At 53.3% G+C, this 86,446-nt stretch carries 61 protein-coding genes; 19 read left to right on the top strand and 42 right to left on the bottom strand.

Going from position 1 to position 86,446, the window contains the following annotated elements; translation table 11 throughout:
* Positions 1-276: 276 nt before the first annotated feature.
* The 3 genes from H6507_12700 to H6507_12690 form a co-directional block, all read right to left on the bottom strand.
* On the bottom strand, positions 277-2,619 hold the full coding sequence (locus H6507_12700; protein ID MCB9369963.1) for a T9SS type A sorting domain-containing protein: 2,343 nt from the start codon (positions 2,617-2,619) through the stop codon (positions 277-279).
* A gap of 180 nt (positions 2,620-2,799) precedes the next feature.
* Complete coding sequence (locus H6507_12695) at positions 2,800-3,156, bottom strand: cupin domain-containing protein (GenBank protein MCB9369962.1); 357 nt, start codon at positions 3,154-3,156, stop codon at positions 2,800-2,802.
* Positions 3,157-3,213: 57 nt separating this feature from the next.
* Entirely contained in the window at positions 3,214-3,567 is a 354-nt protein-coding gene (locus H6507_12690; protein ID MCB9369961.1) for a VOC family protein, read from the bottom strand.
* Between the two features lie 175 nt (positions 3,568-3,742).
* On the opposite strand from H6507_12690, the gene H6507_12685 reads away from it, so the two are divergent.
* From H6507_12685 to H6507_12665, 5 genes are all read left to right on the top strand, one after another.
* Entirely contained in the window at positions 3,743-4,366 is a 624-nt protein-coding gene (locus H6507_12685; GenBank protein MCB9369960.1) for a thioredoxin family protein, read from the top strand.
* A gap of 69 nt (positions 4,367-4,435) precedes the next feature.
* Positions 4,436-5,470 carry a T9SS type A sorting domain-containing protein gene (locus tag H6507_12680; GenBank protein ID MCB9369959.1) on the top strand — a complete coding sequence of 345 codons (1,035 nt, stop codon included), beginning with the start codon at positions 4,436-4,438 and terminating at the stop codon, positions 5,468-5,470.
* A gap of 55 nt (positions 5,471-5,525) precedes the next feature.
* Positions 5,526-6,692, top strand: a complete 1,167-nt coding sequence (locus H6507_12675; GenBank protein ID MCB9369958.1) for a T9SS type A sorting domain-containing protein — start codon at positions 5,526-5,528, stop codon at positions 6,690-6,692.
* Positions 6,693-6,846: 154 nt separating this feature from the next.
* Positions 6,847-7,908, top strand: coding sequence for a T9SS type A sorting domain-containing protein (locus H6507_12670; GenBank protein MCB9369957.1), 1,062 nt, complete (start codon positions 6,847-6,849; stop codon positions 7,906-7,908).
* A gap of 40 nt (positions 7,909-7,948) precedes the next feature.
* Positions 7,949-9,181, top strand: a complete 1,233-nt coding sequence (locus tag H6507_12665; protein MCB9369956.1) for a T9SS type A sorting domain-containing protein — start codon at positions 7,949-7,951, stop codon at positions 9,179-9,181.
* A gap of 301 nt (positions 9,182-9,482) precedes the next feature.
* On the opposite strand, the gene H6507_12660 is transcribed toward H6507_12665, so the two are convergent.
* A complete protein-coding gene (locus tag H6507_12660; GenBank protein MCB9369955.1) occupies positions 9,483-10,898 on the bottom strand; it encodes an aldehyde dehydrogenase family protein in 1,416 nt (471 codons plus the stop codon).
* Positions 10,899-11,247: 349 nt separating this feature from the next.
* Here H6507_12660 and H6507_12655 point away from each other — a divergent pair, with 349 nt between their 5' ends.
* Both H6507_12655 and H6507_12650 read left to right on the top strand, forming a co-directional pair.
* The gene (locus H6507_12655) at positions 11,248-12,417 is read left to right on the top strand and encodes a DUF819 family protein (GenBank protein MCB9369954.1); all 1,170 of its coding nucleotides are present in this window, start codon (positions 11,248-11,250) and stop codon (positions 12,415-12,417) included.
* Positions 12,414-14,381 carry a cation:proton antiporter gene (locus tag H6507_12650; GenBank protein MCB9369953.1) on the top strand — a complete coding sequence of 656 codons (1,968 nt, stop codon included), beginning with the start codon at positions 12,414-12,416 and terminating at the stop codon, positions 14,379-14,381. The genes H6507_12655 and H6507_12650 overlap by 4 nt, the downstream gene beginning before the upstream one ends.
* On the opposite strand, the gene H6507_12645 is transcribed toward H6507_12650, so the two are convergent.
* On the bottom strand, positions 14,378-14,635 hold the full coding sequence (locus tag H6507_12645; GenBank protein ID MCB9369952.1) for a PGPGW domain-containing protein: 258 nt from the start codon (positions 14,633-14,635) through the stop codon (positions 14,378-14,380). The genes H6507_12650 and H6507_12645 overlap by 4 nt on opposite strands.
* A gap of 22 nt (positions 14,636-14,657) precedes the next feature.
* On the opposite strand from H6507_12645, the gene rsgA reads away from it, so the two are divergent.
* Positions 14,658-15,572: a ribosome small subunit-dependent GTPase A gene (gene rsgA, locus H6507_12640; protein ID MCB9369951.1), complete on the top strand. Its 915-nt coding sequence runs from the start codon at positions 14,658-14,660 to the stop codon at positions 15,570-15,572.
* 123 nt (positions 15,573-15,695) lie between these two features.
* On the opposite strand, the gene H6507_12635 is transcribed toward rsgA, so the two are convergent.
* The 5 genes from H6507_12635 to dapF form a co-directional block, all read right to left on the bottom strand.
* Positions 15,696-17,099 (bottom strand): pyridoxal-phosphate dependent enzyme, encoded by a 1,404-nt coding sequence (locus H6507_12635; GenBank protein MCB9369950.1) that lies wholly within the window; start codon positions 17,097-17,099, stop codon positions 15,696-15,698.
* A gap of 27 nt (positions 17,100-17,126) precedes the next feature.
* A complete protein-coding gene (locus tag H6507_12630; GenBank protein MCB9369949.1) occupies positions 17,127-17,966 on the bottom strand; it encodes a hypothetical protein in 840 nt (279 codons plus the stop codon).
* On the bottom strand, positions 17,963-18,667 hold the full coding sequence (locus H6507_12625; GenBank protein MCB9369948.1) for a glycerophosphodiester phosphodiesterase: 705 nt from the start codon (positions 18,665-18,667) through the stop codon (positions 17,963-17,965). Before H6507_12625 ends, H6507_12630 begins: the two co-directional genes overlap by 4 nt.
* A gap of 199 nt (positions 18,668-18,866) precedes the next feature.
* Entirely contained in the window at positions 18,867-20,084 is a 1,218-nt protein-coding gene (locus H6507_12620) for an aminotransferase class I/II-fold pyridoxal phosphate-dependent enzyme (GenBank protein MCB9369947.1), read from the bottom strand.
* A gap of 1,156 nt (positions 20,085-21,240) precedes the next feature.
* Positions 21,241-22,050 carry a diaminopimelate epimerase gene (dapF, locus tag H6507_12615; GenBank protein MCB9369946.1) on the bottom strand — a complete coding sequence of 270 codons (810 nt, stop codon included), beginning with the start codon at positions 22,048-22,050 and terminating at the stop codon, positions 21,241-21,243.
* A 375-nt stretch (positions 22,051-22,425) separates the two neighbouring features.
* On the opposite strand from dapF, the gene H6507_12610 reads away from it, so the two are divergent.
* Positions 22,426-23,595, top strand: coding sequence for a hypothetical protein (locus H6507_12610; GenBank protein MCB9369945.1), 1,170 nt, complete (start codon positions 22,426-22,428; stop codon positions 23,593-23,595).
* Between the two features lie 166 nt (positions 23,596-23,761).
* Positions 23,762-24,352: a hypothetical protein gene (locus H6507_12605; GenBank protein ID MCB9369944.1), complete on the top strand. Its 591-nt coding sequence runs from the start codon at positions 23,762-23,764 to the stop codon at positions 24,350-24,352.
* A gap of 68 nt (positions 24,353-24,420) precedes the next feature.
* Here the strand turns inward: H6507_12605 and H6507_12600 are convergent, their stop codons facing one another.
* From H6507_12600 to H6507_12590, 3 genes are all read right to left on the bottom strand, one after another.
* A complete protein-coding gene (locus H6507_12600) occupies positions 24,421-26,046 on the bottom strand; it encodes a right-handed parallel beta-helix repeat-containing protein (GenBank protein MCB9369943.1) in 1,626 nt (541 codons plus the stop codon).
* Positions 26,037-26,441, bottom strand: coding sequence for a hypothetical protein (locus tag H6507_12595; GenBank protein MCB9369942.1), 405 nt, complete (start codon positions 26,439-26,441; stop codon positions 26,037-26,039). The genes H6507_12600 and H6507_12595 overlap by 10 nt, the downstream gene beginning before the upstream one ends.
* A 217-nt stretch (positions 26,442-26,658) precedes the next feature.
* A complete protein-coding gene (locus tag H6507_12590) occupies positions 26,659-27,495 on the bottom strand; it encodes a deoxyribonuclease IV (protein MCB9369941.1) in 837 nt (278 codons plus the stop codon).
* A 101-nt stretch (positions 27,496-27,596) separates the two neighbouring features.
* Here H6507_12590 and H6507_12585 point away from each other — a divergent pair, with 101 nt between their 5' ends.
* Positions 27,597-27,770 (top strand): hypothetical protein, encoded by a 174-nt coding sequence (locus H6507_12585; GenBank protein ID MCB9369940.1) that lies wholly within the window; start codon positions 27,597-27,599, stop codon positions 27,768-27,770.
* A gap of 118 nt (positions 27,771-27,888) precedes the next feature.
* Here the strand turns inward: H6507_12585 and H6507_12580 are convergent, their stop codons facing one another.
* Positions 27,889-30,906 carry a T9SS type A sorting domain-containing protein gene (locus tag H6507_12580; GenBank protein MCB9369939.1) on the bottom strand — a complete coding sequence of 1,006 codons (3,018 nt, stop codon included), beginning with the start codon at positions 30,904-30,906 and terminating at the stop codon, positions 27,889-27,891.
* Between the two features lie 551 nt (positions 30,907-31,457).
* Here H6507_12580 and H6507_12575 point away from each other — a divergent pair.
* Positions 31,458-31,925, top strand: a complete 468-nt coding sequence (locus tag H6507_12575; GenBank protein ID MCB9369938.1) for a T9SS type A sorting domain-containing protein — start codon at positions 31,458-31,460, stop codon at positions 31,923-31,925.
* 30 nt (positions 31,926-31,955) lie between these two features.
* Positions 31,956-32,762: a hypothetical protein gene (locus H6507_12570; GenBank protein MCB9369937.1), complete on the top strand. Its 807-nt coding sequence runs from the start codon at positions 31,956-31,958 to the stop codon at positions 32,760-32,762.
* Between the two features lie 572 nt (positions 32,763-33,334).
* Here H6507_12570 and H6507_12565 read toward each other — a convergent pair.
* Positions 33,335-35,122 (bottom strand): T9SS type A sorting domain-containing protein, encoded by a 1,788-nt coding sequence (locus H6507_12565; GenBank protein MCB9369936.1) that lies wholly within the window; start codon positions 35,120-35,122, stop codon positions 33,335-33,337.
* A gap of 289 nt (positions 35,123-35,411) precedes the next feature.
* Between H6507_12565 and H6507_12560 the strand changes: the two genes are divergently transcribed.
* Positions 35,412-36,845 (top strand): sigma-54-dependent Fis family transcriptional regulator, encoded by a 1,434-nt coding sequence (locus H6507_12560; GenBank protein ID MCB9369935.1) that lies wholly within the window; start codon positions 35,412-35,414, stop codon positions 36,843-36,845.
* 47 nt (positions 36,846-36,892) lie between these two features.
* On the opposite strand, the gene H6507_12555 is transcribed toward H6507_12560, so the two are convergent.
* Positions 36,893-38,683, bottom strand: a complete 1,791-nt coding sequence (locus H6507_12555) for a DUF2326 domain-containing protein (GenBank protein MCB9369934.1) — start codon at positions 38,681-38,683, stop codon at positions 36,893-36,895.
* Between the two features lie 219 nt (positions 38,684-38,902).
* Positions 38,903-39,865, bottom strand: coding sequence for a hypothetical protein (locus tag H6507_12550; GenBank protein MCB9369933.1), 963 nt, complete (start codon positions 39,863-39,865; stop codon positions 38,903-38,905).
* A 730-nt stretch (positions 39,866-40,595) separates the two neighbouring features.
* Between H6507_12550 and H6507_12545 the strand changes: the two genes are divergently transcribed.
* The 5 genes from H6507_12545 to H6507_12525 all read left to right on the top strand — a co-directional run bounded on the left by H6507_12545 (position 40,596) and on the right by H6507_12525 (position 45,394).
* Entirely contained in the window at positions 40,596-41,669 is a 1,074-nt protein-coding gene (locus H6507_12545) for an alpha-hydroxy-acid oxidizing protein (GenBank protein ID MCB9369932.1), read from the top strand.
* A gap of 189 nt (positions 41,670-41,858) precedes the next feature.
* Positions 41,859-42,317, top strand: a complete 459-nt coding sequence (locus H6507_12540) for a MarR family transcriptional regulator (protein ID MCB9369931.1) — start codon at positions 41,859-41,861, stop codon at positions 42,315-42,317.
* A gap of 237 nt (positions 42,318-42,554) precedes the next feature.
* Positions 42,555-43,145, top strand: a complete 591-nt coding sequence (locus H6507_12535) for a polyisoprenoid-binding protein (GenBank protein ID MCB9369930.1) — start codon at positions 42,555-42,557, stop codon at positions 43,143-43,145.
* 674 nt (positions 43,146-43,819) lie between these two features.
* Entirely contained in the window at positions 43,820-44,065 is a 246-nt protein-coding gene (locus tag H6507_12530) for a hypothetical protein (GenBank protein MCB9369929.1), read from the top strand.
* A 117-nt stretch (positions 44,066-44,182) separates the two neighbouring features.
* A complete protein-coding gene (locus H6507_12525; protein ID MCB9369928.1) occupies positions 44,183-45,394 on the top strand; it encodes a T9SS type A sorting domain-containing protein in 1,212 nt (403 codons plus the stop codon).
* Between the two features lie 747 nt (positions 45,395-46,141).
* On the opposite strand, the gene H6507_12520 is transcribed toward H6507_12525, so the two are convergent.
* From H6507_12520 to H6507_12400, 25 genes are all read right to left on the bottom strand, one after another.
* Positions 46,142-47,500, bottom strand: a complete 1,359-nt coding sequence (locus tag H6507_12520) for an alpha-amylase (protein MCB9369927.1) — start codon at positions 47,498-47,500, stop codon at positions 46,142-46,144.
* A 449-nt stretch (positions 47,501-47,949) separates the two neighbouring features.
* A complete protein-coding gene (locus H6507_12515; GenBank protein ID MCB9369926.1) occupies positions 47,950-50,979 on the bottom strand; it encodes a hypothetical protein in 3,030 nt (1,009 codons plus the stop codon).
* Positions 50,980-51,279: 300 nt separating this feature from the next.
* Positions 51,280-52,881 (bottom strand): sodium/solute symporter, encoded by a 1,602-nt coding sequence (locus tag H6507_12510; GenBank protein MCB9369925.1) that lies wholly within the window; start codon positions 52,879-52,881, stop codon positions 51,280-51,282.
* Between the two features lie 252 nt (positions 52,882-53,133).
* Positions 53,134-55,554 carry a glycoside hydrolase family 31 protein gene (locus H6507_12505; protein MCB9369924.1) on the bottom strand — a complete coding sequence of 807 codons (2,421 nt, stop codon included), beginning with the start codon at positions 55,552-55,554 and terminating at the stop codon, positions 53,134-53,136.
* 454 nt (positions 55,555-56,008) lie between these two features.
* Positions 56,009-58,732 (bottom strand): M6 family metalloprotease domain-containing protein, encoded by a 2,724-nt coding sequence (locus tag H6507_12500; protein ID MCB9369923.1) that lies wholly within the window; start codon positions 58,730-58,732, stop codon positions 56,009-56,011.
* A gap of 69 nt (positions 58,733-58,801) precedes the next feature.
* Positions 58,802-59,422, bottom strand: coding sequence for a hypothetical protein (locus tag H6507_12495; GenBank protein ID MCB9369922.1), 621 nt, complete (start codon positions 59,420-59,422; stop codon positions 58,802-58,804).
* Between the two features lie 146 nt (positions 59,423-59,568).
* Complete coding sequence (locus H6507_12490) at positions 59,569-60,582, bottom strand: energy transducer TonB (GenBank protein MCB9369921.1); 1,014 nt, start codon at positions 60,580-60,582, stop codon at positions 59,569-59,571.
* Positions 60,575-60,883 (bottom strand): hypothetical protein, encoded by a 309-nt coding sequence (locus H6507_12485; protein ID MCB9369920.1) that lies wholly within the window; start codon positions 60,881-60,883, stop codon positions 60,575-60,577. Before H6507_12485 ends, H6507_12490 begins: the two co-directional genes overlap by 8 nt.
* On the bottom strand, positions 60,867-61,403 hold the full coding sequence (locus H6507_12480; protein ID MCB9369919.1) for an RNA polymerase sigma factor: 537 nt from the start codon (positions 61,401-61,403) through the stop codon (positions 60,867-60,869). Before H6507_12480 ends, H6507_12485 begins: the two co-directional genes overlap by 17 nt.
* Positions 61,404-61,479: 76 nt before the next feature.
* Positions 61,480-61,866, bottom strand: coding sequence for an energy transducer TonB (locus H6507_12475; protein ID MCB9369918.1), 387 nt, complete (start codon positions 61,864-61,866; stop codon positions 61,480-61,482).
* 316 nt (positions 61,867-62,182) lie between these two features.
* Positions 62,183-62,728 (bottom strand): hypothetical protein, encoded by a 546-nt coding sequence (locus H6507_12470; protein MCB9369917.1) that lies wholly within the window; start codon positions 62,726-62,728, stop codon positions 62,183-62,185.
* Between the two features lie 94 nt (positions 62,729-62,822).
* Positions 62,823-64,781: a carboxypeptidase regulatory-like domain-containing protein gene (locus H6507_12465; GenBank protein MCB9369916.1), complete on the bottom strand. Its 1,959-nt coding sequence runs from the start codon at positions 64,779-64,781 to the stop codon at positions 62,823-62,825.
* A 158-nt stretch (positions 64,782-64,939) separates the two neighbouring features.
* The gene (locus tag H6507_12460) at positions 64,940-67,738 is read right to left on the bottom strand and encodes an outer membrane beta-barrel protein (GenBank protein MCB9369915.1); all 2,799 of its coding nucleotides are present in this window, start codon (positions 67,736-67,738) and stop codon (positions 64,940-64,942) included.
* 40 nt (positions 67,739-67,778) lie between these two features.
* A complete protein-coding gene (locus tag H6507_12455) occupies positions 67,779-69,398 on the bottom strand; it encodes a hypothetical protein (protein MCB9369914.1) in 1,620 nt (539 codons plus the stop codon).
* A 435-nt stretch (positions 69,399-69,833) separates the two neighbouring features.
* Entirely contained in the window at positions 69,834-70,517 is a 684-nt protein-coding gene (locus H6507_12450) for a hypothetical protein (GenBank protein MCB9369913.1), read from the bottom strand.
* Positions 70,518-70,520: 3 nt separating this feature from the next.
* Positions 70,521-72,782 carry an amino acid permease gene (locus tag H6507_12445; GenBank protein MCB9369912.1) on the bottom strand — a complete coding sequence of 754 codons (2,262 nt, stop codon included), beginning with the start codon at positions 72,780-72,782 and terminating at the stop codon, positions 70,521-70,523.
* Between the two features lie 24 nt (positions 72,783-72,806).
* Entirely contained in the window at positions 72,807-73,865 is a 1,059-nt protein-coding gene (locus H6507_12440; protein ID MCB9369911.1) for a dipeptide epimerase, read from the bottom strand.
* Positions 73,862-76,183 carry a creatininase family protein gene (locus tag H6507_12435; GenBank protein MCB9369910.1) on the bottom strand — a complete coding sequence of 774 codons (2,322 nt, stop codon included), beginning with the start codon at positions 76,181-76,183 and terminating at the stop codon, positions 73,862-73,864. Before H6507_12435 ends, H6507_12440 begins: the two co-directional genes overlap by 4 nt.
* Position 76,184: 1 nt before the next feature.
* Positions 76,185-77,270, bottom strand: coding sequence for a DUF1611 domain-containing protein (locus H6507_12430; GenBank protein ID MCB9369909.1), 1,086 nt, complete (start codon positions 77,268-77,270; stop codon positions 76,185-76,187).
* Positions 77,267-78,421, bottom strand: coding sequence for a pyridoxal-phosphate dependent enzyme (locus H6507_12425; GenBank protein ID MCB9369908.1), 1,155 nt, complete (start codon positions 78,419-78,421; stop codon positions 77,267-77,269). The genes H6507_12430 and H6507_12425 overlap by 4 nt, the downstream gene beginning before the upstream one ends.
* 300 nt (positions 78,422-78,721) lie before the next feature.
* A complete protein-coding gene (locus tag H6507_12420) occupies positions 78,722-79,264 on the bottom strand; it encodes an ankyrin repeat domain-containing protein (protein MCB9369907.1) in 543 nt (180 codons plus the stop codon).
* Positions 79,265-79,333: 69 nt separating this feature from the next.
* Complete coding sequence (locus H6507_12415) at positions 79,334-80,395, bottom strand: DMT family transporter (GenBank protein MCB9369906.1); 1,062 nt, start codon at positions 80,393-80,395, stop codon at positions 79,334-79,336.
* Positions 80,396-80,485: 90 nt separating this feature from the next.
* Complete coding sequence (locus H6507_12410; GenBank protein MCB9369905.1) at positions 80,486-83,581, bottom strand: efflux RND transporter permease subunit; 3,096 nt, start codon at positions 83,579-83,581, stop codon at positions 80,486-80,488.
* 9 nt (positions 83,582-83,590) lie between these two features.
* Positions 83,591-85,186 (bottom strand): efflux RND transporter periplasmic adaptor subunit, encoded by a 1,596-nt coding sequence (locus tag H6507_12405; GenBank protein ID MCB9369904.1) that lies wholly within the window; start codon positions 85,184-85,186, stop codon positions 83,591-83,593.
* Position 85,187: 1 nt separating this feature from the next.
* Positions 85,188-86,432, bottom strand: coding sequence for a TolC family protein (locus tag H6507_12400; protein MCB9369903.1), 1,245 nt, complete (start codon positions 86,430-86,432; stop codon positions 85,188-85,190).
* Positions 86,433-86,446 lie beyond the last annotated feature (14 nt).

Here is an 86,446-nt window from a genome sequence, read left to right as displayed (position 1 = left end):
GTTTCCGTCATCCGCGCCTGTCCTTGGAAGGATAAGGACCTATTCAAGGAAGCCACGACCCTCAAGCGCAACCGAGTAGCGCTGTGTCGGCGAAGCATAGTTGTAAGTCAGAGATTATTCTTAAGTTCTCAGTCGCTCAGAAACGGGGCACCCGCAGCGGGTGCCGCCGCGGGAAGGGGCGGCTCTGAAACTGCAAAGACATACTTTAAAGAAAGGGAAATCGATATCAGAAGGAACAAAAAAACACGTAACATCGTTGCCTCCGGAAGAATTGGTTTAGCGGATGTATAGTAGTTTCGTAAAGGTTTGATGATCCCTAGACCCAACGAAGTACAATCCGCTGGACAGAGATGCTTGATTGAATCCTGTCAAGTCCCAATGTATCACGCCCGACACCAGATTTTCAGGAACGGTAATGTCGGCAACCTGTTGTCCGAGAATGTTGATAACCTGTATGGTACGACTTTTAATCCCCAATGGCAGCGTCCACTTAATAGTGGTGCTGCCGTTCGTGGGATTCGGGAATAGCGTAATTGAAACATCTGTACTCTGAACGATGGGCAGAATCTCTGAGGAAGAGTTCAGCGGTTGCGACTTAGTGTAGGACATTATGCCGGCTCCTGAAACAAGAAAAGTCTTGGGCCAACCAGGCAGAACAGCTTGAGCATTGCCGAAGCTGACAAGCTCTGCTGCTATGTAGCGTTCCCACACACCATCACCCAAACCTTTGTAGATTCCATCAAGGCCAACCCACCTATAGACAATTTCACTTGTATCAGGATCGAGAAAATATGCACCACCGCCGCTAGGAAGATTGCCTTGAATCGAATACCAATCCGTAAGCGACGTGAAATCATTTCGAGCAAGTCCGCCTAATGTGTATGAATAGCGAATCATGCGGTTGTTCTCATAGTCAACAATAGGAATCCCCCCTTGCTCGTTCTCCATCCCCGGGACAAGGTGCCATGTTGCACCAGAGTCCGCCGAATACCAAAAACCACCTACGTCACCGATACCTGCTACTCCACCAATCACTAGTGTTTCAGGCTCTGTGGAGTAGAAGACGATCTTGGACATGATGAATGACTTCGGCCAGATGTTGGCGTAGTTTGATTGCCACGTTTGACCCAAGTCCCATGTCCTTAAGATTTGAAGAGAGTCAAGGTCGTGATGGTAACCAAATGCAATTGCAGCAGCACTATCGGTAGGATGCATCGTCAAAAGAGGACTCGTAAACCTGTGATCTGCGGGTGGGGGCAAGATCGTTGCGTGCCAAGTCATGCCGCCATCAATACTGCTTCTCGAGTCCCACGGAATCACGAGCTTCAGCATGACGTTGCGATTTGCGGGAGAAGAAATTCCGACCTGTGCAACGTCCGTCGTCCAGCGGCCATTCACAATGCCCCAAGGTTGCCAGTTGAAGCCGCCGTCAAAACTGCGCCACATGTCGGAACCAATATTAACGAGCAATCCGGATTCATCGGAGTAATAAATGTCGTAGGTAGACTGGTTGCCGCGATCCGTTGGCCCAATTTCAATTTGACGGAAGGTATCGGTTGCCGACGGACGATAATAGTACGACGGCGACAGTGATAAAATTTCGCCTTCCCGATTGGGCAGAGGGATGGCCTGCTTGATTCTTCTATCCGTGCGTTCCCACGAGTAACCGCCGTCAGTAGAGACATACAAGTCGAAATTGTTTCCGACAATCATGTTCCAACGTTGGGGATTGACATAGTCCTGGAAGACTCGATCAATGTAGCAATTCGTGTCCGTAGTTTCGAACAACATCTCAAACGTTTCCCCTTGATTCAAAGTGTGCCATAGTCTATACGGCTCACCTAAATAACAATTCTCTTTTTCGATGTAGAGAAGTCTGTCCGGATTGCTCCTGTCCACAATTAACTGCGGAATATCGTTTACGTCCACCGTTCTAAGAGTGTCCAACTCAAGGGTAGCAATGTCAAGCGAGAGAATTCTGAAGTAGTACGGAGGCTCCTGCTCTTTGATAGTAAAGTAAATCTTCTCGCACAGCGGATTGTCCGCCCAAACTCGAATTCTTTTTTCGTCAATGGGCAAGTCTACACGGAACCACTGCTGCCCGCGAATGAACGTTTCCCATATGCTCCGCCCTTGACAAAGTGCAATGCCGTGGTCCGGATTTGCCTGGTCCCAAAACAGTTGTACGTCAGAGAAACTGGAATCAAAGAATGCCCATGCCCATCCCGCACCGCGTGTGGAACTCCACCAAAGAGTATCCGGACCGTTCGATGCCGCTCCGTCATCGGCGCGGAAATAGCGATTGGTGTCAATTGGATGCTGGAATATCCCGAAAAGGTTTGCTCCTTCCCAGTCGTTGGTATACATATGGTATTCAAAGATACCCGGATCCGACAACTTAATTCTGACCGGCCGAATGTCAGACCCCGAGTATCTCGCCATTTGCCAGAGACATGGCCCATCCCAGTACCCTTGCCAGCTATCAGACATCACAACGCGATTGCCTTCTTGTGTCCACTCATCAAGGCCTCCGAACGCTTGACTTGTTGCGAGGCCCAACAACAAAACCGCGAACCCCACCCGCTTCAGAAAACTGAATGCAGAGAGAATTCGCGTCATGATTAAGGCCTCCAAGCTAAGTTGTCCAGCCAGTTTCCCAAGACCTGAGTTCAAGATAGTGTTCCGATTCATATGTGTCAATAGCCTATTCTTTTCTGACTTCTGACTTCATACTTCTGACTTAACAAAAAGGCCCGCTCCCCAGAGCAGGCCTTTTTCCATCCCTCATCCCCCATCCCCTCAGAGAATCTCCTCATCCTCCACCTTCCAAGCCGGATCGACGATACAAAGGAACTCCAACTCCTCCGGCCCGAGGCTCTTGATCCGCTGAGTCACATAAGGAGCGATATACACCGTGTCCCCGGGCCCGACCTCTGTCCATTTTCCGTCCAACTCCATGTTCCCCCTGCCCTTTAAGATGTAGTAGACTTCACTCGTCCTAAGCCTATGCAATATTGAAGTTGCCTCTGGAGCGAGCTTTGCAATAGCCAGTGAATACCCGAGGGCGAGATCAGCCTTGTCCGGGTGCAGAATTTCCCGCAAAATGGTCCCGTCACCTGCTGTAAATTCTTCACTTTCAATTAGTTTCTTGATCATTTTCTGTCCGTTTTCTCCGCGATTCGAGCAATTCAAAAGCGTGGCATCAAGTCCACACTACTCATTCGAGAACAGCCCCACTTTGAATCCGTCCGGCATCTCGAACATCGCGATAAATCCCATATTTTCAGGCAACGGCCGCTTCTCATCTATCGTCTTGCAGCCCAATGTCGCCGCTTTTGCGAGTGTGGCATGAATGTCCCGCACTTCCACATAGTTTTGGCCACCGTTGTCCACGATCTTTTCCATCTTCAGCAGACCACCCGAGATGCCGTTCGCATCGGGTCCCAAGTCGATCATCCAGTAATTCTCCATCATCGGGGCGATCTTCCAGCCGAACAGCTTCTCATAGATCTCCGCGCTCTTGGCCAAATCCGTGGTTATCAGTTCAACATGACAAAATGTATGCACGTGCTTCCTCCCTGTTGAAACTCTTGCTTAGGTGTGGTTTATTAAGAAGCTGCGAAACCTGACACCAGATTAGTCTACAATATCGCTTTTGACGGACAATCGCAATGAAACCGTCATGATTTTGTCAGGTTTAATAGGGTGACCAACATCAAAATAACCCTCCAAAGGAGTCTCGATGAAGAAAGCGCTTGTCCTCATGTTGTCCGTGGTTGCCCTTGTTGTGGTGGCAGGAAGTTTCCTCGCCCCAAAAAACATCTCTGCGGCGGCTCTCGAACCCGGTACAATGGGCCCGTCCTTTGAATTGAAAAACGTCGACGGCAGCATGGTCTCGCTGGCCAGCGGCGCCGGTGAACTTGGAACCCTGATTGTCTTCACCTGCAACCACTGTCCGTTTGCAATGGCCTACGAAGACCGCTTGATCGCTTTGGCCAATGAGTTCCAACCCAAAGGTATCAACTTCATCGCCATCAGCCCCAATGATCCCAAGATCAAACCGGAAGACGGCTACGAAGCGATGCAAAAGCGCGCGCAAGAGAAGAAACTCCCTTACCCGTACTTAATCAATGAAGACGGCGCCGTCGCCGCCGCTTATGGCGCGAACCGCACTCCCGAAACATTCCTGCTCGACAAGAGCGGCAAAATTATATACGCAGGTCGCATCGACGACAATACTGAAGTCAAGGACGTCAAGGAACACGATCTCCACAACGCCCTGACCAAATTAGTCGAAGGTCATCCCGATCAAATCGATCCCAAGATAACCAAAGCCTTCGGCTGCACCATTAAATTTCGCAAGTAGCCCCGCGCGGCCGCCATATCTTCCCGCCGTTGCGTCCTCGCAATGGATATATAATTCCGATTTAAATTCATGAAAGTACTGCTCTTTTTTCTGCTGCCGGCATGCGTCTTTGCCGAACCATGGGTCGTGGGGTGCTCTGGAGCTCCCGGTACACAGTCGTGCGCGTCATCTTGTCACGGTGAAGGCGGAGGCACCGTCGAAGTTCACAACTTTCCCGAAAGCTACGTCCCTGATTCGACCTATATCATTCAGTTGACCAGCACCGGTTTGCCGATCAAGAACTTCAATGCGTCGTGCAGAATAGGTACAAGTTCTTTGACTGGCGGCGTCATCCTGCCGCACACCAATACCGCGACGTACTCCGTTGACAACGAACCCAACGGCGTGCATGCGATTGCGTTTGATCAAGACACACTCGAGTTTCGCTGGCGCGCGCCGAATCCCGGTACGGGCAACGTCACGCTTTATGTCGCGGCGCACCAAGGGCATGATACCGGACCGAACACTGATTTGCAAATCAGTGCCGAAGAATTGTTTATCCCGCAGCCGCCGGACACTCCGAGTCATCCGTCGCCTGCCGATCAAGCCGAAATGGTCAGTGTCTTGAGTTCTTTGCACTGGGATGAAGTCGACCGCGCCGAGTCGTTCAATGTCTATTTCGGACAATCGTCTCCGCCGCCGCTGGTCTCGACTCAAACTCAGATTTCCTATGCGCCCGATACGTTGTTCTATGAGACTACATACTTCTGGCGTATCGAAGCCGTCAACGATGTCGGCACTACGGCCGGCCCCGAGTGGAGCTTTTCGACCGAGGCCGCAAGCGCAGCCGCTGTTCCGGTGGCACGCGAGTTCTCATTGACTCCGCCGTTCCCAAATCCCTTCAACGGATCGACACGGCTGTCGTTCGACATTAACGGCGAACTTCCGCTCACCTTGCAAGTCTTCGATCTGCAAGGAAGATTGGTCGAAACTCTCTTTGACGGAGTATCGCACAGCGGACTAAACACATTTGTCTGGCAAGCATCCGGAGCAAGCGGAGTTTATTTTCTTCGCACCAGAATTGCCGGAACACCACTTACACAAAAAGTTCTTTTTCTAAAATAGAGTTGGCCGAGGGTTGTTTGACCCGAAGCCGAGTCACCAACCCGAGGTAACACACATGAAACGTTTGCTTGTACTGCTAACTTTGTTGACGATGGCCGGAATCAGTTCGGCAACATTACACACGGTGATTCTGTCCGGAATCTCGTTTACCCCCGCGAATCTCACGATTCAGCAGGGCGATACCGTACGCTGGATGAACCAAGGCGGATTTCACAACGTCGCGGAAGTTTCCACTCCGCCCGTCTTCCGCAGCGGTGATCCCACCAGTTCCAATTTTACCTACGATTTCGTTTTCGCCGCTCCGCTGTCCGGTACGTATAGCTATATCTGCGAAATTCATGCTCCGTCAATGGCAGGAACTATCACCGTCGAAGCTGGCGGAAGTCCACCTACAGTGCCCAGCAATCCCACTCCGCAAAACGGTGCAACAGATTTCCCGCTGCTCGGCTTCCTGATTTGGGAATCTGATGGTGCAGACCATTTCGTCGTGCAGTTCGGAACGCAGGACCCGCCGCCCGTTGTGGATGACAATTTTGCCAACATGATGTATGCCTACAGCGAGTTGAATCCCGGTACCGAATACTTCTGGAAAATCACCGCTGTGAATGATTTCGGTCAGGCGGAAAGCCCCGTCTGGCATTTCACCACCGCAGACGTTCCCGGAATGGCCACCAATCCTGATCCGGCTGACAACGCAACCGATGTCGCAGTCACAACGAGCCTCGGTTGGGATGCCGCCGACAGAGCGACAAGCTATGAAGTCTATATGGGAACGGCTGAACCGCTGGGCTTGTTGGGCACGACCACGGAGACGATGCTCACTCCCTCCGCGGATCTTTTGAACAGCACGACCTACATGTGGCGCGTGGATGCAATCAATGACATCGGAACGACGTCGAGCAACACTTGGTCGTTCACGACCGAAGCTGTCAATGCCGTGGGCGACGTCGAGCTTCCCGCTTCCTTTGATGTCGGCGAAGCCTATCCCAATCCGTTCAACAGCAACGTTCGCATCAATCTCGCAATTGCATCCGAGAATCTCGTCACCGTGCGCGTCTTCGACGTGCTTGGCCGTCAGGTCACGACCTTGGTTAATTCGCGTTTGAGTGCGGGTCAGCATATCCTCGAATGGAATGCGACCGGTCATTCCGCCGGCCTGTATTTCATGCGCGCTGAAAGCGCCGGGCTTGTGCAAACTCAAAAACTCATCTACTTGCCGTAACTTTCACGGTCGGGGAGTGGGTTGCCTGCCCACTCCCCGACTAAGCTCTTTTCCGGACGCCGCCGTCCAACCACTGAGGGAGAGCCAGTGTTAACGATTCGCGTTTCGTCTCGAAACGCGTGTCACTTCTTTTCACCTATTTGCTTTTGCAACTATGAGTCGCAACATCGGCCCCTTATCCCTTCTCGTACTTTTTACCTCTGCTTTTGCGCATCCCAACTATGTTGGGTATTCCGGTGCGCCGGGATCACTCGGTCGCTGCGCATCCACCTGTCACGGTGCCGGCGGGGGCACCGTGCAGGTCACGGGTTTTCCCACTGAATATGTCCCTGATTCCACCTACTTGCTGACCATCGCCGCACTGTCTGGTTCGTCGATCAAAAATTTCAACGGCTCGGTTCGCGTCGGCACAAGCTCCACAACCGCCGGACAAATCGTTGCCGGACTAAACACCACTACCTATTCCGTCGCTCAAGAAAGCAACGGAGTTCATCTGTCTTCCAATGACCGGCAAAACGGGACGTTCTACTGGCGGGCTCCTGTGGCAGGCACCGGAGCAGTACGGCTCTATGTTGGCGCGCATCAGGGAAACCACAGCGGTCCCAATACAACGATCACTTTAGTTGCCGACGAAACGGTCACACAGCTTCCGCCCGGAGCTCCTTCCGATCCGATTCCGGCTGATGCTGCAACGGACCAGCCTCTCGAAGTAAATCTCTGGTGGTTGGCCGATCAATCCACGGACTACTGCGAAGTCTATTTCGGCACCGAAGATCCCCCGGTTCTGTTCGCCAACAACGTCGGCGGCGAAAGCTACTTGGTCTCAGACCTTGAACCAAGCACAACGTACTATTGGATGGTCTCCGCCGTCAATGAAGGCGGAACCACTCCCAGCCGCGTCTGGTCCTTCACAACCGAAACGGCTTCCGCTGCGGAAAATACCCTAATCGCAAGCGAGTTCCAGGTTTCCCCGGCCTACCCCAACCCCTTTAACGGACTCGTTCGCGTGACCTTGACTGTCCCCTTTAATTCCACCGTATCCGCCGTCATTTTTGATAGAACCGGACGACAAGTTGCAACTCTACTCCAAAATTCCCTAATTGATAGGTCTGTGGATCTTGAATGGAATGCCGCTGGATATGCAGCGGGACTCTATTTCTTAAGGTGCGACTGCGCCGGGCTCTCGCAGACTCAGAAGCTCGTTTATCTTCCGTAATTTGTAAATTTATCATACACTTTATGCAAAGGGGCCAATCATGTCCCGTCTCCTCCTCCTCGCAGTGCTATCGCTGCTCTTCGCTTCTGCTCTCTTAGCTCGTCCCACCTATACCGGCTATTCCGGTGCACCCGGCGCAACCGGAACCTGCGCTTCCTCTTGCCACGGCTCGGGAGGCGGAACCGTGCAAGTCACCGGTTTCCCCACCGAGTACGTTCCTGACTCGACCTACAATGTCTCCGCCGAACACAACGGCGTGCACTTGTCGTCGAGTAACCGCACCAGCGGCACATTCAGTTGGACGGCTCCCACAGCGGGAACAGGTTCTGTCAGGTTGTATGTTGGTGCGCACCAAGGCACCAGCATGAGCGGCGCAAACACGAACATCGTCATGACTGCTGCTGAAGCCGTCATTGAAGCCCCGCCGGAAATCACTTCGACTCCCAATCCTGCCGACAACGCTGCGGATGTCCCGGTGACAACAACTCTGAGCTGGTCCGGCGGTGACGGAGCAACGTCCTTTGATGTTTATCTCGGTCCCTCGGAGCCGCTCGATTTCATGGGCACCACCTCCGGCTTCACGTTCGACATTCCCATTGAGTTGCTGACGGAAACCACCTACATGTGGCAGGTCAATGCGTCCAATGACTTCGGAACAACGGCCGGTCAGGTGTGGTCGTTCACCACCGAAGCCGAGCAGCTTCCGCTTCCCGGTCAAGCGACGAATCCCATTCCGGCCAACGGCGCCACCGAAGTTCCCGTTACTCTCTCAACCTTGCAATGGGATGCGGCGGATTTCGCTGAGGAGTATTGGGTCAGCATCTACGCTTCTGACACGTTCGACGTCGGCGGACCGTTCACCACGACTTTTGTCGATCTTCCTTTCGAGCTTGAATATAGCACAACGTATCATTGGTTTGTGACGGCCGTGAATGCTTCCGGCACGATGCCAAGCGAACTTTGGTCGTTCACAACCGAAGCCTTCAATGCCGCACACGACGAACTCATTGCAAGCGAGTTTTCAGTAAGCCCCGCGTATCCCAATCCGTTCAACAGCACGGTACGGATCACGCTGGCCGTTCCGACTGAGTCCCCCGTCACCGCACGCGTCTACAACAGAACCGGACAACTCGTCACCACTCTGTTGGACAATTCGAGAATCGGCAACTCAACAATAGAATGGAACGCGCAAGGCGTCGCCGCAGGAACTTATTTCCTAAAATGCGATTGCGCCGGATACTCCACAACTCAAAAGCTAATCTACCTCCCGTAATTCTCCTCTCCCCCCAAAATCCACGAAGTGGTTTTGGGGGGACTAAGGGGGGCTTCTGAAAAAAAACGGCTCGCGCAAGCGAGCCGTTTCCATTTTCACCGTAGGGGCGGATGGCAATCCGCCCGTGCCGGGGTGTAAAATGATATTGTCATCCTGAACAAAGTGAAGGATCTACTAGCACAACTCAACCTCCCAAAGCACTAGTCCCAATCCAAAGCGCCGCGCAGCATTCCGCGGCGGCACCCGCCGCAGGTCCCCTTTTCATATTTCATACTTCATATTTCATATTTTCTCCCCCGCCTCACAGCTCCCCAGACTTCACAACCAGCATCTTCTCCACCTGCATATCCCGGATCGAATACGGAATCCCTCCCACTCCATAGCCCGATTGCCGAAGCCCCGCAAACGGCATCCAATCCACGCGAAACGCCGTATGTTCATTCACCATCACCGCCGAGGCGTTCAATCTCGAATAACATCTTGCAGCGGTATCAAGATTCTTCGTATACACCGCCGCTTGAAATGCGAACGGCGAGTTGTTTGCCCGCGCAATTGCATCGTCGAGGTCTTTGTAAAGATAAACACAAGCCACCGGACCGAAGATTTCCTGCGTCGTGACTTTCGACTCTTCCGAAACATTCCACAACACCGTCGTTTTGTAGCAAGTGTCCGACAACTGCTCTGCTCCGCACAGCGGCACGGCTCCCTCTGCCACGGCTTCCTTCACCCACATATTCACCCGCGTCACTTCCTGCGGACGAATCAGCGGCCCGATTTCCGTCTCAGTCAGAGTCGGATCACCGATTTTCATCTTGTTTCCAGCTTCGGCAAACTTGTGCGCAAACTCAAACGCAAACGACTCGTGCACATAGATTCTCTGCGCCGACACACACACCTGTCCCGCGTGATAAAAAGCAGCCTTCGCCAGCGGCGCAATCGCACTTTGCCAATCAGCATCTTCGGCCACAATCACCGGAGCGGTTCCACCGTGCTCAAGTGCGCAGCGAGTTCCCGGCGCGATCTTCGAGCGCAGCATCCAACCCACTTTGAAACTGCCGATAAAAGTCAAAAATGCCACGCGCGGATCCGTCGCAAGTTTTTCCGCGACACTCAAATCACTCGTGATACAGGCTTGACACCATTCTTCGGGAAGTCCCGCCGCATGCAGCATCTCCACAAAACGAAAACACGAGAGCGGCGTGTCATCTGCGGGTTTCACAATCACCGGACATCCCGCGGCGATGGCAGGGCCGACCTGATGCGCGATCAAGTTTAGTGGATGATTAAACGCGCTGATCGCCACCACCGGCCCAATCGGTTCACGTCTGGTCACAGCCAGTTTCCCCGTCGAGGCCGCATTTAGGTTCATCGGAATCTCTCGCCCCGCATCCGTGCGCATCGTTTCGATACACACTCGAATACTATCCGCCGCGCGCGCCACTTCCACCTTCGAGTCCATCAACGGCTTACCACCCTCGCGTGCAGCTTCCAAAGCCAGCGACTCCGCATTCTCCAAAATCAGCTTTTGCAAATTCTCCAAAATCTGCAACCTCTTCGGCAACGGAATCCAAGCGTCGCGGTTAGCAAAAAGTTTCTGAGCGGTGTTCAGCGCGACCTCAATCGCATCCGCACCCGCAGTATCCACGGTTGCAATCGGTGAGAGGTCATACGGCGCCACGACTTCAGCCTTAGAAGCCGCCCGCGCACCCGGTATCATCAACGGATAGTGTGCCATAAACTCAATTTCCCATAAGTTCTATCCAAGAAAATAGGCATTTCCCGCCGAAACCACAACCAAATCTCCCCCCAAAACTCGCGAAGCGATTTTGGGGGGACAAAGGGGGGCTTCTGAGTTCTCGGTTCTTACCTCATACCTCTTAGGCTCGCGGCGGCAGGTGTCTTCACCTGCCCCGCACATCGAGATGCTCTGTTCTCGGTTCTTACCTCTTACCTCTTACCTCATACCTATTCTGACTTCCGACTTCATATTTCATCCTTCATCCTTCATCCCCTTCCCACCCCTCCCCCCGCTTGCATCCCTCCCCTAAAACCCTAAATTAAGAGGTATGACTCCCCTTCTCTCCTCCCCCGCATCCGTCCTCGCCGCGCTGGCCGTCATCGCGGGCTTCTTCTTTTGGCTTGAACACAAAACCAAATGGAAGCTCTTCGAGTTCGCGCCGCCGCTGCTCTTCATCTATTTGCTTCCCGTTGTGCTCTCGAACTCCGGCGTAATACCCACGAAATCTCCAGTCTACTCCGGACTCTCCGATCTCGCGTTGCCGATGTTCTTGGTTTTGCTCTTGATGAATGTCGACGTCGCCGCAACTGTGCGCGTGATGGGCAAAGGCGTGTTCGTGATGCTCGCGGGAACCCTCGGTGTCGTGATCGGCGCGCCCATCGGCTATGCTTTGGTCGCAAGCCATCTCGGTCCCGAAACGTGGAAAGGCTTCGGTGCATTGGCCGGAAGTTGGATCGGCGGCACGGGCAACATGGCTGCGGTCTCAGAAGGTCTCGGCACCTCCGGCACCGATTTCGGCCTCGCGGTCATCGCCGACAACGGTATCTATCTCGTTTGGCTTCCGATTTTGCTTGCGTCGAAAAATATCGCCGACCGTTTTCACAAGTTCACAGGCGTCTCCGCAGACCGCGTGCACGAGATGAAGAAGGCCGCAGAAGATCTGAAAACCGAAAAAGAGCCAATCCTCATGCGGCATCTGCTCTATCTTTTCGCGCTCGGTTTTTCTGTCACGGCCTTGGCCGGATTCATCGCGCCGCTTCTGCCTGAACTGAAACCTGTCTTGACTGAGAGCACCTATCGTATTCTCTTGATCACAACGATGGGTTTGCTTCTGTCGCAAACCAACGCCCGCAAAATTCCCGGCTCGCACGAGCTGGCAATGGCGCTGATCTATCTCTTCGTCGCCAACATGGGAGCCAAAGCAAGTCTCGAAGGTCTCGCCGGACAAGCGCCGTGGTTCCTGCTTGGTGCAGCAGTTTGGATCGTGATTCATGGAGCTTTCTTGTTGCTCGCCGCGCGCTTCTTCAAAGTCGACGTGCACACCGCCGCCATCGCGTCCGCCGCAAATATCGGCGGCGCGGCTTCCGCTCCCGTCGTCGCGGCATGTCACGATGAACGACTCGTTCCCGTTTCCGTCCTCATGGCCATGATCGGCTACGCCGTCGGAAATTACGGCGCGTTCGCGGCAGCCTACCTTTGCAGTTTGGTGGCCCCATGAGTCACGAAATCCCGATGTTCTATGATCTCGCGATCATCCTTGCTTGCTCATTGCCGGTACTCTTTTTCTCGCGCCGCATCGGCTTGCCGCCTATCGCGGGCTTCGTCCTCACCGGAATCATCATCGGCCCATCCGGCTTAGGATTCATCGAGAATCTCGACCACGTCGAAAGTTCCGCGGAAGTCGGCGTGATTCTCCTGCTCTTTATCGTCGGACTCGAACTCTCGCTCTCGAGTTTGAAATCCACGCCGTGGAAAGTCTATCTCGCCGCCATCCTGCAAGTCACCGGCACGAGCGTTATCGTCGCGGGACTCGCGCTTTCGCTCGGACTCTCGCTCTCCACGTCCGTCATTGCGGGATTCGTCGTCGCCGTTTCCTCGTCCGCGCTCGTCTTGAAAGGTCTGACCGACAAAGGCGAACTCAACTCGCCGCTCGGTCAAATGGTCGTCACAATCTGCGTCGTCCAAGACCTCGCCATCGTCCCGATGATGATGACCGTCGGCGTGATGGCTTCTGGAGTTGTCACGGCCTCCGAAATCGGAATGCGCGCCGCACTGATGCTCGGTTGGCTCCTGTCCTTGTATCTTTTGGGCCGTTGGATTCTGCCGATGATGATGCGCTGGCTCGTGCGCATCCAAATGCCTGAAGCAATTTTGCTCTTTGCCATTCTCGTGATGCTCGTCATCGGCGCACTAAGTTCTGCCGCCGGACTTTCCATCGCGCTCGGTGCTTTCGCCGCGGGAGTCATCCTTTCCGAAAACGAATTCAGTGCGCACATCTACTCGCAATTCCAAGTCTTCAGCTCGCTCTTCTCGTCGCTGTTCTTCGTCTCCATCGGCATGTTGCTCGACTTGCGTTTCGTCGTCATGCATATCGACACCGTCCTCGCCGTCGCAATTGCCGTGCTGCTCGTCAAAGCCCTGATCGTCATCGGTGCCAGCCGGTTGCTCGGACTTTCTTTTCGCGGACGTGTGCAAGGCGGATTTTATCTCGCGCAAATCGGAGAGTTCTCTTTCTTGCTTCTCAGCGCCGCCGTCGCCGGACACTTGCTGACCGAAATCGAATTCCAGTATTTGATCGCCGCCTCGAGCTTAACCCTCGCCGTCACTCCGCTCGTCATGCAGCTTGCTCCCACCGTCGCCTACCACGCGGGCAAACGTATCGGAGATCTCGGAGAAGAAATCGTCGTCGAGAAACCCGAGGCGCGTCCCTCTCCGGCCGTGCTGATTGTCGGTTTTGGCTTGAACGGACACAACGTCGCCAAAGTCTTGCGCGAATCCGGCATCTACCACGAAGTCCTTGAGTTCAATCCTAAAACCGTGCGTGAAGCCCGCAAAGAAGGAGAGATCATCCATTACGGCGACGTCACACATGCCGATTTCTTGAGACACTTGGGTCTTTGCGATTTTGACAGCGCCGTCATTGCCATCTCAGATCCTGCCGCCACGCGCCGCGCCGTCGTTACGATTCAGCGGCTGAATCCAGACATGCACTTAATCGTTCGCACACGCTACGTCGCCGAAGTCGAGCAGCTTGAACGGCTTGGCGCGAAACTCGTCGTGCCCGAAGAGTTCGAAACCTCGCTCCGAATCTTCGTCGAACTCCTGACTCACTATCACATTCCGCCGCACATTATCGCCGCGCAAGTTGACGTCGTCCGCAGCCAAAGCTACGGTACACTGCGCGGTCACAAAGGCAACGCAGACCGCCTTGCGCAACTCCTGATGCAAAGGCTCGTCGAGGCCGTTCCCATTCTTGAAAACAGCAAAGCGCGCGCAAATTCTCTGCGCGCGCTCGGATTTTCCAATGACAGCGGCTGTCAGGTCGTCGCTCTCCTGCGCAATGGATGCATTGTTTCAAATGCTTTTCTCGATACCGAACTCGAACCCAATGATCTCGTCGTTCTCTATGGTGACCATGCCTCCCTCGACCGCGGAGTCTTTATTTTGAGCGAACTGACCTAATTCGTTTTGCTCCGTTTGAAAAGTATCGCGCTGATCTTTTCGCCGCCTTCCTTGAATTTATTCAGATACTTTCTCGCCCACGTGTACTCGCTCGCGAGAATCGCCAAACCGATCGGTATGACAACAACCGCCGGACCAGGAAGCACGATCAAGAGCACGCCGACCGCAAGCACGCTGAACCCTATCACGGTTCGCACGAGTCTCCGCGCTTTTAAGAATGCCCTGTTACGGTCGTTTTTGTACCCTGTTATCATCGCCTCGTCATTTCAATTCTAAATGCTGACTCCACCGTCCACCGCCAACGCCCGAGTCGCCACCATCGCCCGCAGAACTTGTTTGCTCAGACTTAATTCCGGCGAACAAGTCGAGGCCGTGCTGCGCGGAAAACTCTTCGACTCCGAGGACGGCGGTGTCGCGGTCGGAGATTGGGTTGATGCGCAACTCGAAAACGGCCAATGGGCGGTCGAAGAAGTCCTTCAGCGTGCCAATGCCTACTTGCGCAAAGGACTCCGCAAAGAAAAACAAGTCATGTTCGCGAACGCCGACCGAGTGTTGATTGTCGCGTCGCTCCTCCAGCCGGTGACCAAAATCGCCGCGATTGACCGCTTCTTAGTTGCGGCTCTCTTCGGAAAAGTCTCGCCCGTGCTCATTTTGACCAAAAGCGATTTGGATGAAACGGGAGACCGTTTGCGGCAAATTCGCGAAGTCTTCGAGAGCTTTGACTTCCCGATCTTCACGGTGAGCAACGTCTCCGGTCAAGGCGTCGACGCATTGCGCGAACTTCTTTCCGAAGGCGTCAGTGCAATCATCGGCAACTCTGGTGTCGGCAAAAGTTCGCTCTTGAACTCTCTAATTCCCGAACTCGAACTCCGCGTCCGCGAAGTCAGCACATGGTCAGGCAAAGGCACGCACACCACAACTGCGGCATTACTCGTTCCCTACGGCGAGCGCGCGATGCTGGTCGACACACCCGGTATGAAAAGTTTTGTCCCCTACGGACTGACGAAAGAAAACCTGACTTCGCTCTTCCCCGAAATTCAAGAGCTCGCGAAGAATTGCCGCTTCCGCAACTGCAAGCACATCGCCGAACCCAACTGCGCCGTCTTAGAAGCCTTAGACGAAAACACACTCCCCGAATCCCGCTACAAAAGTTTTCACAGACTAATGAGCGAAGTCGTAGAAGAATACTAATTCCGCTCTCCCCCCAGCGAGCTCCAGTCGAGTGCATCTTCATCCTTCATCCTTCATCCTTCATCCTTCATCCTTCATCCTTTATCCTTCAAAAAAGACGGCTCATTCGCCGTCTTTTTAGTGTCAGCTCTTACCCGAACTCTTCTGCAAAAGATAATCGATCAAATCGATTTTCGTGATAATATCCCGCGGAGCGTCGTCGCGAATCACCATCACGGCTTCATACGGCGCACCCGTAAACATCTGACTGACGTGGTCGAGACTTTCGTCGTCGGTCACGCACGGAAAATCTCCTTGCACAATCGGCTCGATACTCGAATGGGCCGTGCCGATCCCCGCCAGCAAAAACTTCAGCAAGTCCGCTTCGTGGATAAGTCCCAAAACTTTGTCGCCGCTCACCACCGGCAGCTGCGAAATTCCGTAAGACTTCATGTGCGAAATGACGTCACCGACTTTTTCGTCGCCCCGCGCGTGAATCAGCGATTGCGGCGGCCGCGCGTCCAACAAGTCACGCACAGTCCCCAGCTTCGCAGGCTCGCGCAAGAGGTCGTTGTCGCGCATCCACTCGTCGTTGTACATCTTCGAAAGATAGCGTGAGCCGCTGTCCGGCAAAATCGTCACGATCACGCTTCCCTCCGGCGCCGTCTTCGCAACTTCCAACGCCGCGTACACCGCGCCGCCCGACGAACCGCCCGCCATGATGCCTTCTTCGCGGCACATTCTGCGCGCGTTCGAAAAGCACATGTGATCGTCCACCTGAATCATATCGTCGACAAGTGACAAGTCCATGTTGCCCGTCACCATATCTTCGCCCATGCCTTCGACCTTATAGACAAACGGTTCGTCCATTTTACCCGTCTTCCACAAACTGTAAAACACCGATCCCATCGGATCAACCGCGATACATTTGACGTTCGGGTTCTTTTCCTTAAGATATTTCGCGATCCCCGCGAATGTCCCGAATGTACCCACGCCCGCGACGACGTGAGTGACCTGACCTTCCGTCTGTTCCCAAATTTCCTTGCCGGTCAAATGGTAATGCGCTTCCGTGTTTATCGGATTGTGATATTGGTTGACATAATAACTTCCCGGTGTTTCGCTGTGAATCCGCTTCGCAGTCTCGTAATAACTCTGCGGCGATTCCGCCGGAACGTTCGTCGGCGTCACCACCACCTTCGCGCCGTATGCCTTCATTCCGTCGGCTTTTTCCTGCGACATCTTATCCGGCATCGTGAAGATACAGCGAAATCCTTTTACCGCAGCCACCATCGCCACACCCTGCCCGGTATTCCCGCTCGTGTTCTCCACGATCAGTCCGCCCGGCTTGAGTTCGCCATCCCGCGCCGCCTTTTCGATCATGTAAATCGCGATCCGGTCCTTAATTGAGCCCGAAGGATTCAGATGTTCGCACTTTACCCAAATCTCCGAGCCCATCCCTTTTCCGATCTTGTTCAACCGAACGAGCGGCGTATTGCCAATCGCCTCGGTAATGTCATTCAAACGATTGTGTTGTTTTGATGCTTGCATGGTATGTATGGTTTTTATGAAAGTAAACTACAGAAGGGACGCAAGTTTCGCGCCAGCGTTTTTTCCAAATTCGAGAAACAAATACGGCTCAATCAACTCAAGTTCCATGAGCAAGAATTCCCCGCCGCGAATCACGCCGTCCACCCGCGCATAGAGCAAGCGGTCGTCATACGGCACTGCGTCGAGAATCTTTCTTCCTTGCGCGATAATCTCCGCTTCCACTTGCGCCGCACCCTGCTCACCCCCGTAGCGCGGCTGCACCCGAAAATCTCCCGCCTGCGGAGTTTTCAACACCGCGTGCGAAAATTCTTTGTCGAAATAGATCAGCGAGTATTCTCCGGGTGACTGCACCTCCTCGACAAACGGCTGCAGCATAAACCCTTTACTCTGATTCAGCTCAAGTAAACTTGCCGCAACCTCTTCGGCATTCTCCGGCGACACACGCAGCGTATCATACGCACCCGCAGAAATCACCGGCTTGATCACGCTCGGCCCGCGCACAAGCTCCCGCATACTCTCAACAGTCATCTTCGCGCGCGGAATCCACGTCGTCTCCACAACCTTGACGCCCCGCATTTCCAAATCTCTCAGATAACGCTTGTCGCTGTTCCACCTGAGCACGTTCGGAGAATTGTAAAGTGTGATCCCCGCCGCTTCAACGCGGTCAATCCACGTCCAAAACTCGAGCACGCGATAACTATAGTCCCACGTGCAGCGCACAATAATCGACTCACATTCGCGCCACGCTTCCGCAGGATCATCCCACACGACAATTTTGCATTCACCGCGCTTGGAGAGTGCGTCGTGCAAAAGTTTTTCGCCGCCCGAAAGTTCCGGAAAGTCGCTGCTCGTCGCAAGTCCGATCACAGCGCGCCGAGTATCCGTTGCGGTTCGTCGGTGATGATTCCCGCGACGCCGATCTCGATCAACCGTTTCGCTTCCGCAGGATCATTTACAGTCCACGTGAACAGCGGCACGTTGTGAATCTTGAAAAATCCCGCAAGTTCCGGTGTGATCAGCGAATGCAAATATGCGATCCCCCGTGCGCCCGATTCCTCCACCACTTGAAGCGCCGTCTCCAAGGTCATGTGTTCCGCCACAATCCAAATGGACGGAACGTCCGGCGCGAGCGTGCGGTACGTCGCCACGACGTCCGGAAGAAAACTCGAGAACAAAAATGTGTCCTTCGTCATCGTTCTCCGCGCAATCTCAAGCACCTGCGATTCATGTCCCGGCACTTTGATTTCGATATTCACGAAACCTTTCCCCGAGAGTTCGCGCAAAACTTCTTCGAGCGTATGCACATGCGCCATCAACCCGTGTGCCACTTCCCGCATGTCCGCATAGGAAAGTTCGCCGATCTTCTCGCCCGTCGAAAATTCTTCGTCGTGAAAAACCACCGGCACGCCGTCCGACGTAAACTGTACGTCAAGCTCCACGCCGTCCGCGCCTTCTTCGAGCGCCAACAAAAACGATGCAATCGTGTTCTCCGCCGCTCCGCGCGGCGATCCGCGATGACCTAATATGACGGGACGTCCGCTAACTATTTGTCGAAATCTATCTGCCACGATGCAAAATATGAAGGATGAAGGATGAAGGATGATTCATGTTGCTATACATTTGTTTGTCAAAGCGCATTGTCATCCTGAACGAAGCGCGGCGTAGTGAAGGATCTTGTAGCGATACCAACAATCCAAAGCCCGCACGTGAGAGTCCAAGATAGCGAGTCTGCGTTCATATTTCTGACTTCATATTTCATATTTTCTTCTACCCCAGCCTTTGCATCGCGAGCTTAATCCGCTCGAGCGATTGCGTCAGCGCTAATCGAATATACCCGGTCCCTTCTTTGCCGAATCCGCGCCCCGGTGTCACAACAACATCGACGTCGAGCGCCTTCTGCACAAACGGCAGTTCGTCTTCGCCGACTTTCGCCCAAACATAAAACGTCGCCGGACTTTCGATCACGTCAAGCCCGATCTCGCGCAGAGCCTTCTCCGCATACGCCCGCCGCTCGCCGTAAATCTTGCGAATCTCCATAACTTCTTTCGGCGGTTCCGTGCCGCGATAGCCCGCAAGTCCGTCGGCCATCGCTCTCTGAATCATCAACGGCGCGCCCGAATCGATTTGCGACTTAGCCTTGACAAGCGCCGAAATCAAATCCGCGCGCCCCACGCAAAACCCGATCCGGAATCCCGTCGCGTTAAACACCTTCGACAGAGAGTGCATCTCCACCGCGTTTTCCGTGTATTGCAAGAATGAAGGCGCGACGTAGTCTCCAAACGTCATTTCACTGTACGCATGATCGTGACACACGACGGTCTCAGGATGCGTATCGGCGAAATCCTGCAAGCTCTGCCAAAAAAACTCCGTCGCAATCGCGCCCGTGGGATTATTCGGATAGTTGCAGAAGAGCATCTTCGAGTCTTCCGCCAAATTCAAATCCGGCAAAAATCCGTTTTCCTGCAAAAGCGGCATCGTCTTCACATTGCCGTCGCAGAGCATCGCCACACCCTGCGCGTACACCGGATAGGCAGGCGACGGACACGCCACACTATCCCCCGGATTCACAAACGCGCGCCCAAGAGAAGAAAGTCCTTCCTTCCCTCCCAACACGACACAAATCTGCGTATCCGGATCAAGCTCGACTCCAAAGCGCCCTTTGAAATACTTTGCGATCACCTTGCGCACACCCGCATCGCCGCGCGACGATGAATAAAAATGCGCGTCAGGATCAGCGGCGTGCGCCTGCAAACTTTTCGTAAATGAATCCGGCGGCATCAAATCAGGATCACCGATCCCCAAATTGATCACATCCCGTCCGGCAGCCTGCTTCGCCGCAATCTTCTTCTCAAGATCGGCAAACAGGTATTCTGGTAATCGTGTTAATCGCGTAGCTGGTGCTGACAATGTTCTTTTTCTATTTTCTATTTCAAACAATACTACCGCTTGCCCCGTCTTACTACCGTCGGCCTCCGGCCGTCGCATCCCCAAGCACGCAAAACGCTCTGTCATCCCGTAGGGACCTTTTCAAGCGAACCACAATTCTCAAGTGTATTCGACAATTCTCGACGCTTTGTCATCCTGAACGCAGTGAAGGATCTTATAGCGAACCCGAAAATGTAGAACGCTAATCGACCACTTAAGGCGCTTTGTCATCCTGAACGCAGTGAAGGATCTTGTAGCGAACCCGAAAATGTAAAACGCTAATCGACCACTTAAGGCGCTTTGTCATCCTGAACGCAGTGAAGGATCTTGTAGCGAACCCGAAAATGTAGAACGCTAGTCGACCGCTTAAGGCGCTTTGTCATCCTGAACGTAGTGAAGGATCTTGTAGCAAACCCGAGAATCTAAAACGCTAATCACCAATTTCGCCGAGCGGGGATTAAGCGCGTCAGCGCGGTTCCCCGCCGGAATCTGTATCACTCTTCTGACGCAGATGAGAGCATAAACTCGATTCGTTTGTTCTGAAAGTCTGCAAGTCCATTCTTGTCCTTAGTTACGGCCTCTCGCACAAAACGAATACTGAGGCAAAGCGAAGCAATCGAAAGAACAAGAATAACTAACAGAAACAGCCCTTCTATTGTCGTGAATTTTATGAATGAAATGTGATACTGTAAGTAGAAACAATGAGTGTAATGACGTAGTGCTCGTGATCCAAATTGGTTTCATTGCCTTCTTTAAAAACCTTGTCCGTTCCTCATCGAGTTGACGTTGCCAGTTTAGTCTGTATTCATTTTGCTTCCTATAGACTGCACTCTTAGCCTCGCATTGAAGAGGTTTTAAGTCCAGAGTGGGGACCTTTTCTTTGATCATTGACTCAACAATCTTAAAGGCGCTTTTCATCGCGCTTAAGTAGAATGAATCTACGTCATCCCGAATCGACTCAAATCGTTGAAATCGCAAAACAATGAACACACCAAGCAGCGCCAGCAACGCCATATTCCCCTGAAACACAGCGCTATAAAAATATAACCCCGTGCTATCGCTGAAAAAGTTGCAACAAGTTGAATCCATATTCGTATCCCCTTAAGATGCAAACCCACGCAACAATATCCTTCAGCCGCAGCGGCTTCAGGATGACAATGCGCTTAAGTTTGTTGGAGTAGTCTGCGGTTTGTTTCCATCCCCCATCCCCCATCCCTCATCCCAAAGCAACTCCCTCAAACACCCTCTCAGCAATACTCCTCTGCCGAATCTCCCGAAACTCTCGCGCCACCGTAATATGCAGCGCCCCGCCGGGCTGATGCACCGCGATCGCTTTATCAAACTCAAAATGTCCGAGCGCGCAACCCGCGCACGCCGTCGCCACACTTCCCGATCCGCAGGCAAGCGTAATCCCCGCGCCGCGCTCCCACACCACCAGATTGCACGAGTCCTTACTCATCACATTCACAAACTCGATATTCGCACCCTGCGGAAACGCCGGATTTTTTTCCAAACTCGGTCCGTATTTCTCTGCAAACGGTATGTCGCGCTGCTCTCCAAAGATCACCCCGTGCGGATTTCCCACATTCACAGAGAGCACGTCAAATGTCTGATCAAGCGACGTGAGCTTGAGCATCTCCGGCGCGCCGGACCTCGCAAAATTCGGAACGGGCATCGTCGTTTCGATGACATGGTCACCAACACTCCTCGCTTTCAAAACTCCGCCGCCCGTTTCCACTTCAAATTCCTTTGCGACCTCGTACCCACGGTCTTCCAAGAACAACACAAAACACCTGAGCCCGTTACCTGAAATTTCCGCGCTCGATCCGTCCGCATTCCAAAGCCACATCTTGTGCGTGGCTTTGTCACTCTTTGTTCTCAAAAGTATCCCATCAGCTCCCACACCCGTCTGACGGTGGCACAAACTCCGCACCCTTTCAGACGTAAATTCAGCCGGAGTCACTCCGTCCTTTTCGTCAAACAATAAAAAATCGTTTCCCAACCCGTGATATTTTGCGAATCTCATAGCTTTTCATTTCTTCGTGGAGTAGCCCGCATAGTGGAAGTGTAGGTGCAGTCACACAAGTTGGTTTGCCCCCACATGCATTGTGGCAGCCTGTGTGTATTCTGCGGGCCAATTCGAGTAGAAACTGTAATATAGCGGCTTTTCAGCAACGAGGCAAACAATATTGCGCTCCCCAGTCAGGTTATGTATATTGCCTATGTATCGATTAAGTTCAGTGAATTCCTGCCTTGAAAGGTCAGCCTAATGCGCAAGTCCGTACTTTTTGTCTTACTCCTCTGCGCCACAGTAGTTTCCACAGCCTTTGCCCGCCCGCAATATAGCGCGCTCTTCGGACAAAGCTGTTTCCTTTGTCATGCCAGCCCCACCGGTAACGGCATGCGCGAACTTTACGGGAGCCAGTTTTTCGGCCCGCAATATCTCCCCGTCAAGCCTATCAGCTTCGAGACGCTCGAAAAGATCAAGCCAAAGCTCTCCGAATCAGTGACCATCGGCGCCGATCTGCGCACGATCTGGCTCTCAACCAATACCATCAACGACACGACCGAAGCCGGTCTCTCGGCGCCCCTGTCCACTAACACAGGGTCATCGGCCCAGATGGAAGGAAATCTCTACATCCAGTTCCGACCCACCGAGCAGTTCATGCTCTACTTGTCGCGCGGTGTCGCAGATGCGTCAGGCCGCATGGAAGCCTACGGAATGGCGAACCTAAAGGGCTTCAAAGCCTGGGTCAAGGGCGGACAATTCCAAGAAAATTACGGCTTTAGATTCGCTGACCACACTTCCTATGTCCGCACAGGATTATTCAGCGGCTACGACGGCGGCCCCGTAAGCTCACCCACTCCGCCCGGCTATGGAGTAGGTATGGAAGTCGGCTCCAGAATTCTGGCCTTCGATTTATCGGGTTCTTTTACCAGTGCCCAATCCAACACCCCCATCGACCGCGACCAGCAAAAACGCTGGATCATGCGTGCCTACGGACAACACCGTTTGCCCTTCGCACAAAAGTGGATTGCATCCTTGGGCGGAAGCTGGTACCACTCCCCCGGAAAGGCCGCCGACCCCGAAATTGGGTTCCCCGGCAAAGCCAATCGCTCTGTGTCGTGGGGTGGATTCGGCGGGATTGCCTTTGAAGGTATCCACGATATGATGGGTTCGGGCAACGGCGCCTCAAATTTCGGCTGGCTGGCCACTTCACTGCTCTTCGAATATGACCGAAAAGACTGGATCACACCGATTATTTGGACTTTCCCGTCGGGAGCAAGCCCCTTCGCCATCACCAGTGCCTACGCGACGGGCCAGCTTGAAATCATGGCCTACCAGGGAATCTGGATTCGTGCGGCCTACGATTGGATGGACAACGCCGAAACATCATCCATCGGCGGAGAAGCCGAACGCACGTCCTTGGGCGTCGCATCCTATGTGCTCCCGTGGGTCGAAGTTTCTGTGCTGCATCGTCTCTATTCTGCCTCGCCTGTCCCCGGCTCAACTGTACAACAGGCCCGCAACAAGAGCCAAGTCGAAGCCCAACTCCATGTTTTCTTCTAAGTGAGTTGCAAAAGTGTGGAAAGCCCGCCACATGGCGGGCTTTTTCATTTAGCCTGACGAAAAACTTGACATTCAAAGTCAAGTTACGCAACTTATGAAAGTGTCATTTTGACACTGGGAGAGCCTTCTTGTTTGGACACCATGAATATACGTCTGAGGAGGCGAAATGAAAACTGTTCTTTGTCTGTGCGCGTTGGGTTTGCTGGTGATGAAAAGTTACGCGACAATCCACGTCGTGAATGTTGTGGGATTTACGTTTAGCCCGTCAAGTATCACAATCCAACAAGGTGATACCGTCCGTTGGATTAAAACCACGGGACTCCACAACGTCGCGGAAACGTCCGCCGTTCCCGTTTTTCGCAGCGGTAATCCCGTGTCGACCGCGTTTACGTACGACTTCGCATTTGCCGCGCCCTTGGAGGGCACCTACAGCTATCAATGTGACGTGCATTTTTCGCTCGGCATGGTCGGCACCGTCACCGTCGAAGCTCCTGCACCCTGTCTGCCACCGGAAGATTTCGCGATGATCCCCGGTGACAACAACAACGAAATCGATTTCTTCTGGAATGCGCCGCAAGCCGGAAGATATGATATCTACTCTACTCCCGATGCGGAGCTAAACACCACTCCGCCGGGAGCAGGTTGGACACAAGAAGTTGCAGCCATCGTCCCCTCCGCGGGCTTGGCTATTTCGCACGTCACGAATCAAACAGAAGATCAACTCTTCTACGTCGTGATCCACAACTGCGCTCCATAAGAAATAAGAGTCTCAAAACCAAGCGGGCCGCACATCCAGTGCGGCCCGTTGGCGTTTAAAACACTTTCTCATTTCATCAGTAACAGTTTCGCTGATTGCGCGGCACGGGAGTCCGCCGAAGATAACCTCGCGAAATACAATCCCGAAGCAAACCCATTCGCGTCCCACCGCACAGAGTGAACCCCAACCCCTTGGCGTTCGCCTAAAAGCTCACTCACCCGTCGACCCAACACGTCATAGATATCAATCCTGACATCTTGTTCCCGCGCCAAAGCGTACTCAATCTTAACTTCTGAATTGAATGGATTGGGATAGGGGTAGCCGAGTGCAATTGATACTGGTAAAGGCGATTCAATCGCGGTAGACAAAAACGATGTATCTTCAGACCATGGAACAAAGTCCAAATCGCCAACGACAGTATCACCAAGTCCCGCGGGATTCATCTCAATGTGATAGGGTCCGCTCGGATCTCCCCAGTAGTTGTTTTGAACTTGAGCTATCGGCTCCGTCGAAACAAAGGCTGCACACGCCGCGGTCAAATTGTCATGAAATACGTTGTGCCGAAACGTATTCTCTGAGACCCCGTATGCATACACAACACAAGGAGTCGCAATTCCCTCGGAAGAAGAGTTGCCGATGAAGTAGTTTCTCGAAATCAGTTCATTTCCGTAGAATACTACAAACATGCAAGATTCGTCAAGCCAGTCGTTGTAAGCAAACAAGTTGTCTGTGAACCGGAAAAAGCCGTAGTGCCCGTGACATACGAACATGGCCGCCACTCCAATGAAGTCGGCAGAGTGGTTTTCGCGGAATACACAGCCGGAGATCAAGTAGTCTCCGATTTCTAACACGTCATCCGAAACTATCGACTTTCGAATCGTATTCCCCTCAAAATTGCACCGCTCCATTTTGAAGATCGAGCACAAACCACTACTCTGATACACCCCATAGCCGAAAACACTATTGCTGATTACACACGACGTAAACAACACTGTGTCCATTACTCCGGTTAGATCAAAGAGTGCACGCTGTTCCGGCAAGACACAGTTTCGCACCGCGACATTGTCGAAATATGCGGAGCGATCGCCAAACCGGAAAAGTGCTCCATTGGGCCCTGAAGCACCACAGTCTTCCACACGCGAACCTGAGATCACGCAACGAACGCTGTCGAGGTAGACAACCCCGCCGGTAGTCGCTGCATGACAACGCGTGAATACGCAATTCGCAACTTGAAGCTCAGAGTCTGCAGCATACAACGCGCCGCCTGCGAAAGCGGAACATGCATCAAATACACATTTCTCCACCACGATTCCGCCCCGTTCCAGATCAAGCCCGCCGCCGGCAGAGTTCCCGGAAAAGGTTAGTCCCGCAATGACCAAGGAGTTCCCAGCCCCACAAACTGTCGCCTGAATGTTGCGATGTCCCGCTGGTGCAACCCATCTGCAGAAGTCAATATCTGTCGAATCGCCCGAGAATATGTATTCGCCGGCAATGGTCATTGGCCGACAAGGGACTGAGACTGTCTCCTCATAGACGCCAACTTGAATCAAAACCGTGTCGTCAGAGGCGGTAGCGTTGACGGCCTCTTGAATTGTCGCATACTCCGTCGGCACGATTCTTAACGCCGAGAATACGTCCTGCGACGCAAGAAATGATAGGCCAATTCCTACGATTTGCAAAACTCCTAGTCGCATGAGAGTTTACAAGCGGGTGACGCAACATTCCTGTACACCGTCACTTTTGCATCTCCATTCTGACATTGTGAAAGACCGCATCCTACGCACTCAACTTTTAGCGCCACCTCATGTCCCGGTCCAATCGGATCAGATTCGAGCGCAACAGATCCACATCCACAAACCGTCCAAGTCTCTGCGACTGAACCATCGATTTGAAGTACGATATTCAGTTCATTGTCTTCGCTCGTTGCTTGATAGGATAGTATCAAGTCATTTTCTTGAATTGTCGTTGTAGTAGAATTCGAAGACCAGTATCCATCACAGCAATTGTCAGACGTTGCAAGGCAAAAGGCCTGTGAATATGCCGCCGTTGCAAACAACGCTGAAAAGATAATCAAAGCAAGTGTCTTCATAGCAACCTCCTGAAGTGGATAAATCATGCCGCACCTTTTGCGGCTTGGGTTGCTGATATTAAATCAAAAAAAAAATTAACCTTGTCAATATGCCAGACTTTTCTGTGAAATAGTTCACGTGCCTATCACTATATATTTGCAGAGGATGCTGGCCCCTTACAAAATATTCAAGACGCCTCACCATGCGGGCCGCACATCCAGTGCGGCCCGTTGGCGTTTATTCATCACGCATACTCTTTAACGCTGAGATACTCGACGGTGTATCTTCATCCGGCAGCTCCGTCGTCCCCGGCATCCCTTCGAATCTTTTGTCCGTCGCCAACAACTTAAATCCCGATAGCCCGATAAATCCTTTGCCAATCGCCGCGTGACGGTCGCGGTGCTGTCCGCATTCGAATTTCGAATCGTTCAAATGAAACGCGCGCAGATATTTCAGCCCAATCTCTTCATCGAACTCTTTCCACGTCTTCGCGTAGGCTTCCGGCGTGCGAATATCGTACCCCGCCGCAAAGATATGACACGTGTCCACGCACACCCCCATGCGCTCGTCGTGGTTGCACTCTTTGATCAGATAGCCCAAGTGCGAGAACTTCGCTCCCAAATCTCCCCCTTGACCCGCCGTCGTCTCAAGCAAAATCCCCACTCCCAATCCTTCAGTCCTGAGCAGCACTTCCCGCAGTGACGCCGCGCAATTCTTCAGCCCAATTTCTTCACCCGCTCCCTTATGCGAGCCCGGATGTGTGTTCACCCACGGGATTCCCAGCAGCGACGCCCGCTCCAATTCGTCGACAAATCCTTCAATTGACTTTCGCCTGAGTTCCGGGTCAGGCGATGACAAATTGATCAAATAGCTGTCGTGCACGAACACCGGCGGCCCCCCCGCTTCTTCCCACGCGTCGAACCACATCATCACTGCATCCGGTTCAATCGGCTTGCCCTGCCACTGCAATTGGCTCTTCGTGAAAATCTGGATGGATTCGCACCCAAATTCCGTTCCCCACTTGAATGCATTGTGCAATCCACCGGCGGTCGACGTATGCGCCCCGAACAGCATGTTTTTCTCCTAAGTTGTATCTAAAAAGGTACCGAGGAATTCCCGTACTTGCAAGCCAATCGACCCCTTTTTTAGGAACGAGGTTTGCACTGTCTCAACTTATGCGAAGTTTCATCGTTTCGACCATCGTCTTCTTTCCGGCCAGCATTTTCCTCCATCGCTACCTCGATGACTGGGGCCTCGACAAGGGCCGCACTCGTACGCTGCTGGTGATGCTCTTGGCCTCCGTCGTCGCCTACGGCACCGCCTACTTGGTTGATCTGTTCTTCGCATAATCCCCTTTTCGTGAACAACAAAAAGCGGGGCGACCACTGAGGTCGCCCCGCTCTCTTTCAATCCAACCCAACCACTGAAGCTATTGCGTCAGCACACTGGGTCCAGCGTCTACGCTGGCTACTTCATCAGGACCATCTTCGACTGCGCCGTGAAGCCGTTCGCTTCCATCTTGTAAAGATAGAGACCGCTCGACAGCGACGTCGCGTCAAACGTCACCGAGTGACGGCCGGCTTCTGCCACGCCATTCACCAATTCGGCAACCTTCTGACCCATGATGTTGTACACACTGATCGTCACGTGACCCGCTTCCAACATGTCGAACACGATGTTCGTCGTCGGGTTGAACGGGTTCGGGTAGTTCTGATGCAACGCGTATTCGCTCACAACCGCGCCGGCGTTCGGGGTCGCGGACACCGTCGCCAAGTTCTGACGGTTGCCGTTGACGTCCACCGAAACCAAGCTGTAGCTGTACTCAACGCCGTTCGTCACGTCGTTGTCAACAAAGCTGTAGTTGGCTTCCGATGCTTCGTTGTGCGCAGCAATCGTCGTCACCACAGAACCGTCACGCGACAGCTCGAAGTGATCCACGTTGTGCTCGGACATCGTGTTCCAGTTCAACGTGATCTTGCCATTGCCGGCAACAGCGTCAAAGCTGCCAAAGGCCACAGGCAGAATCTCGTCGTACTCAAACTTCAAGCAGACGCCGATGATGTAACCAACGTCGCCGCCCGCATCGTCCGTGATGCACAGCAGCCAGTCGCCAACTGCGTTCTCGCCGTCGAAGTCAGACAGCATGCCTTCCGGCTGGAACGAACCCGTGAACGGAGCAACGCCGCCAGTGATCGGATCGACCGCTTCGTCGTCGAACTCGGTGCAGGTGAAGTTCTCGCCCGAACCGCCGTTGTCCGTCGACAATTCGACAATCGTGCCCAACGGGGACGTCAGGAACATGTCGAGGTCGGCGTCAAACGTGTGGACGAGGTCGATGTTCACGTTCAAGTCGGTGATGTGGTATTCGATCGGAACGTTGATCGTCACACAAGTCGTCGGAATCGCGGAGTCGATCGGATAGGTCGTCTCGTCAGCCGCGAGCGTTCCATGCGCGTTTGCATACGTCGTGCATTCGCAAACACACGGGTTCGCGTTGCAGGGAGTCTCGGCGCAGGAAAGGCCGGCGTACCACGTGCCGCCAAGAACCAAACATGCCGATTCAAGTACGTCTTCATCGCAATGGGCGATGTTGTCGCAGAAGCCTTGACCGGCTTCAATGTAGCAGCAGCTGCCGCCGCACGGACCGTCCGCACAAGTCGCTTCGGCGTCAAACTCGCCGCCCAGCGCCGCACAGTCTTCAGCCAGCAAGTCGGCACATGCCGTCGCACCAGAAGCTCCGTCGATGTAACAGCAACGGCCTTCCGGATTACAGTTGATCGCGCCTGTGCAGGCAACGCCGTCATCCGACAATGCCAAAGTATAGTCACCTACGCTCGCCGAAAAACCGGAAACCAAAATGTGGTAGGTTGTTCCGGCATTCGAGCACCAAGACAACTGCGATTGCAGACTGCAGAAGTCGTCATTGCCGCCAATACAAGTAAACGCTCCACAATCGCCGCAATAGACATGCAGCTTCGTGTCATAGCTCGATCCGCACAGGCTCGCGGTCAGCGTGTTGCCAGTACCAACAACGGTGTACCAAACACCGGGGGCCGTGTAGCTCGTGCCGCAGAACGGAAGGCCAACTTCAACCGTCGCACCTACTGTCGTACCGGCAACCGTAATCGGAGCCGTAAGCAGCGGACCCGGGCAGTCATCCGATCCCTGCAGGGCCACCGGGCACGGATTCGCAGTACACGTCAAGCCAGACGCCCAAGTGCCGGCCAAGAAATCACATTCGGCTTCAATCACGTCGGCGCAGCCAGCATGGCCAGCGTCGTCGTAGCAGCAACGGCCAACCGTGCAGGGACTGTCGGTGCAGTTCAAGCCCGAAGCCCACGTACCGCCGAGGAAATTACACTCAAGCTGAATAACATCAGCACAGGCACCAGCAACGCCGTCATAGTAGCAGCAACGGCCAACCGGGCAGGGATTGTCCGCACACGTCGTGCCCGGGCCACCCCACGCGCCGCCAATGGCGTCGCAGTCTTCACCAGTCATATCGTCGCGGCAAGCGCCATGTCCGCCATCCAAATAGCAGCAACGGCCCGTCGGAGCAGAAGCCGGCGGGTAGAACCAAATCGCACGGCCCGTCAGGTTGCCGTCAGGAGTGGCAGCCGTCGAGCAGAAATACGGCAGAGCATTGCCCGCGCCGGTGCCCTGAATAGCAACCGTCGGGGAAGGATTCGTCGTCGAGGTCGGCCAAACGTCCAAAGCAAGAATCTGAACCTTCGCCTTGCCGTCAGGATAAAGAATCAACTCGTAAGTATAAGTGTGCTGGAACGACGGGCTGTAACGACCCACCGAGTCCCACTGAATCACGACGTAGCTGCCGAAATCCTGGAAGAACACCGCGCCCGAGTCACTCACCGTGCCCGACGTGCCCGTGCCGCCGCGACCCGTGTGCTGGTCATCCCAGAACGGGAAAATCGCCGGACCAACCGACGACGGAAGCGTGCACGTATTGCTGTAGGACGAGCTGTTCGTCGTGAACTGGAACGTTCCGTTCGAACCGGCATAACCCAGAGAATAGCTCGCGCCATAGAACGGGAAGCTCCAGCCCCACGTTGCCGGACCGGCTGCGTCGTCGGCATTGCTCGCGCCAGCGATCAACGTACCGGTATTCGAAATTTCGATCCAGTCAAACGTCGACGTGTCACCGTCCATGTTATCGACATACATATAGCCGTAAAGGTCCGGACCGCCTACGGCGTCCAAATTGCCTTCACGACTCGGATTCTGAGCTTCATAGTCCAGAATCATCTCTTTCTCCGCCGGCGTCAAATCGACATTGTTCGCCAACTTCGTGTAGATAGACTCGATCGCAAGCTGGTCAATCAATGCTTGCTTTTCAGCGCTCGGTTGCTCAACCGAGGTAGCATTCGACTTCAAACCGTCAATCTTGTCCTTCTTGTAACTGGTGCCAGCAAAAGCCGCCGATGCGACCAAAGCCAGCATAGTACACAGTGTCAAAAGCTTCTTCATTCTTTCATCCTCTGCTTGTTAGGTTTTGCCCTGCAATTTATGTTTCGTGTTTCTTTTGCAAGTATAACTAATATATTGCAGGAGGATGCCTTATGCAATCCCAATCCGCACTTTTGGAAAATGCAATACCAATACTAATATACCACTTCTTCGTCTTCAAATTCATTCTTATCATGCTTTTAACAGTATAGCCCCACACATGATGTTGCGGCCCGTCAACGAATCAGAGGAATCACCTCTCAATCTCACCCAATCACACCATTTCGCTCCAATCTAACGGCCCCAGATTTGCCCTAAGTTCACGAATCGCCTTGACTTTCAAAGCCTAAATAGTTAGTTTTGAGTGCTGAATCACATAGGTTTCTGTCCAATTCTTCCGGTCTAAACCTATCCCAAGATTTGGCTTACACTCCTGCGGCCCCAATTCCGGCCTAAGGAATTTCGCATATCATCTGTCACAGAGCGCGCTCGTGAATCGAAAATCCCTATCTTTCCTCATCGTCCTTTGCCTTGTGCCGTTTTCACTCTGGGCGCAAAACGCAAAACTGCCTATGACGCTCAGCACCAATAGCGGCACGGGCGGCACGTCAGGATTTATTCAGGGCTACCTCGGCCAGCCGATCGTCGGGTATTTCGGCACCACCAGCAGCGGCGCTGTCATGCACTCCGGCTATGTCCGTGTCTTGCAGCAATTCCTGCTCAGACCCTCGGCTACTCCCCAACAGCCTGCTGAAGTCCCCCTGAATTTCGGACTCGAGCAAAATTATCCCAATCCCTTCAATCCCAGCACGGTTATTCCCTTCTCGCTCGACAAAGCGGGCGCAGGCGAATTGACCATTTTCAATCTGCTCGGACAACAAGTTCGTTCCTATGACCTGAGCGATCTCGCTCCCGGTCTCCATCACATCACGTGGGACGGTCTCGCGCAAAACGGCGCCACGCTGCCCTCCGGTGAATATTTCGCGCGCTTGTCCCACTCGTCTCGCGTCCAAGTGCGCAAACTGACGCTTCTTAAGTAATCTAATTTTTCATTTCAGGATATTCTCTCCATGAGACTCGCTGTTCTCTTGTTTGCCCTTATGCTGGCTGTGGTTGCCCCTTCCTTCGCGAACGGTCCGACCATGATGAACTACCAAGCGGTGTTTACGGATCAGGACGGCAACATCATGCCTGACGGCGTCTATGAAGTTGGGTTCCATATCTACACCGGGGCTTTCGGCGGTCCGCCGATCTGGTCTGAGTGGGATTCCGTCACCGTCGTCAACGGTGTCTTCGAAGTCACTCTCGGGTGGGGACATCCTCTGATGCTCTCAGATTTCCCCGCCGAAGGCGCGTGGCTCGGGCTATCTTATGACGACGTCTATATGACTCCGCGTCAATTCATCGCCGCAGTGCCCTACGCATTCTATTCGTGTTTCGCCGACACCGCGCGTATCGCGGATTCCGCTCGCGTTGCCGGCAACACGTCCAGCGGTGGTTTCAAGCAAGTCTATAACGTCGACGATGGCGTGGTCAATGATGAGACAGATGTATTGTCTACGACTTTTGCGACCAATGCAAACTCCGTTATCACCTTCTTCGCGACTGCGGTAGTGGATGAAACGCCGCAAAATGACGGTGTTGTATGGAGTGGCCGTCTCGAATTGCTGGACGACTTTGGCCAAATCGTAGCTTTTTCACGGACCGTGAAAAATGTCGCACCCGGTGATCTCTTCTGCCAGTCACTTCAGAATCTTCCGGCCGGAACGTATTCGCTAAGACTCACCCTCTGGACAAATGACTCGGAAGAATCCGTTTGGGTTGACTACGTCGAGTTCGATGCAACCTGGATTCCCGCAGTGCTTCCAAGCCGCTGACGTTTCGCATTTCAGTTCACAAAAAACCCCGACGGCAACGTCGGGGTTTTTCGATTCCGCTCTCCCCCCAAATCTGCGTAGCAGTTTTGGGGGGATTAAGGGGGGCTTCCGAGAAAATCGAAAATCCCAAATCGAAACTCCGCCTTCTGTCATCCGGCGCCTGTCCTCGGAAGGATAAGGATCTACTCAAAAAACGCCACCATCTGAAGTGCAAACTGAGAAAACAAAACACCTGTCATCCCGTAGGGACCTACTAAAAGGACGTTACCACTTCAATCGCAACCCGAATTCGTCCCGCGCCTTGTCATCCTGGAAGGATCTTGCAAAAGGACGCAACCACCCCAAGCGCAACCCAAAAACTCCTCCGCTTTCATCGCGGCGGCACCCGCTGCGGGTGCCCCGAACTTCCGTCATCCTCTGTAAGGACCTATGAATAAGTACCACAGACCCCAAAAGTGAAAACCAAAATGTAAAACGCTGTCATCCCGTAGGGACCTATTAAAAGGACGCCACCATCCCAAGCGCAACCCGAAACCCCAAACCACCCGCTTCCATCCCCCATCCCTTATCCTTCACTTAAGCAGCACCACCTTCTTCAAACTCACCTGCGAAGAAGTACTCGCCCGCACAAAATAAACCCCACTAGAGAGCGCAGCAGGCGCAGCATAAGAAATCGTATTTGACGAGAGCCGCCCCCGATAAATCACATCCACCTCCCGCCCCAACAAATCATACAGCAACACCGAAACATCAGAATTCAGCGGCGCAACCAGCGTAACACGCAATGTCGAGTTAAAAGGATTCGGAAAGACATCAAGATCAAGCGCACTAACAAGACTTGGCAAGTGCGCGGTACCACTTAGTGTGCCAACAAAAAGCGTATCAACCGTCGTCGTGGTCACATTTTCCCACATGTCTTCCGCTCGATAGTAGTAGAACCATTCCCCTGTTTCTTGTGGAACCAACCAGAGACCGGAATACTGCGATTCCGCTGATTCCTCAAGTGGAACAACTACCGAATCATCACTCGCTCCGGCGCGAAGTACCACTTGCATTCGCCAAAGCGAATCACTATCTGTGGCCGTTGCAAGAAACTCGACGGTTGATCCCCCCGACAGCGTGTCCGCGAGCTGTCTTGCCTCTTGGATCACAGGTAACAATGTGTCAGGGTGGATGATCCCCACTAACTGGTGAAAATACTGACCATATTCCCCATCATGATAGTGAGAAGCCGTATTAAGTCTCACTTCGTTTCCACGAATTTCAAATCCTCGATTCGTGTTGCCTATAGTCGAGTCATCGGTAATTTGGTGTATGGGTAACCAGCTTCTTCCCTCGTTTGCTGAAAGCTGATATAGGTAGGTGCCTCGATCGAAACCTTCCTCTCGAGTTGAGTCTCCCCAGAAAATCGCCCAGTACTTTCCCCGCATTGCGATCCGGGTTCCCCCTCCGCTTTCAATCGGCGTAAGAGTATCGGGCCCGCTCCAAGTCAAGCCGTCATCCTCGCTAACAAAGCGCCAAGTCATTTGATCTGGATTGCCGTAGGGCGGTATGTCAGCCGATGCTCCGATCATTCCCCGACCCAACTCATCGAATGCTACTACTGGCCAATACATGAAATCGCGATCCAACCGACTTAGGCGTTGTACCGGGCCGAATGCTCCATTGTAAAGCGGCGCTCGGCTGTAAAGCAAATGCCACAAAGGATCGTGATCGGTTCTTTCGCTAAGACCAACAACATGTAACCAGCCATTGCCTGTGGAAATGTCCAATATTGGACTGTTCGGACCGAAACCCGCAACTCGGTTTGCGCTGTAGTGTGCCCCCTGGTCGGCAGTCCACATGACCGTATCATAGCCACTGGCCACGAAGATCGTGTCATTGCGTTCTGCGTATGCCCGGAGATTGCTGTTGCGTGTGCTTAAGGGATCCAGCCATGTTTGTCCAAGATCATAGGTTCGATACAGCCCTTTGTGAAACTGATCTCCCACTCGTTTGGTCGCCATGACAAAGATCCCTTGACTTGTGAAGGCAACCGTGGCCGCATACATGCCAAGCACTTCATCTTGGTTTATGAAGGCATGCCAAGGGCTCCATGTCTCGCCATTGTCGGGACTGATGCAGGCTGCCGCTGAACGCGGTGAAGACGACGGATAACCTGCAAGCAGGACAAGTGTATCGCCAAAAGTGTAGACTTCATTTGCGTAGTACTGGCTAGGTGCTTGCTGCAGCAACCTGATTTCTCCCCACTCAATCGGCGCTTGTGGCTGTGCAATAGCAGTGTTCGCAACCCCCAACAACAAAACCGCGAACCCCACCCGTTTCAGAAGATTGAATGCAGATAGAATTCGCGTTATCATCAAGGCCTCCCAAAACCGTGTGCCGCTTGCATATCAAAATGTACTACACCGTTGCCAGAAAATCAATCATCTATTGCTCGGTTCATACCTCTTACCTCATACCTCATACCTTTCTGACTTCTGACTTCATACTTCTGACTTCACTTCACCTCTCCATAACACCCTAAACCACCTTACAAACTTTCAGCCCTCGCGAAGCGTCACGTTCCCCGGTTTTCAACCGGGTGGCCCTTTACTTGCATGGTTGTTTTGAGCAAAGTTGGTTGAACACAACAAACCCGGCGGGGACATGCAAGCAACACTGTTGGTTGTGGATGACGACCGCGACATTCGAGAGATCATTCGACAGGTCGCGGAGATCAAAGATTACGAAGTTATTGAAGCGGAAGACGCTACGGTCGGTCTGGAGAAGATGCGCACGATGGCGCCGGATTTGTCGATCCTCGACGTCGGGTTGCCGGGCGGTATTGACGGTGTTGAACTCTGTCAACAGATCCATGAAATTTCTCCACAGCATCCCGTTTTGATCATCAGCGGGCAGGCCTCACCGGAAAAAGCGGTCGAGGCTCTGAAGCACGGCGCGTTCGATTATCTGGGAAAACCCCTAAATCTCGAAAAGCTCATGCTTCTGGTCGACCGTGCATTGCAAAATGTTGCCACCTCCCGCGAAATCGAGCGCGTGTCCGACGAACGCAAAGCCGTTTACGGTTTTGATCGTCTGGTTGGCGAATGCAATCAGATGCACAGCGTGATCGAGACCAGCAAAAAAGTCGCGGCGGTTCCGTTTGCAACGGTTTTGCTGACCGGCGAATCGGGAACGGGAAAAGAACTGGTCGCGCACGCGATTCACTTGGCGTCTCCCAATTCCGACAAACCGTTCGTCGAAGTCAACTGCGCGGCGATGCCCGAAACTTTGTTGGAAGCCGAACTCTTCGGTTACGAGAAAGGCGCGTTCACCGATGCCAAGCAGCGCAAGCGCGGTCTGTTTGAAGTCGCGTCCGGCGGAACGTTTTTCTTAGACGAGATCGGCGAGATGCCTTTGAATCTTCAGGTGAAACTCTTGAAGGTCATCGAAGAGCGCACCTTCCGCAGAGTCGGCGGCACGCAGCCGCTTCAAATGAAATTCAGATTGATTGCCGCGACGAATGCGAACCTGATGGAGCAGATCGACTCAGGCAAGTTCCGCCGCGATTTATATTATCGTCTCGCGGTCTTCAGTGTGCATCTGCCGCCGCTGCGTGAGCGCGGCCGCGACACGGTTTCGATTGCAAAGCATTTCATCGATAGATTCAATCGCGAATTCGGAAAGAACATTGAAGGCATTTCACCCGACGCCGAACGTCTTTTGACGAGTTACAATTGGCCGGGAAACATTCGTGAGTTGCGCAACGCCGTCGAGCGCGCGGTGTTGATTGGCAGCGGCCCGCTGATTACGCCCGCGGACTTGGCGATTCTGCCGATGCAGGAGACTCCCACGCCGAGTATTTCCTCAATGCCGGAGACGGACGTGGACAGCTTCATGCACGACGCGAACAACGGTTTTCAAATCGATGTCCCGCAGTCCGGCGTGAACATGGAAGAGGTGGAGAAGCAGTTAATCAGAATCGCCATGCGCCACTGTCACAACAACGCCAGCGCCGCCGCAAGATTCCTGAGGATGACTCGCGAAACCCTCCGCTACAGACTAAAGAAGTACGGAATTAGAGAAGAAATTGAAAGCTAAAAAAACGGCGACCGCAAGGTCGCCGTTTTATCACCGCATCCCAGGGGTTACCACATTGGCATCTTGAAAAGCCGGCCTTGATCGCCATTGTCATGCAATCGAAGGACGACTTCAGAGTCACTAAAGAACGAGACGTCCGATTCAGGAACAGCCGGAATATCAGAATCGATCAGTGTAACAATATGTTGAAGTCCTAGGTCGCAATATGATCTAATAACACGCATCAAACTAATTCGTTTACGAGGATCAAGCGCGTCAAACACACCATCGTGAAAGACAAAGTGAGGGAATGCACTATCAATATGTGCTCTGAGTATTGCCAAATCAGCAGCAATACACAGGAACTTTCGGTAAGTGAAGCCATCGCCTTGGCTTGTGAGGTTTTCTTGAACGTCTAAAAGATCATATTTGAACTCTAGATGTCCATCTCTGTTCGGCGAAACGCTTAAAACAGCTTTTCGGCCGATTACTGATTCAACGATGTCGTTGAAAAACAAACGAATGTTCCTAAAAGTATCATTCGATTCAGCATTTAGTACGTCATTCTCGACAGCCTCTTTTAGCTGCTCAATCTTATTATTAAGTGATCGTAATTCAGCTCGTAGCGATTGAAGCCGAGCAAGTGATTCGCGCCTTCTTTCAAGGCTAATGATGTCAGCCTGAAGGTTCGACATCTCTTGGCTAATCGACTTAAACTTTTCTATTACATCACTTCCGCCTAGGAACTTAAGCGCGTTCTTTCTCTTAACGCCAAGCGCATTGATCTCCTTGCCAATTCTGGATACCCCTTCTTCTATCTCCGCAAGTTCATCATTAAGGTACTTTCTTCGCTCTTCTGTGATCTTTCGATTGAACTCTAGTAATTGTACAAAGTCCTTCTTTAGCTGATCTGGGAACAGTACATTCGCCTCTGCGAACAAACTCTCGGCCCTTTTTGGATCAAACAATATGGTTTCATCTGTTAGGACTTCTTTGACACGCCGTCTTGCAGCGTTCAATGAATAGCGCTCAGAATTCAGTTGAGCGATTTGTGAGTCAAGTTGCTCGGCGACAAGTTTTATCTTCTCTTGATCAAACTTTCTGAAATCAAACTCATCGAGTTGAATACGCTTCCGATCAAATGCGCTACGTTTCACAAGGAGTGTGCCGTCAATCTTGCTGATATCTTCAACAGTACCTCCAACTTCCTTTCTAATCGTCGACTCTTCTTGTGACTTTGCTTCTTTTTCGTCTTCTGTACTATACAATTCGACAACATTTTCATAGGGGAAACCAAGTATATGAGCAATGAAGGGCTTCCAATCTGAATGAGGCCCAGCAAACTTCTTGACTTGAAAAATCTGGTCGTAGTCGTCTTGTGAGCGAATTAAAAAGGGGACGATCTTTCGAAAACTCCAAGGTCGCAAGCCGTGTAAATCGAGTTTTCCGTCGACTATGTCTTTTGCTTTGTCAAACGGAAGAAGGGAATGACTCCATTCGTCATCTTCAAGTTTCGAGAAATCTTGCCAACGGGTGTCATGGTACTTGATTGAAATTCTGTTAGGGTCAGAGACTCCACGCTTAATGGTCAGAAAGTCATTCTTCCGAAGCTCAATTTCAAGGAGAAATTCAAACTTCGAGAATACAGCTATCCGCTTCTGAAGAAAATGCTCCTTGGTTGATTTTGAAAGAAGGCAAAAATCGATGATTTTCCCCAAAATTGACTTCCCCAGATTGTGCGAGTCCTTCTCAATGTTCTGTGGAAAACGAATCTCGCCCAAAATGACATTCAGTCCGGGTTCAAACTTCACAGTAGAGAACTCATCCGGATAGTTGGAATATATGGAAGATAGCTTCATTGGTTCTCCATGTACTCAAAGCTGTCCGTTTTTGAGCGATACTCAACTAGGCCAAGCAAGAAAAGAAGGTTCAATGCTGGGAGAAACAATGTTGCACCGCCTTTCACTTTCTTTTTTACATTGTCACGCAAGGAATCAAAGGATTTTGAACGGCTCGAAATGAGTTCGCCCAATAATAGCGTAGCAACGTGTACTACAGTTTGATCGGGATGTGAGTGTTTAGTCGGTCGGATCATCTGGATTTCTACCTAAGTCGCAGTTCCAGTACATGTAAAACACAAGCAACTTGGTTTCTCGTTTGTTTGCGTTCAGTACTGGGTCACGAGCAAAAAGAAAGTTGAAAAGGTAGTTCAATAGTTCGTCAAACGAATTGTAGTCCTTGCGTTTCGGAATAATATTCCTTTGAAACTCATCCACAGTTGTCAAGTACTTTTCAAGTAATTGTGTGTTCTCAGGATTTGCAAGAAACTCCTTCACTACTTGTGTTTCTTTTAGATAGCGTTTAAGAAAGTGTGAGGCGTATTCGGGAGAAAGGTTATTGATTTTGTTCTTTTCCTCATACGATACACGGTCTGTCGGAGGGTCGGTTAAAACTGTGCTCGCGTTTGGGATATGTACACTTATTGCTTCGATTATCTCTGCTAGTTCATCTGGTCCAACATTAAGCGGCGAATCCAGAGGATTGAAATCCGCCAGCTCCGCTGCAGCAGGAAATCGTTTCAAGAACAAATCGATTTGATGTGCTCCGAAAAGAAGAATTGAGCCAATTGGTACACCACATTCCGTTGAAATGCGAGCCTTGATCTTTTTGTCTGCATTTCCGGACAATCTTCGATTCGCAAAAAGAATGTAGTGATTAAGTTCGCCTGTGTCTTTGAGCGCTTTTATTCGTGGGATTTCTTTTGAAACGACAGAATCTTTGCTCGCTTCACTCGAAAATTCACTGTCCGAGAATGTAGCTACGGGTGAATTAGTGTGCTTTGCTTGTACGATTGTAGTTCCTATCCACGGGGCCATTTTACTTGGAATTTCATTTGCTGTTCCTGTGAATTTTGCATCTCTTCCACCGTCAGGGCCTTTACAAAATCCCTGCACGCTGGTTCCCAGTAGAAACTGACAGATTGAAACTATGAGTTCTTCGAATTGCTCGGGACTTAAGTCCTCATATGCAAACTTCTTCATTTTCACGATATGAGGTTGGTTTTACTCGAGTTGTTTTGTACAGGGAGGTTGAAAGAAACAAGATGTGCAGCTAACACACAATTCTAGGATGTTCAAACTTCTATGATACATAAATTTAGAACTTATCCCACCAATGTCAAGCGCATGCTCGCTACGCAAATTAATAAGAGTTGCATTGCGTTGGCAAGACTCCTCCCGAATTCGACCTAAATCTCGGTTGCCTCCTCCGTTCCCCATCACCCCACCCAACCTCATCTTGAACAAACGTTTACTAATTCCAACAAAATACAAAATCCTCTTGACATCATGCAAATAATGTTGTATATTAGACACAGCTAACCAACCAAAGCACCAATTCGACCCTCCTTGTGCACAGGAAGGAACAGGCGGGGCTGCGGCCAATCAGCACAGAAAATTGTCGCACTGGCAAGTTCTAGTAGCCCAGACCGGGCGAAGACGATCCACTGTACAGACGATAGGGTTCCAACCCGAACCAAACCCTCGCCGGAACACTCCGCGCGTGAAACTCTTCCTGTGTTCCCATCTGACTCAGAGCAGCTCTCGGAACAGAACAATCGCCTGATGAGCAATCAGGGATGACGGCAAAGCAGCCAAGACTTCACACAAAGACAATCCCGACGAGTAAGCATCGCGGCGGCACCTGCCGCAGGTGCCCCGGCACGCGCAAAATTCCGGTTTCATCTCAACGGAAATCTCTCTATCTTAGGACATGAACAACATCCTGAGAATTTCCGATTTTGAATTGCGGGCTAAAGAGGTTTTGACCACGATGGCGTGGGAATACCTCGGCAGCGCGGCGGGTGATGAACTCACTTTGAAGTGGAATATCACAGCGTTCGACCGCATTCAGTTTTTGCCGCGAGTTTTGAATGACGTGTCCGAACTCGACACGTCCGTCGAACTGTTCGGCGAACGGCTGCCGCATCCGGTGATGCTTGCGCCCGTGGCCTATCACAAACTGTTTCACAAGAACGGCGAGATTGAAAGTGCAAAAGGCGCCGCGCTCGCCGAATCAGTTTACTGCGTGAGTACGATGACGAACACGTCGATCGAAGAGATCGCGCAATCGTCGCCTCAGACAAGACTCTGGTATCAGCTCTATGTGCAGCGTGATCGCGGCTACACGAAAAATATCATCGAACGAGTCGAAGCCGCCGGAGCCAAAGCGATTGTTGTGACGGTCGATACTCCGGTGCTCGGCAACCGCGTCCGCGAAGCTCGCGCGGGATTTCATCTTCCTGACGGACTGAATCGCGCGATGTTGGAAGGTTTGCCGAAAGAATTTCAAATTATCGGACATGACACGGATTTGCAGGGAATTTACTATCCGCTCTGCGATCCGAAACTCTCGTGGAAAGATATCGAGTGGATTGTCCAAACCGCGACTGTTCCCGTGGTTTTGAAAGGAATTCTACATCCTGACGACGCGGATATTGCGATTCAATCCGGCGCGCAAGGAGTGATTGTCAGCAATCACGGCGCGCGAAATCTGGACACGGTGCCGCCGACGATTGAAATGCTGCCGGACATCGTGGATCGGATTGACGGAGAAATTCCGGTTTTGTTCGACGGAGGAATTCGTCGCGGAACGGACATTCTGAAGGCGATGGCTTTGGGAGCGAGTGCGGTGATGGTCGGCCGGCCGTATGTTTGGGGACTTGCAGTTCAGGGAGCCGCGGGAATCGAAAAAGCTGTGAGTTTGCTTTTGACGGAGATGAAAATCGCGATGGCTTTGTGCGGAAGAGCCCGGTTGAGCGAGGTGGACGAGGGGATTCTACTTTAGCTCGACATTGAAGTAAAATTATGGAAACGGAGAGGTAAGAACCTCTCCGTTTTTGTTTTGGTGACCCATGCGAGAACACGCGTTGAAATGATATACTCTTATCTCCTTGAAAATACTAAGCTACATACCATTTGCAAAATAGATAAATAATCAGTATTTTGGTATTAAGTTAATTAATATCGGCACAAAATGGGAACCAAACACAAGGGCAGCGCGTCTGAAGTACGTGCACTGGATGCCTACATTAAGTTGATGCGCGCGGCAGATTCGGTGACGAGCCGTGTGTCTAAGGCACTGGCTCCGCACAATCTGACGATTAGTCAGTTTGGTGTGCTGGAAGCCCTGATGCATTTGGGCGAACTTCACCAGAACGACTTAGGACACAAGCTGCTGAAGAGCTCCGGGAACATCACGTTGGTGGTGGACAATCTTGAGAAGCGGGGGCTGATCCAGAGAGAGCGGAGCACGGAGGACCGACGGTTTGTGTGGGTGCGGTTGACGAAAGCCGGAGACGAGTACATTCAAAAGGTTTTTCCGGAGATTGTGCCGGTGATTACGGATTCTTTGGTGGTGTTGTCGCCGTTTGAATTGGAGAAGATGGCGGAGTATTTGAAACAGGTGGGGCAGAAGGCGGCTGAGCCGATTTAAAGGATGAAGGATGAAGGATGCTTCGCGGTGGCTTGGGTTTTGGGTTGCGCTTGAGTGAGTTGCGTCCTTTGACAAGATCCTTACAGGATGACAAAACGCTGGAAGTTCTCGATTTTCCTGGACGATTGACCCCCCTTAATCCCCCCGGAAGACCGGGGGGAAATCAGAAGAATTTTGTTTGCATAGACGATAGAAACACATCACAACAGAAACTCAGAATTAGGGAGTATTACACAGATGAAGATGATTCAATTGCTGGTCTTGGCATTGGTGGTTGCGGGATCGACGGCGTTTGCGGCGGATTGGAATATCGACAAGGCGCACTCGTCGATTAATTTTTCGACGAAGCACATGCTGGTATCCACCGTGCATGGCAAGTTCGAGGATTTTGACGGCACGGTGAGTTTTGATCCGAAGGATTTGTCAACGATCAGCACGAACTTCACGGTGCAGATGGCTTCGGTAAATACGGACAACGAGAAGCGCGACGGACATTTGAAGACGGGAGACTTTTTTGATGTCGAGCACTTTCCGACGATGACGTTTGTCTCAAAGAAAGCCGAGCAAACGGGTGAAGGCAAAGCGATGCTGACGGGTGATTTGACGATTCGCGGCGTTACGAAGGAAGTGACGTTTGACGTAGAAGGGTTCAATCAGGAAGTGAAGTCTCCGTGGGGTACGTTCAACACAGGCGGCACGGCGACGACGACGATTAACCGTTTTGATTACGGTGTTGCTTGGGACACGAAGCTCGACTCGGGTGGTTTGGTTGTCGGCCAAGATGTGAATATTACGGTCGAGCTGGAACTGAATCGTCCGGCTGAATAACAAGCGCCCACTTGACAAGTGGGGAACGATACGCTGACGCGGCGGCCTTTTTTGGTCGCCGCGTTTTTTCTTAAGGATGAAGGATAGGGGGGAAGAAAAATAGAAAATAGAAAATAGAAATGCGGAAAATATGAAATATGAAGTATGAAATATGAAGGCGGAGTTCAGATTCCGGCGGGGAATCCCTACGGGACAGGGCGCGCTGACGCGCTAAATCACTTCACTGCGTTCGAGTGCAGGCCCCGCTCGGCGAGATGATGTGTAGTGGCGGGCTTGGCCTGCGTTCTCCTGTTGTACTACCGTCGGCCTCTGGCCGTCGCGCTTGGAGTGATCGGCAAGAAGCCCCTGCCGGAGGCAGGGAAGTAGTAACGGGGAAATAGAAAATGCGGAAAATATGAAATATGAAGTATGAAATATGAAGGCGGAGTTCAGATTCCGGCGGGGAATCCCTACGGGACAGGCCGCGCTGACGCGCTAAATCACTTCACTGCGTTCGAGTGCAGGCCCCGCTCGGCGAGTAGAAGTATGAAGTCAGAATGCCCCCCTTAATCCCCCCAAAACTGCTACGCAGATCTTGGAGGAAGACCAGAGAAAGTCTGGGCAAGTTGACTTTTCAGTTTTGCGAGCGTAAATTTCTGCCATGCACGGCTAAACTTAGCTCGGAGGCCTTGATCATGACGCGAATTCTCTCTGCATTCAGAATCTTGAAGCGGGTGGGGTTCGCGGTTTTGTTGTTGGGGGGCCTGCTGTATGCCCAGCCGTACGAACCGACGTATTTGTTGGATGTGACGGGGGAGGTGGGACAGTATTTGGGGTTTAGTTGCTTTCAATCTGTTGGTGATCAAAACGGAGATGGGTTCGACGATGTCATCGTCGGGTCGGAAAGTTCCGTGAACTCTTTGGATATCCGGCTGTATTAGGGCAACAATCTGGGTAATGCCAGTTTCATCGAATTTGGGCGATACGACACGACGAATGACAGATATGGTTGGTCAGATGGTGCATTCGATGCGGGCTTTACGGTCCCTGCTGGTGACGTGAACGGCGACGGCCATCAAGATATTCTCCTTAGCCTTTACCTGCAGTCTGCTGGGGCAGGTTGGCGTTCGGCGTTATTCTTAGGTGGCCCAGGGGTATTTGATACGATTCCTGACTGGATTGGAGCACTTTCCGATCTTCACTATCTTACCAACGTGGGCGACTACAATGGGGATGGTCGGGATGATTACACGAAACGACCGTTGAACGAAGGAATGTTCAACTTTTACTTGGGTGAAATTCCGGGATCTGATGATGCGCTGTGGTCACACTTTGATTTCAATTCCAGTCACATGGGATTTGGCGACGTGAATGGCGACGGTTACTCGGACTTTGGACGAGTCATCCTGCTCGGAGATAGTGGATACGTTCGCGCGGAACTCTATTTGGGCTCTCCGTTGGCAGATTCGCTGCCGGCATTGATCCGTGTTCGCCCATCGGCAGCAGGGAATACGTTTGAATATTACCACCGGATAGTGGGCGACATAAACGGGGACGGATACGATGACATCATATCTCGTGCGACCTCATTTGCCGAGGGCGCACGGAAATACATCTACTGGGGTGGACCGGACATGGATCTTGTTGATGACGTCGAGTTACATTGGCCGAACAATAATGTGCCCAAGTACGTGACGCCGTTAGGGGACATCAATGGGGATGGGTATGACGATGTCGCGCATTACGAACACTACTTAACTCCCCCCAATGACCACATCGAGGTTTGGTTAGGTGGGGATCCGTTGCCGGAGTCGCCGGCGTGGGTGTTGGATGGCCCGTTGGACGGGATGAACTATCCGTACCGGATCGGTGAAGCGGGAGATTTTAACGGGGACGGGATCGACGACTGGTTTTTCTCGGCGTATCATGGTCTCGAAGAGCGCGGCAGAATCATCGTCGTTGCGGGCGACCGGAACTTTGGTTTGCCGGTACGGGAGCCGACACTGTTGCCACACAATTTATCTCTTTCCGTTTTCCCCAATCCCTTCAACTCAACACTTCGTATTTCTCTCGACGCGCCGCTGCATTCTGATGTAAACGTGGTGTTGTATGATTTGTTGGGGCGAGAGGTGGATGTGATTTATCGGGGGAGGGTAGCGGGTTCTGCGATTTCTTATACGGCTCCTGCTGGGCTTGCGAGTGGGATCTATTTTGCGCGGGCGTCGGCAGGAGATCGGGTGGCGCTTCGGAAAGTGGTGCTGCTGAAGTAGGGGATGAAATGGGCGGCTTGGGGGGCTCGGGTTGCGCTTTGGGTGGTGGCCACGTTTTACAAGATCCCTACGGGATGACAAGGCGTTTGGGTTCTCGGGTTGTGACTAACGTTAGTGGTTTGCTTCGGTGGATCCTTACAGAGGATGACAGAAGGCGGAGATGTTCTCGGGTTGCGCTTGAGATGGTGGCGGCCTTTTAGTAGGTCCTTACAGAGGATGACGGAAGTCAGAGTTTCGATTTGGGATTTTCGATTTGGTTTTTTTCAGAAGCCCCCCTTAATCCCCCCATTTCTCCGAGCAGAAATGGGGGGAGACCTGAGAGATCCTTCAGCCGCGGAGGCTTTCCCTACAGGGACAGGCAGGATGACAAAGCGTGGGGAATTCTCGGGTTGCGCTTGGGGTGGTTGCGTCCTTTTAGTAGGTCCCTACGGGATGACAGGTGTTTTGTTTTCTGTGTGTTTCAGAAGCCCCCCTTAATCCCCCCAAAACTGCTACGCAGATTTTGGGGGGAGAGCGGAAAAGCCGAGGTGATTGCCTCGGCTTTTTGTGTCGAGCCGAGAGGCTCGAGCTTGTGTAGATTTGCAGCGGAACTACATAATTGCGTCTTACGTTTACCCCCCTTAATCCCCCCGGAAGACCGGGGGGAAATTCAGAAACGGGTGGATTGCCATCCACCCCTACAGGATGTGAATTGCTCTTCAAGACCCCCCTTAATCTCCCCGCGCGGCGCGGGGGGAAATCGGAATACTACTGCAGCTCTAAGACTTTGGCTGCGCCTGCGGGTAGTGTGATGTGGTCCGTGCCGGTTAGAGTTGTGGCTGTTTCTTCCAAAACATCTTGATATGTTCCGACGACGCTGGGATCGTTTAGCGTGATGTTCAGGCCGGTTTGGCTTGTGTTGACTATGACCACAACTCTGCTGTTGTCGCGTTCTCTTTTGTAGCACAACGCCGTTTCATCGCCTGTGAAATTCACGGGAACCAAATCTGCACCCTGTTCTCCATTACGGAGAGCGGGGTTTCTGTGTTTTAGAGCAGTTAGTTTTTCATAAAAATCGGTGTATTGATTGTCAGCCCAATCGATGGAATCTTTTTCGAAGAACAACAAGCGGCGATTGAAACCGGATTCTTGGCCGTTGTAGATCAGCGGAATGCCGGGCGCGGTCATGATCATCGCGGCGAAAGGAAGGGCCGCGCTATGAAAGTGTTCGAACTCGGTGCCGTTCCAACTGTTCTCGTCGTGATTGCTGGTGAAATACATCGCATACGAGTCTGGCGGATAGTTTTGCTTGTGCGTCGAGAAATAGGTCAGCAAATCGGCGACGGCGCGCTCGCCTGCGGCGACGTTGATGGATTTGTGGAAGAGTTCCCAGCCGTAGCCCGCGTGGAAGGCGGCGTGATATTCGGCGGATTCGTTTTCCATTAACAAGAAGAGCGATTTCATCGGCAAGAGCTCGCGTGCGGCTTGCTCCCAGAAACTCAGCGGCACCATGCCCGCGACGTCGCAACGGAAGCCGTCGATGTTGGTTTCCTCGACCCAGAACTGCATCGACTCAGTCATCCACGCGCGGAGATCGTCGTTGTCGTAGTTCAGTTGAATCACGTCCGTCCAGTCGGGAACGGGGGGCACAAAACTCCCGTCATTGTCGTGCGCGTACCAGTCGGGATGATCGACGGTCAATGGATTGTCCCACGACGTGTGATTGGCAACCCAATCAATGATAACCTTGAAGCCCATGTCGTGACACTGAGTGACGAGGTTTTTCCACTCGTCCATCGTGCCGAACTCGGGATTTATTGCGCGGTAGTCTTTGACTGAGTAATAACTGCCGAGCGAGCCTTTGCGATTTTCGACGCCGATGGGATTGATGGGCATAAACCATAGAATGTTCACGCCGAGTTCCTGCAAACGGGGGAGATGCTCGGCGAAGGCTGCGAAGGTGCCTGCGGTCGTGAACTGACGCACGTTGACTTCGTAGATGACGGCGTTGCGCGACCACTCGGGCGGCGTCATGTCGAGCGGAGTGGTGACGTCTTCGTCGGAAGATGCTTTGCACGCGACGACGGCGAGCATTACGAATATCGTTAGCGTGATGAATTTTAGCATGGGAGAGGAAAATTCCAATTTACAAATTCCAGATTGCGGTGGAAGAGAAAATCAAGTATGGGGCATCCGCAGCGGATGCCGCCGCGGGAAAATGACGGGTTGATGCGGGCACCAGCGGCGGGTGCCGCTGCGTGAAACGGATTCCGGCGGGGAATCCCTACGGGACAGGCCGCGCTGACGCGCTTAATCCCCGCTCGGCGACCAGCATGCCGCTGGACTGGTTGACGCTTGCGCGGAACTCTTGAGTTGGTTCGGTTTGATGCTTGATTCCTTCACTATGTTTCCCTATAGGGACATGCAGGATGACAAGGCGCGAAGAAAAGTCAAACGTTTGAAGTCAGAAGTCAGAACAGGTAAGAGGTTTGAGGTAAGAGGTATGAACTCGGAAGACCAGAAGCCCCCCTTAGTCCCCCCAAAACTGCTACGCAGATTTTGGGGGGAGACCTGAATCAGAATTGGATTTCTACGTAGTAGATGGCTTGGGAGTTTGTTGCGGGTTCGGTGAATGTTGTGCTCGTTGTCGTGGTGACCAATGTTGGAATCTCACCGACGCCGTAGGCGCGCCAGACTCTGTAACTTTGCGCGAGCGCGCTGCCATGCCAACGCAAAGTGATGTTTGTGCCGTCGGTGCTGATGGTTAGGTTGCGCGGTTTCAGGTGCAGGACTTGCCATTCGCTCGATTCAATGTTACCGTTGGAAACTATTGCCGCGGGAATTTGTGACTGCAGAGTTCCGCTTGTCGGAGTTTGGTAGACTCCAAGACAAACGTAGAGAGATTCTGGAAGTGCGCCGAATTCTTCCGCGATGTTGAGCGTGCCTTCGGTTAGGCCGCTTGGTGAAACGGACGCGGAGCCCGAGTTGTCGAACCAGCCGCGCCACCCGTTGTCGGCTTCGTTGCCGATGTATGCATTCCAGAGTGCGACTTGGCCGTTCTTTAGCCACGGAGCGGCGGTCATGGCGCCGGGAATTTCAGAGATAAAGATGAAGCGGTCGTTGCCGGTGCCTTGCGCGTTTTCGGTGGCGACGTAGAGATTTGCGCCGTCGAATCCAGCCCAGAGATGTATCGCGCCGCTTGATCCGAGTTCGACTGTGTTGTCATCGAGCACGCCGTCCATGACGAAGCCGGGAGAACCTGTTGGCGTGACGGGCACGTGCCAATCGCCGCCGCTGTTGTTATCCCAGTTGCCCGCGCCGTCGGTGAAAACGAAATCGACGAAGGTGGCTTGAGTTGGAATCGAATATGTGGAACGCCACTTGGCGGAGTCGGGATCGTAGGTCATGTTCGGGTCGGGTGACAAAACATTTTGCCAACCGGAATGACCGATGTGGATTTTGACGGGGTTGGTGTTTTGGGGAAGAGTGCCGAGAGTCAAGTCGTAGTAGATCGTCAATTGATCACCGCCTTGGGGATTCTCGGGTGTCCATGATACTCTGTCTCCGCCACCTCCGCTGCCTTGTCCTGTGCCAACGTAGGTGTGATAGACATCGGAACTTTGAATATTGCCGCCGTTGTCCCATGCTTTGACGTAGTAGTCGAGCAGCACGCCGCCGCTGTCTACGACTTCGCCATCGGTCAGATGATAGACGTATTGATTGGAAATTGCCGTGGGGAGTTCGTCAAAACTGACGTCACCGTAGCCGTAGGGATTGCCGATGGGAAATACACGGCCGGTCATTGCGCGGGCGCGCCATGAAGTTACTTCGGAGCCGCCGACGATGGTTTCATTTTGGAATGATGATAATGGGTTTGTTCCGTCATTGTCGAGGCGATAGTAGAGCGAGCAGGCGGCGATGCCGTTTACGTCGTAGGCGAATGTCCAGACGCGGAAATCGCGCGGGTTTTGAATTTGCTGATAGCCGTGCAACGGGCCGAAGCCGATGCTGCCGGGATTGTGCGGCCACTGCTGGAGTTGCCAAATTGTGGGCGGAGTTTGATCCGTGGATTGACCGATGACAGACGTTGCGTGACTGATAGCTTCGTTGCAGGCGACGACGGGTTTTTGCTCGAGATCTAGACTCGTGCCGTAGTACATGTAGCCGGAATTCAATGATCCGAGCAGAAAGTGCCAGGCGAGATCGAGCTGCGTTGGCGCACTCGTGCGCGGATTTTGAATTGCGGGAGTGTAGGACGGACCGGCGACGTGTTCAGCGGTTAGGACGTAATTTGTCGCGGCGGTGATGACGGCCCAGTTGTGCGCGTCGATAGCCCAGCCGTTGTCAATGTCGATTTGTCCGGTGATCGTGTGCGGCGGCCACATCCAATTGGGAAAATCGGGATCGCCGAAATCGCCGTCGGCATTGATCCACGCGCCGTCTTCGACGTGAACGATGTCGTTTTGAGCGGGTGGGTGATCGGCTAAGTATTCGGGAACGGTTGTGGGTTCGTAGCCGCGCGTAACCGCTTGGCTGGTGAAACCGGGGACGCTTTCCATGTAGTATGAATAGCCGCCGCCGAAGGCGTTGTCGCCGTCGTGACCAAGCGTGATCAACATCGGTTTATTGGGATCATTCCATGACGCGATTTGATCGATATCGTCGGGCGAATAGGTTTGATAGCCGTCTTGCCAGCTCATCGCCATGGCGACGGGAACGACGATGATCGTGTCGGCGATTCCGGTTTGCGCATCGACGTAGATCGCGCGATGAGGTTGAAAGCCGAAAGGAACCGCGTCCGTGGGTGAACAGCCGCGCGAAATGGATTGCGTGCGCCAGTTGGTTTGCGCGGGATTTATTTGATCGGCTAAATTCGGTGGGTTGCAATTTTCACCACCTGTGCCTAAAGTCAAGGGAAAGTTTTCGCAAGCGCGCGAGAGATGTGTGGATGCGATGAAGGTCCACTGCAGGCCGCAGTCACGCAAGACGGGAATGATGCGTTCGGAGAAGGCAATTTCAGGTGGAAAATAGCCGACGGTTTGCGCGGGGGTGTTGCCCCAAATCGAACCATAAACACTCTGATAGATTTGGATGTCTTTTTTCAAGACTTCTTTGTCAATCAGCGGTGAAAAACTGTGATGATAAGAAATGATCGTCAGTTCGAGACGCGGACGTCCGCCGCTGGTGGTCCAGTTGCGCGCCGTTTGGAAATAGGAATTCCACGCGGACGAGTAGCCGCCGTAGTTTTGCGACGCGAGGCTTGCGACATCTCGAATCAAGCCGCCGGAGTAGGTGACTTGTGCGCCGGCATCTACGCCGGACATGGAGGCGACGGAATTTTTGGGACGATCTTGATAGGCGGCAACGCGATCGGCGACTGTGAAGATTCCAGAGACGTCGTTTTCGGGATGCGGTGCGCCGTTGTTGCGCTGCCAGATCGATTCCATCGCGGTTTCGTAGCCGTTGCCGTAGGGAGATTGATCGGGCCAGTAAATGGGCTGCTCGAGATGCCAGAGGTAGGTGGTGTGGACGGGTGCGCCCAGCGTGGACGCTGGTCCCAGTGTGCTGGCGAAGAGGATTAGCAGTATCGTGCTTAGTTTGTTCATCGTGTTGCGGAGAAATTTATGAATTACAGTTCCGGCCGGGTTGCGCTTTGCTTAACCCAGCTCGGCGGGAAGTTCGGATTCCGGCGGGGAACCGTGTTATGCGTTTTCGCTTTGCGCTTTGGGTTGGTGTAGTTTGCTACAAGATCCTTCACTACGTTCAGGATGACAATGCGCATGGAGTTTTCGTATTGGCTTGAAAGACCCCCCTTAATCCCCCCGCGCAGCGCGGGGGGAGACCGGAGTTCAGAAGCCCCCTTAATCCCCCAAAACTGCTACGCGGATTTTGGGGAGAGACCTGAATCAGAAGAACAGGCCCCAGAGAATTAGGACGATTGAGATTAGCAGAATGGACAGCGCTACGTTGCGTTTGTGGGCTGCGGGGTCTGCGGGTAATCTGATGGCTTTGTCTGTGTATTTGAACGTGAGGCCGTTCAGTGATGCGGCGGCCGGAGGAGGTGTGGCCATGCTCACTGCTACCAAGACCAGCGAACAGATGACGAACAACATCGTTGCAAAATGGAGAAAGTTCATTTCAATCATGCTGCGGAACAGACCGGGATCGAGCGGCGAGGTTTTGTTCACGATTTCGCCGATCAGCCTGGTCGCACCAAACACCAATCCCGTCAGCAGTGCCGCGAGTGAACCTTGACCGTTGGCTCGTGACCACAGCAAGCCGAACAAGAATACCGCGGCGATGGGAGGACTGATGTAGGCTTGGACACTTTGCAGGTAGACGTAGAGTTGAGAAGACACGACGTTGATGAACGGCACCCACAGGATGCCTAAGCCAACCACTACTGCTGTGGCGATTCTGCCGACTCTGACGAGAGTTTTTTCGTCGGCGTCGGGTTTTAGCTTTTTGTAGACGTCGAAGGTGAAGAGCGTCGATGAACTATTGAAGCAACTGGCCAGCGACGACATCAGGGCCGCGAGCAAACTTGCGACGACTATGCCTTTTAGACCGACGGGAAGCAATCGCGAAACCAATGCGGGGTAGGCTCCGTTGCCGGTGGCATCGGGATACAAGACATACGCGATCATGCCGGGCAAAACGAGAATGAAGACGGGCAAGATTTTCAAGTAGCCTGCGAAGATCGCTCCGCTTCTCGCTTGCTCGATGCCGCGCGCACTCAAGACTCTTTGGACGATGTATTGATCCGTGCACCAATACCAGATGCCTAAGATCGGCGCGCCGAAGACGATTCCGGTCCACGGGAAATCGGGATCACTCATCGCCTTGAACATGCTCCAGAATTCGGGCGGAGTTTTGGCGACCAATTCTCCCCAACCGCCGACTTCGTGCAGACCTAAGAATGTCAACGCGAGTGCACCGAGTACGAGGATGACTGCTTGCAACAACTCCGTGTAGATGACTGCTGTCAATCCGCCGATTACGGTGTAGATGCCTGTGGTGACGACTAATGCAATAGCTGATGTGTAAGCGTCCCAGCCTAACAGCTCGTGCAGTAGCAAAGCACCCGCGAAGAGAGTGACGGAAACTTTGGTCAAGACGTAAGCGACGATACTTACGGCGGTCAGGTACCAGCGCGATTTTGCATCGTAACGACGCTCGAGAAATTCGGGCATCGTGTAGACTTGAGATCTTAAATAAAACGGCGCGAAGACCCAACCGAGCAAGAGCACAATCAAACAGGCGAGCCACTCGAAGTGTCCAACGGCGAGACCTCCGGCGGCGCCGGAGCCTGCGAGTCCTACGAAGTGTTCGCTCGAGATATTTGTTGCGAACAGGGACGCGCCGATTGCGAACCAACCGACATTGCGGCCCGCGAGGAAATAACCTGCTGCATCACTCTTGCGGCGACGCGCGAAGTAGATGCCGACTGCAAACACCGCCGCGAAATAGGCGACGATGATGATGAGGTCTAAGGCGGAGAGGTTCATGGCGGAAAAGTTTGAAAGAGGAAAGAGGAAAGAGGAAAACGGGCTTCCTCAGTTTTCTATTTTCACTTTGGGTAGTTGATTTGTTTTACGTTGGTGGTTAGAGCACTCAGTTGTCGCGGCTTACTCATAGATCCTTCAGCCGCGGCGGCTTCAGGATGACAATTTATGTAACATTCACGGTGCGCTTTGGGGGATTTTGCGCAGCGAGCTGCGCGCTACAATTGAAGGTGCCAACAGCGGGTGCGCCGCTACTTACCTTCGTATTGCGAGAGTTGTGAAGTTATCGGTTCCAATCTCGATGGTCAACGTTCTTGCATCCTTGTCATAATTTAGCTGATTAGCGGTTGGAACGATTGGCCCGCCATTCAGGACCAGATAATAACTTGCTGGGGATACATCGTGAATCGTAAGCAGTACGTTTCTGCGCGTTGGCGGCAAGGGACCTTTGCTGTCTTTACTAAAGGTCATTTGCGTACCGTTGTTCTCGAATGAGTATGTTACTTGGTTTGCAGAGTTATTCTTGTAGTCAAATGAAATGCCATCGTCTTCATACAATGAGAATTCCGCTCTTTTTTGTGAGTTAGAGTGTGAATCTTGAAAGACATCGAAATGTAACTCACGGATGGGTCTTTCGTCTGTGTATTCTTGCGCGTCGCGGCGGACTATGATTGAGCCTTCGCGGAGGAACATGGGGAGCCAGTCTAAGTGCGCATCGACGATGATTTCTTGGGGGCCTTCGTAGACTTTTTCAGTGTTCCAATCTAACCAGCGGCCTTCGGGGAGGTAGACTTTTTTGGTGTATTGACCTACTCGTGTTACGGGAGCGACTAAGATGTCGCGGCCTAACATGAATTGTTGTTGGTAGCCCCAGTCGTAGCACTTGGGGTCATCTTGAAATTCGTAGAACAACGGGCGCCAGATGGGTTCGCCGGATTTGCTCGACTCGTAGAAGAGTGTGTAGAGATACGGGAGCAATTCGTAGCGGAAGTTCAGGAACTTGCGGCTGATGTCTTCGACGTTTTCACCGAAGGACCAGGGTTCTTGATCGGGGGAACCGTAGTGCGTGTGCGTGCGGCAGAAGGGAGAAATTGCGCCAACTTCTATCCAACGCGCATACAATTCGGGTGACGGTGTGCCCATGAAGCCGCCGATATCCATGCCGACGAAGGGTTGACCGCTCAAGCCCATGCCTAACATCATGCGAATGCCGAGTTCCAAGTGATCTTCGGTGGCTAAGTTGTCGCCGGTCCATGATGCGGAGTAGCGCTGTTGTCCTGCGAAGCCTGCGCGAGTTAGAATAAACGGGCGTTCGTTGGGATAGGCTTTCAACAATCCTTCGTAGGTCGCTTGGGCCATTTTCAGCGCGTAGAGGTTGTGCATCTTTTTGTGCGACGAGTTTTGGCCATTGTCGTCGAAGATTGTCTCTAATGGGAAGGCTTGGCCCCAGCAGGCGGGTTCGTTCATGTCATTCCAAAATCCGCGTACGCCTAATTTGCGAAAATCGGCGATGTGTTTTCCCCACCACTCGCGAGTTTCTGTTTTGGAGAAATCGGGGAAGAAAGATTTACCGGGCCAGACTTCGCCAATGTGAGTTGTGCCGTCGGGATATTTTACGAAGAGATCTTGGGCGAGACCAACTTTTGCCATGAAGTAATTTGTGTCGGCTTTGACGCCGGGGTCGATGATGGGGACGATCTTGAAACCGTCTTTGGCCAAATCATCGAGCATTTTTTTCGGCTGCGGGAAGCGCGTCGAATCCCATGTGAAGACGCGGTAGCCATCCATGTAGTGAATGTCGAGATAGATGACGTCGCAGGGGATGTCTTTGTCGCGGAAGGTGCGAGCAAGATCACGGACTTCGGATTCGGGATAGTAGCTCCAGCGGCACTGCTGATAACCTAACGACCAGAGCGGCGGGAGATTCATCTTGCCCGTGAGTGAAGTATAACGCTGGACGACTTCCGCAATGGAGGGACCGTAGATGACGAAATAGTCGAGTGGGCCGTCTTCGGCTGCGAAAGAGGAATAGCGCTGTTGTCCGGCGCCGAAATTGAATCTTGTTTTGTAGGAGTTGTTGAAGAAGACGCCGTAGGCGATGCTATCACGAACTCCGATGTAGAAGGGGATCGATTGATAGAGGGGATCGGAGTTGTCGGTGTAGCCGGGAGTGTCGCTATTCCACAATACAATTTCGCGGCCACGGCGGTCGAGTCCTCCGCCCTTCTCGCCTAAGCCGAAGAATTTTTCGTTGGGGGCGAGAGTTTTCCACGTACGGACTTCGTTGCCGTCCCAGCCGTAGGGCATCGTGGGATCGTCGGCGAGGAAGGTGACGTTGTTATTGTTTTGGAATTGAAGGCGGAGGGAATCTTTGTCGCACGTAACTTTCAGTCCACCAAGGCCCACTTGATAATAATCGTCTTCGTTGTCACGTTGCAGAACTAATTTTGGCGGAGAATCACTTAGCTTGCTATCAACATTCATTATTCCAAATCGCGGTCCCATCGTCATAATCAAAGAATCCGCCAGCAGAGCATCCGTGAGCAAGGGCGCGGGATGATCCGGGCGGACTAAGGTTACGCGAACGATTTCGGGAGTATAGAATTTGAGTTCGAGCGTGACGCCGTCCTCGCATGTTACGAATGCGCCGCGTTCGGTGGGCTCAATGGAGGCCACGGGCGAGGCAAACTGATAGTTTGCCCAAGCGGAGGTGGATATGAGGAGAGAGAGAAGTAGCTTCCGGAGCATTTCCTTGGTTGGGGGGGCGAAACCATAATCCGGTTCGGGGTTAATTTACGAATAATCAAAGGCGTGGTCAAGGGTTCGGGGGGGATTATTACATTTTTCTAATGGTAGAACCCCCTGCTAAGGTGTTTAATAGCAGGGGGTTTATTTGCAATTCCGGCCGGGTTGCGGCGGACCTTAACCCAGCTCGGCGAACTTTCAGATTCCGGCGGGGAACCGCTACGCTAAATCGCTTCACTGCGTTTGAGCGCAGGCCCCGCTCTGCGAACTGGCGGTGTCGTGCAATTCCGGCCGGGTTGCGCTTTGCTTAACCCAGCTCGGCGAACTGGAGATTCCGGCGAGGGGAGCCGCGGGCGGAAGCCTTCCGCCCCTACAGTTTGCTTGTCTATTTCATGTAGACGATGCGTTTGACGTCGCTTTGGGATTTTGAGATTAATCTTGCAAAGTAAACTCCGGAGGAAACGGCGGAGCCGGTATGATCATTTCCTTGCCATTGGTGCTCATAGGTTCCAGCGGGCAAGTAGGAATCGGTCAGGGTCGTGACCACTGCTCCGACTGAGTTGTAGATCGTCAGTGTTACTTGCGCGGCTTCGGGAATGCTGAAGCGAATTGTCGTCGACGCATTAAACGGATTCGGATAGTTTTGGAAGAGTGCGAACTCGTTGGGAAGCGTCTCGAAAATACTACCGCTCGAGTATCCGGGTGAACTTGCCGTGACGACGGCGAAATTGGCGTCGGAAATGTCGTAGATATCGCTTCGGGACGCGGCTCTGATGCGCACACGTGTGACCGAGCTTGCTCCGGTGGGGACATTGCGCGGATAAACGCCGTTGTTGGGGACGTTGGTGGCGAGTGCGGCCCACGAACCCGAGGGATAATTTCGATTGATTTCAATGGTGACGTTGCCGGAATACAAATAGGAATTCCAGCGAATGGTGTCTCTGGTGCCTTCGACCCACGTTTCGCCGCCGTTCGGAGAGGTCAAAGTCAACGATCCTGCCGTGACAGTGAAATTGGCATCAGAAACGTCGTTGATGTCACTGCGCGACGCTCCACGAACACGGATGCGAACAGCAGTGCTTGCTCCGGTGGGCACGTTTCGCGGATAAACGCCGTTGTTGGGAACGTTGGTTGCGAGTGCGGCCCACGAACCCGTCGGATAGCTTCTGTTAATTTCTATCGTGACGTTGCCGGTGTAGTTGCTCGACGTCCACTTGATTGTGTCGGTCGTGCCTTCTACCCACGTTTCACCGCCATTGGGCTCCGTTACCGTGATCGTGCCGCCGCTGACGGTGAAATTGGCATCAGAGACATCGTTTATATCGCTGCGAGTTGCGCCGCGAACACGGATGCGAACAGCAGTGCTTGCTCCGGTGGGAACGTTGCGCGGATAGACGCCGTTGTTGGGAACGTTGGTTGCGAGTGCGGCCCACGAACCGGTTGGATAGCTTCTGTTAATTTCTATCGTGACGTTGCCGGTGTAATTTTGCGACGTCCATTTGATTGTATCGGTTGTGCCTTCAATCCAGGTTTCGCCGCCGTTGGGCTTCATTACCGTGATCGTGCCGCCGCTGACGGTGAAATTGGCATCGGAGACGTCGTAGATATCCGCGCGTGACGCACCTCTGACACGCACGCGCGCCGTGGACGTTACTCCCGTGGGGACATTGCGAGGGTAGACGCCGTTGTTGGGGACGTCGGTTGCGAGTGCTGCCCACGAACCGGACGGATAGCTGCGATTGATTTCGATGGTGACGTTACCGGAATAGTTTTGCGACGTCCATTTGATCGTGTCGGTTGTTCCTTCGACCCACGTTTCGCCGCCGTTGGGTTCGGTTACCGTTATCGTACCGCCGGTAATGGTGAAATTGGCATCGGAGATGTCGTACACATCTGAGCGCGTGACACGGCTGATGCGAATTCGCGACGCAGTTGAAACTCCGGTAGGTACGTTGCGCGGATAGGAACCGGTGTTGGGCGCGCTGGAGACCAATGTCACCCAAGAGCCTGCCGGATAGGAACGATTGAGTTCTATTTTGACGTTGTCGCCGAAACCGTCCGAGGTCCACTTAATGGTATCGGTTGTTCCTTCGACCCACGTTTCACCGCCGTTGGGAGAGACGACCGTAATCGAACCGGCACTGACTGAGAAGTTGGCATTGGAAACGTCTGAAATAGTCGTGTGACTGGTTCCGCTTATGCGCAGGCGAACCGATGAAGATGTCCCCGTGGGAACGGTGCGGTCGTAGGAGCCTGTGTTGGGAGCGCTGGCGACCAACGTGGCCCACGAGCCTGTCGGATAAGAACGATTTATTTCTATTTTGATATTTTCGTTCAGGCCGGTCGAAGTCCACGTGATCGTTTCGGTGGAGCCTTCGATCCACGTTTCGCCGCCGTTTGGAGACGTCAACGTAATCGACGCGGGAGCGGAACCCACGAGATCCGCCGTCATCGTCGCGCCGGAATTACTGATGTTCGTCACAGAGATGCCTTGATCCAAACCGCTGTAGTCGAGGCTGTTGGGCGTCGAGGATGCGTTGTAGGCTCGACGATTGGAACTACCGGGCCACGGATCGCCGCTGTTGCCTTGACTCGTTTTTTGTTCGAGCTGCCAGAGACCGTCGGCTTGCTCAACCGCGACTTTGTAATGGCCGGACGTCGTATGTCCCGGGTACCATTGAGAGTTGTTGGAACCGACGGCATCGTCGACGTGGTAGATCAGCAGTCCGCTTCCGGGGAGCGACGCGTCGTAGCCTGATTGCTGACGGTTTTCGACTAAGACATATTGCTGACTGCTGGTCGAGGACGTCAGTTTGTACACCGTCGCATTGCCTTCGCTGGCGGGAATCGACGCGCCGGAGCTTGTGTTTGAAACTACGGTGGGCGAAACGACGCCCATTCTGATTTTGCACCACGCATCGGGATGCGCGGGAGAACTTCCGAGTGCGCCGTTCCACGAACCGCCAGCCATCAAGCTCCATTTGCCGACGCCATACGAATCGTTTCCGGTGTCATAGAGATCCGGCAAGCCAAATACCATGTGACCCATTTCGTGCGCGTATACGCCGACGGTCATGTCGCCGGGAGTGGCCCATTTTTCGGGCTGCACGGTGTAGTGATAGGCATAGACTCCGTCGACGGCTTGCGGGGTGTGAGTGACCCACGAATGCGACCAGATTTAATTGCTGCTGCCGGTGTATTCGGCGCCTGAACCGGCGTGCACCAAGAAGAGTGCATCAACATAGTTGTCGCCGTCGTTGTCATATTGAGAAAAATCGACGACAGGATTGACCAACGCAATCGCGTCTTCCGCGAGCTTCTGCGCGTTGTTGGGATACGATCCCGTGCCGTTTTGACCGTTGACATAATAAGAATACGTTTGCGGAGCACGGTTCCACCCGAGCGCGGAGGGCATATTGATTGTGACGATGGTCAGGTTGCCGTAAGTGACTTCATTGTAATAGTGCGGAAGCGTGCCTTGCGAACTACCGAAGAGCAGATTGTCAAAGTAGTTCGCGGACGTAGCGGACATGTTGTCGCTGAAGTCCATGAGGATTACGAGCACGTTAAAGACATCATCGAGATGATTGCGAGCGATAAAATCATCAAAATAGGGGATTCTGTGGGGCTCATTCAGGCCACTTGCTTGAAGCTCCGCTTGATGTTCGAGATAGTAGGGCAATTGAACTTCATTGTTGTCGAGGCGGGTTCTTAGTTCCGGGCTGGGCGGAATCGCCCCGGCGATTTGAACCAAGGAAAGCAGAAGAACCACAGTTAGGAATTGCGCGCGGAGTGTCATGGCTTATTCAAACAAGTTTTTTCAGGAATTGGGATATCTACTATATTTTACGGGTATAGCTTAGAGCAGTTGTTGTGCCACGGAAACATAAAAGCCCTTGCATGGCATTGTGCAAGGGCCTTTTGCAAGGGGATTCTTGTTTTGCACTATTTGAGTTTGAATTCGATTGGGATCATTACGGTTGTCGCGACCGGTTTTTCTTCGAAGACAGCGGGTGTAAACTTGACGCCGCCCATCGCGACGACGACGACGGAGTCCAGATCCGCGCGAAGACTGCGGACCACTTCGCAGGACGTGACCGCGCCGCTTGAATCCACTTTCACGGCAACGACCACGCGGCCTTCGATGGAATCACGCAGAGCGGACTCGGTGTAAGCGAGTTTTCCGGCAATGGCACTCATCCCGCCGACGGGCATGGGGGGAACATCGAACGGCTGCGCTTCGGCAAGTTCATCGTCTGCGAGGCTGTCGGTGAGATCGATGGCACGACTTCCGAAGAGTTCATTCATCCACTTTTGGTCGGCAGCGCGGAAGCCGGAGGTGTTTTTCACTCCGCGCGGCGTATTTTTCTCGCGCAGAAACTCCGCGAGATTTTTCGGAGTCAGGTCGTCCGTGATCTCCAAGGCCTGCACGGAAAGCGCGAGGAGATAGCCGCGGTTGCGCACCGAATCGAACAACATCCCGACCGAAGCCGATTGACCGACAGGAATTTCGACTTGGTGATTGCGAATTTGCCCGGTTTCCTTGTCACTCACGCGAAACGAATAGACCGCAGCGGCGCCGTCGAATGCAATCAGGTCCAGTTCGATTTTCGCAGCCTTGCTGTCATAGGCATAGACGGATTGCGGTTTGGCGAGCGGTCCGGATTTGTCGAGCAGGAGTTCAATCGTGGAATCGGCGATGAACTGAAAGGACTTTTCACCGTAAACGGAGGCGAACTTTTTGTGATAGTATTCCGCTTGCGAAATATCGTGAACGATATTATCGACGCCCAAGGTTCCAGCGAATACGGGAAGATTCAGAGAGCCTGAACCGGGCTGAACGCCGAAGTGCACGGCCTCGGAAACGACAAGCCAACGAGACTCGTTTTTAGGCGCACAGCTTGCGGCAAAGAACGCGAGCAGCAAAAGGAGAACGGCTGCGGCTGTTTGCCTATTCATGATCCGCTCCCTGTTTGTTGTTGGCAGGTTCGAGCCAGATGAAGACGTGATCATCCATGATTACGACGGATTCAATGTAGTCTATGTTTGCTGCGGGATGAGGTTTGCGATGCGGCATGAGCACGAGAAATAGAGCGACTCCGAGCAGTCCCGTGCCGAGTGCAACGAGGAGGCGAGTGCGGCGATGTTTTGCGGGAAGTGAGTCTATGTCCCGCATGACTTGCCGTTCGAGTTGCGACCTAATTTCCGGCGGGGGCACAAGCGAACGCTGCCGTTGTCCGAACTCAGAGGATGCTGTCATTCCCGATTCCCATTTCAGTTAGCTTTTGCCGCAAGGTATCCTTGGCGCGGGCAAGATGCACACGCGCGGTGGAGTCCTTGCAGCCCATAATGAAGGCGGCCTCCGTGGAGCTCATGCCTTCAATTTCGATGAGGATGAACGCCGTCTTTTGTTTGACCGGAAGACGGGCGATTTGCCTCAGGATCACTTCGCTTTCGTCGACTTTCGTTTCCGGTGCGGCCGGGGTGACGCTTGTCGAATCGCTGTCTGACAAAGAAACACTACGGCGGAGTTTGCCGACGAAAGATTTGCAGACATTGACATGAATCTTAAAGAGCCACGGTGCGAACGGCCGCCGCTGATCGTATTTGCGGAGATTTTCGAAACACTTGACCAACGTAATTTGGGTCAATTCGCGGGCATCATCCCAATTGCGCGCGAAATGATAGGCCACACGCAAGAGATTATCGCCGTATGTGTTGACGATTTCGCGAAAACGGTTTTTGTTTCCGGCTAAGATATCGCGAATGACTTCTTGCACGAGAGATTGACACCACGCACAAAAGACCGCCCTGCGAGCAAGGCGATCCGTGCGAGAATTTTATTAAGCGTTCCGGTTATTTCTTCTTGTCCGAATCCAGCTTGAACAGGACCGGCACGACCACCGCGGCTTCCACGGCCTGTTTGTTTTTCATGGCCGGAGTCCACTCGATATTTTGTACGGCAGTGAGCGCAGCTTGGTCCAAGTCTTGGCGCACACCCGACATGATTTCGGCTTTGCTTACTTTTCCGTTGACGTCGATGACGGCTGAGATCAAGACTTTGCCTTCGATTCCATCCTTGCTTGCCGACTTCGGGTAAACGACCTGCTGCATCAAGGCGACCATACCGCCTACGGGCATGGGAAATGAGTCGAGATCCGCTTTTTCATCACAAATCCCGGGCACGGCCAGTGCGAACATTAAGAGCAGAGACAGGGATGCGGATTTTACAATCTGGTTCATGATATTGCCTTTCGGGGGGTTGGTCTACCCATACTACTCCGGGAAGGCTTGGATCGCTTACCTGACGATTCAAAATAGTGTTTTTTTCGGGAAACTGTGATGAACAAAAATCCCCTTGCTAACGTTGTGTTCGGCAAGGGGTTTGGGTTCGGGGGCACCCGAAGTGGGTGCCGTTGCGAGCAATATCCCGGTCAGCGGGGCAGGTGAAGACACCTGCCGCCGCGAAGGGTACTGGGGGCACCCGAAGCGGGTGCCGCCGCGAAGGGTACTGGGGGCACCGAAGTAGGTGCCGCTAAGAGCAGGAGACGGGATATTGTTAGTCGTCGTAGGTGATGACTTTGAACCAACCTTGGTATTCCATCACGACATTGATCATACGCCACGTGGCTTCTTCCTGCTCGTCACGCGGCTGGACGTGAATCCAGTTGCCGCGATACACTTTGATATTTCCGCGAGTACGAATATCGCGCGGCGGATCGAGTCGCGTGAACTGAATTTCCTTGTGGGCATAATCACCAACCATGCGGCCAATAGCTTTGTCAGAATCACGGGCATTCCAGCCCCACACTTCGTCCACGGTCAACCCGCGAACTTCGACGGTATCGAGATTGGCCCAGACGTAGTCACGGTATTCATCTTTGGTGACCATCATGTTGTACAGCAAGTCAACATTCGAATCGGCGACGGCTTCGACTACGGCAGCGGCCAAATCTCTGAGGGTCGGCTGCATGTAGGGCAGCGGAGGTTCTTTGGAACGCTCCGATTGTTCCGTTGGCGGCACAGCGGATTCGGTCTTTTTTTCTTTGTTTCCGCAACCCGCGAGCAACAGGAACAGAATAGAAACGAGGAAAACAGATTTCATGCGAAAGGAAATTCTTGTAATACAAGGCGGCGGACTCGAAGATACTCGAGTCCGCCGCCAAAGTCAAGCACTAATCACTCTGCTTAGCGACAGATTATTGACGCGACCAGCCCACTGCCCAATCGTCGTTCGGGCCGTCGAAGGCGCCGATGTGATCAGCGTAGGGCAGACCGTAGCTGGTGATGACGCCAGCCGGAGCGACGTTGGCGCTGTTCAGGGCGGGCGAACCGGCCATCGGGCGAGCGTCGTAGTTGGCCGGGTCGATCAGCATCGGGTTGGCGATGATCGTCGTGGCGTTGGTGCCGACGAAACCGCAACCACGGTAGCTGGCGATATCCTGCGTCCAACCGGTCGGGGCTGCGATGGTGGTGGAGTTAACCGGGTAGGCCGCGGGAGCCACGCAGTTGGTAAGATCCCATTCGCCATCTTCGACGGTGAAGTGGCCGTCGCCGATACCGGCAGGGGTGCTGGCATCAATGACTTCAGTGGCGGCGCCACCGTTATCCCAGAAGAGGCAGTAGTCCATACGGCTCGCGCCACCGACGGCGGCGAGGTGCGTCGGGGAGTTGTCGACGTCGAGAGCGGTACCACGACCCAAGGTCATGAGCATGTTGAACCAGTTGAACTGGGTACCCGCGCGCGGATTGGCCAGAATCGAACCGGAGGTCTGCGGGACAGCACCCTTGCCGCCGACGCAGGTGAAATTGGACAAACGGCTGTTCGAACGCGGCAGAGCATCGTAGTCGTCAGATTCGCCGGGCTCGGTAGTGTGGTTGTCCGCTTCGATGCAACGGTCGGACACGTTACGGCGCTGCGTCACCCAAATGTGGTGCGCGTGGCCACGGTAACCACTGGTGTAGTCGAAGCCGTCGTCGCCGGTGTCGGTGATGATACCATAGGACGTGTTGCAGGTACCACCGAAGAACTCGATACCGTCGTCTTCGCCCTGATAGGACTGCCAGTATTCGAGGGTCGTGCCGCTGCCGACACCCTGCATACAGAGACCGTTGAGCTGGTTGGACGCGGTGAAGTTGAAGCCTGCGAAGTCATCACGGAAGTAGCGCATGGTGCCGCTGCTTTGACCGTCGTGGGCAGTGGTGACGTTACCGTAGGGGCCGGTGCCGCCTTCGCCAGTGGCCAGACGACCACGGTTGGTCGAGGCGTCGCCGTCGATGATGATTCCGCCCCAGTCCGCATTCTGCTGGGGGCCGTCGGCGGGCAAACGACCGGACGTGAAGACGACCGGCTTATATTTGGAGCCGCTGATGTTCAAGATACCGTTGTCGGTGCCGTCACCCGTTGTGGAGGCCTGAACGTTCAAGAACGAAAGAACCGGGAAGGTCTGTCCAGACAGAATAACGGACGAACCGTTGACAGTGGTGCCTTCTTCGATATTCAGGGTCGCACCCGGTCCAACACGGACGATACCGTCCATTTCGTACACGTTGTTGTTGGTCCAGTTGTGGACGCCGGGAGCCAGAGTGCCGGCTGCGATGTGCGTGCGGGCAAAGACGGGCCACTGGTAGTCCCAATCGGTGATGCCGCCATCGGTAACAGCCGCGCTGGCCATGGCAACGGGACGATTTTCCTTGTAGACGCAGATGTCGTAGGTTCCGACCGGAAGGTCAAGAATCTCGTAGTTACCGTTGGCATCAGCATAGTCCATACCCGTGACGCTGGGATCACCCTGCTGCGTCACAAACACCAAAGCGCCTTCGCAACCGAGGCCGGTGGTGTCATTGATGGTACCGGACAAGTCGCCGGAGGGGACGACGGCGGTCACCACGTAGTGGTATTGAAGACCGGCGTTCGAGTTGTCGGCGTAGGTCAGTGCCGCGGTCGTGGCGTACGGGAACAACACGTTGATGTCGTCAATCGGCAGAACTTCCTTGTACACGTTGTACTCGGTAGCACCGGCGACAGCCTGCCAACGCAGGGTGACGTCCGTACCGGACGCGAAGATGGTCAAATCGGCGGGCGCTTCAATCGCTGAAGCAACCGACGACAAGGCAACCATTGCGCACAGCATGGCAAAAAAGCGACGAATCGTCATATCAAAGCTCCTTCTTTTCATGTTTGCAATTTTTTGCAAGGGTCAGTTACACTATGTCTTGTGAGTAATCGTCTTTTCAGAACGGGCAAAAGATAACCCCCGGAGGTTTTCCGGGGGTGAGAGAAATGTTAGACTTGTACGAGTGAAAAAACTACGTACTACAGTGAATACGTGACTCCCGCGGAATACGTTCGTCCAAGTTTATGGGATTTAAGAGGCTGGTCATCAAGCGTGTATTCAACCGTGGAATCGAGGAGGTTTTTCGCTTGAATTTTTGTGGACCAATGTCCTCCCAGATTTTGGTTGAGAACGAGGTCGATACGATCGAAAGGCTGCTCGTAGGTGTCGGAACGACCGTTGGCACCGAGTTCGGAAATGCGCTTTCCGAAGGTATTGTAGAGGAGTCTGATGCTCGTTCCCCAGAGAGGTTGATCGAATGCGAGCGTCGTATTCACGACATACTCTGACTGACCCATCAAAGGACGATCTTTGCTGGTCAGTCCCGTTTGCGTCGGATTGGCGGGATCATAAATGCGGGCTTTCAGATCGACACTTGAAGAAACCAGCGTCAGGTTGCCCTGCACCGAGAAGAATCTTGTCCACTCGCCAACTTTGTCCATGGCAAACTCGAGAGATTTGCGGAACTCGAGTTCGACACCGAGCAACGTCGCGTCACCCAAGTTAAAGGGCTTGCGCACCACTTGATTGCCGCCGGAAATGGATTCGGTCGTGTACACCCATTCGATGGGGTCTTGAATCTGCTTGTAGAAGAGACCAACGCTGGCGGCTTCTCCGATTGAGGGATACAGCTCTGCGCGCAGGTCGATGTTCAAGATTTTGGAGTAGTCGAGATCGGGATTACCGACTTTAACCGTGCCGCTATTGTAGTCACGGTCTTCGGTGGGGACCAATTCGAGATAGTCCGGATTGGCGATAGTGCGCGTGGCGGCGAAACGAAGATTGGTTTTCTCGCCCACGAAGTAAGTCAGGTTTAGCGAGGGCAACAGGTCGGTGTGTGACGGTCCGCCTTCGGCGTAGCTTGAGTCGGTGCTTCCGGGGAAGGCTTCGGTTTTGAAGAACTGATCGGTCGACTCGACACGAGCACCGAAGATGGCACGCCATTTTTTGGTGAGCAGCATGTCGGCCATAAGGTACCCGGCACCGACTTTCATGTCTGCGGTGTAGGAGTCGAGATTGACCGACAATTCGTTGGCGATCCAATGCGCGCCGATGTTGTCTTCATTAAATAGCACGTTTGCAGGAAGCGTACGATCCAAATCAGCCGCGCCTAATGTATCGGCGTTCAAGAAAGTAATTTTGCGGGTCGGGAAATCGCGGTCCAAGGTGCGAAACATGCCGCCGAACTTGATCTTGGATTGATCTTCCGCACTCTTCAGAGGCATGGTCCAATCGAGCGACCCTTCCAACATATTGTCGCGGGATTTTGCGTAGCGACGAATTCCGTTATCGTTGTTGAAGTTGTACTGGAAAGGTTCCAGATCCGGATCACGCGAGAATTGGTAGAAATCGCGGCGATCCGGTTGGTCATAAGAACCCTTCGAAATCGAAAGCCCCCACTCCACTCTGCTGTTGCGCAGGGCCGCAAGCTGATGTTCACCCTTAGGCTGAATCGTGGCAAGCGAACGCTCGGTCCACGTCAAGCGCTGGCCGCGCACGTAATCGCCGTCGGTTCGTCTGCCCGTGTATTCGCTTACGGCATCGTCACCGCTGCGGGTGTACATGGATTTCACACTAAACTTATGACTGGGAGACGGCTTGCAGTTTAGATCCAGAATGCCTCCGACGGCACCGGACTTGGAGTAGATGTTGGTGACGTAGTTCTGTGTCGGTTCGGCGAAGATGGTGCCGTCTTCCAACGTCGAATAGCTGTATTCCTGATATTTTTCAGTCTTGGTGGAAAAAGAGTTCGACTGCGTGACAGTGGCTAAGAAGCCGAAAGGTCTGCCGCCCAAAGACGTTTGATTACCGAAAGCAATCGAACGGCTGCCACTGGCGGGTGCGACGGTGGCTTGTCCTTCCCAGACATCGCTGAAGAGCAGCGCACGTTCGCGGGGAGTCAGCGACGAATTGTCGTACTCAGACGGAAGTTTGCGCTCGCCGTCGTCGTAGCCGATCCAATCGGTGTTGCTTCCTTTGTAAGTTTGGAAGCCTTTGGAGGTCGTGTTTTCGTTTAGGCTGACGGACTGCGAGATCGACAGAGTGAGTTTGTCGGGGAATTCCTTGGTGGTCAACTGCACGGAACCGCCGGAGAAGTCACCGGGCAAATCAGGTGTGAAGGTCTTTGACACAACGATGTTGTTCAGAAGCCCCGCGGGAATGATGTCAAAGGGAACAACGCGCTTCAGAGGTTCGGGACTTGCGAGGGACGCACCGTTCAGACGAGTGTTATTGTAACGCTCTTCCATGCCGCGGACGAAGACGTATTTGTCTCCGACGACGGTGATACCGGTGACGCGTTTGACGGCATCGGCGGCATCGGAATCAGGCGAACGTTTGATTTGTTCGGCGGAGACGCCGTTTGACACCGTGGCGGCTTTGCGTTGAATTTGAAGCAGCGAGGCTTCGGTGTTGTCAATGCGGCGCGCTTCGATCACGACTTCTTCAGCCTGCAACGCCTCAGGCGAGAGCTTAAGGTTCAGCGTCGAGGCTTTCCCTGAAGCAACCGCGACGTCGGTGACGGTCAGTTTGGCGTAACCGATGTAGTTTGCGATGACCGTATAGGAACCGGGGGCGACATTGCGAATGACGAAGTTGCCATCGAGATCGGTGGCAGCACCTTGCGAGGTGCCTTCCAACATGACGGTGACGCCAATCATGGCATCACCGTTTTCAGCGTCTACAATCAGTCCCTGTATTGAACCGGGAGTAACTTCCTGACCTTGTGCCGACGCGACAAATGCAAACAGGACGCAAGCGAGAAGAAGGCGAATAAACATACTTGTTGATGTGGTGGGCCGTGAAACGGGAGGTGTTGTTTTAGGGACGACGGAAACGAATGAGGATATTGCGATCTTCATCCACAGAGCCGCGATGCACTGTGAACGCCGAGAAAGTTCCTTGACCGTTGTTCCAGAAGCCCAACGAGTCGCCCGCCGTGTAGTCGCTGTTGTCGTCGCGATCAATGTAGAGCAGGAATTGGGCGATATTCAGGGAGTCGAGCGATTGGAGGTCAAAAGAAACCGAATAGCTGATCGTATCATGCGTGGAATTGAGATATTCCCACTGCGGGACGCCTTGGTACAAAGCGGTGATCTGACTGGAGACGGTGGTATCGACAATGAAGTACAAGTCGTGGAACTCACGGCCGGGCCAATAGGCTTGGCCGGTAATCGTGACATTGGAGTTGCCACGGCTGGCCAATGAGTCGATGACGTGCGCCCAACTGGGAGCAGACTGACTGATGTCGAGATTCGCGTAGCTCAAGGACAGCGCGGTGTCCACTTCGCCGGTGGGGAAATAGAGATTCAGTCCGCCATAGCGCAGGGACTTGGTCGAGCCGAAGCGAGCGACGCTGGCTTCATCTATAGCCGACTTAAGCTGGCCAGATGCGGTGCGCAATACATCAAAGGTCGAATCCGCGAATTCGGGCGAGGCTTCGATCATATCCGCATAGCGGAACAGGTCGATGAAATTGGTGTTGTAGACTTCTTCGTCCGTCGCTTCATTGCGAAGGTTGGTGATGTCGGCGGCTTTATCCGGCGCGACGGCTGACCACTCCGCGGCGAAATTCTCAAATGAAGACTCGACTTGATCAAAGCGATCCGATTCCCAAAGTGTTGAGAAGTAGTCCGTCGTGGACGAATCTTGGGCCAGTCGCTCGGCATCAATGATGTAGGCACCGAGTTCGGCGGGAGTCAACTGCGGCTGTGACGACAAGTCTTGATACCATTCGCTGATGACAAGGCTGTGCGGCTGCTCGAGGCGCCACGGCGAGGCCATGATGTAGCTGGCATGATCGCGCAATTGGGCGATGGTTTCAATCGTACCCATGTTGCGGGCATAGAGACAGAGAATGTCAAACTTGCCGGCGGGCAATTGCGAGGCGATGTTCTCGATGGAGCTGTGCAGATCGAGCAGGCTCATACCATCGGGGCGAGCGTTGTCGCCCAGAACACCGCGCCAGCCGATGCCGTCACCGCTCAAGGCAAGCAAATAGTGTTGGGACGCAACCCGGCTGAAGACTGCAGAGGCGAAGCTGTTCATCGTGGACGGATCAGCCATGCTGACCGGCCCGAGGTCTTCAATCAGTTCGGCGTCGAACAGTACTTGCGGAATGCGACCACTGTAGGTTACGCGATAAATCCCGACGTTGCCTTCCGTTTCGGACGTGCTGATACAGACGAACGTTTCGACAATTTGGGGCGCGTCGGTTCTTTCAAGTACACGGACGGTGCTAATGGCGCGCGAGAGTGTTCCTTCAATGGGCTGTGAAAGGACGTCGCCCGAATAGTTTCCAGCGGCGTAGACCATTACTGCCCACGTAACCTGAGACAATGAACTATCTTCCACGACGACGGAATCGCGCTGTTTTTCGCAGCCGAGGGTGGTGAGGATGATCATTGCAATTAGACTTAGCAGAGCGAGACGATGGATCATTGTTGGAAATCAGTATTTTGAGGTGAGGGGTGGGAAGAATCTTGACAAGGCGTGAACTTACGCAACATGCGTGAGGATTTTGTTAGGAGGGTGCAAACAATTTGTGAGAATTATCACACGATGGGTGTGACTTTCCAGTGAATTAACGCAATCCTAACACATATTGTGAGGACTTTTGTGGTGGATAGGTTTGAGTTCTATGCACCTAATAATTGGAGGGGTGGAGCAGCGGAAGTGCGATGGGGTTTGGAAGTCGTGGAGGAGTGAATTTCGGTATTTGAATATCCGAGGCATACTATATAGAGAAGAAGCGCCCCTCCAAAATAATTGAAGGGGCGTGAGTGGCGGCCTTTGGCAACCAGCTTGATAGAATAGTACGAGAGATTTCGGCCTGAGGACAGGAACGCTACCACCGCGGCTCAGGGCGATTGTCGATCAGTCTTGATTTGTGCCGTGCTTGTCTTCTTTCGAAACAGATCCGATTACGGTTTTGCGGATGGTTTCGCGGCCGATCATCATGGCGACCATGATAGTCAGGACGCCAAGCACACCAAAAATAATGGAGAAGCCGATGGTGACGATTTCGCGCGCGATGTCCAATTGAGCGAGTGCCATCGCCGCAAAGAACAGACGCAGGACGAACTTCGACATACGCGCAATCAGCACGGCGCGCGGAAAGCCTTCTTTGGCAAGTGTTCTTTGAATCGGCAGTGCCACCCAACCCGAGACCAACCATCCCAATCCCAAGATCAAGAACATGATGATGAGCTTGGGAATGAAGAGGACTCCCTTTTGGATGACTGTGGAAAGCGCAGTCATTTCCATCGAATCCACGGCGGCATTCAGTAAGACCAAGAATACGAGCAAGAAGGCCACGTTGCCGATCGCGTTGTATACACCGTAGCGAATGTCGGCTTTGGAGAAATCCTGCCCCCAACGGAATCTGCGCGCAATGCGGTCCACGCGGAGCACCGCACAGAGTTGGATGACTACACGTTTGGCGAACCATCCCAAGAGCCAGCCGATCGCGAGCAAAACGAATCCAGCGAAAACGCGCGGCAAATAGGTGATTATAGACGCGGCAAAGCTCTCAAAAACACCCCGAATAGATTCATTCATGTTCTATTGTTCCTCTTTGCGTAGCGGTTTGAAGATCGAGATCCAGAACGGTTCTCGTTCTTCGAATTCTCGAACCCAAAGCACGGGGCACTCCGCCTGCTCCGTGATTTCTTCGCCCAGCGACCGACCCAGCAACAGCTTGACAAAATCCCCCGTGTGACCGCCCATGACGATCAGGTCACTCTTGTTTGTATTTTGCAAAACGCCGGACACAATGTCACGGTCGTGGATTGCGGAGATTTGAGTCTGGAAGCCGTTTTCAGAAACAAGCGTCTTAATGTTTCTGATCTGTTGTTCGCGGGCCGCGGACGGAACTTGAGGCTCGAAGACGACGCGGACCTCGGAGTCGCATTTGAAACTTTCCGACAGCGCCGGAGCAAGCTCAAGCGCGAGACGCGCATGGATATCAGATCCAAAGGGCAGCAACAGGCGGCCTACGCCACTCTCCGGTAGTTTGCCGTGCAGCACCGCAACTTCACAGGGAGATTCGTGAACAATGCTGTCAATCGCCGAGGTGAAGATGCGGGCTAAAAACGACGGGCGTTTGCGGCGTCCCAAGATGACGAAGTTGCACTCTTCTTCCTCGACCGTGTCGACAATTCCTTGAGAGACGCGACGCGAAATTTGAACCAGCGTGCGAGTCGGTATGCCCGTGTCACGCAGAGACTCGGCGGCTTCCTGCACAAGCCCTAAAGCCGCGACGCGTTCGGGCTCGTTTACAACAAGCGATTCTCCTTGTTCCACTTCAATGACGTACAAGAAGAGCACTTCGCCGTGATGCTTGCGGGCGATCGCCGCCGCCACTGCAGACAAGTCGGCAATGAGTTCCCGTTTGGAGATTGCGACTAAGATGCGATATTGTTTGCTCTCCAGCCGCTCAAGTGCGCGGACTTTTTGCGCATGTACGACTTCACGTTCGGACGCATAGACTTTGTAGATTACGAGACCAATCGCAATCCAGACGGCTGTGACAATCCACGCGACGGGGCTGAACTCAACCATGTAGGCCGCGACGGCCAGCAACATTACGATGCCGAATATGGTCAGCCACGGAAACAGCGGAGCTTTGAATCCCCTGTCCAAATCGGGCCGCAGCTTGCGCAAGCGAATCATGGCGATGTTCACCTGCAAGAAGAGCAGAAGAAACATGATGCTTGCGGCACTGGCAACATCTTCGATGGGCAGCGTGACCGCCATCAGGACGATGATGACCAACGTAACCAGAATGGCCCAGTGAGGCGTCGCGCGCTGCGGATGTATTTTGCTGAACAGACCGGGGAAATTGCGGTCGCGTCCCATCGCGAAGGCGACTCGCGAAGAGGAATAGACCGTCGCATTCAAGGCGGAAATCGTGGAAATCAAGCCTCCGAAGAGGAGCATGATTCCGCCGCCAATGAAGAAGTTTTTGGAGACTTCAACCAGCGCAGTTTCCTTGTGTTCGGCGAGATAGTCCCACGGAGTCAGGCCGCCGGGATGGACAGAGACTAAGGCAGTCAAAGCAACCAGAAGGTAAATCGGGACGACGATGATCAACGACAGAAACACGGCGCGGGGAATGTTCTTGCGAGGATTTCTGACTTCTTCCGAACATTGAGCGATCACTTCATAGCCTTCAAAAGCGATGAACGTGAGTCCCATGGCACTCATGACTCCACCGAAACCATGCGGCATGAAAGGAGTCAGGGCCGCTTGCCAGTCGAGTCTGGTGAAAAGAACTTGCAGACCGAACGCGATGAAGATCGCGAGAATAAATATTTTGGTCAGCGTGACAATCCCGCCAAGCTTTCCGGTTTCCGAGGCTCCGCGAAAGTTCACGTAGGCAATGAACAGGGAAATGACGACCGCCGTAAGTTTTACGGGCGAAACGAATGACCAAGCCGGAATCACGACTCCTATTTCTTGGAGCACTTGATCAAAATAGGCCCCGAATCCAAGGGCATACACGCTGCACGCGACGGCATGGGCAAACCAGCTCATCCATCCGGCGAGAAAGCCGTTCCATTTCGGCAGTCCTTCCTTGACCCAAAGATAGCCGCCGCCCGCATCATGATAACACGATCCGAGTTCCGCATAGGACATCGCCGTGAAAAGCGCGACAAACCCGCTTAGTAAGAACGCGAGAATCAACGCGGGACCGGCAACTCCCGCCGCGATTCCCGTCAACACGAAGATCCCCGCGCCGATCATGGCCCCGACGCCGATAAGCGTCGTATCCATCAAACTCATTTCGCGGCTTAAGCGGATTTCCGTGTCAAATTTTTTCATTGTCTTCGCAAAAAAAGTTGCCGATCATAGATTGCAGCCGATACCCGGCGCGGAATTGGGATAAAGGCAACCGTCCTTTAGCATGACGGAGCCATCGGCCGGGTCTCCAATCAAGTCAAGGTGGCCATCCAAATCCGCGTACAGAACATTGGGCCGGGACAGCGCATAGTGCAGGCCGGCAGCAATGGACAGCGCGGACTCATCCATACAGCCAATCATCACTTCAACTCCGGCGGCGCGCGAGACTGCGTTAACTTGCAGTGCCTCGTCGATTCCGCCGACTTTCATCAGTTTGACGTTGACCATGTCCACGAGGTTATCTCTGGTGAGCCGAAACGCGTCGCGAAGTCCCATCAGGCTCTCGTCCGCCATCACGGGTAGATGAACACTCGCGGAAAGCTCGCCCATCATGAGCGGGTCATCCTTGGGTGTGGGTTGTTCGAGCAACTCCAACTTTGCGGGCCGGGTAATTCGCACGAAACGTTCCGCGGTTTCAATATTGTAGCCTTGATTCGCATCGAAGCGCAGCTCGATTTCTTCTCCTACCGCTTCGCGCACCATGAGAACCCGGTCGATGTCCGCTTCGACGTCGACACCGCCTTTGATTTTTAGGGCGCGGAATCCCTGCTTCACGAATTCCACCGATTGTTTGGTCGTCGTTTCGATATCGGAGATGCCAACCGTTATACTCGTAAGGATATGATCGCGCTCGCCGCCCATGAGTAACCAGAGCGGAAGTCCGGCGGTTTTGCCAAGAATATCGTGGAGGGCCATGTCGATCGCAGCTCTGGCGGACGGCTGTTTGGGAATTTGTGTTCGCACAGTTTCAAGCAGCCGCGTCCGCATCAACGGGTCTTTGCCAACCAGAAGCTCTTCAGCGGCAGCAAGAGAGCGATGCACCGTCTCCGCCGTTTCGTCGGTTACGGGCAAGTCGGGAGCTGCACATCCGAAGCCCGTGATTCCGCTGTCGGTATCGACGCGTAAAAAGACGTTTGAGACTTGTTCTACGGATTCGTAGGCAATCGTGTAGGGCGTCTTGAGCGCCATGTCCACCGTCCAGAACGAGATTCGCGTGATTTTCATAGCTTCGTTTGGTAGATTTCATCGAGCGGGAGTCCTTTCAGGGACTCGACCAACTCAACCAATCTCTCGATCATGATTTTCCACATCGCCTCGCCTTTTTCGCGAGTGGCGACGGTGGGATCTCCGAAGACGCCGGTGGGGGTAATTTTCGCGGTTCGAGCGTACCATCCGACGGCATGCTGTGCGGAGAAGTTCAGATATTTACTGGAGAAGTTGGGAATGAACTTTTCGGCCTTGTCCATCTTGACCAATTGCGGTCTGACGGCGAGTGTGGTCGAGGTTTCGATATCGCCGGCGTGTACGTCATTGTGAACGCCACTCATGGCGTCAATGTCCGCATCGCTGGTTTCGCCGGTATCTACACAGGTGAAGATTCTGGCATCGCGGTTAATCATTTGCGCCGCGAAGTGCAACGCGGGGCCATTGCCGCCGTGTCCGTTGATGATGACCAGCTTCGTAATGCCGTTGCGCGCGGCGCTGATGCCGATTTCGTAGATCATTCGCGACAACGTGTCGGGGCCGACGCTGATAGTTCCGCTGAAATCTTCGTGCGCATATGAGACTCCGTAGGGAACGAGCGGCAGTACGAGCGGCTTGGGGTCGGAACAGCCTGCCGCGACTTCGCGCGAAAGATAGTCGGCGTCCCAGGCATCGGTGTCGAGAGGAAGATGCGGTCCGTGCTGCTCGACCGCTCCGACGGGCAAAAGTGCAACGTCGGTTTGTTTCAGACGCTCTTGAGCCTCGGGCCAAGTTAATTCGCCCAGAAGATATTGTGACGCGAGCGCCTGCGAATCGACGTTTGTTCCACGGCTTTCAAATTTGTACGGAGCAAGCGCATCGGGATCCGTCAAGGGATCCGTTTCTATCCACACCCGACCGGAACGTTTCACCGCGCCGTCCGTTTGGCGCAACAGCATGGAATACAACTTTCCGCGCAAATCGGTGGGGATACCGTTCATCGGCGAGCGTTCGGCATGGAAACGAAGTTTCATCAGCTCAGGGTGTTCCTTGGCGCGCACCGACGTACTGCTGAGCTTAATCTTGTTTTTCTTTGAGAGAATAAACGCAAGATGTTCCTCGCCTGCGGATTCTTGATGAATTCCTTCGCGGGTAAACGACTTTAGACCGAATTCAATTTGTTCGTCCGTATATCCGCATTTGCGGGGATCTTCGTCCATCGCGGTCAGCATTGAAACAATTCTCCGACACTTCTCGCATTTTCCGCAGGGAAGCACGCGCTCGCCTTTTTTGGTCGCGGCGTGGCAGGAAACCTGATATGTCAGCAAATCGGGAAACCGTTTGGCGAGAATGGTTTCTATCAATACTTCCGAGCAGGGACGGAGGATGGAAAATTGTGTGACGCCCCACCCTTTCCGCTGGAAGTAACGACTCATCATTTCATCGAAGTAGCGGCTTTGGTCATACAACCCCGAGTAGTGCGTAATGCCGCTGTGCTCGTGTTTTTCGGTTGTGTCGTATTCGTTTCCGACCAGCAGTCTGCCGATTTCCCGTTTGCGCAGAATCGGAAGTGTGCCAAACAAAAACACGGCGACGGTCCAGAGACGAACGGGATAGTAGTCCGAACGCACGTCAGCGTAGTCGGGCCGAATGAAGGGCAAATGCTTCAACATCCACGAGAAGACTCGGTCGGAATTCGTCCACACTCTTGCCGTGTTGGGAACATGCTGCGCAAAATGCCGATAGGAATTCAGCGCGGTGAACCAATGGCGGCCGGACTCGTTGATGAAAATCGGGTGTGTTTCCACCGACGCTTCACGCAAGAGTCCGTAGGTTACCAGACTGTCTTTGCCGCCGCTGGACGAGATCGCATGGCGTTTCGGATTGACGCGCCATTTGCCGTCGATTTTTTTGACGGAATTCGGAAAAGTGAGTTTAGCTTGAAGGTAGTTCTTCCGACTAACGACGGCAAGAGATGCGGCCGCGCCTCGGAGAAAGATGTTCGGCTCGAGAAACTTGTTGACATAGATTTCCCGCGCCGTGTTCTTGGCCATTTCCGTCAGGAATTGTTGATCGTGATGATCCAACGCACCGAGGAAACTGATTTCCTTGCAGAACAGCCCGTAATTCAAGGCAATCTGCGCGCCCATCATAGACCCGAGATTTTGCGCGGGAACATTCCGATCTTCGAAGACCGTATCTTCGAACGTGTAAATGAAGTCAAAACTTTCGGACGACTTACCTGTGTAAACCGTGTAGGGAGTGACGACTCTTTTCGGCTCGATACGAGTCGGGCCGACTTCCAGTTTGTCTATGACTACGAGTTTGGAGAGGGGCGTGCCGCGTTTCTTGTCGGTCATGTCAGTGCTTCATTTTGTTTCTTGCTTGAACCACGGCGTCCACGATCTTTGCTGGACCGTGAATCAGGACGTCGGCCGTCGGCAATCCGTATTGCTGTTCGATTTCAGAGCAGACGGCGTCGATTTTGTCCGTGGGAATTTCTTCATGGTTAACGGTTATCGCGACGACCGGTTTGTCGGAAATGAGCTGAATAGCTTCAATTTGCCGTTTCAAGTCGTGGAGTTTATAACCGGGGAAACCGTCGTACTCTTTGCGCATGGGTGCGTGCTGCAAGATGACGACGTCAGGACGTCCGGCAGCGAGAATTTCGAACCCACCGGGATAGGCCGGATTCAAAAGACTGCCTTGCCCTTCTATGATAATGAATTCGGGGCGCTGCTCGTTCCACGCACTCCAGACGGCATGTTCGATTTCGCCAGCCACAAAATCATTGACCAGCGAATCCATGATACAGCCGTAGCGCGCGCCTTGCAGCCAGGCCGTTTGACCGGTGCCGATCAACTCTGACGTATGTTCTTTGTCCGTCAAACCAAACACGACGCGCCACGCGGTGGTACGTTTGCCGACGGCGGAATCCGTTCCGAGCACGGCGACCTTGAAGGACTCGACTTGTTCTATTTTGCCTTCGAAGAAATGCAGAGCGTCCACCGAAGGGGGTTTGCGCACGTCGGTTATTGTCACTCCACGCCCGAGGGCAAGATCCATCATGATGGGATCTTCGGTGAGATAGTCATGCAAGCCGCAGACGATGTTGAGTTTCATTTCAATGGCTTGCCGCACGGCCTCACGGGCTTCGCCGGAAAGTCTTCCGCCGTCGGGTGCAAGTCCGACGACGAAATGTGTCGGAGGTTTTCCGTCTTCGCGGGCCGCCGCCGCCGCATCGTACGCGGACTCAAAGATTTTGATTCCAGATTTTTTTCCGTCGAGAACTTCAAGAGCGTCCTTTCCGGCATAGCGGGAATCGACTACGGAATGCACGTCAAACCTGCGGGTAAATCTCACGAGCCCGTGCGCGGTCTTGCCGTTGGTCGTGTTGAAGGCACCTTCGCAATAGACAATCGCGTTGCCGTCGTAATTGAAAATCATGCCTTTCTCCCGGTTAGCAAAACAACATATCTGTCGGGCTGCAAGAGTCCACTGGGGACGCTTGAGAGGGCGATAAGCCCCGCGGTCGACGCAGGCAGCACACTCAAGCCCTCCTGCTCTTTGATCTTTTTGGCAAATGACATCATCGATTTATCCGTCGCATTTGCTCCCCAGCCGTTCGTGGAATACATGGCAGACAGGGCCAGGTCTCCGTCGATGGAGTGCCAATTGACGAGCGGCTCATTGACTTGCGTCTCGCGGATTTTTTCGGGTGGGAGGTCCTCGCAGGTTTTGAGACCTTTTATATAGGCATGAATGACGGGATTCATGCCGGACGAAGAGCCGCCGATGATGCGGGGAATGCGTGAGGTTTTGCCACGCCGATAGAGGCTCAGGAACCCTTTGTAAACTCCGGCCAGCGTCGTGGCATTGGAAACGGGAATGGCGATGGCCGCCGGCGCATCCCGCAAGCTGTCGTAGATCTCGAAGGCAATTTCACCGTAGGCCTTGAGCTGAATGGCGGTATTTGCTCCGCCGGGGTTCGCGTCGTAATACTCATGTTGTTGGGCGAGGCTGCTTGACGCTTCCACTGCTCTTTCATAGTCGACGTCGACACGCACGATTTCCGCACCATTTCGCTCCATCTCCTGAATTCTTCCGGAATGAAACTTCGCGGGGACATATATGATGCACCTCAGGCCGGCGGTATTAGCGGCGAAGGCCATGGCCGCGCCGTAGTTGCCGCAGGTTGCGACCGTGATCGTATCATAGCCGCGGCGAATGGCGTCCATGGCTTGCGCAAAGGCGATGCGATCCTTTTGCGTGCCAGTGGGATTTCCGCCTTCGAACTTGAAGAAGAGTTGGCGGATACCGATTTCTTTTTCGATGTTGCGGGCACGATGCAGGGACGTGTCGCCGACTTCCGAATCGAAAATATCTTCAAAGGCTTCCAGTCGATCTTCGACTGACCTGCTGGCATCAGCGGCAATTTTGTGCGCCGGTTCCAGCTCAGGGTCAAGCCGCTCTGTTGACGGAGTCGCGCCGTCCAAGAGCGGGCGAATCTCCGACGAAGGCGTAATTTGATCTTTTGTCTCCGAGCGCTGGCTACTTTTCGCAGCTTCCAAGTTCTGTTCCGCGGTTTCTTCGCGCATGATCTCCTCTAAGTCTTGACTTCACTATACATTAAACATAGCGAATTTTATGGACAGTTGCATCATGTATACACTGTTAACTGTCTGAAAATAGGAAAGTTTCAGTTCGGTGTTCAAGGACTATTCAAGACGAGATTTTGGCGGGTGTTAAGGTACATTACGTTTCCAAGGCGAGGACTATTAACAAGAAAGCCCCGTTTGGGGCTTTTCTCGTTTGACTGCTAAGTCTTTGTTTATACCGTATGTGACATTAGCTTGCTGGACAAAGGCAGGACACCAAAAGGGGGTGAAAATCCTCGGCTATTCATTCGCGCCTTGGGACTTTAGCCATTCGATCAGCTCTGTGCTGCCCTTGTACTCGGCGACGCGCAGCGGTGTCCACTGAGTAGTTGTCTTGTCATTGACATCGGCTCCGTGACCGACTAGAACCTTGGCGACGTCTACATTGTTGCTGAGTCCGCACAAGTGTAAGGCGGTCATTTCGTTTTTGTCACGAGCATTAATGGTTGCGCCGTTGTTCAAAAGAACCGCGGCGGTTTCGCCATTTCCGCTCAGCGCGCAATTGTGCAACGGAGTGTAGCCATCCTTGTTGGCAAGATTCACGTCGGCCCCACGAGATATTAGCAGCCCCGCGACTTTGGCTTGTCCACCGCTGGCCGCCCAGTGCAGCAAGGTTGATCCCTGTTCATCGTAGTCCAGCGCAGAGTGCTGAGACACGAGCAGCTCTTCCACGCGCTCGATGTTTCCGGCTTTGGCAGCTTCAAAGATTTCCATTTGCGCGAAGGCGGGCACGTGCATGAGACACATGAGTCCCGCAAACGTTATGGTTATGATCATTTTCATTTTGCAATTCCTCGACTATAGATTGAATCAAATATTTTTTTGTTCATTTCGCAAGACACACCAATCTTCTCAATGCGAATGCCGATGATGAATGTCAGGATAGTGCGGATGCTTGTGCGTCAAAACCGGATGATAATGTGGATGCGAATGCGGCTCTCTTGGATCGATGCCGGGTTCGTGATCGTGTTGATGGTGTTCGTCGTGGACGTGTTTGTGATCATGCCACATTTCTTCATGTGTGTGCTCGTGGTCGTGGTCTTCCGTTAAATGCAGCCATACTCCCAAAACCATCAGCGCGGCGGCGATCGCATAGGCGACAGTCAACGGTGTCGAGAACATCACAAACGAGATTAGCGCTCCTGCGAACGGAGCAACTGAAAAGTATGCGCCTGTTCTGGCCGTCCCGACGTGACGCAATGCGAGAACATAGAGTTGTAAACTCACGCCGTAGCCAAGCCAACCGACCAAACCTGCTCCGAGCAGATAAAGAAGCGGCGGAAACTTTGCTCCCATCGATATTGCAATGGTGCAATTGATGAGACCCGCGACAACTCCTTTGATCATTACGGTCAACTTGGGATCTACAGCAGAGATATTGCGAGTAAGATTGTTGTCAATGGCCCATGACAGACAGGCCAAAGCAATTAGCAACTCGCCGAGTCCCGACGTTCCTTCGGGTCGTCCTGCCCACGACAGAATCACCGCTCCCGCTACAATCGCAACCATGCCGAGCATGATCCGTCGGTCGAAATTTTCTTTGAACAGTGTCCACGCAATTACGGCGGTCAGTACGGCTTCGGCATTCAGCATCAAAGACGCATTGGCCGCAGAGGTCTTTTGCAAACCGATCATCAACAATACGGGGCCGACTACTCCGCCCGCAAGAACTGCACCTGCAAGCCACGGCCAGTCCCGCTTGGTCAGAGCGCCTTCAGAAGTGCGGCGTTTTCCTGAAACAATTCTTCGTCCGAACTGTAATCCGCCCAAACCAAATCCCGCGCCGAGATAAAGCAGTCCTGCAAGCAGACCGGGATCAACTTCGTGCAGCAGCGATTTTGCCAGCGGTGTGGACGCGCCGAATAAGAGCGCCGCCGCCAGACCGAGATACGCGCCTGTGCGAATAGAGTTCATTTTGTGCTCCGTTCCATGTTTCATGTTACGGAAAACAACGGGGAAATACAAGGGGCGGACGTGTCGCCACCCCCTGTATTTCGCTCCGCTTCACCGGTTTGTCACAAGTTTTCGTTTACGCCCGAACTTCAGATACAGGGCCGGAACGACGACCATGTTCAATGCGGTGGACGAAATCAATCCGCCGAGAATTACGATGGCCATGGGAGTTTCGATCTCTTTGCCGGGTTGACCTCCGCCGAGTGCCAGAGGAATCAGAGCAAGCCCCGCACACAGAGCAGTCATCAGAATTGGACTCATGCGTTCGATACTTCCTTGCACAATCGCTTCGCGGAAGGAGACACCTTCTTCTTCCATCAGGTGATGATAGTGCGAAATCAGCAAGATACCGTTGCGCGCTGCGATTCCAAATAACGTCACAAAACCGACCATACTTGCAATGGAGACGATGCCGTCGGTTATGCCGATCGCCGCAACGCCGCCGATCAATGCCAACGGTAAATTCACCATTACGAGTAAGGCGTCACGCAGGTTGCCGAACTCGGTGAACAACAGGATGATTATTACCAAGATTGCGAGCACGGTCAGGATTCCGATGACCTTGCCTGCGCTTTCGGCGCTTTCAAACTGACCGCCGTAGGACACATAGTAACCGTCGGGCAAGTTCACGTTCGCTGCGACGCGTGATTGGACGTCACCGACGACGTCGCCCAAACTGCGTCCCGCGACGTTGGATTGAATGACAATTTTACGACTGACATTTTCGCGCGAAATCATGCTCGGCCCGGTTGCGCTATAAACATATGCCAGATCGCGCAGCATGACGAAATGTCCCGTCGGAGTGTGGAACGGCGTGCGAACAATTGCTGCGGTGTCAGCTTTCGCCGAGGGATCGTAGCGCACAATCATTTCGTAGGCAAACTGTCCTTCCATCACGCGACCGACCACTGTGCCGTTGTACGCTGTTTCAACCGCTTCGGCAAGTTCCACGGGTTTAACACCGTATTGACTCATTGCTTCGCGGTTCATTTTGATGCGCAATTGCGGCACTTCGATTTGCGGTTCGACGGAGAGATCCACAATCCCTTCGATTTGTTCCATTTCTTTCTTAATCAGCTCTGCCGAATTGCGGAGCTCAGTCAGATCTTCGCCGTAGAGTTTCACCGCGATGGCTGCTTGCGTTCCGCTCAACATGTGGTCAATGCGGTGGGAAATCGGCTGGCCGATGCTAATGAACGTGCCGGGTACCATCGCCAAATGAGTGCGAAGCTGTTCCAGCAGATGTTCTTTGTCAATATCCGGCTCCAATCGGCATTCCATTTCGGTCGCGTTCGAGCCAAGTGCATGTTCGTCCATCTCGCCACGTCCAGTACGGCGCGCAACGCCGGCCACGCCCGGCTGAGACAAGACAATTTGCTCGATCATTTCGCCGATCTCGTTGGATTCGGCCAACGACGTTCCGGGTGGTGAAACTGAAATGACCGTAAGCGACCCTTCGTTGAATTCGGGCAGAAAGGCTTGACCGAAACGGCTGTAGAGAACCACCGATCCAACGAGCAGAAAAACGGAAACGGTAATCACGGTCGAGGCATTTTTCAATGCGAAGTCAACTGTTGGCTTGTAAACCTGTTTCAGCTTTCGTACGACTAATGATTCGTGTTCAATCTGGTTCGATTTCAGCTTGCCCAAAAGATAGTACGACAACGCCGGTACGACTGTCACGGCGACAAAGAGCGAGGCGAGAATCGAAATGATGAACGACGCGCCGAGCGGTTGGAGAAGGCGTCCCTCCACACCGGACAGAAAGAAGAGCGGCGCGAATACCGCGATGATAATTAACGTCGCCACAACAATCGGTTTTCGAACTTCCAACGAAGCGCGATAAATCACTTCAAAGACAGAGCGTTTCTCACTTGCGGGCTTTAGAGCGTTCAACCGGAGTCTTCGAAATACGTTTTCGACGTCAATGATGGCGTCATCCACCAGCAGTCCGATGGCAATTGCCAAACCGCCGAGCGTCATGGTATTGACCGAACTTCCCATTAATTTCAACGCGATCACGGCGACGACCAGAGAAATCGGGATCGCCATCAGACTGATGAACGTCGTGCGCACGTTGCCGAGAAAGAGGAGCAGAATTATCGTCACTAAGATCGCGCCGTCGCGCAGCGCGTTCATCACGTTGCGGACGGCTACTTCGATGAAATTCGCCTGTCTGAAGACATCGGCGCGAACTTTTACATCCGCTGGAGCGAGCCGCTGCAGCTCTACGGCCGCAGTCTCGATACGTTTGGTTAGCTCGAGCGTGTTGGCGCCGGGCTGTTTCTGTACGGACAGAATGACCGCGTCTGTTCCGTCGACGGAAGCGTTTCCCAGAGCCACGCTGCCATCCACTTTCACATCAGCCACTTGATCAATCAGGATCGGCACTCCGTTGCGTGTGGTTACAACCGTGCGGCCGATGTCGTCGACCGACTCAACGCGGCCGATTCCACGAATCAAATGTTCGCGTCCGCCTTCGAGCAGATAGCCGCCGGTCGTGTTTTCGCTCGATAGCTTCGCTGCCTCAACTACTTCTTCAAGCGAAACATTGTAGGCCAGCAGTTTTTCCGGTTTGACGACAATTTGGTATTGCTTTACCTGCATACCAATCGGTATCACCTGCGCAACGCCGGGTATCGCAAGCAGTCTTTTGCGCAGGATGTTATCTGAGTACGAGCGCAGATCCATCGGGAGCAGCGAGTCACTCTGTACGCTAATCAGCATCACCTCGCCCATGATGGACGAGATCGGAGCAAGTATCGGCGGTTCCATGCCGGGCGGAAGACTGCTCATCATTGATTGCAGTCTTTCCGTGACCACCTGCCTCGCTTGTAATATGTCCGTTCCCCAATTAAATTCGACCCAGATGATGGCCATGCCCGTGGATATCGACGAGCGAACGCGGCGCACTCCGGTGGCACCATTCATGGACGATTCGATGGGAAAGGCCACGAGGCTCTCGATTTCTTCCGGAGCAAATCCGTGCACGTCGGCCATGACCGTGACCGTAGGTGCGGTGAGATCCGGGAAAATATCAATCGGCATTTGCAGAGCGACGTAGGTTCCCCCGATCAGCAAAACGAGCGCCGCAAGCAAGACGTGAAACCGCTTTGTGAGCGATTGCTTAATCATAAAATCAAACATGCAGCCTCCTCAATGTGCGTGGCCGTGACCGACTTCGCCGGTACTGCCCGATGCAAGTTTGATTTTGTACGCGCCCGCCGTGGCGACACGCTCGCCTTCATTCAGTCCAGACAAAATCTCCACCCACGGACCATCAACGGCGCCGGTGGTTACGACACGGCGCACCCACGACTCGCCGCCCTTCTGTACAAATGCGACTGATGCGCCGCCATCTTCCAAGACAGCGGATTTTTCGACTGCGAGTGCGTTGCGCGCTTTCGACGTGTGGACCTCGACTTGGACGAACTCGCCGACCGTCAACAATCCGCCGGGATTTTTGAGTTCAAACGTAATCGGAACTCTGCGAGTCACGGGATCCAAGACTGAACCGGAGGCAATGACTTTGCCGTCGAAATCAGACGTCGAATAGATTTGATCCGAACCAATGAATGAGAAATTGGCATCGTGCACGTCCGCGGCATTGCGCGCGTCCGCGGCGGCAACATGAACTTCGAGCCACACAAGCTCGGGATCAATGACACTGAACAACCGCTGACCGGGCTGCACATACGATCCGTAGGCGACATCGTGAAGCGCGACCACTCCATCGCGCGGCGAACGCACCGTGAAGTGCGGCGATTCGCTGTCTATATCATCGAGTTCCGCTCCGCCTAACGCGGCGCTTAATTGCGCTTGTTTTATGGCGAGCTGCTGCCGTACTACTTCCAGTCTACGCTCAGGTGCCGCTTTTTCACTGTGGAGTTTTTCCACACGGCTCAGCTCGGAGCGCGCGAGTCGATATTCTCCCAATAGCTGCAGCCAACTGTTCTCGGAGCTTGGTGCAGGCGAAATCATGGCGAGCGCTTGCCCCTTTCGCACCTGTTGACCGTGTCTTACTGCTCCCAGTTTGTAATCGGGCAGCAATACACCGGAGAATGGCGCAAAGACTTCGGAGGTCTTGTTACCTGCGGGCTTCAGTTCACCCGGTGCGCGGAGGATGTCAAAGATTTCGCGGCGTTCGACGACTCCGGTTTTCGTTCCCAGCACCCACTGCTGCTCTTTCAAAAACGATATTTCCGGCTCGCTACTTTCTTCTTCGTGGATTTCGGGCGCATGTCCGGAATAGACCTGAACATTTTGCAGGCGCACTGTGCCGCTCATTTCAGAAGTTGCGAGCGACATGGTTAACTCATAGGTGCCCGGATCAGGCGGCATGATTTCTACGATGAAGATTCCTGTGCGCGTGACATCCTCGGCGACTTGACTCTTGATGACGCGACCACCGCTCAGCCACTCGATCTTCAAAGGTCCTTGCGTGGCCGGTTGAAAGGTCAAAAGGCTCGTGAAGTGGAGCACCGCTTCTGATGACTGACCGGCGACAAACGGCGGCCATTCACCGAACATTTCGATGTTGTCATGCCACAATGTTTCCACGACACCGCCTTCACCGTGACCATGATCATGATCATCGTGCGCTGCTTCCTCTCCGTGATTGTGATCATGGTCGTCATGTGCCGATTCCTCGGCGTGCGCATGGTCATCGTGCGCGTGATCTGCATGTTGCCCGCATCCCATCGCAAAGATGATGGCAGCGGCAAACAGAAGAGATAGAGATATATGTTTCATTTTACTTGTCCTCAAGAATGGGATAACCGGTGAGTTGACGCAGGCGCAAATCGGCCTGCATGTGCGCCAGCGCAAGCTCTTGTGCGGCACTCAGGATTTCTTCACTCGATTTGAACGCATCCAGGAGTTCAAGATAACCTGTTTCACCGTTTAGATAGAGCGATTGTGCCGCGTTCACGTGTGCAACAAGCTCTTCAAGTGCCGGGGCAGATTTCGTTTGGCGTTCAAGAGATTGCCAACGAGCGTAGGCATCGCCGACCAAGTCTGACCATTGCGATTGCGCGTTCGCGTTGAGCTGGCGCGCGTTGTTCCGCTCGGCGCGAGCCAATTGCACCGCCGGGTTTCTTCGGCTAAACAGCGGCAGCTCAAGTTCCGCCTCGATCAACAAACCGGATTCGTCATGATCGGTTGATTTGTGTCCCACTCCGACGGCGAAGTTCGGCAGCCTTCGCAGTTTTTGAGCAGCTAACTCTTGCTGAGCGGCTTTTTCATTCGCCTGCAAGAAACTCAATTCGAGCGCGTGGAACTTGGCATATGTCACCGCTTCGTCTTCACTTGAGAAGGTCAACCCGAACAAAGACTTCACATCCACTGACAACAGTTGTGATTCATCGAGTCCAGTGTTTTTTTTGAGTTCTGCGATGAGTTCATTCCAAGCGGCATGCAGTTGAGCTCGCCGGTTGGAAACGGCAATGGATTCGAAGCGGACACGCTGGGCGTCGTATCCTGAAATATCGCCTTCGCGTTCGCGGGCTTCGTTGGCGGTGAGGATTCCGGAATAGTGTTGCTCAAGGGAGTCCGAGAGTTGCAGACTTTGGTATACGTGCTGCACTCGCAGGAGTTGAGTCAGCAGCTCCGAATACGCTGCACTGCGTTCACTATGATATTTCGCTTCAGCAGCGGCAATCGCGGCAGATGAAGATGATTTTTGGGCACGCATCGTCCACAGGAATCCGAGTTCTTGCCGAACACCGAATGTGCGCTCTTGTACCGACGCATCATCGTTCCCGAGTTCTTCGTTGGAACCAAAAAGAGTCGGGTTGGGAAGAGCGCGCTGCTCACTGTGAAGCGCACGAATTCTCGCGACTTCGAGATGCGCTTCCAAAAGCCGCGGCGAAGTTTGGTCCGCCGCTGAGAAAAATTCTGCCAGCGTCGCGGCCCGGCTTACAGAGTGTGAGTCAAGAATTGGGGAAAACAAACAAGCCACTCCCAACAGGAGTGGCCAGCAAAGAAAATGCTTAGGCATTCTCGCTCCTTGTC

The sequence above is a fragment of the Calditrichota bacterium genome (genome assembly GCA_020637445.1).
In the GTDB taxonomy this organism is placed as follows: Bacteria; Electryoneota; RPQS01; order RPQS01; family RPQS01; genus JABWCQ01.
The sequence above is the reverse complement of the archived record's forward strand: the minus strand, read 5'-3'. Positions and strand labels throughout refer to the sequence as shown.

Coding starts and splice junctions, on each gene's coding strand:
- H6507_12700 (MCB9369963.1), bottom strand. CDS start 2,619: ATGACGCGAATTCTCTCTGCATTCAGTTTTCTGAAGCGGGTGGGGTTC.
- H6507_12695 (MCB9369962.1), bottom strand. CDS start 3,156: ATGATCAAGAAACTAATTGAAAGTGAAGAATTTACAGCAGGTGACGGG.
- H6507_12685 (MCB9369960.1), top strand. CDS start 3,743: ATGAAGAAAGCGCTTGTCCTCATGTTGTCCGTGGTTGCCCTTGTTGTG.
- H6507_12680 (MCB9369959.1), top strand. CDS start 4,436: ATGAAAGTACTGCTCTTTTTTCTGCTGCCGGCATGCGTCTTTGCCGAA.
- H6507_12675 (MCB9369958.1), top strand. CDS start 5,526: ATGAAACGTTTGCTTGTACTGCTAACTTTGTTGACGATGGCCGGAATC.
- H6507_12670 (MCB9369957.1), top strand. CDS start 6,847: ATGAGTCGCAACATCGGCCCCTTATCCCTTCTCGTACTTTTTACCTCT.
- H6507_12665 (MCB9369956.1), top strand. CDS start 7,949: ATGTCCCGTCTCCTCCTCCTCGCAGTGCTATCGCTGCTCTTCGCTTCT.
- H6507_12660 (MCB9369955.1), bottom strand. CDS start 10,898: ATGATACCGGGTGCGCGGGCGGCTTCTAAGGCTGAAGTCGTGGCGCCG.
- H6507_12655 (MCB9369954.1), top strand. CDS start 11,248: ATGACTCCCCTTCTCTCCTCCCCCGCATCCGTCCTCGCCGCGCTGGCC.
- H6507_12650 (MCB9369953.1), top strand. CDS start 12,414: ATGAGTCACGAAATCCCGATGTTCTATGATCTCGCGATCATCCTTGCT.
- H6507_12645 (MCB9369952.1), bottom strand. CDS start 14,635: ATGATAACAGGGTACAAAAACGACCGTAACAGGGCATTCTTAAAAGCG.
- rsgA (MCB9369951.1), top strand. CDS start 14,658: ATGCTGACTCCACCGTCCACCGCCAACGCCCGAGTCGCCACCATCGCC.
- H6507_12635 (MCB9369950.1), bottom strand. CDS start 17,099: ATGCAAGCATCAAAACAACACAATCGTTTGAATGACATTACCGAGGCG.
- H6507_12620 (MCB9369947.1), bottom strand. CDS start 20,084: ATGCGACGGCCGGAGGCCGACGGTAGTAAGACGGGGCAAGCGGTAGTA.
- dapF (MCB9369946.1), bottom strand. CDS start 22,050: ATGAGATTCGCAAAATATCACGGGTTGGGAAACGATTTTTTATTGTTT.
- H6507_12610 (MCB9369945.1), top strand. CDS start 22,426: ATGCGCGAACTTTACGGGAGCCAGTTTTTCGGCCCGCAATATCTCCCC.
- H6507_12605 (MCB9369944.1), top strand. CDS start 23,762: ATGAAAACTGTTCTTTGTCTGTGCGCGTTGGGTTTGCTGGTGATGAAA.
- H6507_12600 (MCB9369943.1), bottom strand. CDS start 26,046: ATGCGACTAGGAGTTTTGCAAATCGTAGGAATTGGCCTATCATTTCTT.
- H6507_12595 (MCB9369942.1), bottom strand. CDS start 26,441: ATGAAGACACTTGCTTTGATTATCTTTTCAGCGTTGTTTGCAACGGCG.
- H6507_12590 (MCB9369941.1), bottom strand. CDS start 27,495: ATGCTGTTCGGGGCGCATACGTCGACCGCCGGTGGATTGCACAATGCA.
- H6507_12585 (MCB9369940.1), top strand. CDS start 27,597: ATGCGAAGTTTCATCGTTTCGACCATCGTCTTCTTTCCGGCCAGCATT.
- H6507_12580 (MCB9369939.1), bottom strand. CDS start 30,906: ATGAAGAAGCTTTTGACACTGTGTACTATGCTGGCTTTGGTCGCATCG.
- H6507_12575 (MCB9369938.1), top strand. CDS start 31,458: ATGACGCTCAGCACCAATAGCGGCACGGGCGGCACGTCAGGATTTATT.
- H6507_12570 (MCB9369937.1), top strand. CDS start 31,956: ATGAGACTCGCTGTTCTCTTGTTTGCCCTTATGCTGGCTGTGGTTGCC.
- H6507_12565 (MCB9369936.1), bottom strand. CDS start 35,122: ATGATAACGCGAATTCTATCTGCATTCAATCTTCTGAAACGGGTGGGG.
- H6507_12560 (MCB9369935.1), top strand. CDS start 35,412: ATGCAAGCAACACTGTTGGTTGTGGATGACGACCGCGACATTCGAGAG.
- H6507_12555 (MCB9369934.1), bottom strand. CDS start 38,683: ATGAAGCTATCTTCCATATATTCCAACTATCCGGATGAGTTCTCTACT.
- H6507_12550 (MCB9369933.1), bottom strand. CDS start 39,865: ATGAAGAAGTTTGCATATGAGGACTTAAGTCCCGAGCAATTCGAAGAA.
- H6507_12545 (MCB9369932.1), top strand. CDS start 40,596: ATGAACAACATCCTGAGAATTTCCGATTTTGAATTGCGGGCTAAAGAG.
- H6507_12540 (MCB9369931.1), top strand. CDS start 41,859: ATGGGAACCAAACACAAGGGCAGCGCGTCTGAAGTACGTGCACTGGAT.
- H6507_12535 (MCB9369930.1), top strand. CDS start 42,555: ATGAAGATGATTCAATTGCTGGTCTTGGCATTGGTGGTTGCGGGATCG.
- H6507_12530 (MCB9369929.1), top strand. CDS start 43,820: ATGACGCGAATTCTCTCTGCATTCAGAATCTTGAAGCGGGTGGGGTTC.
- H6507_12520 (MCB9369927.1), bottom strand. CDS start 47,500: ATGCTAAAATTCATCACGCTAACGATATTCGTAATGCTCGCCGTCGTC.
- H6507_12515 (MCB9369926.1), bottom strand. CDS start 50,979: ATGAACAAACTAAGCACGATACTGCTAATCCTCTTCGCCAGCACACTG.
- H6507_12510 (MCB9369925.1), bottom strand. CDS start 52,881: ATGAACCTCTCCGCCTTAGACCTCATCATCATCGTCGCCTATTTCGCG.
- H6507_12495 (MCB9369922.1), bottom strand. CDS start 59,422: ATGACACTCCGCGCGCAATTCCTAACTGTGGTTCTTCTGCTTTCCTTG.
- H6507_12490 (MCB9369921.1), bottom strand. CDS start 60,582: ATGAATAGGCAAACAGCCGCAGCCGTTCTCCTTTTGCTGCTCGCGTTC.
- H6507_12485 (MCB9369920.1), bottom strand. CDS start 60,883: ATGACAGCATCCTCTGAGTTCGGACAACGGCAGCGTTCGCTTGTGCCC.
- H6507_12475 (MCB9369918.1), bottom strand. CDS start 61,866: ATGAACCAGATTGTAAAATCCGCATCCCTGTCTCTGCTCTTAATGTTC.
- H6507_12470 (MCB9369917.1), bottom strand. CDS start 62,728: ATGAAATCTGTTTTCCTCGTTTCTATTCTGTTCCTGTTGCTCGCGGGT.
- H6507_12465 (MCB9369916.1), bottom strand. CDS start 64,781: ATGACGATTCGTCGCTTTTTTGCCATGCTGTGCGCAATGGTTGCCTTG.
- H6507_12460 (MCB9369915.1), bottom strand. CDS start 67,738: ATGTTTATTCGCCTTCTTCTCGCTTGCGTCCTGTTTGCATTTGTCGCG.
- H6507_12455 (MCB9369914.1), bottom strand. CDS start 69,398: ATGATCCATCGTCTCGCTCTGCTAAGTCTAATTGCAATGATCATCCTC.
- H6507_12450 (MCB9369913.1), bottom strand. CDS start 70,517: ATGAATGAATCTATTCGGGGTGTTTTTGAGAGCTTTGCCGCGTCTATA.
- H6507_12445 (MCB9369912.1), bottom strand. CDS start 72,782: ATGAAAAAATTTGACACGGAAATCCGCTTAAGCCGCGAAATGAGTTTG.
- H6507_12440 (MCB9369911.1), bottom strand. CDS start 73,865: ATGAAAATCACGCGAATCTCGTTCTGGACGGTGGACATGGCGCTCAAG.
- H6507_12435 (MCB9369910.1), bottom strand. CDS start 76,183: ATGACCGACAAGAAACGCGGCACGCCCCTCTCCAAACTCGTAGTCATA.
- H6507_12430 (MCB9369909.1), bottom strand. CDS start 77,270: ATGATTTTCAATTACGACGGCAACGCGATTGTCTATTGCGAAGGTGCC.
- H6507_12425 (MCB9369908.1), bottom strand. CDS start 78,421: ATGCGCGAAGAAACCGCGGAACAGAACTTGGAAGCTGCGAAAAGTAGC.
- H6507_12420 (MCB9369907.1), bottom strand. CDS start 79,264: ATGAAAATGATCATAACCATAACGTTTGCGGGACTCATGTGTCTCATG.
- H6507_12415 (MCB9369906.1), bottom strand. CDS start 80,395: ATGAACTCTATTCGCACAGGCGCGTATCTCGGTCTGGCGGCGGCGCTC.
- H6507_12410 (MCB9369905.1), bottom strand. CDS start 83,581: ATGTTTGATTTTATGATTAAGCAATCGCTCACAAAGCGGTTTCACGTC.
- H6507_12405 (MCB9369904.1), bottom strand. CDS start 85,186: ATGAAACATATATCTCTATCTCTTCTGTTTGCCGCTGCCATCATCTTT.
- H6507_12400 (MCB9369903.1), bottom strand. CDS start 86,432: ATGCCTAAGCATTTTCTTTGCTGGCCACTCCTGTTGGGAGTGGCTTGT.